Here is a 90,500-nt window from a genome sequence, read left to right on the forward strand (position 1 = left end):
TCATCTGCCGTGCGCAGGCGACCGAGCATCTGAAGCACTTCGTCTCGCGCAATGCCTTCGATATCGAGGGTCTGGGGTCGAAGCAGGTCGATTTCTTCTTCGAGAGCGAGGATCCGTCACTGCAGATCCGAACAGCACCAGATATTTTCACGCTGGAGAAGCGGCAGGCTGGCTCGCTCACCAAGCTCGAAAACATTGAAGGCTTCGGCAAGGTCAGCGTCGGCAAGCTTTATACGGCGATCAATGAGCGGCGGAACATTGCGCTGCACCGGTTCATCTATGCGCTCGGCATCCGCCACGTCGGCGAGACGACGGCCAAGCTTTTGGCGCGCTCCTACGGCACCTACACCGATTTCGAGGCAGCGATGAAAGCCGCCTCGTCGCTTTCCGGCGATGCCTGGAACGACCTCAACGCTATTGAAGGCATCGGTGAGATCGTCGCGCGCGCGATCGTCGAATTCTACAAGGAACCTCGCAATGTCGAGGTAATCTCGCGCCTGCTTGCTGAGTTAAACGACGGGACGCCCCTGCCGGCAGAGAAAATCTCAGCTTCAGACAGCCCTATCGCCGGCAAGACTGTCGTCTTCACCGGTTCGTTAGGGAAGTTCACGCGCGACGAGGCCAAGGCGCGGGCTGAAAGCCTTGGCGCCAAGGTCGCGGGATCGGTGTCAAAGAAGACCGATATCGTCGTTGCGGGGCCGGGAGCGGGCTCCAAGCTCGACAAGGCGCGCGAGCTTGGCGTCCAGACGATGGACGAGGACGAGTGGCTGGCGCTGATCAGCCGGTGAGAAATCGGTTTTCGTCGACCTCAAAGCGTTCCTTTATCGCTTGATGCGCGCCATCGCATAGGCATCGACGTAGCTGCCGGCCCGGAAGGCGTAGGCACGAAGTATGCCTTCCTCTTCGAAGCCGAACTTTCTGTAGAGGGCGAGGGCGGCTTCGTTGTCGGTGTAAACGGTCAGCTCCAGGCGCATGATGTTCAGCCAGTTGTCCGCGGCGTCGATGATCGCCGCGAGCAGCGCACTACCGATGTCGCGGCCGGTAAAATCGTCATGCACGCCCATGCCAATGCTGGCGACGTGGTTGCGACGACCACGATAGCGGGTCATGCCGATGTCGCCCACGATCTGCTCGTCAATCGTCGCGACGAGGCGCATCGCGTCCGGATTGCTGTTTTCGAGATGGCGGCGGGTTTCTTCAATACTCTGGTAGGGTGGACGCAAGGTCCCAGCGCGAAAGCCCGGTAGATTGACCAGCGTTGCCAGGGCTTCGGTATCGGATGGACGGACGGCTCGGATCAGTAGTCCGACCGGTATTTTTCTGCGACTTGGATTTTTCTGCATGCAACTCTCCTTCTCAGTTTGAGGAGAGCCGGTTTCCAAACCCTGCTCGCCTCGGCAGGGTTTAGGGGATGACGGACTGCTTCTAACGCACCATCGCTCCCGCCAACCCCGCAAGGGTGGTCGTCAGCACAACCGTAGTGGTCATCGATCCGTTCATGGGCGCCATGTTTCGCAATCCGCTTGCGGATGTCAACAGCCGGATTTGCGCGGAGAGGGCGGGGAAGCTATGCCAGATCAATGCAATCGAATCGGAAATCTCGTTGAAAACCATTGCCATTGATTTCGAGACAGCCAACGAACAGCGTGGCAGTGCCTGCTCGGTCGGGCTGGCATGGATCGAGGACGGCAAGGTCACCCGCGTCGAGGAGCGGCTGATCCGGCCGAAGGAGATGCGCTTCTCCGGCATGAACATCGCCATCCATGGCATCCGGCCGGAGCATGTTGAGGACGCGCCGGAGTTTCCGGAGGTGATGGACGAGTTCCACGATGATTTCCGAGGCGCGACCATGATCGCGCACAACGCTTCTTTCGATTTCAGCGTGTGGCGCGCGAGCCTCGATCTCTATCGGCAATCCTATCCGGAATTGACCTATCTCTGCAGCCTGAAGATGGCGCAGAGGATCTGGCCGCACTTCCTCTCGCATCGGCTGAACATGATCGCCGAGCATCTCGGCCTGCGTTTCGCCCATCACAATGCCGGCGAAGACGCTGCCGTCTGCGCGCATGCGGCGATTGCGATGGCAAAGACAGTCGGGGCCGCAGCGGTCAACGCCATTCCGGCCCTGATCGGCATGAAGCCAGGGCGACTGACTTCAACCGGATACGAGGCCTGCACCTGCAGGAAGGCGTGAAGCCTTCCTTGTAAAGGCATCACTCGCACTTACCTTAGATGCGGATCTAATCAGGGAATCGCCATGTCCGGAAAAAGCTACACCGCGCTCGCTGCCGCCTCGCTCATCGGCCTCTGCGCCGGCACGGCATCTGCTGATCAAGTCGGCAAGGTCGGGGTCGACTGGATCGGCAACGACATCATCATCGATGCGGTGGCTGACCCGCAAGTGAAGGGTGTGACCTGCCACGTCACCTATTTCGACCGCAGCGTCATCGACCGCGTGAAGAACGGCAACTGGTTCGAGGATCCCTCGAACAACTCCATCTCGTGCCGCCAGACAGGGCCGATCGAGATCGGCGATATAGATCTGTCGAAGGGCGGTGACGAAGTCTTCAAGACAGGCATGTCGCTGATCTGGAAGAAGCTGGTCGTCAACCGGATCTACGACAAAGAGAATGACACGTTGATCTATCTCTCGCATTCCCGCGAACTGACCGACGGCTCGGCCAAGATGGCGATTTCGACCATCCCGCTATATGGGCAGAACGTCACGTGGAAGAACGGCAAGCCGCAATAGCAGCACGTCCGCGCTAGTCGCAACTTTTGGGGTGTGCCGGAAGCTCGTCGCAGATGACATCCCACGACACCTTTTCGGACGTCCAGACGTGAAAGGTCGGGTGATATGCATTCGGCTCGTCGAGACTGACGGTCATCATGTCGATCAAGTCGGGGTCCGCATCGTTTTGATAACTGAGCGGGGAGCCGCACAAGCCGCAGAACGTGCGCACGACGCCCTTCGAAGAGGCGAAGGCCCGCGGAGCTCCTTGTTCATAGACCAGTGTTCGTACAGGGAAGGTGACGAACGGCAAGGTGGGAGCCGAAGCAACCTTTCGGCAGGTCTGGCAGTGACAGATGCCACTCGCCAACGGCGCTTCGTCAATTCTGTAGCGGACCGCGCCGCAGCCGCATCCCCCGGTGTGACGGGTCTTCGCCTCGCTCATGTTCCGTACCCCGTTGCTCTTCAAACACCGCCCTGTGCTTTGTTCAGTCAAAGCTGTGCGGAACGCGCGGTGAGCAAATAGCCTGCAATGCGGCCCTAAGAATGGCATGCAGAAAAAAAACCGCTCGCGCCGGTTCCGGCGCGAGCGGCTCAAAGTTCCCTTGGGATGGCTGGGTTTTGCCGAACCCGCCAGTCTCGTCAAGCCGCCTGTGCCAGCTCGTCGGCAATGACCGTGTCGAGGTTCAGGAAGCAGACCATTGTCTTTTCGAGAGCCACGATGCCGCGGCAGAAGGCGCGCTGCGCTTCCGGAATAATCTCCGGCGCCGGCTGCAGGTCTTCGCTCTTGATGGTCATCATGTCGGAAACCTGCTCGACCAGCAGGCCGACGAGCTTGCCGGCGATATCCGTGACGATGATCGCAGAGCGCTCGGATGGCTCGGTCATCTTCATGCCGAGGCGGCAAGCCATGTCGATCACGGGGATCACCGCGCCGCGCAGGTTGATGAGGCCTAGCACGTAAGGCGGTGTGTGCGGCATCGGCGTTACCGGCGCCCAGCCGCGGATTTCGCGGATCGCCATGATATCGATGCAGAATTCCTGCTCTCCGAGATGGAAGGAGACGATCTCGAGATGCGAGCCGGTCTGGTTGATGATGGTGTTGTTCATGATCAGAATTCTTCCCAGTTGTCTCCGGCCGGTGCGGCCATGGCCCTGGCGGTTGCGCCGCCGCTGAATGCGCCCGCGACCTTGCCGATCAGGCTTCGTGCGGGAGATGGTTTCGGATGCGAGACTGCGGTGGCTTCCCGCGGCGTGGAACGGGCATTCATGCCCTCGCCGATCTTGAATGTCTGGATCAGGTGGATCAGGCTGTCGGCATCGGTGGCGAGCGCGTGGCTTGCTGCGTTCGTTTCTTCCACCATGGCCGCATTTTTCTGAGTGACCTGGTCCATCTGGCTGATGGCCGAATTGATTTCGTTCAGTCCGGTGGATTGTTCGCGCGCAGAGGTTACGATTGATTTAACATGCTCGTCAATGCGCAAAACATCTTCCCCGATCCGGCGCAACGCTTCACCGGCTGCCGTCACGAGTTCACCGCCTGCCTTTACTTCGGCACCGGATTTTCCGATCAAGGCCTTGATATCCTTGGCGGCGCCGGCGGCACGGCCGGCGAGTTCGCGGACTTCCTGCGCCACGACCGCAAAACCCTTGCCGGCTTCGCCTGCGCGGGCTGCTTCGACGCCGGCGTTGAGGGCGAGGAGGTTGGTCTGGAAGGCGATCTCATCGATGACGTTGATGATCGTTCCGATCTCACGCGAGGCCGTGGCGATTCGCTCCATGGCGGCCATGGCGTCGGTGACGACCACATCTGATTTCGTCGTGTTCTGTCGGGTATGGGCCACCATGTGGCTGACTTCCTCGGCACGGCTGGCAGCGTTGCGGACCGTTGCCGTGATCTGATCGAGGGCCGCGGAGGTTTCCTCGAGCGAGGCGGCCTGCTGTTCCGTGCGCTTTGCAAGGTCGTCGGCCGCCGAGCGCATCTGCTGACTGTTCGCCTGAATGGAGACGCCGTTCTGGGAGATCCCGGCCATCGTCTGGCGGAGGGTGGCTGTGGCCAGATTGAAGTCGCTGCGGAGGCGTTCCAGTTCCTGCTTGAAAGGTTGCTCGATGGTGACAGTCACGTCACCGCCGGCGAGCCGTGTAAGGCCATGGCCCAGTGCATTTACCGCATTGTTGAGGGCTTCGGTATCCGCCAATTTTGCCGCTTCGCGGCTGCGGCGTTCGGCATCGCTCTGCTGGCGTTCGCTTTCGCTCCGCGCTTGGAGTTCCAGCTTCTCGACTGCGGCGAGGCGAAAGCTCTCGGCGGCGCGCGCCATGTCGCCGATCTCGTCGCCACGGTCGGTGGCGGGAACATGGCTATCGAGATCGCCACGCATGATCCCCTGCATGCTCTTGCGCACGCCCTCGATGCCGCGGCGAATGGCACCACCATGGATGTACTGTAGGATCGCCATCGTCAGTATGGCCACGACGCCAAGTGCGAGCTGGATCTGGATCGCCTGCTGCGAGATCGCGTCCGCGTCATCAATCCGCTTCTTGGCTAGTTCGCCGCCTTCGCGCGCGAGCTTGTCCAGTGTCGAGCCCACCTTGTCGCCGCCGCCGTCGATGGCGTCATCCAGCTTGTCGAATTCGCTTTCTGGCGCGCCTGATTCGACGGCAGCCTTTAGGTTTCCGACAATGTTCTGCCCCAGGGCCGCCACATCAGCATCGTAGGTAGACAGCAGGCCTCCTGCGTTCAGCTCTTCTCCCAGGCGATGCATCTCCTTGGAGCTGCTCTGCAACTCAACGATTGCATCGTTCATCAGTTTCAGGCGTTCAGGCTTGACGCTGCGATCGCCGCGATCGACGATGGTGTCCATGGCGGCAAGAATGAGAGTAAGGTTCGCGGCGCGCATCTCGTTGATGTGGTCTACGCTGGCCTGGATCTCGTTGGCGTGCCTCAGAGCGAGATCGGCGCCCGAGTTCTGGTACCAACCAACCCCAAGCATCGAACCGAAGCCAATGAACGCCGCACCGCCCAGTGTCCACAAACGTTGGCCTACAGAGAGGCTCTTGCGCACTTTCATATCAGTCATTTGACGATCATTCCCCTCCGCGATGAGACGCGGTATGCATCTTGCGCTCACGCGGATCGCCGGGGTTGAAGTGCCAGGCAGACGTCATGTCACGAGAACGGCGGGCGTTCTATCCATGGCTAAATATAGAGGTGTATTTTTAAGCATTTGCTAACCCTCAAAGATTGCAGGCACCCCTGATTAATTTGGTAGGTATTTGAAAATATTTTATTTTCCTGTCTGGATTGCGCTTTTTCCGTGTGTCGGTGGGGCAATCGGTCGCCTTTGGGAAAACGTCTTGTTGAATTGCGTCCCGGAGAACGAGGCGATATCACGCGGGAGGCGGGAATGATCCCGATCTCAGAGGTTCGATAGATGAAGACTGTCCGCATAGCGGTCTGGGTTGCGGTGTTGCTAATGGCCGGAATTCTCGGCTGGCTGACGCTCAATGTCACCAAAACAAACGAGGCGATCTCCGAGGGACCGTTCGGCGTGCCTTTCACGCTGGTCGCCCAGGACGGCAAGCCGATCACCGAGCAGGCCTTCCGCGGCAAGCCGACGGCACTCTTCTTTGGCTTCACGCATTGCCCAGAAGTTTGCCCGACGACTCTGTTCGAAATGAACGGTTGGCTGGAGAAGGTAGATCCTGAAGGCAAAAAGCTGCAGGCCTATTTCGTGACTGTCGATCCCGAGCGCGATACGCCCGAAGTCATGAACGAGTACGTCTCCAATGTCTCCAAGCGGATCGTCGGCATTACTGGCGCTCCCGACAAAGTTGCCGAGGTCATCAAGGGGTACCGGGTCTACGCCAAGAAGGTTCCGGTGGACGAAAGCAAACCCGACGGCGACTACACGATGGACCACACTGCCTCCGTCTTCCTGCTCGATTCAGCAGGGCGGTTCTCCGGGACCATCGCCTATGGCGAAAATCCCGATACGGCTGTAAAAAAACTGGAGAACCTCGTCAGCAAGGGATGACGGCATGGCGTCAGGGCATCGCAGCATCTTGATCGCCGGGGCCGGTACGACTGGTCTGACTGCCGCTCTTGAACTGGCCCGGCGCGGACACCTTCCGCGCATCGTCGATAGCGATGCCGGGCCTGTGTCGCTCACGGAAAGCCGCGCACTTGGCGTCAATGCAAGGACGCTGACGCTGCTTTCACCCTCCCGCGTGACGGATGCCATACTGCAAGAAGCGCAGCAGATCGCGCGGTTCCGGATCACGGCTAAGGCGAGACAGCTAGTCGACCTCGACACGACCAGGCTTCGCGGTCCCTACGGCGCGATCTACGCATTGGCGCAGGGACATACAGAGCGCTTGCTGCTTGGCAAGCTCTCCGATTACGAGATCGTTCCGGAGTGGCAAACCGTCGTGGAGACGGTTTCCGGCGACCTTGCGAAACCGCAGGTGACGCTGCGAAAGGCTGACGGCTCGGTGGAAACCACCGATTTCGGTATCGTGATCGGGGCGGACGGATCCCATTCGGCGGTGCGCAAAGCCGTGGGCATCGATTATCCTGGGCAGTCGCTGGAGAGTAGCTTCTATCTGGCCGACTTTCGTTATGCTGCGCCGATCGACCCGGGCTTTGCCGAGATCAGCTTGGTCGATCCCGGTATTATCGGGCGTATTCCTGTTACGCGCGATGTGCTGCGCTACATCTCGACGCTCCCGGATTTCGAAAGCCGCATTCAACATCCCGCGCCTGTCGCCGAGCGCGTATGGGCATCCGATTTTCGAATTCACTTCCGCCACGTCGACGCGATGGCAAAGGGCAACGTGTTTCTGGCCGGCGATGCCGCGCACGTACATTCGCCAGCCGGTGCGCGCGGCATGAACCTTGGGATTGAGGACGCGTGCTGGCTCGCCTGGCTAATCTCCGACGGGCGGGAGAGAGAGTATACCGAACTCAGGATGCCGGCCGTCAAAACAGTGCTGAAGCAGACGTACCAGTTGACATCGTTAATCACCATGAGCAATCCGATAGCAATCGCGATCCGCAATCTTGCCGTGCCGCTGATTTTGCGGATACCTGCGTTCTCGCAAAAATTGCTCCGCAGCGTGTCGGGATATGATACGCAGTCGCCGCCCTGGATCGATGGCGCCCTATAGAAGAAAGACCGACTGTGAGCGAAATACGCCTTTATGTAACGACGACCGAAGTGCAGGCAGGTGAGATTCTGGACCTGCTGTCCGATGTCTTCGGCGAAGAAGACTTCGCAATCGCGACGACTGAGATCGACGAGAAGAAGGACATTTGGGAAGCCTCGGTCTACATGATGCGCGAGGACGAGGCGCAAGTTCGGTCTCGTGTCGAGGAAGCACTGAAGACGAGCTTTCCCGACGCCAAGGTCAAACGTGAGATTATCCCGGATGTCGATTGGGTCGCGAAATCACTCGAGGGGCTGAAGCCGGTTCGGGCAGGGCGGTTTCTTGTCCATGGCTCACACGACCGCGACAAGGTGCGGCCCGGCGACATTGCTATCGAGATCGATGCGGGCCAGGCATTCGGTACCGGTCACCACGGGACGACGGCCGGGTGCCTAGAGACGATCGATCGTGTTCTTCGCTCCCGCCCGGTACGGAATGCGCTCGACCTCGGAACCGGCAGCGGCGTTCTGGCGATTGCCGTAAGGAAGCTGCGGAACATTCCGGTTCTCGCCACCGATATCGACCCGATCGCAACGCGGGTCGCGGCCGAGAACATCAGAACCAATGGGATCGCTTCGGGTATCTCAACCGCGACGGCGCCGGGGTTTCACTCGACCACGTTTGCGGCCAACGGTCCTTTCGATCTGATTATCGCCAATATCCTGGCGCGACCGTTGATCAAGATGGCGCCACAGCTCGTCAATCACCTCGCGCCAGGCGGTTCCGTTATCCTCTCCGGTATTCTGGCCTCGCAGCGCTGGAAGGTGCTCGCGGCCTATAATGGTGCGCATTTGCGGCATGTCCGCACGATCTGGCGCAACGGTTGGGTGACGATCCATCTCGACCGCCCCTGAGATGGGCAAAAGAAAAGGCGGTGCCAATGGCACCGCCTTGAGACCAGTTTCCCGGTCATGCCCGCGAGCTCGAAGGAGGAGGAGCGCTCGAGCGGGCTTCCACTTGTTCTGATCGCCGGTCCCGTGAGGGAGGAGGAGAAGGGAGCGGCGAGTTGCTCAGAACGCGTAGCTGGTTGCGACCTGATGGCGCGTAACCTTTTGGCCGGCGCCGAGCATCTTGAGGGTATCCTCATGCAGCGGACGGCGCGAGCCGATGATGTGACGCACAGTCTGGCGCTCGCCAGCCTGCACCGGGCTGCTGTAAGCGAAGCGCGACAGAGGGGCAGTCATATCTGAATTCCTTTTGTTTCGTTTCAGGTTCGTCTCGAACCCGTTTGATGGTGCCTATATAGCGATTTAGAAAAGTTGAGGGAGAGGGTTTCATTCATGGGAGCCATGCGTTGAATGCATAAAGCGTGCCAGTTTCTGAATCGGCGCCTCATTTCCGCCGAATTATTGGGCGGCTTTCGCTTAAGCATCACTCCGCGAATTTCTCGTATTCGCCTGAAATTCCGATAACATAGCCGAATCCCTTCGGTGAGGGATTCGTACACAAACCAGGTTATTGAGCATGTTCCAGTCTTTTGAAGTCACCTCGACGCCACAATTCGGCCGCGATCGCGTCTCGGCTTTGCGCGCAAGTTTTGATGCGCTTGGTATCGACGCCTTTCTTGTGCCGCGCGCCGATGAGTTCAACGGGGAATATGTCCCGGCTTGTTCGGAGCGCTTGTCATGGTTGACGGGCTTCACGGGGTCGGCTGGCGTCGCGCTGGTGACGCGTTCGGCGGCGATCGTCTTCGTGGACGGACGCTACGTGACGCAACTTGCCGAGCAGGTGGACAACTCCGTCTTCACCGGTGGAGATCTTGTGAACGAACCGCCTTATGCCTGGCTTGCGAAGAACGGCTCCAACGGACTGCGCCTCGGTATCGATCCCTGGCTGCATTCCGGCGCAGAGGTGCGGCGACTTGAAAAGGCGCTTGCCGAGATTGGCGGTTCCCTCGTTATCCTGCCTCACAATCCTCTCGACAAGCTCTGGAGCGACAGGCCGCAGGAGCCGCTCGGGCAGGTGACGATCCAGAACATCGTGCAGGCGGGCGTGCTCGCAACCGACAAGATCGCAGCGATCGCAGCTGACCTTGCAAAGAAGAACCTGAAGGCGGCGCTGATCGCGGATCCGTCTTCGGTCGCCTGGATCTTCAATATTCGCGGTGCCGACGTGCCGCATACGCCGCACCCGCTGGCGCGTGCAATCATCTATGCCGACGGTAAGGCGGACCTTTTCCTCGATAAGCGCAAAACTGGTATCGAGGCCGAGGCCTATCTCGCGCAGATGTGTACGCAGCTTCCTCCCTCGGAACTCGAAAAGAGGCTGGCAGCGGTTGGGAAGGATGGCGGTCGAGTTCTCGCGGATCCGGACCTTACCTCGCATGCCTTGGCGGAGATTATTCGCAAGGGAGGTGGTGAGGTCGTCGAAGGGAATGATCCCGCCAAGCTACCGCGAGCCGTCAAGAACAACGTTGAGATCAACGGTTCCGCAGCCGCGCATCTGCAGGACGGCGCGGCGATGGTCGAATTTCTCTACTGGCTGTCGCAGACGAAGCCGGGGACCGTGACCGAAATCGAGGTGGCGGAGAAGCTGGAAGCAGCACGCGCCCGCGTCGGCCAGAGTATGCAGAACCCGCTGAAGGACATCTCCTTCGACACGATCTCCGGTGCCGGTGAACACGCGGCCATCATGCACTATCGCGTGACAACGGAAACGAACCGCAAGCTTGAGGCTGGAGAGCTCTTCCTGATCGATTCCGGCGCCCAGTACATCAACGGCACGACGGATATTACGCGCACGGTCGGTATCGGGTCGGTCACTGAAGAACACAAGCGTTTCTTCACGCTGGTGCTGAAGGGAATGATCCAGATCAGCACGGCGCGCTTTCCGAAGGGCACGCGCGGCTGCGACCTCGATCCGCTGGCCCGCATCGCGCTTTGGCGAGCAGGGGCGGATTTCGCCCATGGCACCGGCCACGGCGTTGGTTCGTATCTATCGGTGCATGAAGGGCCGCAGCGTATCTCCAGGCTCTCGACGCAGGAGCTACTGCCAGGCATGATTCTCTCGAACGAGCCGGGCTATTACAGGCCCGGCGCCTTCGGAATCCGTATCGAGAACCTGATATATGTCCGCGAGGCAGAGGCGATCGACGGCGGTGACATGTCGATGCTCGGTTTCGAGACGCTGACCTTCTGCCCGATCGATCGCAGCCTGGTTATTCCGGAACTTCTGACACATGACGAGCTGCATTGGTTCAATAGCTACCATCAGCGCAGCCGCGAGGCGCTGATGCCACTGATCCACGACCACGACGTCAAGGCATGGCTGGAGAACGCGACCCTGCCGCTGGAATATTGAGAATCGCCGCTGGCGTCACATGCCGATCGTGTGACGCCAGCTCATGACGACGAGCCAGGCGACAATCAGCATCCAGGTGTGCGAGGCCCGCAGACCGACGATGAGCGCCACGAGCAGGGCGAGCTTCGAATCCCAGCCGCCGATGAAGAAGGCCGGCGCAACAAGCGTCGTCAAGACTGCGGCGGGGACTGCGGCCAGCGCGGCCTCCATGCGCGGCGGAATGCGCTTCATCGTGGTGATGAGGATATAGCCGCCGATCCGGGTTGCGTAGGTTGCAACAGCCGCCGCGGCGATCACGAGAGCCATGTGAAGATCGAAGGCCATCGTTATACCTCGTGCAGATCGGATTCGAGTTCCTGCTCGTGCGGCGGAGGCGGGAACAGGGCGGCAAGGATGATGCCCGCCGCGGCACCCAGGCTGACGTGCCAAGGCGAGCCGACGTAGCGGTAGGCGATGACGGAGGCGACTGCGCTAACAGAAGCGACCGGGACAAAATTGTCGCGATGACGGAAGTCGAGGACGATGCCGAGGAAATAGGCGGGCAGCAGGATGTCGAGGCCGATCGACTTCGGGTCGCCGATGTAGCTGCCGAGCAATCCGCCGAGCAGGCTTACCAGGACCCAGGGTATGTAGATGATGATGCCGAAGCCGAGATACCAGACGAAGGTGACCGGCTTGCCTGCTTCGCCCCGTTTGACCGTTTCCGCGAATTGCGGATCGACCAGCAGGAAAAACGTGAAGAATTTCTGTAGCGGCGAGAAGTGCTTGATATATGGGGCGAGTGCCGCCGAATAGAGGACATGGCGAAAGTTGACGGCCAGGATGGAGGCGACGATCAGCCACGCCTGGACGTTGTGACCAAAGAGCTCGATGCCGACCATCTGGCTCGCGCCGGCATAGACCGTGGCACTCATAAAGGTCAGTTCCGAGAGCGACATGCCGTTATCGACCGCGAGCGCTCCAAACAACGCCCCGAAGGGGGCCGAGGCCAGTGCTACGGCCGAGCCACCGCGCAAACCGTCGAAAAAATGAGCGCGAGTCATCAGCGATAATCCTTCTGGAATTTTGTCACTCGTCTAAGGACAGGCAGTATTTGCCGCAAGCAAATTTCCTTGATTGAACGATCGATTTCGCTGAACGATGCACGCGCGACTGATTTCCGTTCGAGGAGCAAAGATGGACCAGATCGAATTTTCGAAAGAGGAAAAGGCTGAACTCATCGCGCGGATCCAGCATTATTTCGACAGAGAACTGTACCAGCCGATCGGCCTCCTGAAAGCGGAGTTCGTTCTCGAATTCTTTGCGAAGGAAGTTGGCGCCACCTACTACAAGAAGGGGCTTGAAGACGCGCAAGTCGCGCTCGCCAGACGTATGGATGACTTTTCCGAGGACGTCTATCAGTTGCAACGGAATGCGACGGAGTGATCAGCCTTCCAGAATTTGGCGGCTGGTGACGATGTCAATGCCGCGTGCGCGCATCTCCTCGATTGCCGCTGCAACGCCTTCCGAGGTAATGCCGCGGCTGGCGTCCTCGATGAGGCGAACCCGCACGCCAGGCATCATTTCGGTCGCATCCAATGCCGAGAACTTTACGCAATAGTCGGTTGCGAGGCCGCAAAGATCGAGTTCCGTGACGTCCTGGCCTTCGAGAAAGTCGGCGAGCCCCGTGAGCGCGTCCTGATCATTGTCGCGGAAGGCCGAGTAGCTGTCGACGCCACGATTCTCGCCCTTCTGCAGGATGAGATCGATCTTGCCCATCTTGAGGTCGGGATGCAGTTCCGCATCCGCCGTGCCCTGAATGCAATGGTCCGGCCACATCATCTGTGGCTTGCCGGACAGTGTGCCCAGTTCGAATGGCTTCTTGCCGGGATTTGAGGAGGCGAAACTGCCATGGCCGGGCGGATGCCAGTCTTGGGAGGCGACGATCAGGTCGTATTTGCCGCTCTCGATCAGCCGGTTTGCGATGGGGACAACCTCGTCGCCGTGGGGAACCGGAAGATTGCCGCCCGGGCAAAAGCCATTCTGAATATCGACTAGAAGCAAGGCTTTCATCGGTGCGACTCCCACGATTTTGCATTGCACCATGCCAAGGGCCGAACGAAGGCGCAAGCGCCGAGACGCTTCGCCGCAGGGGCGGAGCGAGCCTTGAAAAGGTCGGGTCCGTCAGCCCGTAAAAGGCGATGCAAGCATAGCACAGAACCGGCAACCGGGCTGCGAGATGTGCCAATGGTGTCGGCAACCATTTCTATTGCGCCTTGCTTTCGACGGAGATGACGGCTCGATATCGGGCCACTGGTTGATCTCAATGAAATGTGCGTTTTCGCGTCCTTGGCCTCGGCTCGAGGCAAAGGGAAGCGTGACTTTGAATGCGTGCGGCAAAAATGCGCTGTCGCGATCAATTGCGCCGATCATTTTCGGCTCCCCCGGCGGAGCCGTCAACGATCGGTCAGGCTGTCTGAACTTCGTCGTTGCTACCGGTGTCGGCTGCGGCTGACGAACCGTAGGTATTCTGATAGGCGCGCAGAGCCGTCTGCATGTCATCGAGCACTTCAGCGAGTATCGGATCGTCAGAACCGGAAGCGCTGGACGCAATGCTGGAGGTGTCGGCGGAAAGGATCTCGTCGCTTGTCAGCTTGCCGTCGCCGTTGGCGTCCAAAGACGCGAGAATGCCCTTGGAGCCGTCGTCGGTGTTGCTATCGTCATCGCTCGCGCTCGACTCCTGCATTTGCAGCATGATCGACAGGATGTCGCCGGCGATCTTCTGCGTGACACTGGCGCCATCGTCACTGCTTGTGGACGTCGCAGGTTTCGTCGACGAAGTGGATGTCGAGTTGCTGTTGGCGGCAGCGAGCTCATCGGCTGAAATGATGCCGTCGCCATTCTTGTCGAGGCTGGAAAGGGAGCTGTATTGGGACAGGCCACTCCCGATAGAGGAAACACTGGTCACTTGAACCTCCTTTGCAAGTTCATCGTGAAATCCGCCTTTCATGGGCAGACACAAAGGGGCTAGGGCGATTTGCACACCACGTCAAAGCGGGAATATCATGATGAATTTCGCCCGATTGACGGGCTGGGTGAAGCGAGTTAACCTTCGTCAACCTATCACATCCCGTTGATTTGTTTGGCTTTGCCGGCCAGTGATTTGCCTCCGGCGGGGGTGTTCTCACTCTCGTCGGTCGCGTTCTTACTCGGATTTGCCATTTTGAGGCGCTTCAGCGTTGGCGGTCCGCCTGCGGCATTTTGTCGATCTCGCATGGCGAAGGCGACGCTTGTGCCATGCAAGATCGGCTCTCGACTCAATCCGAATGCGTCTCGTGGAAGTCCGCCTGGCCGCTTTTCCGACAGCCAGCAGTCTTGATCCAAGCTTTCGGGTGGTTGCACTCTTCCACCATGATCGCGCGAAAGCGCTTGGTGCGCCATTGACGCGCCCGCAATGCAGCCAATCTATCCGATAGGAGATCTCGCGCTACCAAGGCGCGAGCGGTGACGATGATGGTGAGTAGCGTTCAGAGTATCGGCCGGCAAGCAACGGTGGCGACGGTCATGTTTTGTCTCGTCATGCTGGTAATGATCTTTCTAGCTGCGGGATCCCTATCTTACTGGCAAGGCTGGCTGTTTCTCGTACATTTCTGCGGGTGGTGCGCAGCCCTTACGGCCTACTTCGTCAAGCGCGACCCGGCTCTGGTCCGGAAGCGCATGAGCGTCGGACCGGCGGCGGAACGCGAGCCGTCGCAGAAGCGCATACAGTCCTTTAACAGCATCGCGATCCTTGCGCTCTTCGTGGTTTCGGCGCTGGACCACAGGTTCGGCTGGTCGGTTGTGCCGAGCTCCCTCGTACTTCTCGGCAACGCATTGATCGCAGCTGGCTTTATCGGCTGCTTCTTCGTGCTTCGGCAGAATTCGTTTGCCGCGGCGACAGTCGGCGTGACGGCGGAGCAGCGGGTGATTTCGACCGGCCTCTACGGTGTGGTGCGCCATCCGATGTATGCCTCGGCGCTGGCGATGTTTTTCGGTGTGCCTCTGGCGCTCGGTTCTTATTGGGGAGTGCTCGTCGTGTTCCCCGTCATTGGCGGTCTGGTCGCACGGCTGCTTGATGAGGAGAAGTATCTTGTTAGGAATCTGGCCGGTTATGCCGAGTATCGTAACGAGATCCGATGGCGCTTGTTGCCGGGGATCTGGTGACGCATCAAACCGAGGCGGACTGGTGAGGAGGCGACCCTTGCGGTAAATATCGCGTCAGGTTGAGGGAGGGCGCAGTGGCTATCAGTGTCGTTCAATTGGGCTCGCCGCGGGCAAAGGGCGAGGGCGTACGCATCGGCACCGTCCGGCGACCGCCCCGGGGCGTGCCGAAGGAAGAGTTTTCCAGCCGCAACTATTATGACGTCTGGCTCCCGGTCCTTTCGCCGAGCCAGGCGCTGGTGACCGAAGCGAAGGCAGCGACTACGGACGCTGAATGGGCGGCCTTCGTGCGCAGCTTCACGAAGGAAATGAAAGTGCCGGAGGCGAGCCATGTGCTCGACCTGCTCGCCACGCTTTCGCATGCCAGCCATTTTTCAATCGGCTGCTATTGCGAGAACGAGAAGCACTGCCATCGGAGCGTATTGCGGCGCCTGCTTGAAGAACGCGGCGCGGCTTTTGCTGCGGAGGGCTGCGCCTAATGGCTGCAGAGGATCACCCAGCGCCAAAGCCAATGACCGAGCCCAGTCCAGAGGAGAAGATCGATGCGACCTTTCGCAACGGCTCGCTGACGGCTGCCGGCATCATCCTCGGTTTTTCCCTGAGTTTCGTGAGCAGCTGGGCTTCGAATCCGAATGACTGGAGCCGGATCGATATCCTGCCGATGTTGCTGCTGACGGCAGGGATTGCCTTGCAAGTCAAGGTCTTCGCCGATCTGCTGGCCAGGGATTCGCTCATCGCCGCCAAATATGATCGGGCCAGGCGGCTGTTTTTGATCGGGATCGCCATTGTCGCCGCCGGGATCGGGCTGGCATTACTCAACGACATACTGGGGCTGGGGTCGATGCCGATCCTGGGGTGAAGGGGCGCCACGCCAGCGCGGACTGGCTCGTTTGCGTATCTTCGGTATCAGGTCCGAGAACGATCTCGTTGCAGGCAAAGGCGATGGTCGGACAGTACGGGACGGCAACGATCAAAGATAGCGAATAACGTCGTCTGCGTCCTCCTTCTCTCCCGCGATTGGTGCGCGTGGGGGTTCAGTATGCAAGGAACTCGGGGTCGAGGGGCACTCTATAGCCAGAGGGCGAACTCAGGGATTACGGGAAAGCGTGTCTTCGGTTTGACAAAGAATTTCGAGCACACAGTCCGTTGACAGCAATTTGCAGGAAACTACAATCTTTGATTGACAAAATATGGAGCTGAACAGTGAAAAACCAGGTGCTCAGAGACTATCTTTTCTTTCTCGTGCCCGCGTTTGTCATTCCACTGGGCTTGTACCTCACTGAGGAGACCTCCTCGCTGACCAGTCTCTTCAAGGTTGGTTTGCTGTTTCCGCTCCTTTTGCTTGCGATGAAGGGACTAGCTGGTTTCTTTCCGCCCGAAAACCTGCGGGAACGATCCTTAGCCCGAATAGCTGAATACGCCATTCTGCAGGGTTTGGTTTTTGCCGCATTTATGGTGATGTTCGGCGGCTTCATAGAGCCCGAGTTGCAGTCCAACTTCCTTTCGACGTTGCGCCAGTTTGCGTTCGGTGCTGTTCCGGTGTCTGCGTTCCACTTTGTATCGGCACTGAATGAACAGAAGAAGCTACGTGCCTCTTAAATTCTAGAAAGGCTTTAGCGCTGGATCCGCAGCTGCGCAAACGAGGCCCACTACACGGGGGAGGCGACGGCATACGAAGTCACGAATGGGTGAGGGGCGCCTTGCAGTATCGCTAGGGGCTCATAGGGCTTTGCGAACCGGCGGGCTTCGCTTTAGGAGACCCGTTCCACAAACCCATCGAGCACGCGCTTCTGTCCCGCGCGATCAAACTCGATCGTCAGCTTGTTGCCCTCGATCTCCACGATGTTGCCGTTGCCGAATTTCAGGTGGAAGACGCGGTCGCCGGTCTTGAATTTGGAGGGTTCCGTGGCGGTGGATTTTGCCACCAGTTCGCCGTCGATGGTGCGGCCGCGCGGGCCGCTTTCGCCGTAGCCGATGCGTTCGACGGCATGACCGGAGCGGGTGCCCCAGTTGTCGCGGGTGGCGTCCGTCTTGTTCTGCTGGGCGCGCTTCCAGCCGGGCGTCGTATAGGAGGAGTTGGCGAAGGGATCGGCCTTGTCGAAGCGGGACTGGCCGTAACCGCCGCCCCGGCCATAGCCGCCATAGCTCTGCTCCGTCTCCGCAACTTCGACATGCGTTTCCGGCAGTTCGTCAAGGAACCGCGACGGGATCGTCGATTGCCAGAGGCCGTGGATGCGGCGGTTCGAGACGAACCAGATATGGCAGCGCCGCTTGGCGCGGGTGATGCCGACATAGGCGAGGCGGCGCTCTTCCTCGAGACCGGCGCGGCCGCTTTCGTCGAGCGAACGTTGGTGCGGGAACAGGCCTTCCTCCCAGCCGGGCAGGAAGACAGTATCGAACTCCAGGCCCTTGGCGGAATGCAGCGTCATGATCGAGACGGCGTCGAGATTTTCGTTCTGCTCGGCGTCCATGACCAGCGCGACGTGCTCGAGAAAGCCGCGTATCGACTCGAAGCTCTCCATCGAGCGGATCAGTTCCTTCAGGTTTTCGAGGCGGGTCGGCGCATCCGCCGACTTGTCGTTCTTCCACATGTCGGTGTAGCCCGACTCCTCGAGAATCTGCTCGGCGAGTTCGGTATGCGCCGTGTTTTCAAGCATTTCCTGCCAGCGGCGGAAGGATTGTATAACGTCGAAGAGGGCCTTGCGCGCCTTCGGCTTCAGCTCGTCCGTCTCGATCATGTCGGCCGCAGCCGCCAGCATCGGAATGTCGCGGGCGCGGGCATAGTCGTGAAGCGCGCGCACGGTCGTATCGCCGAGACCGCGTTTCGGGGTGTTGATAATGCGCTCGAAGGCTAGGTCGTCGGCAGGCTGCGCGACGAGGCGGAAATACGCCATGGCGTCGCGGATTTCGAGGCGTTCGTAGAAGCGGGGGCCGCCGATGACGCGATAATTGAGGCCGAGGGTTACGAAGCGGTCTTCGAACTCGCGCATCTGGAATGAGGCGCGGACCAGAATCGCCATGTCGTTCAGCAGATGCCGCTTGCCGCTGTCATCGCCGCGTTGAAGCTGCTCGATTTCCTCGCCGATGGCGCGGGCTTCCTCCTCGGAATCCCATGAGGCATGCACCTGGACCTTGATGTCTTCAGGATCTCTGCGGTCGGTGAAGAGGGTCTTGCCGAGGCGGCCCTCGTTGTGGGCGATCAGATGGCCTGCGGCACCAAGAATATGTGCCGTTGACCGGTAGTTACGCTCCAGCTTGATAACCTTGGCGCCCGGGAAATCCTTCTCGAAGCGGAGGATGTTGTCCACCTCGGCGCCGCGCCATCCATAGATCGATTGATCGTCGTCGCCGACGCAGCAGACGTTTTGCGGCTCGCCCTTGGGGCGCTGCGCAAGCAGCCGCAGCCACATGTATTGGGCGGTGTTGGTGTCCTGGTACTCGTCGACGAGAATGTAGCGGAAGCGGCCGTGATATTCCTTGAGAAGATCCGGGTTCCTGCGGAAAATCGCGATCGGGTGCATAAGGAGATCGCCGAAATCGCAGGCGTTCAGCGTCGAGAGCCGTTGCTGATAGGCGAAGTAGAGTTCGCGGCCCTTGCCGTTGGCGAAGGCGCGGGCGTCGCCTTCCGGAATGTCCCCCGGGGCGAGGCCCTTGTTCTTCCAGGTGTCGATCATGCCGGCAAACTGCTTGGCGGGCCAGCGTTTGTCATCGAGGCCTTCCGCCTGGATGAGCTGCTTGATCAAGCGGACGACGTCGTCGGTGTCGAGGATCGTGAAATCGGAGCGCAGGCCGACGAGTTCGGCATGGCGGCGCAGAAGCTTGACGCCGATCGAGTGAAATGTGCCGAGCCAGGGCATGCCCTCGACAGCGCCGCCGACGAGCACGGCGATACGTTCCTTCATCTCGCGCGCAGCCTTGTTGGTGAAGGTCACGGCGAGGATCTGCGAGGGGAATGCACGGCCGGTGTTCAGGATATGGGCGATGCGGGTGGTCAGGACGCGTGTCTTGCCCGTACCCGCGCCGGCGAGCACGAGAACCGGGCCTTCCAGCGTTTCGACGGCTTCGGTCTGTTCCGGATTCAGGCCAGAAAGATAATCGGGGCGCTTACCGCCATCGCGAGCGGCCATGGCGCGGGCGGCGAGCCCTCCGGAAGCGGGAGCGGCAGGGGCCGGCTGCTTGCGCGGCGGCCCGCCCGGCTCTTCATCGAAGAAAGGGATATCGTCGAAACTATTGCTCATGGCGCGTAATGTAGTGATTCGGGTTGGAAAGACCAGAAAAGATGTTCTGCTTTCATTCCCGTTCGGGTCGCGGTCCTCAGTCTATGTCAGCTATGCAAGAGCGCTGGATTGCGGGAATTGCTTGCGCATGCCGCTGGAGCGAGCGCCATCGTCGCTACGGGTCAGAAAACAAAACCGCTATTTGACCTTGAAGGCGAACTCTACAACACGGATGCAAGCGGCTGGGAGATGCGTCGGTGGTAACTCAGTCTTGAATTACAATTCAGTAATCAAGGGTCAATTCGCTTGCCGGTGATCAGCAAAGGGACAATATTGTCGCAGACGTGCGGCAATTTGTCCTGCGAACGCCTCTTTCGATAGACCCTGGACCAGCCTCGAGTCCCTCTGGAGACGCGAATGCCATTTTGGAAGCAGTTTATAATCTGCCTTGTCGTGATTGCGGCCGGCTCTGCCGGATGGGTCTACTTTGTGCCGGGTGCTGGAGAGACGCTACGCAAGGCCGGTTTCGCTGAGGTTTCCAAGCTGGCGCCCGGGACGGCGGCGCCGCAGCCTGCGGCTAACGCAGAGGGACAATCAAGGCGCCGCAGCGGCGGGGCCCATGCGCCCGTTCTGGTCGCCACACAAGCCGTTGTTCGTGGCATCGTCAATGATCGGCTGAGCGCCATCGGCACGGGTGACGCCATTCACTCCGTCGTGGTGATGCCGCAGGCGAGCGGCACGATCCGCGAGATCCTGATCAAGTCGGGTGACAAGATCACCAAGGGTCAGGTGCTGGCAAAGCTCGATAGCGAAGAGCAGGTCATCGCCCGCGGGCAGGCGGACGTTGCGCTGAAGAGCGCTATCGAAAAGTCCAGCCTCTACCACAACATCAAATCCAGCGTGTCGCGGATGGACGTCTTCGATGCCGAGATCGCGGAGCAGGGTGCGCGGCTGCAACTGCAGGCCGCCGAGCTCAATCTTGAGCGCCGCAGCATCGTTGCGCCGATCGATGGCATCGTCGGTATCATTCCAGTCAATGTTGGCGATAACGTCTCGACGACCACACCGGTCGCGACCCTCGACGACCGGACTGAAATTCTTGTTGACTATTGGGTGCCGGAGCGCTTCGCCAACACGATCACGGTCGGCCAGCCGGTCGAGGCAACATCGGTCGCTCGGCCTGGTCGCGTTTTCTCGGGCGGGGTCGAAGCGATCGACAATCGCATTGACGCCGCCAGCCGCACGATGCGCGTGCGGGCCCGCATCGACAACGCATCGGACGAACTGCGCGCAGGCATGTCGTTCAACGTCGGGATGAAGTTTGGGGGCGACCAGTATCCGGCAGTCGATCCGCTCTCGGTGCAGTGGGATTCTCAAGGGGCCTTTGTCTGGCGGGTTGTCGACGGCAAGTCCGGCAAGGTGCGCGTCAGCATAGTGCAGCGCAACCCCGACTACATTCTCGTCAAGGCCGATCTGAAGGACGGCGACGCGATCGTTACCGAAGGCCTGCAGCGCGTCCGTGAAGGCGGTGCAGTGCGGGTTGCCAACGAAGTCGCGTCGAACTCGGAGCCTGCCACGCAATGAACGTGATCGAGATGCAGGACAAGCCGGCTTCCGGCAAGCAGACCTTTACCGCGCTGTTCGTCCGGCGCCCGATCCTGGCGCTGGTCTTCAATACCCTCATGATCGTCGCCGGCCTTGCGGCCTATGCCGGGATCGAAGTGCGCGAACTGCCTGATGTCGACCGGCCTGTCGTGACGGTTCGCACCATGTTCGACGGTGCCTCTCCACAGACGATCGACCAGGAACTGACGAAGGTGATCGAGGGCGCGGCCGCCCGTGTCAGTGGCCTCAAGTCTATTTCGTCCAGCTCTCAGTTCGGCCAGAGCCGCGTGACACTCGAATTTTCCGACTCGGTCGATCTCGCCGTTGCGGCGAACGATGTGCGCGACGCCATCGGTCGTATCGCCGATCGTCTGCCTGAGGAGGCGGATGCACCGCAGATCGTCAAGGCGGATTCCGATTCTCAACCGATCATGCGTCTTGCCGTCACCTCGTCCAAACTCAACATGGACGATCTGACCCTTCTCGTCGAAAACCAGGTCATCGATCGGCTTGCTTCGGTCGACGGGGTTGCCGATGTCGAAACCTACGGCGACCAGGAGAAGGTCTTCCGTGTCGACGTCAACCAGAGCGAACTGGCCAGTCGCGGGCTGACGGTTGGCGATCTGACGAAGGCGCTTTCCAGCGCTGCACTCGACGTGCCGGCCGGATCGCTGAAGAGCCCGACGCAGACGATCGTTGTGCGTGCGATGGCAAGCCTGCAGACGCCGGAGGATTTCTCCAACGTCATCCTGCAGAACCACGTGCGTCTCGGCGATGTGGCGAATGTTACCCTCGGACCACGCGACGGGCAGACTGCGCTGCGCTCCAACGGCGTTCCCGGCATCGGCCTCGGCATCATCCGCCAGGCACAATCGAATACGCTGAATATCTCGAACGGCATCAAGGACGCCGTCGCTGAGCTTTCAAAAACGCTTCCCGAGGGCACACGGATCGCCATCACCAGCGATGACGCCGTCTTCATCCAGGGCGCGATTCATGAAGTGGTGCTGGCGCTGATTCTGGCCGCCGTCATCGTCACCGGCGTCATCTATCTCTTTCTGAGGGACTGGCGCGCGACGATTATCCCTGCCATCAGTATGCCGGTTGCACTGATCGGAACGCTGGCAGCGGTCTATCTCGTCGGCTTCTCGATCAACATCCTGACGCTACTCGCGATCGTACTGGCGACGGGTCTCGTGGTGGACGACGCGATCGTCGTCCTCGAAAACATCGTGCGCCGCCGCTCGGAAGGCATGGGGCCACGGGCGGCTGCTGTGCTTGGCACGCGCGAGGTGTTCTTTGCTGTCATCGCCACGACCGCGACGCTTGCCGCGGTCTTCATTCCGCTGTCCTTCCTGCCGGGGCAGGTGGGCGGCCTGTTTCGCGAGTTCGGCTTCGTGCTGGCTTTCTCGGTTGGTCTCTCATCGATCGTCGCCTTGACCTTATGTCCGATGCTGGCGTCGCGAATATTGACGAAGGAAATGCTCGAGGATCACGGTATCCTCGGTCGTTTCGGAACCTGGTTCGCGAATGCTTACCGTTGGTCGCTCCATGCCTGCCTGAATGCACCACTCGTGGTCATCGTTGCATCCATGCTTTTCGCGGGAGCAGCTGTTCTCGCGTTCCAGACAGTTCGCAGCGAACTGACGCCTAACGAAGACCGCGCCCTCGTGATGATGCGCCTGACGACGCCGCAAGGCTCCAGTCTCGAATATACCCGCGACAAGATGCAACGGGTCGAAGAGTATCTCCAACCGCTCGTCGACAGCGGCGATATCAGCAACGTCTTTTCGATCTCAGGGCAGGGCGGGCAGGTCAATAGCGGCTTCATGGTACTGACACTGGCGCCATGGGGTGAACGCCAACGCACGCAGGCGGAGATTGTTACCGACATCAACCAGGCGGCGGCAAAGGTCCCGGCGCTGCGCGGCAATGCGATCCAGTCGAACAGCCTGCGCATTCGCGGCGCCGGCAATGGATTGCAGATGGCGCTTGTCGGCAACGACCACGAGGCGCTGACTGTCGCGGCCGCTCGGTTGGTGCAGGTCCTCGACGCGACGGGCCACTATGACACGCCGCGACTGACCAACGAGCCGACACAGGCTCAGGTGTCGGTGACGATCGACCGCGAGCGCGCGTCCGATCTCGGCATCGACATCACGGGTCTTTCAACGGCGATGCAGTCGCTTTTGGAGGGCCGGTCGGTCGTCGATGTTTTTGTCAAGGGGGAAGCCTATCCCGTGCTGCTCACCTCGAACACCCGACCGCTCGACGATCCGACTGATCTCGAGAACGTGTTCCTGAAGACGGGCGACGGCAAGATCGTTCCGATGTCGGTGATCGCATCGCTGACGGAAGGCTCGGTCGCGCCGCAGCTGAACCGCGAACAGCAGGTTGCGTCGGTGGCGATCACAGCCGGTTTGAAGAACGGCCTCTCGCTGGGAGACGCGGTCAAGGAAGTGACCGAGATATCCAAGTCGGTCCTGCCCGCGGGCGCCCGTCTCGTCCCACTAGCCGAGGCGGCAACGCTGGAGGAGAATTCGAGTGGCATGGCGCTGACCTTCGGTTTTGCCATCGTCATCATCTTCCTGGTTCTGGCCGCGCAGTTCGAAAGCGTCCTGTCGTCGGTCATCATCATGTCGACGGTACCACTCGGGCTCGCATGCGCTGTATTCGCGCTTGTTATCACCGGGTCGAGCCTGAATATCTATAGCCAGATCGGTCTTGTTCTGCTTGTCGGCGTGATGGCGAAGAACGGCATTCTTATTGTCGAATTCGCCAACCAGCTACGCGATCGTGGCGAGGAAGTACGCACGGCGATCGAGAAGGCGTGTGCGCTGCGTCTACGCCCTGTGATGATGACGATGATCGCGACCATCCTCGGGGGCGTCCCGCTGGTCTTTGCGCACGGGGCCGGCGCGGAGGCGCGTATCGCACTCGGCTGGGTCATCGTCGGGGGGCTCGGCTTTGCGACACTTGTGACGCTCTACATCACGCCGGTCGCCTACCTGCTGATTGCCCGCTTCGCGAAGCCGCATGCTCACGAGGAAGAACGCCTCCACGAAGAAATGGCGCATGCCTCGCGCGCCCCGGCACCAAAGGCGGGCCGACTGCAAGCGGCGGAGTAAAGCCGCCCGCTGCCCTGGCGGGCAAAGGCTGCGACTTATAGTTTATGAAAACTTGTAGGATTGGATGAATTTACTCTGAACTTTAGATGTTTTTTAAGCATGGGCAGCAATCATTCCAACTGAAGCCGATAGGTCCTCCAGCGTTTTCAGAGGACCGCCTTGGTGCCTCGTTCAGGCGCTCCCGGACAATGATCGTTCGCGGTACGGTTCGCTTGTATCAGTGTATTGTTGTGTTCGGAGTACAGTACCTTGAGCATTTATCGGCGCACTTCGGTGGATGCCGCGCTATATGTTTTGCGTGACATCGGTCGCGATATGACCAAGACCCAGAGGCAGGTCTCTACTGGCCTCAGAGTGGAAAAAGCATCCGACAATGGCGCCTACTGGGCGATAAGTTCGACGTTGAAAACCGATCAGAAAGCCCAGTCGGCCATTGGCGATGCCCTTGGCCTCGCGGCTGCCACCATGGGCACAGCTTACAACGCGGTCGACAGCGCGATCGATCTCGTCAGCGAGATCAAGGCGAAGCTGGTCGCAGCGACCGAGTCCGGCGTCGACAAGGACAAGATCAACACTGACATCACCCAGCTGAAAGATCAGCTGCGATCGGTTGCGCAGTCGGCAGAGTTCAATGGCGACAACTGGGTTGCGATCGACGATTCTGCCGATCCATCAAAGCCGAGGCAGATCCCGTCTTCCTTCATCCGCTATCCCGACGGAACGGTGAAGGTCGACATGCTAAGCTACGAGGCCGATCTAGCGCCGGTGGGTGCGACTACATCTCAGGATGCGCGCTACCTGATCGATGACCGCACGACTGGTTCCGGCGAATATGGCGCTCTGACCTCTCAGTATTTTGCCACCGAGGCCGGCGCCTCGCAAAACTATGTGATGCTGAAGGGGGCCGGCAATACGGCAGGGCAAGTCGAAATTGGGGTTTCGAGCACGACGACCCAGGCGCAGGTGACGGAGATGATCACCGTCGTCGACAGGATGCTGAACCAGATGACGACAGTCGGCTCGGCCTTCGGCGCACTCGAAAAGCGCATTAGTATCCAGAGCGATTTCGCGCAGTCGCTGGACGATTCCTATTCCCGCGGCATCAGCCGCCTGATCGACGCGGACATGGAGGAGCAGTCAAGCCGGCTGCGGGCCCTGCAGACGCAGGAGCAGCTAGGTTTGCAGTCACTGAACATCGCCAATGCCAGCTACGACAAAGTTCGCCAACTCTTCCAGAACTTCTGACAGGTTGTCTTGATAAGCGACGCGTCGCCCGTGTTCCAACGGGCGACATGACTGCTCGGCCCGCCACTGTGGCTTACGATCCGCAGTAGCTGTGCATTTTTCTCAATTTCCGGTATCTGAAGCATCTGTTTCATCTTGTTGCCGCAATCCTTAATACTGGTCGCATCAACACCGAATTGGAGACAAGCCTGTCCATGATCAAGAAATTCATACTTTTGTCTGTTGCTGCAACTTACCTTAGTGCCTGCACCACCACCGACCCCTATACCGGCGAGCAGAAAATGTCGAACACCTCAGGTGGGGCGCTGCTGGGTGCAGGCGTTGGCGCGCTTGCCGGCTTGGCTGTCGGCGGCTCGCCGGTTGGACGTCGCAATGCTGCGCTGATCGGCGCCGGCGTTGGCGCGCTCGCGGGTGGTGCGATCGGCAATTACATGGACCAGCAGGAATCCGAACTGCGCGCTCAGCTCCAGGGAACCGGCATCTCGGTGACCCGCCGCGGCGACAACATCATCCTGAACATGCCGTCCAACATTACGTTCGATGTTGACCAGGATGCCGTGAAGGCTGGTTTCTATCCGACGCTGAATTCTGTCGCGATCGTCCTGCGCAAGTTCAACCGCACCCTTATCGACGTGAACGGTCATACCGACTCCACCGGCAGCCTGCAGCACAACCAGGATCTGTCACAGCGCCGCGCCATGTCGGTTGCCGACTATCTCGGCACGCAGGGCATCGATCCGCGCCGTGTTTCTGCCGTCGGTTTCGGTCCGTCGCAGCCGATTGCTTCCAACGCTACGGAAGCTGGTCGCGCGCAGAACCGCCGCGTTGAAATCCAGATCGCGCCTGTCACCCAGAGCTGATCCACATTTTCAGTCAAGAAAAACGGCCGGGTCAACGCCCGGCCGTTTTCGTTATCGATGCATCGTCGCACCCTTGGTGATCTTGTCGACGATCTTCTTTTCGGCCCTGATGGCTATGCCGACAACCTTGGCATCGTCAGGTGCATATTCGGCAAAGACGGCCCGGTTGGCGGCGTCGTGGCCGGTTGCGAACATCTCTTCGATGAACAGCGATGAGGTCACGCCGCGCTCCAGGGAGCGGCGGTGGATTGCCGACATCGTTTCGTCCTCGGCCGACAGTACGATAATCGGCTGGATGGACAGCGGATTGTAGAGATTGCCAGCGCGATCCTTGTACGATTCACCGATGATCTCGGGGCTCTGCCCGGCAATTCCGCTCATCAGGAAAGCGGTGACGTTCAGCTTCTGCCAGGATGCAAGATTGTTTCGCAGGACGATCGCAATTTTGGTATCAAACATTCCAGTCTCTTTCATGCGGGTTCGAAAGTCGCGTTGGACCAGGATGTAAACAGTCATGCCTTCGAGGGTCTTGAACGTTTGTGCACGCAGCCCGGCACAGACGGGATCGTAATTGCGCCGGGCTTTCCCGGCATCGAGCGGATGGAAGCGCAGTTTTCTGGCAAGGCGTTCGAGCCGCATCGCCACGATACTTATGCTCTCGGCGTCACGATAAAGGGTGTGCAGACTTTCTCCTATCGCGGTGAGCGGCGCTTCAGCATGCCGGGGCAAGTGCTCGTGCTCCATCCGGATGAAGAGCATGATGGTGGAGCTGGCACCGATGACGTGCTCCAATATCGCATGCTTTATCTTGAGCCGGCGCTACTGCTCGAATGCCTGGCTGCTGAGAGGATCGGACTGCCTTTCGTCGACGACCCTGTCATCTGGGATCCCATCCTGGCAGGCACGCTGCTCGCAGCGCTTGGCGAGCTGGATCGCGAGCTCGACGAGTTGTTCGTCGACGACTTCGTTTCGCGCGTTGCAGGCGGACTTGCAAGGCTTGCGAAGACCCCGCAGCGTCCGCTCGGCAATTTGGCGTGGCAGCGCGCAAGATTGGCGCGCGACTATCTCGAAGCGCACGCCACGGAAGCTGTGCGATCCGGCGAGTTGGAGACCGTCACCGGCCTCGACCGCTTTTCCCTCGCGCGGCATTTCCGGGCCGCATTTGCAACAAGTCCGCATCGCTATCTGCTCATGCGGCGGCTGCAGCAGGCGCGTACCTTGATCGGCGCAGGCGACGGGCTTTCGGATGTGGCGGCTGCCACGGGCTTTGCAGACCAAAGCCATCTGACCCGCCATTTCAAGAAAGCCTATGGCTTGACGCCCGGCCAATGGGCGAGCCTTAAACGGGCTTCTCCGCAAGGCCGGATCGGCGCGCGATAAAGCGAGCCAGCATTGGGCCAGTAAACAGGATCAGCAAGAAGCGGCCGGTTTGCATAGCCATCACGAAGGGCACGTCCACGTCGCTCGACGCAGCGATGATCGCCACGGAATCCGCGCCGCCGGGGCTAGTGGCAAGATAGGCCGTGAGCGGATCGACGCCCGCGAATTTGTGCAGTGCAAGGGCCATGCAGCCACAGATCGACATCAGCAGCAGGATTGAGGCGGTCACGCGGGGCAGGGCACGAGCGGCGTGCATGACGATGCCACGGGTGAAACGCAGCCCGATGTTCCAGCCGATCAGCGCATAGCTGATTGCCAGAAGCCATAGCGGAAGCTCGATAGTGAGCAGACCGAAGCCCTGGAGCAGCGAGCCGACCACCAGCGGCACAGTGATCGTGCCGCCTTGAATGCGAAAGCGCACAGCAATGTAGGCGGACAAGCATGTGAGGGCGACAGTGGCGGCCAGCGCCGGCCAGTCGACCGGGGGGAAGAGAATGAATGCCGGCGGCTCGCCACCATCTGCGGCAACCCAGAGGCGGGAGACGACCGAGGCTGCCACAGCGACGAAGACCACACGGAGATATTGCATGAACGCGACGAGACGGGCGTCGGCGCCATAGGCTTCGGACATGATGACCATTGCGGAGGCTGCCCCTGGCGAGGAACCCCAGACCGCCGTCGTTCCCGGCAAGACCTGCCAGCGCGTCAGCAGCCAGCCAAGACCGGCCGCGGCGACGATGACGGAGAAGATCATCGCGAGAAAGAGTGGCGCATCGGTCGCCATCGTCTTCAGGATATCGACGGTGATGGCGCGCGCCATCAGAAAGCCGACGAGCGCTTGCCCGAAGAGGAGCGGCCAGCGCGGGACGCGAAGCGATCCGGGGCCGATGGATAGGGCAAGGATAATTGCCGCCACCATCGGGCCGATAAGAAGCGAGGCTGGTAGCCCGAGCATTTCAAGCCCGACCACAAGCAGGGTCGAGATGCTGAGCAGGAGAATCCATCGCGGCAGGCTGGCGTATCGAAAGAAACGGCTGGCGTCGTACAACGGCATGATTCCCATGCATATCTTGCCAATGCTGGAACCGCGATCAGTCGAAGCAGGGAGCCGCACTGGTGGCAAAAGAGGCCGGCCGGAGACCGGAGGATATGCGTCGATATAGGCGTCAGCCGGGGAAGCGGTCAATTGCGAATTCCTGCCGGTTTCGCAGTGTCAGAGGCTGACGCGCTCCGCCAGGAAGTCGAGCAGCGCCCGCACGCGAGCCGGCAACGGGCCGCCCTGGCCAATGTAGACGGCGTAGAATTCCTCGATGTCGCCGGGGTTCATGTCTTCGAGAACCGGGACCAGCCGCCCGGCCTCGAGATCGGCGCGAACGGTGAAGGTGGCGAGGCGGACAAGCCCCGCACCTGATAGCGCCATATATCGCATCGCTTCGCCGTCACCCACCTGGACGCCCGGCGTAATCGGCAGCGCAATGGTCTCGCCACCATCGAGCAAGGGCCAGCCCTGAACGCTGCGCGTATAGGAAAAGCCGACGCGGCGATGACGCTTCAGGTCGGCGATGGTCTTTGGTTCGCCTTCGCGCTTCAAATAATCCGGCGATGCCACGATCAGCTTGCGGGTGAAGCCAAGCTTGCGCGCAATGAGACTGGAGCTCTTCAGCGGTCCGGCGCGGATCGCGACATCGGCTCGATCCTCGACGAGATCGACGATGGCGTCGGTATGCGAGATGTCGAGCGTGACGGCGGGATTGAGCGCCAGAAATTCGGAAACCAGCGGCGCAAGAATATGGTGGCCGAAGGAGGCGCTGGTGTTGATGCGGATGGGGCCCGTGGCTTGTTCGCCTGATGATGCGTAGCGTTCGGCCTCCGCTATGTCTGCAAGAATGGAAACGCTGCGCTCGTAAAAGGCGGAGCCTTCCGGCGTCAAATGCAGTTTGCGGGTCGAACGGTTGACGAGGCGAGCGCCAAGGCGGGCCTCGAGTCTTGCCACAAGCTTGCTTACAGCGGACGGTGTCATGCGGCAGGCGCGGGCAGCGGCCGTGAAGCCGCCGAGTTCGACAGCGCGCACGAAGACTTCCATTTCGCCGGAGCGATTGATGTCTTGCCTGCTCATGATGACTTCAATTCATGGATGGTTTTCCTTCCGGCAATCTATATCACCGTAGATTCAGTGTCTATCTCTTCTGAAGTCCACAACAGGAGACCGACCATGGAATATAGAAATCTCGGCGCATCGGGCCTCAGGGTGCCGGTTTTGAGCTTTGGCGCGGGAACATTCGGAGGCTCGGGTCCGCTCTTCGGTGCATGGGGCAATACGGACGCAGCCGAAGCCCGGCGCCTGATCGACATTTCGCTGGAGGCGGGCGTCAACCTCTTCGATACGGCAGATGTCTATTCGGGCGGTGCCTCCGAAGAGGTCCTTGGCCAAGCGATCGCCGGCCGGCGCGATGCAGTACTGGTCTCAACCAAGATCGCGTTGCCGATGGGCGATGGACCTGCTGAGTGGGGAACGTCGCGCTCGCGCCTCATCCGCTCGACAGACGAGGCATTGAAACGGCTTGGGACCGACTATATCGATCTGCTGCAGCTTCATGCATTCGATGCCTCGACACCCATCGAGGAAGTGCTCGCAACACTGGATGGGCTGATCGCTGCGGGAAAAATCCGCTATGTTGGCGTCTCCAATTTCGCGGGATGGCAGCTGATGAAGTCACTCGGGATTTCGGAGCGGCATGGCTATCCGCGCTATGTTGCGCATCAGGTCTACTATTCTCTTGCCGGCCGCGACTACGAATGGGAACTGATGCCACTGGCTGCCGACCAGGGCGTCGGCGCGTTGGTCTGGAGTCCGCTTGCCTGGGGCCGTCTCACCGGGAAGATCCGGCGTGGCCAACCGTTGCCGGAGGGCAGCCGGTTGCACCAGACGGCGGACTACGGCCCGCCGGTCGATGATGAGAAGCTTTATGATATCGTCGACGTGCTGTTCGAGATTTCCGAAGAGACGGGCAAGACCGTCCCGCAGATCGCCCTCAATTGGCTGATCGGTCGTCCAACCGTTTCCAGCGTCATCATCGGCGCGCGCAACGAGGAACAATTGCGCCAGAATCTCGGTGCTGTCGGCTGGTCCTTGTCGAAGGAACAGGTGGAAAGGCTCGATAAGGCGAGTGCCGTGACCGCACCCTATCCGTACTTCCCGTACCGCAGACAGGAGGCCTTCGCGCGGCTCAATCCGCCCTTGGTCTAAGCGGCACTCGGCAGGGAACCGTTCTTCCCAATCTTGTACTGGACAGGCGCCGTCTCTTGTCTCATACCAACGTGCCTTCCGGCAGCGAAGGGGAAGGAGATCAAAGAGATGGCGCTCAAAGATGCAAAGACCGGAACACGGAACGAGGCTGGCATCGCTGCCGTTCTCGGCGTTCTGAAACAGAGCTTCGGTGAGCGCTTCCAGACCGGTCAAGCCTTTCGCGCGCAGCACGCACATACCACCACCTACATCCCGGCGCAGCTGCCAGACGGCGTGCTTTTTGCCGAGAGTACCGACGACGTGAAGGCTGCGGTGAAGATATGTGCCGAACATAAGGTGCCGGTCATCGGCTTTGGCACCGGTTCGTCGCTGGAGGGGCAAGTCAACGCGCCCAACGGCGGTATATCGATCGATTTCAGCCGAATGAACCGGATTCTTGAAGTCAATGCTGAGGATCTCGACTGTACCGTCGAGCCCGGCGTGACGCGGGAGGAACTGAACACCTATCTCCGCGATACCGGTCTGTTCTTCCCGATCGATCCCGGGGCCAATGCCTCGATCGGCGGCATGACCTCGACACGCGCTTCGGGAACGAATGCCGTGCGTTACGGCACGATGAAGGACAATGTGCTTGCAGTAACCGCGGTCACCGCGAACGGAGAGGAAATCCGCACCGCGCGACGCGCACGCAAGTCGTCCGCCGGCTACGATATGACCCGGCTCTTTGTCGGCGCAGAAGGCACGCTGGGCATTTTGACCTCCGTAACGCTGCGGCTGCAGGGTGTTCCGCAGAAGATCGGCGGCGGCGTCTGCGCGTTTCCAACCGTTCGCGCTGCCTGCGATGCTGTCATCATGACCATCCAGATGGGCATTCCGGTTGCCCGTATCGAACTTCTCGATGCGCTGCAAATTCGCGCGTGCAATGCCTATTCAAAGCTCAGTTACGAGGAAAAACCGACGCTCTTTCTCGAGTTTCACGGTTCGGACGAAACCGTTGCCCTGCAATCGGAGCAGTTTGCCGAGATCGCCTCCGAATGCGGCGGCGGTGAGTTCTCTTGGACAGTCAACGCCGAGGAGCGCCGTAAGCTTTGGAAGGCACGGCACGATGCCTACTGGGCGTCGCGAGCGCTGGCGCCTGAAATGGCCGCGCTCTCAACGGACGTCTGCGTGCCGATTTCGCGTCTTGCCGATTGCATCGGCGAAACGCAGGCCGATATCGAGGAACATGGTTTGCTGGCGATGATCGTCGGGCATGCCGGCGATGGGAACTTCCATGTGCTTCTGTTGTTCGACGACAAGACGGAGGAGGGCATTGCTGTCGCTGAAGCCTTTGTCGGCCGGCTTAACGCTCGCGCTCTGGCAATGGATGGCACCTGCACTGGTGAGCATGGTATCGGTCAGGGTAAGATGGCATTTCTCGAAGAGGAGCTCGGTGGTACGGTCGAACTCATGCGGCAGGTCAAGAAGGCGCTCGATCCGGATGATATCTTCAATCCCGGCAAGATATTCCACCGCGGCTAAAACGGGAATTCCGTTGCATGGTGGGATGGCCAAGATTGACGCAGCGGAAGATTGACTGGCGATGAGGCGAATTCATCTCCAAATCAAGTAAATAGAGCATGATGTTGCCCGAAAGCTGCTTCACAGCTTTCGGTATCATGCTCTAGTGTCCGCATTGGATTCCCAAATGGAGAAATGTTGAGTTGGTAGGCCGGTTCCTCGTCTTTTTGGGCGGAGTGATTGTCGTGGCGCTGTTCGTGGCGCTGCTGGCACCGCTGTTTATCGACTGGACCGACTTCCGAAAGAATTTCGAGGATCAGGCAAGCCGCATTATCGGCAAGAAGGTCGTGGTCCATGGTGCGGTGGATGCGCGCCTGCTGCCGTTTCCGTCGGTGACGCTGCATGACGTGCGCGTCGGGCAGGAATTCGACGGATCGCCGATCGTGCAGATCGAGCAGTTCTCGATGGACGCTGAACTTGCGCCGTTCCTGTCGGGCGAAGCGCTGATCTTCGACATGCGCGTGGTCAACCCGAAGGTGAAGCTGAGGTTGCTGAAGGACGGCACGCTCGACTGGACGCGCGGCAGTCAACCTGAAATTCCGGCCAAGACGGTTGTTCTCGAGAATGTTCACGTCAGTGGTGGCGATCTTCAGTTCATTGACGATCAATCGGGGCGCTCGCGGCACGTTACGGGTCTGAACGCCGAGATGTCGGCCAAATCGCTTGCCGGTCCGTGGCGGATCGAGGGTGATGCAGCTCTGGACGGCGAGCATGGCAACTTCACGATCGCCAGCAATCAGCCGGATGAGAACGGAGTCCTGCGGATGCGCACGCGGCTGCAGCCTGATAAGCACCCCGTGACGGTCGATCTCGATGGTGAACTCAAGCTCGTAGATCGCAGACCGAACTATCAGGGAACGATTTCTGCGTCGATCGAGAGCCGGAATGGCAAGAAGACCGACAAGGTCGATGTTCCTCCACGGTTGAAAGGGAAGTTCGAGCTCACCAACGAAAGCGTTCGGATACCGGAATATCGCTTGGAGGTCGGGCCTACGGACGATCCCTATGTCGTTACCGGAGAGGCGACGCTCGACACCGGAAGCAAGCCGCAATTCCTGCTGATTGCGAATGGCCAGCAGATCGATGTCAATCGTATCGGCAATCAGGGGGCAAACGGCAAGACGAACCGTGACCCCAGTCTTTCGGCCCGGCAGCGACTGAACGCGCTGATCCAGATCGTTTCGCAAGTCCCTGTGCCGCAGGTTCCGGGGAAGGCGAGCATCCGGTTGCCGGCGATCGTCGCCGGAGACACGACGATCCGCGACATTCAGCTTGATGTCGAACCCGCCGGCAAGGGCTGGACGATCGCCAATGTGGTCGGTACACTACCCGGTCGCACGCAAGTGGAGGGCCAAGGCAATCTTAATTTGCAGGGGCAAGCATCCTTCGTGGGGCAGCTCACCGTGGCATCCAGCCAGCCCACTGGCCTTGCGGCGTGGCTTGCCGGCTCTGTCGATCCTGCAATCCGGCAACTGCGACAGGCGGGTTTTTCCGCCGATGTCAATCTCACGCACGACCGGCAGACGTTCGACAATCTGGAAATTGCCGTGGGGCAGGCGACGCTCAAGGGCAGGCTGGACCGGCAGGCGGTGGCCAATCAGGCTCCGACCCTGGACGTGGCGCTTGCAGGCGATACGCTCGATCTGGATGCGCTGCGCGCGCTGACAGGATTGTTCACCGGTCAGGATGCCGGCGACAACGTGCTTGATCACAAAATCAACGCGCGGCTCAAGGCCGACAAATTTACGGCCTTTGGTGTCGAAGCGGCCGACGTCGAAACGAGCTTCGCAATTGCCGACGGCGCTCTGGCCGTCGAGAATCTTTCCGTCAAGAATCTGGCGGGTGCCGAGGTGACCGCGACGGGTCGCGCCGAGGGCTCCTTGCTGGACTACAAGGGGTCCGGGGAAATCACCTTCAAATCGGCCGATCCGGGCTCGTTCTTCACCATGCTCAAGCAGCATCTGCCGCAGCATCCGGTCATGGACAGGCTCGTACGCAACGCTGCCTGGTACACCAATACCGCCCTGCGCGGAGCGTTGACGCTTGGAGGAGACGAGGGCGACGGTCTGACCCTGACGCTGGCCGGCGTGAGCAACGGCAGCCGTGTCAACCTCGACTATCGCATGTCGGATCTTCTGGCGCTGACGGGCAAGGGTACGACAAGCCTGGAGGCGACGCTCGAAAACAGCGTCACGTCGATCCTGTTTGGGCAGGCCGGCCTCGATCCCTTGCCGGTCGATGCGGACGCGAACGGCCGTCTGACACTCAAGGTGCAGGCTGAAGGCACGGATCCCGCGGATGCGCAGCTGACGTTTGCCACCGACCGTACCTCGTTCACCGCTGGCGGCAAGGTGGATGTTCGTCCGCAGGCCTTCATGAACGGGCAGCTTGCAGTATCGCTGGAGAGTGCGGACCTTGATCCGTATCTTGTCATGAACGGCATCGCAGTGCCGCAGATGGGTACGGGCTTGCCGTTCAAACTGACGACGAACGCGACCATCGATGGAAACAGGATTGCCTTTGCGAATATCGCAGGACATGCCGCCGACAACGAGTTCAACGGCGCGCTGACCGTCGATCGCAAAGCGGAGAAGACAGCGGCGACGGGCGAGCTGGCACTTTCCAACGCCGATGCCGCGTGGCTCGGAGAAGCGGTCTACGGGCCAATGACGGATGCGGCGACAGGCGACCTGTCGGGCGCGGCGTTGGGCTTGCCAGTCTTCAAGGACATGGACGTCAACCTCAAGCTTTCGGCCAAGCAATTCTGGCCTGGCTGGTCGGGTCCGATTTCGGATTTCACCTCTAATGTGGCCTACAAAGGCGACGAACTCGAGCTGAACGACATCAAGGGCGGCTGGGATGGCGGTAGCCTGAACGGCAATCTGCTCTTTACCAACGCCGATGGTACGGGCTTCTTCCAGACAAAGCTTACTTTGGCGGACGCGGACCTCGCCGGGGTCGTATGGCCGCGCGATGGAGCTCCCGTCGCAAACGGCAAGTTCGGGCTGGCACTCTCTCTGGAAGCTTCCGGGAAGTCGATGAAGGATATCGCCGGTTCGTTGAATGGCTCCGGTGAGGTGAAGCTCGGTGATATCAGCGTACGTGGGCTCAATCTTGGCATGCTGGCGCCGTTGCTGGCCGCTACTGATCCGATGCAGGATCAGTTGAATGCCGGCAAAGTCCACCCGATCGTCGAGACCTTGCTCAATAACGGCGAAGCGAAGCTGCCGCCGACCGCCATTCCATTCAACGTGACGGACGGGGTTCTGCGCTTTCAGAACGTCAGCGTGACGACCGATCAGGCGAAGGTTGTTGGCAACGGCCAGATCGACCTGCCACAGCAGCGCATCAATGCGTCGCTCAAAATTGCGCTGAATCCGGGCAGCGAGGTGCTTCCCGGCGCGGAGCCTGCGGTACGCCTCGACTTCTCGGGGCTGCTTGCGTCGCCTGGGCGTACCATGGACGTTACCGATATCACCGGTTTCCTGTCGCTGCGCGCCTTCGAGCGCGAGCGCCGGCGCGTCGAGCGTCTGCAGTCGAATGTGCTGGAAAAGCAGCGACTGCGTCGCGAAGTCGCTCTCTACAAGTTCAATGGTGCGGAACGCCAGAAGGCTGTGGCATTCGAAGCAGAGCAGCAAGCTGAAGAACAGCGTCTGAGAGCTTTGGCCGCGCAGGCCGAGCGCGAGAAACAAGCAGCCGAAGCGAAGGCAAAGGCTGAGGCAGAAGCCAAGGCGAAAGCCGATGCTGAAGCACGCGCCAGGGCGGCGCAAGAGAAGGCTGCCGCGGATGCCGCGCGGCGTGCGCAGGAGCAGCTTGCGATACCGCCCGAAAACTCTCTCAATTTCAAAACGATACCTGGGCTGCCGGGTGTGCAGATGCCGCAGTAATCACGTCTGATACATCGTGGGCTTTGCCATCACAGAAATTCTGCCACCCGTCACTGCCGGTGGTTTATCGTCTGCAATGCATCGACCTGCCGGTTGCAAAGCCTAACCGACATTCTCGGATTTCAGCCAGTTAAGGACATAGACGCGCAGCGCTGACGAGAGGTTGCTCTCCGGCTGCCGCTGATCATCGATATCAGAAATCAGGGCTGCGAGCGGAATTGCGCGCGCCTTGGCGATTGTGTTCAGCTCAAGCCAGAATTCGTCTTCCAGGGAGAAGCTGGTGCGGTGTCCGTGCAGGGTCGCTGAGTGCTTGCGGATCATCGCAAGGCTTCAGAATTCGATTCAAGTTGCCGAGAATGTGATTCCAGAAAACCGTCCAACTGATTGATCTCTGAATCTTTTCCGTTTCTCCGGGCGCTCATTTGTCGTCTTCGGGTTTCTCGATCCGGCCTAGTCGATGAGAGCGTTCGGCTTTCTCGTTGAGCGCCTTCGTGAGCTGCTTTTCAGCCTTGGTGCGGCCGAAGGAGATGCGGTTTTGCTCCGCCTGCTTCTCCTTGTCGGCGCGGGCCTGTTTCTTTTTGAACTGACGGAGATTGACGACTTCGGCGGTCACGGCTGGCCTCGATCGGAATTGAAAAAGGGAAGCAGTTGCTTCCCTTTGTTTTACTGCTTCTTTCGGAAGGCGTCGAGCGAGACGACCGAACCAGGCTTCTTTTCCTCGCCGTCCGCTTTGGCGGCGGGCGTTTCCTCCGACTTGTCGGATGCCACCGGATAAGCGGTGATTTCGGCAGCCGGAAGCTCTTCGCTGTCGGCGAGAGGCACATCGAATTCCAGTTCGAAGTTCACGGACGGGTCGTAGAAGCCGCGGATGGCGTTGAACGGAATGAACAGTTTTTCCGGTACATCCGAGAAGGAAAGGCCGATCTCGAAGCTCGTCTCTGTGACCTTCAGCTCCCAGAACTGGTGCTGGATGACGATGGTCATCTGCTCCGGATACTTCGCCTTCAGATGCTGCGAAATGCGAACACCTGGCGCACCAGTGAGAAAGGTGATGAAGAAATGATGCTCACCCGGCAGGCGGCCCGTCGCGGCAACTTCAGACAAAACCTTGCGGATGACGCCGCGCAGTGCGTCCTGTGCCAGAATGTCGTAACGGATGTGATCCTGCCCCATGCTTTCCTGTCTTTCTTTTGGTTCGGACTCGTTTCCCAAGGCTGTATGGCATGCCAAGACGCCGTGGAAAAGGCCTGAGCCGAGTCATGCTTGACCAAACCATACATGATTTGCGCACAAGGGAGAAGGTGAAGGCTTCTGTTGCCAGGTGCCTTCGGACCCCGCCTAGAGGTGCGAACCACTAGGGCTTTATTTGAAGTGTCACACCGCGATTAAGCAGCGAGACGAGCTTCCGCATAGTTGTCGTTTGCAACTACAATTTTAGCCCGATAACGGCGGTACAATGCCGAGCAAAAAGACGATCTTTACACCCTTGTCGATCCTGTTTCGCCCCCATCAAAAGCCGGCCATCGATTTGGCAGCCCGCCGGTTTTTGGTGGAGGCGCCGGGTACCGCCCCCGGGTCCAATAGGTTTATTACACCGCTCATTTATCGCCATAGCCGGCCCGAGGACCGGCATGGCTGATATAGTGTTTTCCGCGATGGATGGGAAGAGGCCTTGTCACAAAACCGTGTCGTGGAGAGAAGCAGTTGGCAACCGTCCTAGGAGGTTGCCTTGTGCTCTTTGAAGGCACCGCGCTTCTTGAGCATGCTCACTACGCCGGTTGCCGCAGCCACGATCGCAATCAAGGAGGCGAGGGCATAGACCTGCACAGGTGGCACACTCGTGGCGCCGACGACACGGTAGATCTCGATCAGGAGAACAGCCAGCAACGCGGCGGAGACCGTGGAATAGTCCTTCGCGATCACGCGTTTCACATTGAACACCATCCCCTGGGTCGAAGCTGCAAAATTGCTGAAACGGAGAAGCCAGCGAGGAACGTCTGCACAATAGGCCCGATAGGCGTCTCCAAATTTGTCCTCAAGGAACGCTTCTTCGGCATAGACGATGCATTGGTAGATGAACAAAAAGAGCGCTATGCCTGAAATTGCGACCACCGGATTTCCATGCAACAGGAATACGCCCGCATAGATCAGCATGTTTCCGACATAGAGCGGATTGCGGCAGACGCCGAACATCCCCTCGGTCACCAGGTCGTTGGCATAGACGCGCTTCTTCAGACCACCCCGCTTGATATAAGCGTAGCCGATCACACTTGCTCGAAGTGCGAGGCCGGAAAATATGACCAGAAGCGCCATCAGGTCTTTGACACGCTCTGCCGCGACGCTTCCAGCAATTTCCGCCGGTGGCGAAGACATCAGGAACAAGGCTACGATTATGAGCGGAAACGCCTGATTGCGGTATTTGAAGAAGAAGTTCCCAATGCCGATCATGGTTGCTTTCATCTGGCGTCCCAACCTTACTTAACGGCGATGATGCCGCAGAAATTATACCAGCGGAAGAAGACCTCGACGCTGCGGAACCCGACTTCTTTCAGAAGCTGCATGTTCTCTTCCAAGCGATAGGGGATGAGCACATTCTCGAGCGCCTCGCGCTTCTGCGATATCTCGATTTCGGAGTATCCGTTGCGCCGCTTGAAGTCGTAATAATGCTGGATGAACAAGCGGTTGAAGGCCGTATCCTCGCTGGTCAGCTTCTCGACAAGCAGCAGGCACCCCTGATTGTTTAATCCTGAGAAGATCATCTTCATCAGGCGCTCGCGAAATAGGGGACGAATAAACTGCAGCGTCAGCAGCATCGTGACGACGCTGGCATTTTCCATGTGAAGGCCCTGGTGGAGATCGACGACTTTGAGATCTACCGATCGCTGCGTGTCTGCCCGCTCGATCTTCTGTCTGGCCTTTTCCAGCATGTCAGGGGCGTTGTCGATGCCGACGAAATTGACCGTTGGATCGATTACACGATCGAGAGTGAGCAATGTCGTCGCCGTCGAGCATCCGATGTCGTAGAGATTGGTCTCCGGTCTGGCGAAGTCTTGCGCCAGCTCGCAGACCATCCGCTGCATTTCCTCGTAATAGGGCACCGATCGGCTGACCATGTCATCGAAGACGTCGGCGACTTTCGCGTTGAAGGTAAAGTCGCCAATAGGCTGGTCCTGCTCGGCGAATACTTCGTCGCGCCGCTCCGTTCGCAGCTGCAACCGTACTAGGCTCTCTGTCATGATTTCCCCCAAACTCGCGTACGGTTCCCAAGGGGGTTACGGCATGAAATGCCGTCGGTTGTCGTGTTGAATCCCCGTGGAGCGCCCCCGCGCCACGCACAGGGAGACATGTGAACCTGACGTTAGCCTGAAAGCGCCTCCGTTCTGCATTGTGAGCCATGTCGTGCTCTGACGTCCTCCGCCGGTCCCCCCTCCGAGATTTGCCGGGATAATCAGCGCGCAATGATTGGTTTCGAAGAGCGAAGGGCTTAAATAGACGGGAAACGGAATCGGCGGCGAACGATGAAGCAGTATCTCGATCTCTTGAAACATGTGATGGAACACGGAACCGATCGTGGCGATCGCACCGGAACGGGCACGCGGTCCGTGTTCGGCTATCAGATGCGATTCGACCTGCATGAGGGGTTTCCGGTTCTGACCACCAAGAAACTGCATCTGCGGTCCATCATCCACGAACTCCTGTGGTTTCTGCGTGGCGAGACCAATATCGGCTATCTCAAGGACAATGGCGTCTCGATCTGGGACGAGTGGGCGGACGAAAACGGCGACCTTGGGCCGGTCTATGGCGCCCAATGGCGCTCCTGGCCGGCTCCCGGCGGCGGTCACATAGATCAGATCGCCAATCTCGTCGCGGGCATCGTCAAGAATCCGAATTCACGTCGGCATATCGTTTCCGCGTGGAACCCGGCCGAGGTTGACGACATGGCGCTGCCGCCGTGCCATTGCCTGTTCCAGTTCTACGTTGCCGACGGCAAGCTTTCCTGCCAACTCTACCAGCGCTCCGCCGACATCTTCCTCGGCGTGCCGTTCAATATTGCTTCCTACGCGCTGTTGACCATGATGGTGGCTCATGTGACCGGCCTGAAGCTCGGGGATTTCGTACATACGCTGGGTGACGCCCACCTTTATCACAATCATTTCGAGCAGGCGAAACTACAGCTTACCCGCGCGCCGAAGCCGTTGCCTTTCATGCGGATCAACCCTGATGTGAAGGACATCTTCGGTTTCAAATTCGATGATTTCGAGCTGATCGGCTACGAGGCCGATGCCAGCATCAAGGCGCCGATCGCCGTCTGATCGGAGAGCTTGATGTCTGAAATTCGCAGGACCATTGTGGTTGCCGTTTCCGACAACGGTATCATCGGGCGGGATGGCGACATGCCATGGCGGCTCTCGACCGATCTCAAGCGGTTCAAGGCTCTAACGCTGGGCAAGCCCGTGATCATGGGCCGGAAAACTTACGAGTCCATCGGCAAGCCGCTGCCGGGACGAGCGAATATCGTTATCTCCAGGCAGGCAGGGGCAATAGATCACCCCGATGTGCACATGGCCGGTTCGTTGACTGAAGCCGTCAATCTTGCCGAGGAAATTGCGCGCCAGAAAGGCGAGGGCGAAATCTGCATTATCGGTGGTGGGCAGATTTATGCGCAGGCTGTCGATCTGGCCGATCGGTTGTGCGTCACCCACGTCGAAACCTCTGTTGACGGCGACACCTCGTTTCCAGCGATTGAGCCGGCACTTTGGAAGGCGACTGAGACCATTGACGTGCCGGCAGGCGACAAGGATAGCTATCCTACGAAATTCGTTGTCTATGACCGGCGCTAACCGCTGAAAAGCAACTATTTTCCAATAAATATCGCCAAGTTCCTCATGCTGCGTTGAAAGCGGATGCGGCGATACCTATAACGGTCACGATCGCCGGTATCCGCCGCCCCCGTGGGTTGGGCGATCGGGAGTTTAACGAATAACGAGGTTTTGATGCCCTGGAGCAATCAGAATGGCGGCGGCGGCCCTTGGGGCGGCGGCGGTAACAATCAGGGACCATGGGGGCAAGGGCCCAACCGCCCGCGCGGCGGCGGTGGTAAGGGCGGCCCTCCCGATCTGGAAGACATTATCCGGCGTGGCCAGGATCAACTGCGCAACATTGTACCCGGCGGGTTCAATGGCGGCGTTCTCGTCATTGTGGCGGCGATTTTGGTGGTGTTCTGGCTCTTCCAGTGCATCTACATAGTCCAGCCGGACGAGCGCGGCGTCGAGTTGCGTTTCGGTAATCCGAAGGAAGAGATTTCCACACCGGGCCTGCATTTCCATTTGTGGCCGATGGAGACCGTCGAAATCGTCAAGGTGACGATGCAGCAGCAGAATATCGGCTCAGCATCGACGTCTTCCTCCTCGCCGAGCGGGCTGATGCTTTCCGGTGACCAGAACATCCTGAACGTCCAGTTCTCCGTCTTCTTCACGGTCAGTGATCCGAAGGCATATCTTTTCAACGTCGAGAACCCGGCTGAGACGCTGCAGCAGGTCGCCGAAAGCGCCATGCGCGAAGTCGTCGGCCGTCGTCCGGCCCAGGACGCATTTCGCGACAATCGTCAACCGATCGAGACGGAGGTCGCCAACATCGTCCAGGGAACGATGGACCGTTACAGGGCTGGTATCTCCATTGGGGCGGTGACGATCCAGGACGTGGCGCCGCCACGCGAAGTTGCTGATGCCTTCGAAGAAGTGCAGCGCGCCGACCAGGACAAGCAGCGACTGGTCGAAGAGGCCAATCAGTACGCCAACCAGAAGCTGGGTCAGGCGCGCGGTGACGCGGCCCAGATCCGCGAAGCGGCAGCAGCCTACAAGGATCGCGTCGTCAAGGAAGCCGAAGGTGAGGCTCAGCGCTTCTCGTTCATCCACGAACAATATGCGAAGGCGCCTGAGGTAACCCGGACGCGTCTCTTCCTTGAAACAATGGAGCAGGTTCTGAAGAATTCCAAGAAGGTCGTGATCGACGAGAAGCAGGGGGTCGTTCCTTACCTGCCGCTCAACGAGATCGGCAAACCGGCACAGCAGGGAGGTTGAGCCATGACATCGAACAGGCTTCCGCTCATTCTCGGCCTCCTCGCCGTCGTCTTGGTTGGGCTCTACTCCTCGATTTTCGTGGTGAACGCTCGGGAGCAGGCAATCGTTGTCCGCTTCGGTCAGATCCAGTCTGTGAAGACCGAGCCGGGCATCTACTTCAAGCTGCCGTTTGCCTTCATGGATGCCGACCGCGTCCAGATCGTTGAAAGGCAGGCGCTTCGCTTCGACCTCGACAACATTCGTGTCCAGGTTCGTGGTGGCGCGACCTTCGATGTCGACGCCTTCGTGGTCTATGACATCAGGGACGTCCGCAAGTTCCGCGAAACGGTCTCGGGCGATCGCGAGGCAGCGGAAGCTCGCCTTCGCACGCAGCTCGATTCTTCGCTTCGCCGTGTCTATGGTCTGCGCGACTTCGACGCTGCGCTGTCGGAAGAGCGTGTGGCAATGATGCTTGAGGTTCGCGACGATCTGCATCGCGACGCCGAAGATCTCGGCCTCAACATTCAGGACGTCCGCATCCGTCGTACGGATCTGACGCGTGAAGTTGCGCCGAAGACCTATGACCGCATGCGCGCTGAGCGTCTTGCCGAAGCCGAACTCCTGCGTGCGCAGGGTACGGAAGAAGGCCAGCGCCGCCGGGCTATCGCAGACAGGCAGGTGGTTGAGATCACCGCCGAGGCGCAACGCGATTCCGAAGTCTTGCGCGGCCAGGGCGACGCAGAACGGAACCGGTTGTTTGCTGATGCCTTCAGCAAGGATCCGGCATTCTTCGAGTTCTACCGCTCCATGGCCGCTTATTCGACGGCTCTGACGTCGCAGGACACGACGCTGGTGATCTCGCCAAACTCGCAGTTCTTCCGTTTCTTCAACGACGCAAGCGGCGCGCCACGAAACGCACCGCCGGCGGCGATGCCGAGCGCGCCGACGAACTGATCGGCGTATCGGGATCTGCAGAAACACAGAGGGCCGGCAGCTTTGCCGGCCCTTTTTACGTTCCAGCATGATGATGGTGAGCGCAGCGGAGAGATTGCACGGGATTTCGCGAAAAGGTGATTTCACCCTCCATCATTCCGCCTTATGCTGGTGCTCAGAGTGCGTTTTATTTGAAATGAGGATGCTTGATGGCCCCGACGACCCGCCCGACCTTCAGACGATCGCTCGCTCTCCTGGCCGGCGCCGCACTTCTGGCTAACATTGGTTTCACAGGCGCCGCCCATGCACAGGGCACGCCACCGATGAACGGTCCGGCATCCGTTGCCGATCTTGCTGAAGGGCTCCTCAATGCCGTCGTAAACATTTCGACGTCACAGAATGTCAAGGACGATGAAGGGGTTGGCCCGGCGCCGCGCGCGCCCGACGGCTCGCCTTTCCAGGAGTTCTTCAACGATTTCTTCAACAAGCAGAAGGGTAACAAGGGCGGTAACCACAACGTCAACTCGTTGGGTTCGGGCTTCGTCATCGATCCGCAAGGCTACATCGTTACCAACAACCACGTGATCGAGGGCGCCGACGACATCGAAGTCAATTTCGCCGACGGCACCAAGCTGAAGGCGAAGCTGATCGGAACCGATACGAAGACCGATCTTTCGGTGCTGAAAGTGGAGCCGAAGGCGCCGCTGACGGCTGTGAAATTCGGCGATTCCAGCGTGATGCGCATCGGCGACTGGGTCATGGCGATCGGAAATCCGTTCGGCTTCGGTGGTTCGGTGACCGTCGGCATCATTTCGGGACGCGGACGCAACATCAACGCCGGGCCTTACGACAATTTCATCCAGACAGATGCGGCCATCAACAAGGGTAATTCCGGCGGTCCGCTCTTCAACATGAAGGGCGAGGTTATCGGTATCAATACTGCGATCATTTCGCCGAGTGGCGGATCGATTGGTATCGGTTTCTCGGTGCCGTCCGAGTTGGCGGCCGGCGTCGTCGAGCAGTTGCGCGAGTTTGGCGAAACGCGCCGTGGCTGGCTCGGCGTGCGTATCCAGCCGGTTACCGATGATGTCGCGGATAGCCTGGGGCTTTCAAGCGCCAAGGGTGCGCTGGTCGCAGGTGTCATCAAGGGGGGGCCGGTCGATGACGGCTCGATCAAGGCCGGCGATGTTATCCTGAAATTCGACGGCAAGCCCGTCAACGAGATGCGCGATTTACCGCGGGTGGTGGCTGAGAGCCCGGTGGGCAAGGAAGTCGATGTCGTCGTTCTTCGCGACGGCAAGGAGCAGACCGTGAAGGTGAAGCTCGGCCGCCTCGAAGACAGCGATCAGGCTGCCTCGAACGATGCTGACTCCAACAACAAGGGTGGTGTCATCAACCCGGATCCTGATGAAAACCAGGATATGGATGAGCCCGATGACCAGCAGAGTCAGCCTATGCCGGATGGCAAGGGCAAGACGGATCAGGCGACACCCGATGCAACGAATCCCAAGAATGTCCTCGGCCTCTCGCTGTCGGAACTGAGCGCGGAGACCCGGAAGACCTTCGGTATTGCTGAAAGCGTCGACGGCGTGCTCGTCGCTGAGGTCACACCCGGTTCGCTCGCGGCGGAAAAGGGCCTGAAGCCTGGCGACGTGATCGTTGAGGTGGCGCAGGAGTTCATGCGCTCGCCTGAAGCGGTGGCTGCGAAGGTGCAGTCGCTGAAGCAGGAAGGCCGACGCAATGCGCAGATGATGATCGCGTCGGCGAATGGCGACTTGCGCTTCGTAGCCGTGCCGATGGAATAGCGAGACGAGGTCTCCGTTCATCCCTTGACTAAATCGATTGGCTGCGTCTTTCGAAGTGCCGGCGACGAGGCAATCGGCGTCAGCCGATACAACGCTCCCATTGCTGACGGGTGATCGTATAGAGAACGTGGCGCTTCAGATGCGGATGAGTGTCTGGAATGCTGGGATGGTCGAAATCGCGATCGGGTTCATGATGCAGGCCAAGCCGGTGCATGACAGCGGTGGAGCGATGGTTGTCTGTCACCGCAAAAGAAACAATTTCGCTTGGATCGAACTGGGTGAAGCCGTGGCCTAGTGCTGCTGTTCCGGCTTCTGTCGCATAGCCCTTGCCCCAATGCCGCCTTACAAGACGCCAGCCGACTTCGATGGTGCCGGCGGGAAGAAACGGTTCGAGCTTGGGTTTCCAGAGGCCGCAAAAGCCGATCGGCTCATCGGTTTCCTTCAGAGCCATCGCGTAGAACCCGAGCCCTGTCGTTGCGATACTATCGCGGATGGTGTCCAGCATAGAATCCGCTTCGGCGCGATCGCGACGGAAAGCGAAAAATTCCATCACGTCGGGATCGGAATTGATTTCGTGGAAAAGCGACCGATCCTCTTCGGTCCAATTGCGCAAAATCAGGCGATCGGTCGTTAGGATCACTGTCATGGCGTTACGAAATCGGTTTTGCGGTAGCCCTGAATATAGAGCAGAGCGCTGAGATCGCCGTGATTGATCTGTATTTTGGCTTGCGCGGCAACGGTCGGCTTGGCGTGCAGCGCGACACCGGATCCGGCGAGTTGAAGCATTCCGAGATCGTTTGCGCCGTCGCCAACGGCAAGGGCGTCGTCTGGCGAAATGCCAAGCTTGTCTGAAATGTCGTTCAGCGCGTCAACCTTGGCTTGTTTGCCGAGGATAGGTTCAGATACGGAACCGGAGAGCACACCGTTCTCTGCCAGCAGAACGTTCGCGCGGTTCTCGTTGAAGCCGAGCGTTTTTGCGATGGGGCCGGTGAAGACGGTGAAGCCGCCGGAGACCAGCGCTGTATAATGTCCCTTGGACCTCATGGTGGCGATCAGTTCCGGGCCGCCTGGAGTCAATGTGATGCGCTTGGAAATGACCTCGTCGACGACCGAGATCGGCAGGCCCTTCAAGAGTGCGACACGCTCGCGCAGTGCCGGCTCGAAGGCGATCTCACCGTTCATGGCCCGAGCGGTAATTGCGGCGACTTTTTCCTTAAGGCCCACTTCGGCGGCAAGTTCGTCGATGCATTCCTGACCGATCATGGTGGAGTCCATATCCGCGATCAGAAGTTTTTTGCGGCGCGTCGCGGCATCCTGGACGACGAGGTCGATCGCAGCGCTGCCGATGACGGTGAGAATGTCGGCTCGCGCGACGTCCGCATCTGTCCCGTCCCTCAACGCGATATCGCAGGCGATTCCGTCAGCCAGCCAGTAGAGGCCGGAAGCTTTCACCGTATCGGCTGCCTGCTCGGCAATGACTGGCGTGAGAACAGGATTTGACGGATTGGCAACAAGCGTGGCAACGAGGGCCATGATGGAAAACCTTCTGAGCGCATTGAATGCGATCCTGATAACCGGGCCGACCGCCAGCGGCAAGTCCGCGCTCGCCGTCGAATTGGCAAAAGAGCACGGCGGGGTCGTCGTCAACGCCGACAGCATGCAGGTCTACGACACGCTGCGCGTGTTGACCGCGCGGCCATCTGAAGAGGATATGCAGGGCGTGCCGCATTGCCTCTACGGTCATGTCCCGGCAGGTCAGGCCTATTCGACAGGCGCATGGCTGCGCGATGTTGCGGATCTGCTGGAACGCCTTCATGCTGACCAGCGGAGGCCGATTTTCGTTGGCGGAACCGGCCTTTATTTCAAGGCGTTGACCGGCGGGCTTTCGGATATGCCCGCAATACCGGACGACGTGCGCAACAGCCTCCGCTCGCGCCTGCAGGATGAAGGGCCCGACGAACTTTATCGACAACTGCAAGAGCGCGATCCCGCGGTCGCCAGCAGTCTTCGCCCGCAGGACGGGCAGCGGATCGTAAGGGCGCTGGAGGTTATCGAAGCGACCGGCCGATCGATTGTCGATTTCCAGACACAAGCGGGGCCGGTGATCGTCGACCCCTCGATGGCCCGCAAGATCGTCGTCGAACCGGAGCGAGCCGTCCTTCACCAGCGGATCAACGGGCGATTTGAAAAGATGCTGGAGCAGGGGGCTGCGGACGAGGTGAAGGCGCTGCTCTCGCTTTCGCTGTCCCCTGATATGCCCGTGATGAAGGCGATCGGCGTCGCGCAGATCGCGGCGATGCTGAGGGGCGAGCTCACCCGCGACGAAGTTCTGGAGCGGGGTGCGGCCGCGACGCGGCAATATGCCAAGCGGCAGATGACCTGGTTTCGCAACCAGATGGACGAAAGCTGGGAGCGCCTGCCGTAGGCCGCGCGGCGCTATTCCTTGTTATTGAGGCTACTGAGCGGTTTTTTCAGTATGCTGTCACGCAGGGACATGCCGGGTTCGCGGCGAATGCTCCCTGCGACCGCTGGATTGTCGCCTTGTCCCGGTGCCGGTTCTCGACGGACTTCGCGCCTCAAAGCTTCCAGGCGACTGTCGATGGATGTTTCCGGTGCCGCGGCAGCTAGAGGTTCGCGCGGAGAGGCCGCTCCCGGCAGCATGTCCCGGCGATAGGGTTCGATCGGGGCAAGTGGCGGTGTTGTCGGTATGCGGGCAGCCATTGGCGTCGACGGGTAGGAAGGTGGTGCGACCGGCCCGTCGAAGTCGTCATAGTCGTCCTCGTCCTCATAGGGGCCACTGGGCGGCATCGCGGCGGAATAGCTTTGCTGGAACGCCGAAATATCGGGGCCGCTGACCGCGCGCATGCGCGTCACGATCTTGCGCAAGTCTACGTTGTCAGGATCCTCGTCGCTAACCTTCACGTTGGCGCCGTTTGCCTTCGGCAAGTAACGTTCCTCGACGCGCGAGAAGCGCATTCGCATCGGAACGCTGATCGCCTCACCGAAGGCGATCGCCTCGCCGTTGCCGATCGAAGAAATGAAACTCGTCGTCGAGATCGACGAATTTGGAATAGCCGAACGAATGATTTCCTGGTCGCGATCATTGGCAAGGCGCATGGCAAACAGCGTCGAGCACTGCGACAGGATCGTCTGATCGAGTTCGCCGGGGCGCTGGGTGATGATCCCCAGCGAGACGCCGTATTTGCGGCCTTCCTTGGCGATGCGGGCGATTGCCTGCCTCGTCGGGAAGAAGCCGAGATTGGGGTCCGAAGGGATATAGCGATGCGCTTCCTCGCAGACCACAAGCATGTGGATGGCGCCCTCGCTCCACAACGCGATTTCAAACGCCATGCGGCAGAGAACCGAGGCCACGGAGTTCACGACCTCGGACGGGATGCCGGATAGTTGGAAGGTGCAGATCGGCCGACTGTCGCCAGGAATACGGAAGATTTCCGCCACCGTCTCCATGATCGTGTCGCTGATCGTGTTATTGGAGAACATAAAGTGGTAGCGTGGATCGTTGATGGCAGCGAGAACGCGCATCTTCAGCGATCTCAGCAACGGTTTCTCGCTGCGGCCTTCAAGCCTGCCGATGCGTTCGTCGATAAGAGCGAGCAGATCGGCCATGCGGTAGGGCACAGGTGTGTCCGCCGTGATCGAACTCTTCTCCGTCGTGCGCCTGACAAGAGAACTATCGCTACCGCGGAAGGCGCGCTTCGCCTCCGGCAACAAGTCTCGCAGAATATCGACCTCTTCGGGAATGGGCGCCCGACCTCTGAAGACGACCTCCGCGAACTCCTCTAGCCTCATCAACCAGAACGGCAGATCGAGCGTGTCCGTGTCGACGACGACGGAGTGCTTCGGGAAGGCAGCGGCAAACTCGTTATGCGGGTCGAGAATCAGGACGCGCAGCTTCGGGTCGGCCTCGATCGCTTTATGCAGGAGGAGTGAGACGGCGGTCGACTTGCCGACGCCGGTTGAGCCGACGATCGCGAAATGCTTCGACAGCATTGAGGGGATGTGGATCGCGGCGTCGATGCTCTCGTCCTGGGTGAGCTTACCGATGACGGCCGTCGTTCCAGTGCCAGCATCATAGATCCGCATGAGGTCGCTTGCGCGAATGCGGTGGGCGATGGCGCCGAGATAGGGGTAGCGCGAGATGCCGGTCGAGAACTGCTCGCGACCATCCTCGTCGACGCGGACTTCGCCAAGCAGTTCGGTTTCGATCTGGAAGTAGTTGTCCTCGCCTTCACCCCAGCTGTGGCTGCCGGTGTTCATGGAGTAGACAAGGGCGACCACACGGTTTCGACCGACGCTGATCGAAATCAGCCTGCCGACCGACCACAGTTCTGCCAACTCGGTGCCGCCGGCTTCTGCGACGGCGGCGATAGTGGCGCGAGAACCGCTGCACGCAACAACGCGACCGAGAAACCGGTTGCCTGGGGTCTGGTCATCGCGGCGGTCATGCTCGCCTGCCTTGCCTGACGTGTGCAAGTCCTTATTCAGCAAAGGGCTACTCCCTGCGGTAGCAAGGGAGGATATCAGCGAACGTTTAAGAAAGTCTTTTTGCGACAGGCGCGCCATTCTCGCACATGCTCGGCCGGTAAGATGCCGCTCGATTTTTTATTGCGGCATGCGTTGACGATGCGAAATTTTCTGTCTATCACTTCGCCCCATGAAAATCGCAGCAGCTCTTATCGTGGTGGGAAGGCGCATGGGCAGGATGGTGTAACCATCCGGCGATAGCCACCCATGCGCTAGATGACAGGCTCCCCAGGGGCCTTTTTTTATGCCCGAAATTCGGGCTTCCGGACCACAAAACTCAAATCCCAGCAGTCAAAACGGAAAAGAAACATGACGGGCACGGACAATCAGGCAGCAGGCAATCGGATGACGGGAGCGGAGATCGTCCTCCAGGCGCTGAAGGACAACGGCGTCGAGCATATCTTCGGCTATCCGGGTGGCGCAGTGCTGCCGATCTACGACGAGATCTTCCAGCAGGACGATATCAAGCACATTCTCGTCCGCCACGAGCAGGGCGCCGGCCATGCGGCCGAAGGCTACGCCCGCTCCACCGGCAAGGTCGGTGTCATGCTCGTTACCTCCGGTCCAGGTGCGACGAATGCCGTCACGCCGCTGCAGGACGCATTGATGGACTCGATCCCGCTCGTCTGCCTGACCGGCCAGGTTCCGACTTCGCTGATCGGCTCGGATGCCTTCCAGGAGTGCGATACGGTGGGCATCACGCGCCCCTGCACCAAGCACAACTGGCTGGTCAAGGATGTCAATGATCTGGCCGCGATCATCCACGAGGCCTTCCGTATCGCGCAGTCCGGCCGTCCGGGTCCTGTTGTCGTCGATATTCCGAAGGACGTGCAGTTTGCGACCGGCACCTATACGCCGCCGTCGGCCCATGCGATCCAGAAGAGCTACCAGCCGAAGGTTCAGGGCGATCTTCACCAGATCCAGGCGGCCGTTGAACTGATGGCGAGCGCAAAGCGCCCGGTCATTTATAGCGGCGGCGGCGTTGTCAATTCCGGCCCCGAGGCCACCAAGCTGCTGCGCGAGCTGGTCGAGCTGACGGATTTCCCGATCACCTCGACGCTCATGGGCCTCGGCGCCTATCCGGCGTCAGGCAAGAACTGGTTGAAGATGCTCGGCATGCACGGCTCCTACGAGGCGAACATGGCGATGCATGACTGCGACGTCATGGTCTGCATAGGCGCCCGCTTCGACGACCGCATCACCGGCCGCATCAATGCCTTCTCGCCGAACTCGAAGAAGATCCATATCGACATCGACCCGTCCTCGATCAACAAGAACGTTCGCGTCGATCTCGGCATCCGCGGCGATGTTGGAAGCGTTCTTGAAGACATGGTCCGCTTGTGGCGGGCTCTGCCGAAGAAGCCGGAGAAGAGCCAGACCGCCGATTGGTGGGCCGATATCGCCCGCTGGCGTGCGCGCAACTCCTTCGCCTATACCAAGAGCAACGACGTCATCATGCCGCAGTACGCGCTGGAACGCCTCTATGCGCTGACGAAGGATCGCGACACCTACATCACGACCGAAGTCGGCCAGCACCAGATGTGGGCAGCGCAATTCTACGGCTTCGAGAAGCCGAACCGTTGGATGACCTCGGGCGGCCTCGGCACCATGGGCTACGGCCTGCCGGCAGCGCTCGGCGTGCAGATCGCGCATCCCGAAAGCCTCGTCATCGACATCGCCGGCGATGCCTCGATCCAGATGTGCATTCAGGAAATGTCGACGGCGATCCAGTACGAAGCGCCGATCAAGATCTTCATCATGAACAACCAGTACATGGGCATGGTTCGCCAGTGGCAGCAGCTGCTGCATGGCAACCGTCTGTCCAACTCCTATACGGAGGCGATGCCTGACTTCGTCAAGCTCGCCGAAGCCTATGGTGCCGTTGGTCTGCGTTGCGACAAGCCTGATGATCTGGACGGCGCAATCCAGGAAATGATCGACGTGAGGAAGCCGGTCATTTTCGATTGCCGCGTCGCCAATCTCGCCAACTGCTTCCCGATGATCCCCTCGGGCAAGGCTCACAACGAGATGCTGCTGCCGGATGAAGCCACGGACGAGGCGGTCGCCAATGCGATCGACGCCAAGGGCCGGCAGCTCGTTTGATATCAAGGTAGAGGAAACCCACGATCATGAACGCACATCTTCAGCCGACGGGCTCTGCCTACTTCATCTCGCCCGAGACGGCGGCGGCCGAGAGCCATACGCTTTCGGTCCTCGTTGACAACGAGCCGGGCGTCCTTGCCCGCGTCATCGGCCTGTTCTCCGGCCGCGGCTACAACATCGAGAGCCTGACCGTCTCCGAGACAGAGCATCAGGCGCATCTGTCGCGAATTACCATCGTGACGCGTGGTACGCCGCATGTCCTCGAACAGATCAAGGCGCAGCTTGAGCGCATCGTTCCGGTTCATCGGGTGGTTGATCTGACGGTACGCGCCCGCGAACTCGGTCAGGAACGTCCGATCGAGCGCGAAGTGGCGCTTGTCAAGGTCGTCGGCACTGGCGAGACCCGCGCCGAGACGCTTCGGCTCGCGGATGCCTTCCATGCGAAGGTCGTCGACGCGACGGTCGATCACTTTATCCTGGAGATCACGGGCAAGTCCTCGAAGATCGACCAGTTCGTTTCGATCATGAAGCCGCTTGGCCTGATCGAGGTCTGCCGTACCGGTATCGCCGCGATGAACCGCGGCCAGCAGGGCATGTAAGTCGCCAGTCAGTGACACTTTAGGCCGCTGGGGATCAGACCATCTCCAGTGGCTTCTTTCTTGCCGGTGGTGGGAAGGCGGCGTCCAGCACGGCCCAATCTCCATCGGTAATGTCGAGCGAGACGGCGTCCCGGTTTTCGGCGGCGCGAGTTGCGCTCGACGTCTTCGGGATGACGATCACACCGTCGCGTTCCAGCAGGAAAGCAAGCGCCACTTGCGCTGGCGTCGCCTGATAGGCCTTGGCGATGCGGATCAGCTCCGGATGATGCAGGATGCGTCCCTGCTCAATCGGCGAATAGGCCATGATCGGGATCCGACGTTCCTGACACCAGGGTAGCAGATCGTATTCAACGCCACGCCGCGACAGGTTGTAGAGAACCTGGTTGGCGGCGACATTGCGTCCCCCGGGGACCGTCAGCAGTTCCTCCATGTCAACAGTATCGAAGTTGGAAACGCCCCAGGCGCCGATCTTGCCGGATGCCTTCAGTGCTTCGAAGGCTTCGACGGTGTCAGCGAGCGGGTGGTCGCCGCGCCAATGCAGCAGGTAGAGGTCGAGGTGGTCGGTGCCGAGGCGCGATAGGCTGCGTTCGCAGGCTTCAATCGTTCCGTTCCGGCTGGCGTTCCAGGGGTAGACCTTGCTGACGAGAAAGACCTCATCCCGTCGCCCTCGGATCGCTTCGCCGACAATCTTCTCCGCTCCACCTTCTGCATACATTTCCGCAGTATCGATCAACGTCATGCCGAGATCGAGGCCCGCGCGCAGGCTTTCTATTTCCCGCTTCGCCTCGATGGAATTCTCGCCCATGTTCCAGGTGCCCTGGCCGAGGGCGGGGACCTCTGCACCATTCGGAAAGCTCATGGTTGGGATCGCGTCATCTCGCATGGTCATCATTCCGGGTTTCGAAAGAGATTGGATGGCCCGGCAATCTTTCACCAATCCTGTCACCATGACAATGATTGCGTGGAATGGCGGATTTAGGTCAGTTATATTGACCTAAATCAATTGAGCTCGCCCAAGCAATCGCGGGCCTCTGGGGGGTCTCATGCCGCTGGATACATTCCTGGCACTCGTCCTGTTTGCCTTTACCACATCGATAACACCCGGCCCTAACAACATGATGCTCTTCGCATCGGGCGTGAATTTCGGCTTCCGCCGCACCGTTCCGCATATGTTGGGCATCGGGGCAGGATTCTTCTTGCTGCTAATCGGCGTCGGGTTCGGACTGGGCGCGCTGCTTCATGCGGTGCCAGTTGTTTACACGGCGCTGAAGTTTGCTGGTGGGGCCTACCTTGCCTGGATCGCCTGGAAGATCGCGACATCGCGTACTCTCGGTGAAGGCAAAAGCGGCGCGAAGCCGATGTCGTTCCTGTCGGCGGCGGCCTTCCAGTGGGTTAATCCGAAGGCATGGGTCATGGCGGTGACCGCAATGGCGACCTACACCATCCCCGACATCTACCTGGCGAGTGTCCTGATCGTCGGAGGCGCCTTCGCGCTTGTCAATGTGCCGAGTGTGTCGACCTGGGCCGGGTTTGGCTCCGCACTACGCGATTGGTTGTCGGATCCTGCACGGCTCAAATGGTTCAACATCACCATGGCTGTGTTGTTGGTCCTCAGCCTCTGGCCGATGCTAAAATAGCGCGATCGTCGGTTTGTTGACCATCAGCCACAGGATGCCGATAACTGCGAAAAATGCGGGAAATCCAAAAGCAAACCAGATGCGATAGAGCCGGAAATAGTCGGTGGGCAATTCCGTGCGTGACATGGCGGTCGCGCGGGCGAGGTTTCGCATACGAATCTGGATACCGACGACCGGCAACCAGAAAAGACCGGTAAAAACGTAGAGCAGCAGCGAGAGGGCGATCCAGCCCTCTGTCAGTTCCCAGCCGATCTGTCTCGCTAGCATATAGCCTGTTACCGGCTGGAAAATTGCAGCCGTCGCCGTAAACAACGTATCAGCGATGACGACGGTCCCTGCGACATGAGCGATCAGCTTCGGATCCCGTGTCCTGTGGGCGAGCACCATGAAGAAAGCGATCCCGGCGCCCGTGCCGAACAGAACTGTCGCGCCGATCACGTGTGCCAGCAGCAGCAATTGTTCGAGCATCATCTCTCATCCAGGATCGCGAGGGCGGTCAATGTCAGCACCAGCGACGGCAGCACTTTCACCAAGGGGCCAAGCGGATCGAGCCACAGAGAGGGTTCGATGATTGTGGCACCGGCAAGATAACTCAGCGAGACCAATATCATGCCCTGCATAGCTCTCCGGGCGAATGGCCGGACGAGCACGGCCGCACCGAGCATCACATCGATCAGGCAGGTGAAGACGGTAAGCGACGTGGCCGGGCCTTCCCGCAGCAGGGGGTGGAAATGCGTGACGACACGTTGAATTTCGAGGAGCGGCAGAACGCCCGACAGCAGCCAGAAGCTCGACAGTGCCGCAATCATCAGCGGCTTCAGGAGATAGAGCCTGGCAAACCAAAGATCCTGCACCCCGGCCGGGTTCGTGTGCAGCGTGTCCTGCGCCGACGCGGCCGCGATGCCTAGGTTACTGCCGGCGTTTGGCTGAACGCCTTCCGCCATGACGGCCATGGCCGTGGAACGCAAGGGTGATCGCCATCCAAGGTGACCGGCGGCATCCGCAAGGCAGGTGACAGGTCGGGCAACGATGTCCGGCAGGGAAACCACGTCTGCATGCGGCAAACCCAGCCATTGCCGGTGGAGGGTAACGAGTTTGACGAGCGTCAATTGCTCTGTCGATGCAAGATCCGCGTCAGTACACGATCCGAGCTGTCCCATGACAGCGTTGCTTACGGCCGCCGCAACGTCGTCAAGCGCGACTGTTGCAACCGGACTTGTTGCATGGACCAAGGGGATGCCGAAGGGCAGGGCCGCGAGCGCACGCAGCAGGGCCGAACCGCCATGGCTATTGCGGCCGAGGACGAGGGCAGGGCGCAGGATTGCGTAAGGCAGGCCACTTGCCGCGAGCGCTTCGTCAGCGTGACGTTTCGTCGCCAGGAATGGCAGGTCGGCAGCGGCGCCATTCGTTCGTGCTGATATCTGCACTATGAGAGGGCGCGTTTCTTGTGCAGCCGCGTACAGCGCTTGCATCGCCTTGGATTGCGTCGCCGCCAGGTCGTCGGAGAGACCGTCCTGCAGGGCGCCGGCGCAATTGACGACCGCGCCATAGCCTCCAATGACCGCACTCCAGTCTTCGGCGTGCAGCATTTTTGACAGATCGGCTGCGATCCATTTGATATCAGGGAATTTTAGATGAGCGCGCGACGGGTTGCGGCCGAGGCCAGTCACACTATGCCCGTCAGCCAGCAGGCGAGATGCTACCGCCGAGCCGATAAAGCCTGTCGCGCCGAGAATCAGGATGTTCATGGCACCGAACTTAACCGAAAAGTTGCATCTGGAAGAGGTCTTGGCGTGACACGCGCGAGAGCCTAAAGATACCCGCAGATTGGCGGAGATTATTTCGTGCACCACGACGATCACCAGCATGACCATGACCATGATCACGATAACCACTACACCGACATGCAGGCGCGAGTGAGGGCGCTGGAGACGGTCCTGACGGAGAAGGGGCTGATCGATCCGGCGGCGATCGACGCGATCGTGGAGACCTACGAGACCAAGGTCGGTCCGCGCAATGGCGCGCGCGTCGTCGCCAGAGCCTGGAGCGATCCCACTTTTGCGGACTGGCTGCGGCGCGATGCGACGGCTGCGATCGCGAGCCTCGGCTATACGGGCCGTCAGGGGGAACACATGCGCGCTGTGTTCAACACTGAGGATACGCACAATCTCGTCGTCTGCACTCTTTGCTCCTGTTACCCCTGGTCGGTGCTCGGCCTGCCGCCGGTCTGGTACAAGGCACCGGCCTATCGCTCGCGGGCGGTTATCGACCCGCGCGGCGTGCTGGCCGAGTTCGGCGTGACACTGCCTGACGGCAAGAAGATCCGCGTCTGGGATTCGACGGCAGAACTGCGATATCTCGTCATTCCTGAGCGGCCGGAAGGCACAGATGGGTGGAGCGAGGACCAGCTTGCCGATCTCGTCAGCCGTGACGCGATGATCGGAACGGGTGTTGCGACTGTGCCGGGAGATGCGTCATGAACGGTCCGCACGATCTTGGCGGTCTGATGGGGTTTGGCCCCGTCGCGCCCGAAAAGGACGAGCCGTATTTCCATGCGGAGTGGGAGAAGCGTGCGCTCGGTCTTACGCTTTCCAGCGGTGCGCTTGGCGCCTGGAATATCGATGAGAGCCGGCATGCGCGCGAGAACATTCCGCCGGCGAATTATCTTGGCGCGAGCTATTATGAGATCTGGACGCGGGCGCTGGAGGTCCTCCTGCAGCGCCACGGCTTCGTGACAGCTGACGAGATCGATGCCGGCCACAAGCAAACGGACGGAGCTGCGCCCAAGCGTGTCCTGAAGGCCGACATGGTGGCGGGTGTGCTCGCCAAGGGCGGTCCTTGCGACCGACCTGTCGCGACGCCACCCCGCTTTGCAGCCGGGGACAGGGTTCGAACCATAAATTTCAATCCGACGACACACACGCGGCTGCCCCGCTACGCTCGTTCAAAAGCCGGCGTCGTCGAGGCCGTTCAGGGCTCCTTCGTCTTTCCTGACGACAATGCGCATGGAAAGGGCGAAAATCCGCAATGGGTCTATACGGTCGTGTTCGATGGCAGCGAGATCTGGGGCGAGGGTGCGGACCCGACGCTCAGCGTTTCGATCGATGCGTGGGAGAGCTATCTTGAGTCAGTGTGAGACGCGTTCACCGCTCGCGCAATCGCCGCAACTGCCGAAGTCGTCCGATGGCGAGCCGGTTTTTCCGGAGCCTTGGGCTGCGGAAGCCTTCGCCATGACCGTGCACCTGCACGAGCGAGGCCTGTTCACCTGGAGCGAATGGGCGGAGACCCTGTCTCGGGAGTTGCACGAGCCCGGCCGCGCCGAAGACGGCGGTGACTATTTCGATTGCTGGGTGGCGGCCCTTTCGGCGATTCTCGTCAAACATGGCGTCGCTGATGCCGACATCATCCTCGATCTGCAGAAAAGCTGGCAGCGGGCGGCAGAGGCGACGCCGCACGGTAAGCCAATCGAGCTTGCCAACGATCCGCTGCGCTGACACTCAGGACGGAAACTGCCTGTAGCATTCCTCCGCCACTTTTCTCAGTACATCGCGTGAGACCTCGCCGGTCACTGCGTAGCCGAGTTCGCCGTCGATCCAATAGAAGGTTTCGACATTGCCGGACGAGGCGAACCGGAAACTGGTCGATCCGTTATTCGCGTTGCGGCCGACCAGGACTGTCAGGCGTTCGCCGGCCTGATCCTCGTACATGAACATCGCGCCCGGCCTGCCGTCGACGGGCAACAGGCGTCCCCCGACCAGCTTGAAGGCGAGCTCCTGCAGGTTCGGAACCCGGAGGTTCTGGATGGCGAGCCGCTTGCCGAGCCAGGTCGCCAAATGGGCTTCCTCGTCGGCAAAGACCTCGACGGGATGGCGGACTTCACCGGCGTAAATCAGGAAGGCGTTGCGGGCTTCGTTGGGAAGTGTTTCGAGTTCCGTCAGTTGCAAATCCGGCTTTTCAAACAGCGTCGAGCCGTAATAGCCGCTCACCGCGCCAAGACCGAAAACCACTATGACCACGGCCGCCGCCGCCAGGCGCTTCGGCCAGTTTGCAGGTTGTCTGCTGCCGGTGACAAGCGCTGCGTCACCGTCCGCGGATCTTTCATAAGGTGCAAAGAGCGATCGGATCTCGGCATTTTGCATGGACCATTCCGCCACCTTGGCGGCATCATCCGGATTGTCATTGAGCCATGCCTCGATGCGCGCGCGTGCCTGCTCGGGAAGCTGTCCGTCGGCATAGGCATGAAGATCCGCTTCGGTCACGGTCTGGTTGATCTCGTTCATTTCGGTCTCCGAAGCGTAATGACATTGTCAGCCTTCATGCGCTCTCCTATCCGTTGGCGTGCGCGTGACAGGCGCGACATAACCGTGCCGATCGGGATGTCGAGGGCGGTGGCGACCTCCTGATAGGTATAGCCTTCGACGACGACCAGCATCAGCACCGAACGACTTTGCTCCGAAAGGCTGTTCAGCGCGTCCTCCAGACGCGAATGCTCCAGCGGATCGGGGGGCGGATCCATCGACACGATGTCCTCAGAGCTGACGAGTTCCACGAACGGCGCGCGACCCGTCTGGCGGCGGCCATTGCGATAGAGGTTCGTCATGATCGTCAGCACCCAGCCGCGCAGATTCAAACCCCGCCATTGTCCGCGACGAGCCAGCACCTTCTCGACGCAGTCCTGCAGCAAATCCTCCCCATCCGCGTCGGAGCGGGTGAGGCTGCGAGAGTAGCGTCTCAACGAAGGAAGGAGGGCCAGGATCTTGCCCTCGAAGCTATCTTGCCCTGGTGTCTTCAAATCGGTTCGCTCACGGCTTGACGAGATCCCAGTTGCCGCCGACGCCGTCACCGGTGATATCGCCCATCGTCTTGTCCTTGACCCAGAAATAGAGCGGCATGCCGTCCTTGGCCCACTGCTTGGTGCCGTCCTTCCGTTCGACAATCGAGTATGCCCCCTCTGGCTTCGCGCCGCTAGCGGCCTTCAGCGGCGGCCAATTCTTGGCGCAATCGTCGTAGCAATTGGAAACGCCCATCTTGTCCTTCTTGAAAGTGTAAAGAGTCATGCCGTTGTCGCCGGCGAGAACGTCGCCCTTGCTGGATTTTACGGCCTTGACCGGCGGGGCCGCAAAAGCGGACGTCGCGGCGGCGGATGCAATGACAAAGGCGATCAGGATCTTTACGGATTTCATGGGCTCTCTCCTCACGTGTTGGGCACGCTTGATTGCGTTGCCGGACATGAGACACCTTCGACGGCGGTTTTATTCCCTTGCGATCCGCTGTTCGTCCAGATTTTTCGGGGTTGCCTATGTCAGGCGAATCCTGCCAAGTCGGCTCACGATGCAATTTGCTCCGCAACAAGATGAAGCCCTAAAGGCCGTTTCCCAATGGCTGAAGGAGGGGCGGACACCGCTTTTCCGCCTGTTTGGCTATGCCGGTACGGGGAAGACGACGCTTGCGCGCCATTTCGCCGAGCATGTGGACGGCGATGTGCTGTTTGCCGCTTTTACGGGAAAGGCGGCACAGGTGTTGCGATCGCGCGGTGCCAGCAATGCCAAGACGATCCACTCGCTGATCTATCGTCCGCGCGGAGAAGAAGCAGTCGAGGATGAGGAGACGGGGAAGACTTCCATCGCTCCGATGTTCACGATCAACCGTCAAAGCCCCGTTGCGAAGGCGGCGCTGATCATCGTCGACGAATGCTCAATGGTGGATGAAGCGCTCGGCAGAGACCTAATGAGCTTCGGCACGCCGATCCTCGTTTTGGGGGATCCCGGCCAGTTGCCGCCTGTCTCCGGCGGCGGTTATTTTACCAATCAGGAGCCGGACTATCTGCTGACCGACATTCACCGGCAGGCGCGAGACAATCCGATCATCAAGCTCGCCATGCAGGTTCGCGAAGGCAACGAGATCATGCATGGCGATTACGGCGCCGCGCAGGTGATTTCGAAGAACGAAGTGAACCAGTCGCTGGTCCTCGATGCCGATCAGGTGCTCGTCGGCACCAATCGAACGCGACGCCGGTACAATCAGCGCCTTCGCGAATTGAAGGGCTTTGCGGCCGAGTATCCGCAAACGGGGGACAAACTCGTCTGCCTGCGCAACGATCCGGCAAAGGGTTTGCTCAACGGTTCGCTCTGGCAGGTGATGACGTCGTCCAAGGAGACGACGAAGCCGGGTATAAACCTGTTGATCCGACCCGAAGACGACGACATGGATCGCGGCGCGGCGAAGATCAAACTGTTGAAGCAGGCTTTCGAGGATGTCGAAGGCGAGATCCCTTGGAACACGCGCAAGCGCTACGACGAGTTCGATTACGGCTATGCGCTGACGGTTCATAAAGCGCAGGGTTCGCAGTGGAACAATGTCGTTCTGTTCGACGAAAGCTGGGCCTTCCGCGATACGCGCGAGCGCTGGCTCTACACCGCGATTACGCGCGCAGCAGAGACGCTGACGATCGTACGTTAGGCCATTTGCCTAGGCGTCAGACCTGGACGACACCGAGCATGACCGCCTTGGCTATCGCTTGAAAGCGATTGTTGGCGTGAAATTTCTGGATAATGCCGGCTTCAAGTGATTGAGCCGCGTCATCTCGAAGGTCGAGCGTGCGCGCAATGCGTTGGGTCGAAAGCCCCGCCGCCATCAGCGCCAGGCACCGTAGCTCCTGATCCGTGAGGGTTGATCCGCTCTGATTGTCGTTGAGCGGCGGATCCTCGGTTGCTTCGCGATCGAGAAGCTCGCTGACCTGCTGCATCTGCCGATGCAATGTGGACATTTCCGCGCTGAGTTCGCGTTTGCGGGTCACCAGCGCATCGCGAAATAAAGCCTCGGCAGCCTCCTGCGAGTCGGCCTCCACGAGGTCAGTCATCAGGTCCTGGATCACAGCCACCGCCATGCCGGTCTCGCGGCAAGCGTTGATGACCGCCATGCGCATGACGTCGCCCGGTTCATAGACGCGCATCAGGCCGATTCGACTCGCCGAAATCAGCCCTTTTTCCTCGTAGAAATGGAGGGTTCGATGGGTGACACCGAAGGCATTGGCCATGTCGGCGATCGCTACTCTTCCGCGGGGCAAGTCGGCGGGGAGGGCCGCTGAAGGGAGGAAACGGTGCCGTGGTCGCGTTTTTGTCGCTAGGTCTGGCGTGAACCCGTGCTTGTAACCTTCTGCCATGGTCCCTCCCATTGCGCTCATTGTGCGTCTGCAAATTGCAAAAGGGTGTGGTTGAGTGGGTTCCCTCTTATCGTTTCCGGTTCGGGCATCGAAGCACCTGGCGGCGTTCGCTTCGATATCATGGGCTTACGTTACTCGTGATCGACGTAATTTGTTAGTATCAAAATTAGTGACTTTTAATTTGCAGCGCAATCTGGCTGGGACGCTGTCTTTGGCGATGGGGGTTCTCGCGAAAAATCAACGTTGGAGAAACGCTTTGCTCGCTTAAAGCGCGAAGATCGAACCGTTGTACTTCAGGCGTCGCGCCGATGGGTGAACCAGGCGCTTCATCACAGATTCACATGCATTCATGTACGAATCTCGTTGGCCCGTAGCGACTCATTGGCTTAGAAACGATCATCTTTTTGCTTCAGTGGAATCCTGTCATGCCGACCACGCTTTCCGTCAATCTCAATGCCATCGCGATGCTGCGCAACCGCCGTGACCTTCCGTGGCCGAGTGTCGAGGGGCTAGGGTGGATCGCCCTGCAATCCGGAGCGAGCGGATTGACTGTTCATCCACGGCCCGACCAAAGGCACATCCGTTTCTCGGACCTGCCCGTCATCCGTAACCTGATCGACGACGAATTCCCGAACGCCGAATTCAATATAGAGGGCTACCCGACCGATGAGTTCCTGGACCTCTGCGCTGGCGTGGCACCCGAACAGGTCACGCTGGTTCCGGACGATCCCTCGCAGGCAACCTCCGATCATGGCTGGGACTTCCGGAAGCACCGCGACTTCCTGACAGACGTCACTGCGCGGCTGAAGAAGATGGGTACGCGCGTATCACTGTTCGCCGACGGCGACGGCGACGCCGAGGCTGTGGCGATCGCCAAGGCGGTCGGCGCTGACCGGATCGAGCTTTATACAGGACCCTATGGCGGCTGCTATGACACGCCCGAACGGGCGGAGCCGATCCTGGAGGCGCTCGGCAAGACGGCGGATGCGGCGCTGGCGATCGGCTTGGGCGTCAATGCGGGACACGATCTGACAGTGGCTAATTTGCCGCCGCTCGTAAGGCGCATTCCGAAGCTCGCCGAGGTATCGATTGGACACGGATTGACGGCGGACGCGCTCGAATTCGGCATGGCGGAAACGGTGCGACGGTTCTGCCGGGCGTGCGGCCAAGATATTTAGACCGCCAGTAGCTGGAAGCCCGCTCCGGTGGTGCGAGGCGGGCTTCCTTGACCGACTCAGGCAATGAGAGCGGTCTTGTGTGCGACGAAGAAGTCCTTGAGCGTTTCGGGCTTCTTGCCGGTCAGCGTTTCGTAATCGGCTGTTACCAGATCAAAGTTGCCGGCGCGGATGTTAGCGTCGGCAGAAACCAGCATGTCTGCGACGAAGTCGGGTAGGCCGGCGCCGCGCATGCCCTGGCCGAGTTGTTCGTCCGTGACACTGACCGCCTTCAACGGCTTTCCAACCGCATCGGCCAGGACGGCGGCGATCTGGCCGGGGCTCAGGGATTCGGCTCCCGTCAGCGTATAGGTCGCGCTCTGTTTGGTGCCCGAGGCGAGGGACGCTGCGATCGCCCGCGCGCAGTCTTCGCGAGAGATGTTCGAAACCTTGCCGTCGCCGCTGCCCGTGTACCAGCTTCCGGACTGGAGATTGTGCGGCATGCCGTGGAGATAGTTGTCCATGTACCAGGCATTGCGAATGATGGTGTAAGGGATACCCGTCGCCTTGATGGCATTTTCGGTGCCGAGGTGGTCCGGTGCGAAAGTCACCAGCGATTTGTCTGGCGATGGCATCGACGTGTAGGCGATGTGCTTGACGCCCGCCTTGATGGCGGCATCCACCGCCGACTTGTGCTGCTTGAGCCTCTGACCGGGGACTGCAAGCGCGTCGGTGCTGATGATCAGCAACCGATCGACGCCCGTGAAGGCAGATTCTAGCGAGGCGGTGTCATCGAAATCCGCCTTGCGGGTGACGACACCCTTGGCGGCGAGGTCTGCGAGCTTGGCGGGATCGCGCGTCGCGGCGATGATCTTTGCAGCAGGAACCTTTTCGGTCTCGAGCAGGTGATGAATGACCCGCTGGCCGAGCTGGCCGGCGGCGCCGGTGATGAGAATGGTCTCGCTCATGTCTTTCCTTTAGGTTCGTTGAGGTCTCAAAAAGAGACTAACTATAGATTAGGAATTGACTGCGAGCTGTAAAGAAGGCAGTTTTTCCGCTCTACGTTACCAAAAAGGAACCAAGGGATGAAAGGCGCCGTCGTCAACCTGAAGAAGAAGACCTCCAGCGTTCGTCGTGACGTCGATCTCAGCAACCTTGATTTCAACAATTGCCCGGTGCGGGACATGATGCAGCAGATTGGTGGCAAGTGGTCGACGCTGATGCTCGAGGCTCTGTCTAATCGTCCGTATCGGTTCGGCGAACTGCGGCGGATGATCCCCGACATCTCGCAGCGCATGCTGACGCAGACGCTGCGGGATTTGCAACGCGACGGCTATATCGAGCGGGAGGTGTTTCCGACCAAGCCGCCGAGTGTCGAGTATCGCATGACCGATCTAGGCCACTCCCTCTACGGCACCCTGGCCTTGCTACTGAACTGGGCGGAAGAAAACCATGATTTGGTTCGCGCCGCCCGGCTCAGGTTCGATTCAGCCGGCGTCTGAGATTGGCTGCCGGCCGCGGGCTTCAGTCAAGAAAAGAAGGAACGCGAGGGCCGGGAAACAGAAGCCGATCCACGCAGTCATCGTCCAACCGCCGCTGGCGTATGCCCAGCCGCCCACCGCTGATCCGATCGCCCCGCCGGTAAAGAACGTCGCCATGTAGAGACCGTTCAGGCGGCCGCGATGTTCGGCGCTGATCGCGTAGATGGCGCGCTGACCGCAGACCAGATTGGTCGTCACGCCGAAATCAAGCAGGATCGCCGCTACCGTCAGCAATGAGAGGGCTGTCAGCGAGCCGTCCGTCGCGAATTGGCTGATCAGGAAGGCCGACATTCCAAGCAGGATCGCCAGGGTGGAGGCAGCTTTCGTCAACCCGCGGTCGGCGAGGCGTCCGGCGATTGGCGAGGCAATGGCACCTGCTGCGCCGGCCAGCGCGAACAGTGCGATGCCGTTCTGCGTCAACCCAAATTCAGGGCTCGCGAGCAGTAGGGGCGTTGTGGTCCAGAACAGGCTGAAGGCGCCGAACATGCCGGCCTGGTAAAGTGCACGTCGCTGGAGAACACGCGAATGAAGAGCAAGATCTGCCATCGAGGCGAGCAGTTTGCCGTAACTGAGCCTCGTGTGGGGAACCCGGACCGGCAGGTTGGCCCTCAGGATGACGACGAGCGCGATCATGAGAGCGGCAGTCAGGAAGTAGACCATATGCCAGGACGTTGCCTCGGCAACGAAACTGGCGAAGGGCCGCGCGAGCATGATGCCACAGAGCAGCCCGCTCATGACATTGCCGACGACACGGCCACGCGTTGCGTCCGGCGCCATGTGGGCAGCAAAGGGAACAAGGACCTGGACGGCAACCGAGGAAAGGCCGATGCATAGCGAGGCCAGAAGAAACATCGCGGGTGTCGACGAAAGGCCCGCGCCGACCAAAGCGACAGCTGAGATGGCAATGAGTGTCAGCACGAGTCGGCGATTTTCAAGCAGGTCGCCGAGCGGAACGATCAACAACAGGCCAAGCCCGTAGCCGATCTGCGTCAGGGTGACGATCAGGCCGGTTGCCGCCGGTGTGAAGCCAAGGGATGCGCTAATCGGGCCTGCAAGCGGCTGGCCGTAATAGAGATTGGCCGCGACGAGCCCGCAGGTGGCCGCGAAAAGAAATGTCATCAACGGCGAGAGCGTCTGTGGCGCGACGGTTTCCCGCGTGGTGGTCGAAAGACTCATAGTAGGCTCCGGTGGGACTATCGGATAATTGAAAGGTTGCGCGTTTAGGCAGGTCGATCTCAACCCGATTCACGTAATAAGCTTCATTGCAGTGTCGGCGACGGCGACCATGTCCTCCTTGCGTCGTCCCGTTTTGCCCACCACGCGCATTCCCTTGGTGACGCAAAGGAGCGTACGGGCGGTGGCCGCGACGTTAATCTCGGCTGCGATCGAGCCGTCGCTTTGGCCGAGGCGGAGGAGGTCGATGATCAGTTTTTCGTTGGCCATAAAGGCCGCCGCGACACGTTCGGCTGCCTCCTCGTCGAAGAGTGCAAGGTCGTTCGCGCTGCTAACGACAAGGCAGCCGCAACGGCCGGAGGCGCCATGTGACGAGAGCGCATAGTGGGCCAGGACCTCACGGATTTTCTCACGGCCGGTTCCAACCTTCGCCATGCGTGCGTCCAGCAGGCCGCGACGCACGGTGCGATATCTGTCGAAGGCTGCGAGGAATATGCCGCGCTTGTCTTTGAAAGCCTTGTAGACGCTGCCCGAGGCAAGGCCCATGGCCTCGGTGAGTTCGCTGATTGACGCGGCATGATAGCCACGCTCGGAAAACACCTGCAGCGCCTTGTCGAGCGCTACGTCGCGATCGAATTCGCGCGGTCTGCCGCGTGTCCGGGTTGAAAGGGTCGCCGTGGTCATAGCGACCTAATTAGGAAATGATCGTTTCCAAATCAAGCGAAACTTTTTCGATGCCGCAGATCAGAGATCAAGAACCCAGGTCTGCCCGTTTTCCTCCGGCCCGAACATCCGGTGTCGCTCCTCGGAGACAAGGCGGAAGCCGGCCTTCAAGTAAATGCCGCGCGCCGCGTGCAGGACATCGTTCGTCCAGAGCGTTATCTGTCGATATTTCTTTGCCCTGGCAAAGCGGATGCATTCGTCGACCAGCATTTTTCCGAGGCCAAGACCGCGCGCCGCTTTGTCGACATAGAGCAGGCGGAGCTTCGCAACACCGTCTCCACCGTTCGTGACAAGGATCGAGCCGACGTTGATGCCGCCACGCTCGGCGATCCAGCAATACTCCATCGATGGATCGAAGTTCGCCAGGAACTTGCCCGCTACCTCAGCAACAAGGCCCTCGAAGCGCATATCCCAGCCGTATTCTTCGGTATAGGCCTTGCCCTGACTCTGGACGATCCAGCCGATATCGCCGGGGCGATGGGCCCGAATGATCAGCGGAGGCGGCGCGGCCTCGGGATCCAGAAGCGCCCGAATGGCAGCCATTGCCGACACCACGCTTTGGGGCTCGCCGTCAATGAGGTTTGAGAAGCGTTCCGCTATCTGAGCGTTGGAGCGCCGGCCAAGTTCCTCGAATTGGCTGTGTCCCTTGGTGGTGACTGTGATGATTTGACTGCGCAGATCGCCGGGATCGGCCTTCGTCTCGATCAGGTCGTCTGCGCGGAAACGCTTCAGGATTCTGCTGAGATAGGCAGGGTCGAGTTGCAGATCGCGCGCAAGTGCGCCGGCGCTGACGCCCTTGCGGGAGCCGATCTCGAAGAGGACGCGCGCGTCGGTCAGCGTGAACTCGGTATCGAGATAGGCGCGGTTAAGGACCCCAAGGAAGTTCGTGTAGAAGCGATTGAACTCGCGCGCGGTGTCAATCAAGCCAGAGTCGGGCATGGACAAAATCTCCTGATAGAAGATTTTGTCCCGCTTTTATTGGACTGAGTCAACTACTTTAATCGCTCAGGCGGCGACGACCTCCTGGACCGCCTCATCACTAAGTGCGAACTCGACAGCGGCTCTCGCGTGGATCTCCGTCGTGTCGAAACCGGGTAGGGGCAGATGCTTCGGGTCGAGGATCAGGCAGATTTCCGTGCAGCCGAGAATGATGCTGTCGGCGCCCTTGGCGCGCTCGCGTTCGATAATCTGCATAAGCTTGTCACGCGAGCTGTTGAGCACTTTGCCGGCGCAGAGCTCGTTGAAGATGATGTCGTGTACGACAGTTCGGTCGCCGGCTTCAGGAACAACGATGTCGATGCCGAAGCTCTTCATACGGCTAGCATAGAAGCCGTGCTCCATCGTGTATCGCGTGGCAAGCAACAGCGGTCGTTTGCGACCGGAGGCCTTCAGCGATTTCGCGGTCTCGTCGATAATGTGGACCAGCGGCACGGAGATACGCGCGGCCACCTGGTCGGCAATGAGATGCATCGTGTTGGTGCAGATGAGTACGCAGCGCGCGCCAGCGATCTGCAGACGCAGACCTACATCGCCGAGCCGGTTTGCGGCGGCGCCCCAGTCGCCCGCCTTTTGCATAGCGACGATCTCCTCGAAATTGACCGAGTGCATCAGCAGGTCCGCCGAAGTGAGTCCGCCGAGGCGCTCGCGCACCATCTCATTGATCAAGCGATAATAGACCGCCGAGCTTTCGAAGCTCATCCCGCCAATCAATCCGATTGTCTGCATTATTGTCATGCTCCCGTCTGGAATTTCCTATTGGCGAAATCATGCATTGATCATCGCGCAAATGGTTTGCATTGTTTGTATGAAACTCTCTGATTGCGCTGTAGTTTTGCGCAAATGTCCGATACTGTGCAAAATTGTATCTCGAGATCTATGGGGGCCGATGCTGGACGATCGCGATCGACGAATCCTGGAATTGTTGCAAGCCGATGCGGGCATTTCGGTGACGGAGCTTTCCGAAAAGGTCGCGCTATCGGTCTCTGCGTGTTCTCGCCGCATCCAGCGGCTGGAGGAAACCGGCCATATCGCACGGCGGATCGTGGTGCTTGATCGAGAGAAGATGGGAGTGCCGACGACGGTATTTGCGTTGATCAAGACCGCGCACCACACCGACGAATGGATTGACGCGTTTCGCCGGGTGATCGGCAGCATTCCGGAGATCGTGGAAGCGCACCGGCTTACCGGGAACCACGACTACATTCTGAAGATCGTACTCCCGCGCGTCGAGCACTATGATGTGATCTACAAGCAGATTGTCCGCAAGATCGAACTTTTCGACGTGTCCGCGTCGATATCGATGGAATTGTTGAAAAGCGGAACATCGATACCCGTTGCCTATGCACATTGAGTGACCTCAACGTCGAATTGGACGCGCACGACAACCGCCGGAAGCAGGCGAGCTATGCTGAAACAGCGGTTGAAAGCTGCCTGCAATCAACGACATTCGCTACAGCGAAATGGCACGGAAAGGCAGGTCATGAGCGAACACCATGTTGTCGTTGCAGGCGGCGGCTTCGGCGGATTGCAGTTGGTCGACAGTCTGAAGGGAGCTGGCGTACGCATCACCCTGGTCGATCGGCGCAATCATCATCTCTTCCAACCGCTGCTGTATCAGGTAGCGACGACAATTCTTTCCACCTCCGAAATCGCCTGGCCCATCCGACACCTCTATAGCGACCGCCCGGATGTGACGACGCTGCTAGGCGAGGTGGTTGGTATCGATACCGCCATGAAGGAAGTCTCTTTACGCAGCGGAATGACGTTGCGTTATGACACGCTCGTGCTCGCCACGGGGGCAACCCACGCCTATTTCGGGCGAGATGAGTGGGAACCGGTCGCGCCCGGGTTGAAGACACTGGAGGATGCGACGACAATCCGCCGGCGTGTGTTGCTGGCTTTCGAGCGGGCCGAGACGGAAACCGATGCCGCTGTCCGCGACGCTCTCCTGACGTTCACAATCGTTGGGGCCGGTCCGACCGGTGTCGAACTTGCCGGGATTATTGCCGAACTTGCGCGCAAGACGCTGCCGCGCGAATTCCGCAATATCGATACGCGCAAGACACGTGTGGTGCTCGTCGAGGCGGGGCCGTGCGTGCTTCCGACCTTTGCCGAGGAGCTTTCCGCCTATGCCAGCAAGGCACTTCAGGAGCTCGGCGTCGATCTGCACATCGGCGAGCGCGTCGTGGAGTGCACGACAGAAGGCGTCGAGACGAGCGAGGGGTTTATCCCGAGCCGTACGATTGTCTGGGCTGCCGGTGTTCAGGCGTCGCCCGCCGCCAAGTGGCTCGATGTTGTGGCTGATAGGGCCGGGCGCGTTGTCGTCGAGAAAGATTTGACGGCTCCGGGGTATCCGGATGTTTTTGTCATCGGGGATACGGCTGCCGTTACGCAGGACGGAGGGGCACCAGTACCGGGGATCGCGCCCGCTGCCAAACAACAGGGCGCCTATGCTGCGAAGGTGATCCGGGCACGCCTTGCGGGGAAACCAGCGCCACCACCGTTCCGCTATCGCCATCAGGGCAGCCTTGCGACGATCGGGCAAAGTGCAGCCATTATCGATTTTGGCCGTATCAAGCTGAAAGGCTGGATCGCCTGGTGGATATGGGGCATTGCCCACATCTACTTCCTGATCGGGACACGGTCGCGTTTTGCGGTGGCCTGGAGTTGGCTTTGGATTTACCTCAGCGGCCAACATAGCGCGCGGCTGATCACCCAGAAGGAAACAATGCGAGACGACAATCGCGCGTAATAAAAAGGGCGGCCCGAAGGCGCAGCGGCTCGAAGCCGCCCTTTGCGTTGGTTACGCCGCCAGCGAGGCGATATCGATGACGAAGCGGTAGCGCACGTCGCTCTTCAGAACGCGTTCGTAGGCCTCGTTGACCTGCTGGATGTTGATCTTCTCGATCTCCGAGACGATGTTGTGTTCGCCGCAGAAGTCGAGCATTTCCTGAGTTTCCTTGATCGAGCCGATCATCGAGCCGGAAATGCTCTTGCGGCCCGGGATCAGCGCGAAGGCAGCGACCGGGATGGGGTTTTCCGGAGCGCCAACCACGACGAAGGCGCCGTCGACCTTGACCAGGCCGAGATAGGCATTCCAGTCGATTTCAGCGCTGACCGTGCAGATCACCAGGTCGAAAGCGCCGGCAAGCCTCTTGAAGGTTTCCTCGTCGCTGGTTGCGTAATATTCCTTGGCGCCGAGCTTCAGGCCGTCTTCCTTCTTGGAAAGGCTCTGGGAGAGGACGGTAATGTCAGCACCCATGGCAGCGCCGAGCTTGACGCCCATGTGGCCGAGACCGCCCATGCCAACGATCGCGACCTTCTTGCCGGGGCCGGCATTCCAGTGGCGAAGCGGCGAGTAGAGCGTGATGCCGGCGCAGAGCAGCGGAGCCGAAGCGTCGAGTGGAAGGTTGTCCGGAATGGACATGACGTAGCCTTCCTTGACGACGATCGAGTCGGAATAGCCGCCTTGGGTCGCCGTCTTGCCGTCGGCTTCCACGCTATTGTAGGTGCCGACGAGACCGGGCATGTACTGTTCGCGGTCAACGTCGCGGGTCGCGCAGCCGACGCAGCTGTCAACGAAGCAGCCGACGCCAACGCGGTCGCCGACTTTGAACTTGGTCACGGCCGAGCCGACAGCCGAGACGATGCCGGAGATTTCATGGCCCGGTACGATCGGGTAAACGGCATTCTTCCACTCGTTGCGGACGGTGTGGATGTCCGAATGGCAGATGCCGGCGAACTTGATGTCGATCACGACATCATCAGGATTGGGATCGCGACGCTCGAAGGTGAAGGGCGTGAGCGGCTTAGATGCATCAGTGGCGGCATAGCCTTTTGCAATAGGCATCCGGGACTTCCTTTCGGGTTGCTGGGCGGATGGCCGAAAATGCATCGGAACGTCTTCGGTGCGGTAGAGCGATCCTCCGAGCTTTTTGCACGATCCTGCAAAATTGAGGGGAAGGGCTATTCTCGGGGGCTCGAACCTATCCTAGATAGTCCACATCCCGCCGGCGCCGCAGATGAAGGTTTCTTTCGCATGACCCTGCCGTTCAATCCCTATCAGGAGATCGCTTCGATCGCCGCTCGATATGCCGGCGCCGAGGGCGAATTCCGCACTGCTATCGAGAGTTTGGGGATCAGCCGCCGACATACGCCGAGCGCGCCTTGCCATGGCAGCTATCGACCTTGCATCGCCATTGTCATCCAGGGCGCCAAGAGCCTTCGTCTCGGCACCGATGTCATCAACTACGGCGCCGGCGACTACCTTCTGACGTCGCTCGATCTGCCTGTCATCTGGCGGGTGGTCGAGGCGAGCGCGGAGGTTCCGCATATCTGTCTGACGCTTGCGATCAACAGCGAAAAGGTCCTTGAATTGCTGAGCCGGGCCGATATGCCGCGGCCGGTTATGCCGGGGAGAGGCCGTGGGATTGCAGTTAATGTCGCGACACCGGAGCTTCTGGACGCGACCGTGCGGCTCTTGCGCTTGCTCGATAGTCCGAAGGATATCGCTGCGATGGCGCCGCTGATCGAACAGGAAATCCTCTACCGCGTGCTTACAGGCCCCGATGGCGGCCGGCTTATCAACATCGCGGTCGCCGATAGTCATGGCAACCGCATCGCACGGGCCATTGCCTGGCTGCGGCAGAACTTCGCGCGCCCGCTGCGCATCGAGGACCTCGCCGAGCAGGTCAATATGAGCGTGTCGTCCTTCCATCATCATTTCAAATCCATCACGGCGATGACGCCGGTGCAGTTCCAGAAGCAGCTGCGGCTGCATGAGGCACGTCGTCTGATGCTAGTCGAGCGGCTGGATGCCGGCACGGCCGGGCATCGGGTCGGCTATCAAAGTCCTTCGCAGTTCAGTCGCGAATACAGCCGGGTCTACGGTCTGTCGCCCGTGCGAGACGTCGAGGCGGCACGCGAACCGCTTGATGGTGCGTGAGGCGCCTGTCGGCGTTGTTGGATTTGGTCGGGGCAGGAGTTGTATTGAGATTCGGCGCTGCCCTGCAGCATGAAATTTTCCCTTTGTGCCGCTTGACGCGCATAGTGGTTTGCACCATAAAGCTTGCGAACCGTACCGTACGGTACTTATCGGGAGTGAGGCCGTGTCCGTCGATAATTTGGAGCCCAGCGAGTTTTCGCCGCGCCAAAATGCCGTTCTAGAGCAAGCGTTGCAGCTGCTTGTCGATGGCGGCGAGAAGGCGCTGACGACATCGGGCGTTGCCCGTGCGGCGAACTGCTCCAAGGAAAGCCTCTACAAGTGGTTCGGTGACCGCGACGGGCTGCTATCTGCCATGATCGCCTACCAGGCGAGTAAGGTACGCACCTTCGAGCGAAATGGCGAGCGGCTGACCTCGGCGAGCCTCCACGACCACCTCGTCATCTTCTCGAAGGATCTGCTGGAAGTTCTCGCCGGCGACGTCTCACTGGCGCTCAACCGTCTTGCCATCGGTCAGTCGCATCGCGACGGCTCCAAGCTCGGCAAACTGCTTCTGGAGCGGGGTCGCCGCCAGATCGATCGCCGCGCCATGGGGCTGATCGATTCCGGCAAGCGCGCCGGGTTGCTTCGTTTCCATGATGCCGACGAGGCATATCACACGCTTTACGGCCTGATCGTTTCCGATCTGCATGTTCGCATGCTGCTCGGCGAGCCGGGCCTCAAGGATACCGCGCGTCAGGCGGAGAGGGCCGTTTCCGCCTTCCTGCGCCTGTATGGCACGGAAAAGGTTTTGGTGGAGATGCCGCTGGTCGGCTAATCCCACTTACAACAGTCACAGGACAAGCAAAGGGAAGGACATTCAAATGCGCGTCTATTACGATCGTGATGCAGATCTCAACCTCATCAAGTCGAAGAACGTCGTCATCGTCGGCTACGGTTCCCAGGGTCGCGCACACGCCCTGAACCTCAAGGACAGCGGCCATGCCAACGTGGCGATCGCTCTCAAGGCCGGTTCGGCAACCATCAAGAAGGCGGAAGCCGACGGCTTCAAGGTCATGACCGTTGCCGACGCCGCCAAGTGGGGCGACCTCATCATGATGGCGACGCCTGACGAGCTGCAGGCCGACATCTACAAGGCTGATATCGCCGGCAACATCCGTGACGGCGCTGCAATCGCCTTCGCACACGGCCTCAACGTTCACTTTGGCCTGATCGAGCCGAAGGCTTCGCTCGACGTCGTCATGATCGCGCCGAAGGGCCCGGGCCACACGGTTCGCGGCGAATACCAGAAGGGCGGCGGCGTTCCTTGCCTCGTTGCCGTTCACCAGAACGCTTCGGGCAACGCTCTCGAACTCGCTCTCTCCTACGCTTGCGGCGTCGGCGGCGGCCGTTCGGGCATCATCGAAACCAACTTCCGCGAAGAGTGCGAAACCGACCTCTTCGGCGAACAGGTCGTTCTCTGCGGCGGTCTCGTCGAGCTAATCCGCGCCGGCTTCGAAACGCTGGTTGAGGCTGGCTACGCGCCTGAAATGGCCTACTTCGAGTGCCTGCACGAAGTGAAGCTCATCGTCGACCTGATCTATGAAGGCGGTATCGCCAACATGAACTACTCGATCTCGAACACGGCAGAGTGGGGCGAATACGTCACCGGTCCGCGCATCATCACCGCTGAAACCAAGGCTGAAATGAAGCGCGTCCTGCACGACATCCAGACCGGCAAGTTCACGTCCGACTGGATGCAGGAATACAAGGCAGGTGGTTCGCGCTTCAAGGGGATCCGCCGCATGAACGACAGCCACCAGATCGAAGAAGTCGGTGCCAAGCTGCGCGGCATGATGCCCTGGATTGGCAAGAACAAGCTGGTCGACAAGTCCGTCAACTAAGCGGTTTCAAACTGCTGGCTCACGAGGCCGGGGCGAAAGCTCCGGCCTTTATTTTTGCGTCCGTACCGCGAGCCACCGGGTCGGCTTTCCGTCGTAGCCCGTGCCATCACCCTCGCTGATGACGATGTTGTGCCAGCCGCCGTTGCTCAGCATTTCCGAGAGCAGTTCCGCCGAAGGGTAGTTGTAGTAGCGTCCAAAGCCGTCATGCCCTTCGGCCTCGCCCGCCTTGAAGGTGGCGTGAAAGGTGCCGCCGGGCCTCAGCGCGGTGCGGATACGTTCCAGCACATCGGGGAGGGCTGCTCGCGGGACGTGCAAGAGGCTCGCCTCGGCCCATACTCCGTCGAAGGCTTCTTCCTCATCCAAATCCTCGAAGTGCAGAACGGCGACAGGACGCTTCAGAAGGGTTTCCGCCTGCTGCGCGATCGCCGGCGATCCATCTGATGGCGTCACGTCGAAGCCCTTCGATAGCATGTAGGCGCTGTCCTGGCCGCCGCCGCAGCCCAGATCGAGAATGGCTGCACCTGGCGGCAGCAGCGACAAAAAGGCGTCCAGCCGTCGAACCGGCAGCGTGCGTTGCCGCGCGGCATAGGTGGCCGCGTTGTCGTGGTAGAATGAAGATGTACTCTCGTTTGCCATGATCGTTCGCCCGATGACCCAAGGCCGGAGTTACACGCACAAAGTCGCCGCCTTTGAGGCGGCGCTCATCCCGTCGACATAAAAACAGAGCTAGATGGAACGGCGCCCGCTGACGGCGTGGTACAGCCAGAGAACGACGACGGCACCGATGACGGCGACAACGAGGCTGTAGATATTGAAGCCCGTTATGCCGGATGCGCCGAAGAAGCTGAAGATGACGCCGCCGACGATCGCTCCGACGATCCCGAGGACGATGTCCATCAACATGCCCGCGCCCGACTTGTTGACGATCTTGCTGCCGATGAACCCGGCGATCAGTCCAAGGATAATCCAACCGATTACTGACATCTGCCATTCCCCTCCTTGATTGGTTGAATATTCAGACCATCTTCCCGTTTAAGCTAAATAGCTCGTCGGGGAATTCAAGGTTCGCGAGAACCTTATGCTTTCATTCTACAGTTGTTGTTCATGGAAATGAAGAAATCGAAAAGGAGGATGGCATGGGTATCTTCGACGACGCTGTTCCAGGCGGAAATATATCGAAGCCGATCATGATCGCACTTGGCGCGTTGCTGGTGGGGAAGCTCCTCGGCGGCGGAGGAAGCCAGACGGATCCAGCCGCTCAGCAGGCCAACCCGCAGACCGGTGACGGCGGGCTTCTCGGTGGGCTCGGGGGTCTCGGCGGCCTTCTCGGCAAGCTGACGGAAGCCGGGCAGGGCGATACGGTCGACTCCTGGGTCCAGCCTGGGCAGAACAGGCCGATCGCACCTGGCAGTCTCAATGATGCGCTGGGCTCCAAGACGATCAGCGATCTCGCACGTCAGGCGGGAATCAGTGAGCAGGAGCTACTGAACCAATTGTCGACCGTTCTGCCTGGAGTGGTCGACAAGCTGACGCCGCGCGGCCAGCTGCCGACGCAAGAGCAGATCGCGGCCCTGTTCCATTCCTGAGCTCGGCACGTTCGAGCTGCGGTCTCGGAAAAGATCTTCCCCGTTTCCCGTCGGGAAGCGGGGGTGAAGGAGTGTTTTCCCCATACCACCCCGAAACTCCTTGATTTTGCCAACGGCTGAAGCATAGCGCCTATCGGCGCAAGCCATGACCTTTGCTCCCGTCCTGCCAAAAAAACCGGGCGCCGCCCGGTTTCTAAATCTCTGAATTTACTGGTGGTCGGCTGCTCGCCGCCCCGTTGACCTCAGGCCAGGATGCGACGTGTCCAGCCGCGCTCATCGTTCGTTACGCCCTTCTGCAGGCCAACGAGCTCCTGACGCAGCTCGCTAGTCAGCTTGCCGGTCTGTCCGTCTCCGATCAGGAATTCGCCGCCCGCGTGCCGCACCAGGCCGATGCCCGCGAGTACTGCTGCGGTTCCGCAAGCGAAGGCTTCCACGAGCTTGCCACTGGCCGCATCGTTCTGCCATTCCGCGAACGAGTAGGGACGCTGCTCGACGCGCAAGCCCCTTTCTTCGGCGAGAACGATCACCGAGGCGCGCGTGATGCCCGGCAGGATCGTGCCGCCGAGAGGCGGGGTTACGACAGATCCGTCGTTCATGACGAAGAATACGTTCATCCCGCCGAGTTCTTCGACCCAGCGATGTTCCGCTGCATCAAGGAACACAACCTGGTCGCAGTCCTTCTTCGCCGCTTCGGCCTGTGCCACGAGGCTGGCGGCGTAGTTTCCGCCACATTTGGCGGCACCGGTGCCGCCGGCCGCTGCACGGGTATATTCAGTCTCGACCCACAGGGAGACCGCCTTCGCTCCACCTTTGAAGTAGGCGCCCACAGGGGAGGCAATGATACAGAAGATATACTCCTGGGCGGGGCGGACGCCGAGGAATGCCTCGTTGGCGAACATGAATGGGCGCAGGTAGAGGCTGCCGTCGCCTGATGGAATCCATTCCTTGTCGACACGGACAAGTTCTTCGACCGCCTTGAGGAAAAGCTCTGTCGGAACGGCGGGCATCGCCATCCTGGCCGCCGACTGCGCAAAACGGCGGGCGTTCTCTTCAGGCCGGAAGAGCAGAATGCGACCATCGTCCGCCCTGTAGGCTTTCATGCCCTCAAAGATTTCCTGAGCATAGTGCAGCACCGCGCTGGCAGGATCGAGTTCCAAAGGCCGTCTGGGCGTAACCTTTGCATCGTGCCAGCCGTGCTCGGGAGTCCACCGTGCCAGAACCATGTGATCCGTGAAGACCTTTCCAAAGCCGGGCGACTCCAGGGCCTGAGTTCGATCGGCCTCCGAGACCGGCGACGTGTGGAATTCGATCTTGATTTCAGGAGTGTTCAACGACGCGGGCATTACTGGCACCTTCATAGCATGTTGGATAGTGGCGGCGACACTACCGCCACAGAGTGGGTCTTGAAAAGATCGATTTCGGCCGGTTCTTCCTGAAATTCTCACGGTAGCAAACAAATAGGTCAGCAATGTTGACTTATCTTTTGTTGCGTGGTTCTGTCGCGTAAACACGAAAAATTACGAGGAAATGCCCATGTTGAATTGGGAAAGCATATACGCGACGCGTTCTTCACGTATGCGCGCATCGGAGATTCGCGAACTCCTGAAGCTTCTTGACCGCCCTGACATCATTTCCTTTGCAGGTGGAATTCCGGATCCGGCACTTTTCCCCGATCAGGAATTCAAGGCGGCTTACGCCGATATCTTCAACAGTTCAGCCGTGAACTCGGCGCTGCAGTATTCGGTCAGCGAAGGCTACAAGCCGCTTCGTGAATGGCTGGTCAAGCAAATGGCCGCGCTCAACATTCCGTGCGAGCTTGAGAACGTCTTCGTCGTGTCCGGTTCGCAGCAGGGCTTGGACTATCTCGGCAAGCTTTTCCTGTCGCCCAATGATACGGCACTTGTCACCTGCCCGACCTATCTCGGCGCCCTCCAGGCCTTCAACGCCTACGAGCCGAGCTACGACCAGCTGACGCCGAACGGCAACCGCACGCCGGACTCCTATAAGGCGCAGGCGTCGGCTGTAGGCGGCAAGGTGAAATTCGCCTATCTCTCGGCCGATTTTGCCAACCCAACTGGCGAGACAGTCGATCAGGCGGGTCGAGAGAACGTCCTCGCCCTGGCAGAAGATCTCGATATCGCGGTCATTGAAGACGCAGCCTATCAGTCACTGCGTTACGACGGGACGCCGATCGCGCCGATCCTTGCGACCGAAATTGCCAAGAAGGGTCACATCAACGATACCCGCACGATCTATTGCGGCAGCTTCTCGAAGACGCTGGCTCCAGGTCTTCGCGTCGGCTTCATCGTTGCCAATGCTCCCGTCATCCGTAAGCTGGTGCTGATGAAGCAGGCGGCCGACCTGCACTCCTCGACGATCAATCAGATGGCGATTGCGCACGTCGCGGAACGCGGTTTTGATGCTCAGGTCGCGAAGATCAAGTCTGTCTACAGTCATCGCCGGAATGTCATGCTGGCTGCGCTTGAGAAGTACATGCCTGCCGGTACGAGCTGGACCAAGCCGGAAGGCGGCATGTTCATCTGGGTGACGCTGCCTGATGGCATGGATGGTGCCACGCTGCTCGCCAAGTCGCTTGAAACGGCCAAGGTCGCTTTCGTCCCCGGCAAGGCATTCTTCGCCGATGGCTCCGGCGAGAACACGTTCCGCGTCAGCTTCTCCTGCGCCAATGATCAGATGATCGAGGAGGGGATCAGCCGCCTTGGTGCGCTGATCGCCGGTGAAATCGGCGGCTGATTGGCCGCCGACTTTTCAGAACCAACTAACGATTCAAGTGCGGGCCGAACAATTCCAGATCGGCCTCACTCAGCCGGTCTTTTGCGGTGTTGAGCTGGTGCCAATACGGATAAAGCACAGGTGGCAGGCTGACCGCATCGAGGCGCTTGCGCTCGTCTTCGGTCAGCTTCAGCTCGGCGGCTGCCAGATTGTCCTTGAACTGGGCTTCGGTGCGGCCACCGATGATGACTGACGTGACAGCCTTGCGGCCTATCAACCAGGCAAGCGCCACCTGGGCTGCCGACACAGCACGGTCGTCGGCGATCGCCACCAGCGTTTCCACGATATTCCAGAGACGGTTTTCGTCGCGGATCGGGGGCTCGGTCCAACCTGCGAACTGACGCGAGCCTTCCGGTGCTGCCTGGTTGCGGCGATGCTTGCCGGAAAGCAGGCCGGCCGCGAGCGGGCTCCAGACGAGCACGCCGAGCCCCTGGTCGATGCTGATCGGGAGTAGCTCGTACTCGGCATCGCGCGCTTCGAGCGTGTAGTGGATCTGCTGGCTGACGAAGCGTTCGCGCTTTTCCCTCTCGCTGACGCCAAGGGCCTTCATGATATGCCAGCCTGAGAAATTCGAGCAGCCGACATAGCGGACCTTGCCCTGACGGACGAGCGTGTCTAGCGCCTCCATGGTTTCTTCGAGGGGCGTTTGGCCATCCCATTCGTGAAGCTGGTAAAGATCAATGACGTCAGTCTTCATGCGTCGCAGGCTGGCTTCGCAAGCATTGATGAGATGGTAGCGGGAGGAACCAACGTCGTTCGGTCCTTCTCCCATCGGGAAGCGGGCCTTGGTCGCGATCAGCACGCCATTCTTTCGCGGCCCGCCAATGATCTCGCCCAGGATTTCCTCGCAGACGCCCTGTGAGTAGACGTCAGCCGTATCGATGAGGTTGACGCCGGCGTCGAGGCAGATGTCGACGAGCCTGCGCGCTTCGGTGACCCCGAGATCGCCCACCATCTTCGCCCAGCCTTGGCCGCCGAACGTCATCGTGCCCATCGTCACAGTCGAAACCTTGAGGCCGGAGCGACCGAGAAGCCGGTATTCCATTTGCGTCCTCCAAAAATGCATGAGTCAAAACGTGTGGTAGAAGATAGGGGCGGGGTAGGCGGGTCAAGAGCACGATTGCACGTTAGCGTCGCGAAGCCGACTGTCACAATCATGTTATCCGCGATGGCTAAGGAACAGCTCTCCCACCATCGAGGATCCGCCATGAAGACGATCGTTTCCGCCGCCGCGCTGCTCGCAGCGAGCTTGCTTGCAATTCCGGCATCCGCCGCCAATCTCGTTCTCTACACGAGCCAGCCGAACGAAGATGCGCAGGCGACCGTCGATGGCTTCATGGCCGCCAATCCCGGCATCAAGGTGGACTGGGTACGTGATGGCACGCCGAAGATCATGGCAAAGCTGCAGGCGGAAATCGAAGCCGGCAATCCCGTTGCCGACGTCCTGCTGATTGCCGACACGGTGACGCTCGAGCGCCTGAAGGAAGCCGGCAAATTGCTTGCATACAAGTCGCCGGAAGCGGCGAGCTACGACGCTTCGCTTTATGATACTGACGGCTACTATTATTCCACGAAGCTGATCACCACCGGCATTGTTTACAACACATCGGCTGCGTTCAAGCCGACCAGTTGGAAGGATCTGACGAAGGCTGAAGCCAAGGGTCTCATGACCATGCCAAGCCCGCTGACGTCGGGCGCCGCCCTCATTCACGCGCAGACGCTGGCCGGCGTCGACGGCCTCGGCTGGGACTTCTACAAGGATCTCGCCGCCAACGGCGCGACGGCTGCCGGCGGCAACGGTGCGGTCCTTAAGTCGGTCGCTTCGGGCGAAAAGGCATTCGGCATGATCGTCGACTACATGCCGATCCGCGAAAAGGCCAAGGGCGCGCCGGTCGAGTTCGTATTCCCGACGGAAGGCGTCTCCGCAGTAACGGAGCCGGTCGGCATTCTCGCCAGCTCCAGGAATGTCGAAGCTGCAAAGAAATTCGTTGATTACGTCCTCTCTGAAAAGGGACAGGAAGGTTTCCTCAAGCTCGGCTATATCCCGGCTCGCAACGGGATGAAGCTGCCGGAGGGTTTCCCGGCACGCGACAGCATCAAAGTGCTGCCGATCAATGCCGTCCAGGCACTGAAGAACACCGATCAGGACCTCAAGACCTTCTCCGGCATTTACAGCTCGAACTGATCGTTGCTGATGCACGGATATGTTCGTTCCGGAAGCAGCCAGCCCGGCTGGCTGTTTCCTTTTGTTGTTATCATTGTCCTGATCCTGAGCGTGCTGCCGCTGGCACGGCTTGCGATGACAGGCATCGCCGCACTCTCAAATGATGGTATTGGCGCCGTGCTGAGCGATCCTGCGCTCTGGTCGGCCACCTACTACACACTTGTCACGGCCGTCTTCGGCACACTGATTTCGCTTGCGATCGGCTGCACCTTCGCGTTCCTGCTGACGCTGACGGATATCCGTGGCAAGGGCGTGCTGAGTTTCCTGTTCGTGCTGCCGATGATGATACCGCCGCAGGTGACAGCGCTGGCATGGGTGCAAATGTCCGGGCCTTCAAGCCCGCTGCTTAAGGCATTGCACATTTCGCCTCCGCTCGGATCCCCGCAGCCTCTCTACTCGGTTGGCGGCATTTCGCTGCTCTATGGAGTGCAGCATGCGCCACTCGTCTATCTCGCGCTTCGCGCCGGCTTGATGGCGTTACCCCGCGATGGCGTCGAGGCTGCCCGTCTTGCCGGCGCCGGCAGCTTTCGGGTTTTCCGCGATATCATTCTGCCGCTCTCGCTGCCGGGCATCATTGCCGGCGCCGCAATCTCTTTCGTTTCCTGCACGGGCAACTTCGGCATTCCTGCCATTCTCGGCATACCAGCCTCGATCTACACGCTTCCAACGCTGATCTTCATCAAGTTTTCTTCCTTCACAAGCCGGACTTTCGGCGACGTGGCGGTGCTTTCGGCGATCATCGCTATCATTTCCGTTGCCGGACTTGCCATTCAGGACCGTGCCTTGCGTGGTCGCGACTACCGCGTGCTTGGGCTTTTGGGCCCGACCACGGCCTTCGAGTTGGGAGGTTGGAAGTTTGTCGGGCAGCCGCTGCTCTGGCTCTGCCTTTTCTTCATGTTGGCAGCACCGTTCTTTGCGCTCCTCGCTGGTGCGCTCGTCCCCGCTTATGGTGTGCCGCTCACCTTCAAGACGATGTCGGCAAATGCCTTCCATGAAATCCTCTTTCGGCAAGCTGTTACGCGTACGGCCTTTGTCAATTCTCTTTCTCTTGCTGCCGGGACGGCGCTGTGTCTCCTTGTGGTGACTGTGCTTGCGGCCTACGCGCTGACGCGACGTAAAGACCTTTTCAGCCGCATTGTTTCAAGCCTGATCGAGATTCCCTATTCACTGCCCGGCATCGTCATGGCCGTGTCCTTCATTCTCGTGTTTGCCGCGCCGATTCCTATCCTGCACGTGACCCTTTACGGGACGATCTGGATCATCTTGATCGCCTATCTTTCCAGTTTCTTCGCCGTGAGCCTGAAGCCGATCGTCAGTGCGTTTCACCAGCTCGACCCTGCGCTTGAGGAGGCGGCAAGGCTCTCTGGGGCAGGCTTCTTCCGGCGGCTCTTCGATATTGCCGTGCCGTTGATTGCTCCGGCTGCGGGAGCGTCGGTCATTCTGGTTTTCCTCATTGCCTGCAATGAGCTCACGATTTCCGCACTCCTCTGGTCTGCGGGAACACAGACGCTTGGCGTGGCGATCTACAATCTCGACGACAGCGGCAGTTCCGATTTGGCATCGGCCCTGTCTGTGCTCGTGGTCCTTATGGTCGTGCTCATGATGCTGCTTCTGGAACTGATGGCAAAGCGCTTGCCGAGAGGGGTCGTCCCATGGCGGAACTGATCCTCAACCACCTAGCGAAGGATTTCGGGACCGGTCGTGCGGCGGTGGCCGATTTTTCCCTGAGGGTGCGGCACGGCGGCTTTCTGGCACTGCTCGGACCGTCGGGTTGTGGCAAGACGACGGTACTGCGCATGATCGCCGGTTTCGAGGCGCCGACGGACGGTTCCATCCATCTCGGGGAGCGGCTGCTCGCCGACGCTTCCCGCTCGCTGCCGCCGGAACGGCGCAACATGGCGATGGTGTTCCAATCCTATGCGCTTTGGCCGCATATGAGTGTCGCGGACAACGTCGGCTATCCCCTGAAGGTGCGCGGTATCTCCGGCGAAACTTACAGACAGAAAGTAGGCGAGGCGCTGGCGACGGTAAGACTTGCCGATTACGCCGAGCGCCGCCCCGCCGATCTCTCGGGTGGCCAGCGACAGCGCGTGGCGCTGGCACGCTGCCTTATCTCGGCACCTGACGTCGTGCTGCTCGACGAGCCGCTCGCCAATCTCGACCGTCACCTGAAGCAGGAGATGGAGGAAACGTTTCGCGAGTTTCACCAGCGCTCGGGCGCGACGATGATCTACGTCACGCACGATCAGAGCGAAGCAATGGCGTTGGCAACCGATGTCGCTGTCATGTCCGAAGGCCGCCTTCTGCAAGCTGCACCGCCGGCGGAAATCTATGCCCATCCGGAGGGGCGACTGGTTGGCGGGTTGATTGGCCGCGGTGCAATTCTCTCGCTTCCATCTCCGGCTGGTGACATCAGGCAATTCGACTGGAGCGCACTCGAACCGTTGTTCGCCAGAGAGCCCGACCATCTTCCGAAGGCAGACATACTGGTTCGTCAGGAGGATGTCCTGATCGTAGGGGAGGGCATTCCTGCCCGCGTCGACGGCATCCTCTATGAAGGCGAGCGCTATGCAGTGAGGCTGCTGCTTGCCGACGGGCAGGCGCTTCGGGCTTTCAGCCGGAAGCGCCTTGAGGTCGGTGAAGCCGTGCGGGTCGTGGTGCACGCCGCTTGGCGTCTCTGATCGCGAAACGTCTTTCCGAAGCGGGACTTAGCCACTACTAATGGCATAACGCCAATCGGAAATGCTCGATGTCGCTCCGCCTTGCTACTTTCAACGTTGAAAATCTGATGACGCGTTTCGATTTTACCGGTTTCCGCAACCAGCTGCGCCAAGACCGGGTGATCAAGCTTTTCGAAGTGCGCAGCGAAGGCGTCTATCAGCAGCTCGAGCAGGCGCGGGTGATCGCTTCCACAGATGATACCCGACAGATGACGGCGCTGGCGATTGCCGACGCCGATGCCGACATTCTTTGCCTGCAGGAAGTTGATAACATGGAAGCGCTGCAGGCTTTCGAATACGGTTATCTCTTCAGGATGGTCGGTAACGGCTACCGGCAAAAGTATCTCGTCGAGGGCAACGACAGCCGCGGGATCGATGTTGCGGTCCTGATGCGTGAAGAGACACGCGATGGGCAGAAGATCGAGCTCAAGCAGATCAAGAGCCATGCGATGCTCACCTATCGCGATCTGGGGCTCTTCAACGACCAACTGGCGCTGACCAACCGCATCGACGACAAGATCTTCAAGCGGGACTGCCTGGAACTCGAGCTCGAGATCGGTGGCGTCCCACTGTTGCTCTACTTGGTCCATTTCAAATCGATGGACGGGCCGCGCACGAATGGCGTCGACAGTAGGCTTGGCACGATGCCCGTGCGGCGGGCCGAGGCGTTGGCGGTACGCCGCATCATCGAAGACCGCTTCGGCGGTCACACCGATGACAAGCGGTTCGTTATATGTGGCGACATGAACGACTATCAGGAGCGCGTCGACGTCATCGGGCGCCGCCGCACGGGATACCGCTTCGAGCATCAGGACGAGAGCATCAGCGCACTCGACGTTTTCAGCCATGATGGCTTTGCGGAGAACGTCGTCCGCCGCCGTGATCCGCTCGATCGCTGGACGCTCTACCACGCCCGCGGCCCCGAAGAGCAATGGCTGTGCCAGCTTGATTACATCTGGCTCTCGGCTGCCCTCGCCAGAGCGAATGGCGGTCGCCTGCCCGAGCTCATTCGACATGGACAGCCTTACCGTACGGTCTTCCCACCCGGCCAGGAGGTCGAGCGTTATCCCCGCACTGGCTGGGATCGACCGAAGGCTTCCGACCATTGCCCCGTTGTCATGACATTGGATTTGATATGAACCTTCATTTTTCCGAGGATTTCGCCGGCTGGCCGCCGGAACAAACCGTATTTCCGATTGCCGGGCTGGATCTTCGGGTCCTGGCCGGGGACCACCCCTTCTATGTCGCGGAGCGCGAAGCAATCCGGGAAAATTGGGAGAAGGAGACAACTGCAAACTCGGCGCTGTTCGATGGCCGGATGGTTTTTCAAAAACGCCTGGCGCTGACCGATGCTGGTATAGCGAGCGAGGGGCACGTCATACCGTTTTCGACGTTCATGTGGTGGCGTCGTCAAGCGGATAGGCGCGGGGGCATCCATCTGTTCGCCTATCCCGTCCTTGAAACCTCCGATGGTGCGCTCGTGGCTATCCGCATGGGGAGCCACACGGCCAATCCGGGTCAGGTGTATTTTGCCGCCGGCTCGCTGGAACCTCAGGACATCTCCGGTGGTCGCTGCGACGTCGAAGAGAACATGCGTCGCGAGGTGAGGGAGGAAACGGGCCTCGACCTCAACGAGGCCGAAGCCGGTGACCGCTACTATGCAAGCCATGTCAGGCGCACGGTGACAGTGCTGCGGCTCTTCCGCTTCGATCTGACTGCCGAGGAGATGATTGAGAAGATCGAAGCACACATGCTGGTTGCTGATGACAAGGAGATTGCCGGCGCGGTTGCGATCCGTTCGGCCGATCCGAAAGCGCATCCCTACAATATTGCAATGCTCCCCGTGATCGACTGGTACTTTGGAGAAAAGCACGGCTCTTAAACGCCTTGCGCTCGGTCGCCCGGTCGGGCAGTTTGGCGAAACGAGGACCGAGACAGGAGGCCGATGTGGCGCGAAGCTACAGCGTCTATGACGTGTTCACCGACCGCAGACTCGCCGGAAATCCGCTCGCCGTCATCTTCGATGGCGACGAGCTCAGCGGCGACGCCATGCAGGCGATCGCCAAGGAAATGAACCTCTCTGAAACGGTCTTCGTCCAACCAGCAAACAATCCAGCCTATACGGCTCGGATTCGTATTTTCACGCCTGGTCGTGAGTTGCCTTTTGCGGGACACCCGACGGTCGGCACCGCGATTGCTCTTGCCGAGCATGCGCACGGCAAGTCGACCATCGATCTCGTTTCAGTGCTGGAGGAAAATGTCGGGCCGGTGCGCTGCGCGGTTCGGCTTCGGGAGGGGGAGGCGAGTTTTGCCGAATTCGATCTGCCGCGGAAGTCGCAGCAGATCACCATGCCGCTCGACAAGCTCGGGATCGCCAATGCGTTGTCGCTGAAGACGACGGAAATTGGCTTTGAGAACCACGTACCGTCGCTTTGGAGTGCGGGAGTGCCGTTCCTCATGATTCCCGTTCACGATGTTGGCGCGGCGCAGCGAATGGATTTCGACCCGCAACTTTGGGAAGCGACCGTTCCTTTCGTCGATGGCGCACTTGCCTCGGCCTATATCTACTGTCGGGGTGGTGTAAATCATGCCGCGAAGTTCCATGCGCGGATGTTTGCAAGCGGCATGGGGATCGTTGAGGACCCGGCAACCGGGGCGGCAGTGGCCGCACTATCCGGCACCATTCACCATTTCGACCGCCTGACGGACGGACACCACGGGGTGATGATCGAGCAGGGCGTGGAAATGGGGCGGCCGTCCTTGATCCATCTGCATATGGATGTCGAAGGCGGAGCGATCTCGAATGCCCGGATTGGTGGGCAGGCGGTGCGTATCGCCAGCGGAACGCTGGACCTTTGATTTCATTGCATTTCAGCCATGCGCAAAAATCTTCGTCTTTAACCAAAGAATTTTCGGGCAGGTGCTAGACAAGCCGAACGATCCTGTTTATACGCCCCCTCACACCGCGCAACACGGCGGTTACGGGTGATTAGCTCAGTTGGTAGAGCAGCTGACTCTTAATCAGCGGGTCGTAGGTTCGAGCCCTACATCACCCACCATTTTTCTTATATATCAAAGATTTAAGAGGAAGCTCTCAAGTCGCGGCTTCCTCCCAAATCACCAACGTGACGCCGCTGCCGTTGCTCTCGGTCCCATAGCGCCGGAGCTCTCCGCTGTTGGGTTTCGTGAGAGTTGGAACAACTGGCGGATTCGGGCCGCAACGGCATCGCTTCAACGCCGCGTGTGACTTTCTCAGTCGTTTGGAGGCGCTCAGCCTCCAGCTTTCTCGACAGGATGAGGCCAATCGCGACATTCAATTCGTTCTCCAACCGGTCGATCAAATGTATCCGCAAACTGTCAATCGCTCGACGGTGTCGCCGGCATTGGGGAGGCTAGCAGAAAGACGTCGCAAGACAATGGGAACCAACAGTCCGGCGTCGCGTTCTCACTAGAGTTCCAAGGCGACCCGTTGGCCTTTCCAAACGTCCCTGTCATTTGCCCCGCTTCCTGCGGGGCTCCTTTCTGCCTCCGGAGGAGGGAGGAACTACTATGTCTCACAAGCGCTACAGTCGCCGCGACGAGCCGTTGCATTCGACAGACCTGTCGGTCTGCCACCGCGTGCTTGATCACATCCGCAACGAGCAGGAAATCGACGCCTCTTCGGATGAATCCGAGCGGATCGCCTCGATCATCATTGAGTTTTACCGCCAGGGTGTCCGCGACGAGAAGCAATTGCGTGCATTAATCGATACCGCGCGTGGGTTTACGCCACGGCCGGCATAGGCAACGAAAGATCCTCGGGAACCGAATCGGAACGAGGACGTTTTCAGTTCAGGCCGTGCCGCCCTAGGCACGTCGTTTTGAGATGTCACGATTTTCAAGAGCCCCGCCGACACCGCGGGGCTCTCTTGCGTTTCAGATGTCTGATGGTGATAGGACTTAGGTCCTACAAGACCAAAAAATGCTGAACTACCGCCACGTCAACGCGTTAAGTCTCCATAGAAAGGAGACTGACCATGAAACGGTTGATTATCGCAGTGGCCGGCCTCGCAGCAGTACTGGTGAGTGCTCCTGCCGGCGCGCAAGGTGTTTATTTCGAATTCGGCTCCGGCGGCCCAAGGTACTATGACGATCCGCCACCACCTCGCTATTACCGATACGGTCCAAGATACCGTGACTACGATCGGCCGCGTTACGCTTACCGCGACGTATGCTGGCGGGTGCCTTACCAGCACCGGAGTCATAACCACTACATCACCAGGTACAGAACGGTTTGCGAATAGGGAACAGCCTCGCGTAAAGCGAGGCACTTCTCGTTTGATAGCTTGCCGCCCCTCCGATCGGGAGCCAGCTGCAAGCTAGACTCTCCCCCAGCTGTTCGTTTCATCGATACAAGGACGGCTTTTCTGGGAGCTCGACGGCCGCACGGTTTCCCGTCTTCCAGGCATGCAGGCAGGCCTTTGTCACCAGCATTGCCATGTAGCCGTCCCATGCACTTGAGCCTGAGGGCGTCCGTGTGAGTATGCCCGCCGTCCAGGCTTCCAACTGCGCGCGATAGGCCTGCCGGAACCGTGGCCGCCAATCGGCAGGCGTTCGAAAGCCATCGTGGCCTTTGGCGCGGAGCGTCGTCGCCGGACTGGGGTCCAAAGCGACGGTTCCGTCCTCGCAGACGAGTTCGGCCCGGACGTCGTAGCCATACTGCGCGTCAGTGAAGACCTCGATGTCGACTACGACACCGGACGCAGTTTGCAGCAAGATGAACTGCGGTTGTCTGTTCGGGGCGTTTCGCGTTGCCGGTGGGCTGGCGACGATCGCTGAGGTGATCTCTTCACCGAGAAGATACCGAGCGATGTCGCATTCGTGGCCGGCAGAATTGGCAATCACCAGTTCCGATGTGAGGTAGTCCGGGCCGACGGCGTTTCGGTGAACACAATGGAGGAAAAGCGGTCGCCCAAGTTCACCGGAGGCGAGCGCTTGTTTCATCTCGACGTAACCGGCATCAAAGCGCCGCATGAAACCGACCTGCACGAGACGCTTTCCGGCTGCGACTTCCGCTCGAATGATCGCCTCGGCATCCTCCAGGCTTGCCGCCAGCGGCTTCTCGACGAGGACGGGCTTTCCCGCGGCAATCGCCCTCAGCGCCAGCGCTGCATGAGTGCCATCAGGCGAGCAGACCATCACGGCATCGATGTCGGGATCGCTGATCAACGCATCTGCATTCGCGATTGCGCGCACGCCCAGGGATGCGGCAATGTTTTCGGCGCGACCGAGATCGAAATCCTGCACGGCGACCAGCCTAGCGTTTGCGACGCCGTCCGCGAGAATGGCGGCGTGATCGGCACCCATGACGCCGGTTCCGATGATGCCGATCCTGGCCTCTTTCATTGCCCCTCCCATTCGAAAAATCGCTGCCTATCGGCAAGTCTATGACCGTGACAGGAGAGATTTCAAGCTCACTGCGGCCGACGATAACGCGTCCGGCGCGGGCCTTGCGCGCTGCGCTATCAACATCTCGGCCACTTTGATGTCCCGCGCAATCCGGTTGCCGCGTCCCCAGCCACTCGCCGCAAGGATCCGATGATCATCGGCGAGGTGAAATAAAATCACCGCCTCCTCGTCGATTTGCCGAGTGATCGTGCTCGTTGCCTCATTGGCCAAGCCGGCGATCTGCAGCGAGAAATCGTATTGGTCCGACCAGGACCAGGGAATGATCTCATAAGGCTTTTCCGCGCCCAGCATATTGGCGGATGCATGTGCCCCCTGATCCTGCGCGTTGCGCCACGCCTCCAGACGGATCCTCTTGTCTCCGTAGGGGAAGGAGCAGCAATCTCCAGCGGCGTAGATCGCCGGATCGCTCGTCTGCAGCGCGGCGTTGACGGCGATACCATTCTCGACCGAAAGGCCCGCCTGTTGCGCGAGTTCGCAGCGAGGTTCGGCGCCGATACCGACGACCAGGGTCGTTGCGTCCAGCACTTCACCCTCGTTAAGGGATAGAGTGATGCCAGCGGCGTGCGCCGCGATTCGCCCGGCGCTTGTACCGCAAAGGATGCGCACGCCATGGCTCTCGTGGAGCGCATGAACGCGCGAAGCGATCGCTTCCGGTACTGCCCGCATCAGGATGCGGGGCTGAGCTTCGATGACCGTGACCTCGAGACCTCTTTGCCTTGCCGCTGCAGCGAGCTCCAAACCAATGAAGCCCGCGCCGATGATCGCCAGATGTCCACCGGGGACAAGACGCTGCGACAGCCGCTGTGCATCGTCGTGCGTGCGCAGATAGAAGACATGCTCCATGCCTTCCAGAGAGGGGAGCCTGCGTGGTGACGAACCTGTCGCGAGCAGCAGTTTATCATAGGCAACGCGGCGTCCGCTCGCCAGTTCTACCGAACGGCTCTCGCGCTCCAATATGACGGCGGTGTCACCCGTCATCATCTCGATCGACCGCTCCGCGAGCACGGCGCTGCTGACGATGAAGGGAGGCTCGATGCCTTCCGACGACATCAGGTGCTCTTTCGATAGGGGCGGACGCTCATAGGGAAGGTGCCGTTCCTCGCCAATCAAGGTGATGCGACCGGCAAATCCGTGATCGCGTAGCGCGAGCGCTGCTCTGGCGCCACACTGACCGCCGCCGACAATGACAAACTCCTGCATGGCGCGTCACTCCAGGCCGAGGTAGACGCTGCCGTCTTCCACCTTTGTTCGGTAGATTCTGAGATTGACACAGACAGGGGCCCCGCGCGCCTCGCCGGTGCGGTAGTCAAACCTGCCATTGTGTTTTGGACACTCGATGATGTTGTCCATCACCAATCCGTCGGCGAGATGCACCTTTTCGTGGGAGCACATTCCATCGGTCGCATAGAAGCTGTCATCAGGACTCCGGTAGATGGCGAAGGTCTTGCCTTCGTGATCAAAACGGATCACGTCCTCATTGTCGATGTCATCGATCCCACAGGCCTTAATCCACGCGCTCATCAGGTCCTCCCAAGCTTGCATTGCTTGATTGAGGCTAGGCCAAAACGCGCTTTCGCGCGGTAGAAAAAATGATCAAAAAACCTCAAGTGTCGATAGCGTGCCTCGGAGAGCTGGATGCGGAACGGGATCTGCTCCTGATGAAAAGACTTCATCCGCGATGGCGGGAGTGGCCGGGCCGGCGAGAGAGTTGTGGCATAGCCAGGGCGCGCCATTGCTGCAGGCGCGCTCTGGTGCTGCGAGGGAAGCTCAGTCTTTGTGGACCGAGACTACGACACGCCTAATACAGTACCACGCTTCTGATGCTTTCGCCGGAATGCATGAGTTCGAAGCCCTTGTTGATGTCTTCGAGGGCCAGGGTGTGGGTGATCATCGGATCGATCTCGATCTTGCCCTGCATGTACCAGTC

91 protein-coding genes, 1 tRNA gene, 1 other RNA gene and 1 pseudogene (1 of these 94 only partly in view) are annotated in these 90,500 nt (G+C 59.8%); 51 read left to right on the forward strand and 43 right to left on the reverse strand.

Going from position 1 to position 90,500, the window contains the following annotated elements; all coding sequences use genetic code 11:
- A protein-coding gene (ligA, locus tag ATY80_RS08315; RefSeq protein WP_088691967.1) for an NAD-dependent DNA ligase LigA crosses the window boundary here: on the forward strand, positions 1-788 show its 3' end. 1,378 nt of this gene lie to the left of the window's left edge; the window shows 788 of its 2,166 coding nt (coding positions 1,379-2,166); its start codon lies beyond the left edge, outside the window; its stop codon occupies positions 786-788.
- 33 nt (positions 789-821) lie between these two features.
- On the opposite strand, the gene ATY80_RS08320 is transcribed toward ligA, so the two are convergent.
- Positions 822-1,343 carry a GNAT family N-acetyltransferase gene (locus ATY80_RS08320; protein WP_088691968.1) on the reverse strand — a complete coding sequence of 174 codons (522 nt, stop codon included), beginning with the start codon at positions 1,341-1,343 and terminating at the stop codon, positions 822-824.
- A 260-nt stretch (positions 1,344-1,603) separates the two neighbouring features.
- On the opposite strand from ATY80_RS08320, the gene ATY80_RS08325 reads away from it, so the two are divergent.
- On the forward strand, positions 1,604-2,194 hold the full coding sequence (locus ATY80_RS08325) for a 3'-5' exonuclease (RefSeq protein ID WP_088692060.1): 591 nt from the start codon (positions 1,604-1,606) through the stop codon (positions 2,192-2,194).
- A 63-nt stretch (positions 2,195-2,257) separates the two neighbouring features.
- A complete protein-coding gene (locus ATY80_RS08330; protein WP_088691969.1) occupies positions 2,258-2,752 on the forward strand; it encodes a CreA family protein in 495 nt (164 codons plus the stop codon).
- A 13-nt stretch (positions 2,753-2,765) separates the two neighbouring features.
- On the opposite strand, the gene ATY80_RS08335 is transcribed toward ATY80_RS08330, so the two are convergent.
- The 3 genes from ATY80_RS08335 to ATY80_RS08345 all read right to left on the reverse strand — a co-directional run bounded on the left by ATY80_RS08335 (position 2,766) and on the right by ATY80_RS08345 (position 5,808).
- Entirely contained in the window at positions 2,766-3,176 is a 411-nt protein-coding gene (locus ATY80_RS08335; RefSeq protein WP_088691970.1) for a GFA family protein, read from the reverse strand.
- 197 nt (positions 3,177-3,373) lie between these two features.
- On the reverse strand, positions 3,374-3,841 hold the full coding sequence (locus ATY80_RS08340) for a chemotaxis protein CheW (protein ID WP_007534808.1): 468 nt from the start codon (positions 3,839-3,841) through the stop codon (positions 3,374-3,376).
- Positions 3,842-3,843: 2 nt separating this feature from the next.
- The gene (locus tag ATY80_RS08345) at positions 3,844-5,808 is read right to left on the reverse strand and encodes a methyl-accepting chemotaxis protein (RefSeq protein WP_088691971.1); all 1,965 of its coding nucleotides are present in this window, start codon (positions 5,806-5,808) and stop codon (positions 3,844-3,846) included.
- 354 nt (positions 5,809-6,162) lie between these two features.
- Between ATY80_RS08345 and ATY80_RS08350 the strand changes: the two genes are divergently transcribed.
- From ATY80_RS08350 to ATY80_RS08360, 3 genes are read left to right on the forward strand one after another with little or no spacing between them, the layout of a single operon-like run.
- Complete coding sequence (locus tag ATY80_RS08350; RefSeq protein WP_088691972.1) at positions 6,163-6,765, forward strand: SCO family protein; 603 nt, start codon at positions 6,163-6,165, stop codon at positions 6,763-6,765.
- Between the two features lie 4 nt (positions 6,766-6,769).
- Entirely contained in the window at positions 6,770-7,897 is a 1,128-nt protein-coding gene (locus ATY80_RS08355) for an NAD(P)/FAD-dependent oxidoreductase (RefSeq protein WP_088691973.1), read from the forward strand.
- 14 nt (positions 7,898-7,911) lie between these two features.
- Positions 7,912-8,790 carry a 50S ribosomal protein L11 methyltransferase gene (locus ATY80_RS08360; RefSeq protein ID WP_088691974.1) on the forward strand — a complete coding sequence of 293 codons (879 nt, stop codon included), beginning with the start codon at positions 7,912-7,914 and terminating at the stop codon, positions 8,788-8,790.
- A 156-nt stretch (positions 8,791-8,946) separates the two neighbouring features.
- On the opposite strand, the gene ATY80_RS28880 is transcribed toward ATY80_RS08360, so the two are convergent.
- The gene (locus ATY80_RS28880; protein WP_183754615.1) at positions 8,947-9,120 is read right to left on the reverse strand and encodes a hypothetical protein; all 174 of its coding nucleotides are present in this window, start codon (positions 9,118-9,120) and stop codon (positions 8,947-8,949) included.
- A 280-nt stretch (positions 9,121-9,400) separates the two neighbouring features.
- On the opposite strand from ATY80_RS28880, the gene ATY80_RS08365 reads away from it, so the two are divergent.
- Complete coding sequence (locus ATY80_RS08365; protein ID WP_088691975.1) at positions 9,401-11,236, forward strand: aminopeptidase P family protein; 1,836 nt, start codon at positions 9,401-9,403, stop codon at positions 11,234-11,236.
- Between the two features lie 15 nt (positions 11,237-11,251).
- Here the strand turns inward: ATY80_RS08365 and ATY80_RS08370 are convergent, their stop codons facing one another.
- Positions 11,252-11,560 (reverse strand): AzlD domain-containing protein, encoded by a 309-nt coding sequence (locus ATY80_RS08370; protein ID WP_088691976.1) that lies wholly within the window; start codon positions 11,558-11,560, stop codon positions 11,252-11,254.
- Between the two features lie 2 nt (positions 11,561-11,562).
- Positions 11,563-12,279, reverse strand: a complete 717-nt coding sequence (locus ATY80_RS08375) for an AzlC family ABC transporter permease (protein WP_088691977.1) — start codon at positions 12,277-12,279, stop codon at positions 11,563-11,565.
- 133 nt (positions 12,280-12,412) lie between these two features.
- On the opposite strand from ATY80_RS08375, the gene ATY80_RS08380 reads away from it, so the two are divergent.
- Complete coding sequence (locus tag ATY80_RS08380) at positions 12,413-12,661, forward strand: DUF2164 domain-containing protein (RefSeq protein WP_088691978.1); 249 nt, start codon at positions 12,413-12,415, stop codon at positions 12,659-12,661.
- Here ATY80_RS08380 and pncA read toward each other — a convergent pair whose 3' ends face one another.
- Both pncA and ATY80_RS08395 read right to left on the reverse strand, forming a co-directional pair.
- A complete protein-coding gene (pncA, locus tag ATY80_RS08385; RefSeq protein WP_088691979.1) occupies positions 12,662-13,288 on the reverse strand; it encodes a bifunctional nicotinamidase/pyrazinamidase in 627 nt (208 codons plus the stop codon). It abuts the gene before it with no gap.
- A gap of 394 nt (positions 13,289-13,682) precedes the next feature.
- Positions 13,683-14,183 (reverse strand): hypothetical protein, encoded by a 501-nt coding sequence (locus ATY80_RS08395; RefSeq protein WP_088692061.1) that lies wholly within the window; start codon positions 14,181-14,183, stop codon positions 13,683-13,685.
- Positions 14,184-14,728: 545 nt separating this feature from the next.
- On the opposite strand from ATY80_RS08395, the gene ATY80_RS08405 reads away from it, so the two are divergent.
- From ATY80_RS08405 to ATY80_RS08420, 4 genes are all read left to right on the forward strand, one after another.
- A complete protein-coding gene (locus ATY80_RS08405) occupies positions 14,729-15,418 on the forward strand; it encodes an isoprenylcysteine carboxylmethyltransferase family protein (protein ID WP_245306780.1) in 690 nt (229 codons plus the stop codon).
- 74 nt (positions 15,419-15,492) lie between these two features.
- The gene (locus ATY80_RS08410; RefSeq protein ID WP_088691983.1) at positions 15,493-15,894 is read left to right on the forward strand and encodes a DUF488 family protein; all 402 of its coding nucleotides are present in this window, start codon (positions 15,493-15,495) and stop codon (positions 15,892-15,894) included.
- A gap of 32 nt (positions 15,895-15,926) precedes the next feature.
- The gene (locus tag ATY80_RS08415) at positions 15,927-16,274 is read left to right on the forward strand and encodes a hypothetical protein (RefSeq protein WP_088692062.1); all 348 of its coding nucleotides are present in this window, start codon (positions 15,927-15,929) and stop codon (positions 16,272-16,274) included.
- A 344-nt stretch (positions 16,275-16,618) separates the two neighbouring features.
- Entirely contained in the window at positions 16,619-17,014 is a 396-nt protein-coding gene (locus ATY80_RS08420) for a hypothetical protein (RefSeq protein ID WP_088691984.1), read from the forward strand.
- Positions 17,015-17,166: 152 nt separating this feature from the next.
- Here ATY80_RS08420 and ATY80_RS08425 read toward each other — a convergent pair whose 3' ends face one another.
- Entirely contained in the window at positions 17,167-19,653 is a 2,487-nt protein-coding gene (locus ATY80_RS08425) for a UvrD-helicase domain-containing protein (RefSeq protein WP_088691985.1), read from the reverse strand.
- Between the two features lie 396 nt (positions 19,654-20,049).
- On the opposite strand from ATY80_RS08425, the gene ATY80_RS08430 reads away from it, so the two are divergent.
- The 4 genes from ATY80_RS08430 (at position 20,050) to ATY80_RS08445 (ending at position 26,470) form a co-directional block, all read left to right on the forward strand.
- Positions 20,050-21,216 (forward strand): efflux RND transporter periplasmic adaptor subunit, encoded by a 1,167-nt coding sequence (locus tag ATY80_RS08430; protein WP_088691986.1) that lies wholly within the window; start codon positions 20,050-20,052, stop codon positions 21,214-21,216.
- The gene (locus ATY80_RS08435) at positions 21,213-24,365 is read left to right on the forward strand and encodes an efflux RND transporter permease subunit (RefSeq protein WP_088691987.1); all 3,153 of its coding nucleotides are present in this window, start codon (positions 21,213-21,215) and stop codon (positions 24,363-24,365) included. The genes ATY80_RS08430 and ATY80_RS08435 overlap by 4 nt, the downstream gene beginning before the upstream one ends.
- A gap of 249 nt (positions 24,366-24,614) precedes the next feature.
- Complete coding sequence (locus tag ATY80_RS08440; RefSeq protein WP_088691988.1) at positions 24,615-25,610, forward strand: flagellin; 996 nt, start codon at positions 24,615-24,617, stop codon at positions 25,608-25,610.
- Positions 25,611-25,804: 194 nt separating this feature from the next.
- Positions 25,805-26,470 (forward strand): OmpA family protein, encoded by a 666-nt coding sequence (locus ATY80_RS08445; RefSeq protein WP_037084427.1) that lies wholly within the window; start codon positions 25,805-25,807, stop codon positions 26,468-26,470.
- Between the two features lie 51 nt (positions 26,471-26,521).
- Here the strand turns inward: ATY80_RS08445 and ATY80_RS08450 are convergent, their stop codons facing one another.
- On the reverse strand, positions 26,522-26,929 hold the full coding sequence (locus tag ATY80_RS08450) for a DUF2000 family protein (protein ID WP_088691989.1): 408 nt from the start codon (positions 26,927-26,929) through the stop codon (positions 26,522-26,524).
- Positions 26,930-26,962: 33 nt separating this feature from the next.
- Here ATY80_RS08450 and ATY80_RS08455 point away from each other — a divergent pair, with 33 nt between their 5' ends.
- On the forward strand, positions 26,963-27,850 hold the full coding sequence (locus tag ATY80_RS08455; RefSeq protein ID WP_088691990.1) for an AraC family transcriptional regulator: 888 nt from the start codon (positions 26,963-26,965) through the stop codon (positions 27,848-27,850).
- Here ATY80_RS08455 and ATY80_RS08460 read toward each other — a convergent pair.
- Positions 27,810-28,904: an AbrB family transcriptional regulator gene (locus tag ATY80_RS08460; protein ID WP_189637108.1), complete on the reverse strand. Its 1,095-nt coding sequence runs from the start codon at positions 28,902-28,904 to the stop codon at positions 27,810-27,812. The genes ATY80_RS08455 and ATY80_RS08460 overlap by 41 nt on opposite strands.
- A gap of 159 nt (positions 28,905-29,063) precedes the next feature.
- A complete protein-coding gene (locus ATY80_RS08465; protein ID WP_088691992.1) occupies positions 29,064-29,966 on the reverse strand; it encodes a LysR family transcriptional regulator in 903 nt (300 codons plus the stop codon).
- A 96-nt stretch (positions 29,967-30,062) separates the two neighbouring features.
- On the opposite strand from ATY80_RS08465, the gene ATY80_RS08470 reads away from it, so the two are divergent.
- From ATY80_RS08470 to ATY80_RS08480, 3 genes are all read left to right on the forward strand, one after another.
- A complete protein-coding gene (locus tag ATY80_RS08470; protein WP_088691993.1) occupies positions 30,063-31,097 on the forward strand; it encodes an aldo/keto reductase in 1,035 nt (344 codons plus the stop codon).
- A gap of 108 nt (positions 31,098-31,205) precedes the next feature.
- Positions 31,206-32,618 carry an FAD-linked oxidase C-terminal domain-containing protein gene (locus tag ATY80_RS08475; RefSeq protein WP_088691994.1) on the forward strand — a complete coding sequence of 471 codons (1,413 nt, stop codon included), beginning with the start codon at positions 31,206-31,208 and terminating at the stop codon, positions 32,616-32,618.
- A 182-nt stretch (positions 32,619-32,800) separates the two neighbouring features.
- Complete coding sequence (locus tag ATY80_RS08480) at positions 32,801-36,544, forward strand: AsmA-like C-terminal region-containing protein (protein ID WP_088691995.1); 3,744 nt, start codon at positions 32,801-32,803, stop codon at positions 36,542-36,544.
- A 102-nt stretch (positions 36,545-36,646) separates the two neighbouring features.
- On the opposite strand, the gene ATY80_RS08485 is transcribed toward ATY80_RS08480, so the two are convergent.
- The 6 genes from ATY80_RS08485 to cmoA form a co-directional block, all read right to left on the reverse strand.
- Positions 36,647-36,865 carry a ribbon-helix-helix domain-containing protein gene (locus ATY80_RS08485; protein ID WP_088691996.1) on the reverse strand — a complete coding sequence of 73 codons (219 nt, stop codon included), beginning with the start codon at positions 36,863-36,865 and terminating at the stop codon, positions 36,647-36,649.
- A 97-nt stretch (positions 36,866-36,962) separates the two neighbouring features.
- Positions 36,963-37,157 (reverse strand): DUF4169 family protein, encoded by a 195-nt coding sequence (locus ATY80_RS08490; RefSeq protein ID WP_088691997.1) that lies wholly within the window; start codon positions 37,155-37,157, stop codon positions 36,963-36,965.
- Between the two features lie 50 nt (positions 37,158-37,207).
- A complete protein-coding gene (locus ATY80_RS08495) occupies positions 37,208-37,717 on the reverse strand; it encodes an SspB family protein (protein WP_088691998.1) in 510 nt (169 codons plus the stop codon).
- Positions 37,718-37,844: 127 nt separating this feature from the next.
- Positions 37,845-38,214, reverse strand: a transfer-messenger RNA (tmRNA) gene (ssrA, locus tag ATY80_RS08500).
- 46 nt (positions 38,215-38,260) lie between these two features.
- Positions 38,261-39,004 (reverse strand): isoprenylcysteine carboxylmethyltransferase family protein, encoded by a 744-nt coding sequence (locus ATY80_RS08505; protein WP_088691999.1) that lies wholly within the window; start codon positions 39,002-39,004, stop codon positions 38,261-38,263.
- A 14-nt stretch (positions 39,005-39,018) separates the two neighbouring features.
- Positions 39,019-39,780: a carboxy-S-adenosyl-L-methionine synthase CmoA gene (gene cmoA / locus ATY80_RS08510; RefSeq protein WP_088692000.1), complete on the reverse strand. Its 762-nt coding sequence runs from the start codon at positions 39,778-39,780 to the stop codon at positions 39,019-39,021.
- Positions 39,781-40,062: 282 nt separating this feature from the next.
- Between cmoA and ATY80_RS08515 the strand changes: the two genes are divergently transcribed.
- The 5 genes from ATY80_RS08515 (at position 40,063) to ATY80_RS08535 (ending at position 45,341) form a co-directional block, all read left to right on the forward strand.
- The gene (locus ATY80_RS08515) at positions 40,063-40,857 is read left to right on the forward strand and encodes a thymidylate synthase (protein ID WP_088692001.1); all 795 of its coding nucleotides are present in this window, start codon (positions 40,063-40,065) and stop codon (positions 40,855-40,857) included.
- Between the two features lie 12 nt (positions 40,858-40,869).
- Positions 40,870-41,385, forward strand: a complete 516-nt coding sequence (locus tag ATY80_RS08520; protein WP_088692002.1) for a dihydrofolate reductase — start codon at positions 40,870-40,872, stop codon at positions 41,383-41,385.
- Positions 41,386-41,538: 153 nt separating this feature from the next.
- Positions 41,539-42,624 (forward strand): FtsH protease activity modulator HflK, encoded by a 1,086-nt coding sequence (hflK, locus tag ATY80_RS08525; RefSeq protein WP_088692003.1) that lies wholly within the window; start codon positions 41,539-41,541, stop codon positions 42,622-42,624.
- Between the two features lie 3 nt (positions 42,625-42,627).
- Positions 42,628-43,557, forward strand: a complete 930-nt coding sequence (locus ATY80_RS08530; RefSeq protein WP_088692004.1) for a protease modulator HflC — start codon at positions 42,628-42,630, stop codon at positions 43,555-43,557.
- 188 nt (positions 43,558-43,745) lie between these two features.
- A complete protein-coding gene (locus ATY80_RS08535) occupies positions 43,746-45,341 on the forward strand; it encodes a DegQ family serine endoprotease (protein ID WP_088692005.1) in 1,596 nt (531 codons plus the stop codon).
- Between the two features lie 79 nt (positions 45,342-45,420).
- Here the strand turns inward: ATY80_RS08535 and ATY80_RS08540 are convergent, their stop codons facing one another.
- Both ATY80_RS08540 and serB read right to left on the reverse strand, forming a co-directional pair.
- Positions 45,421-45,987 carry a GNAT family N-acetyltransferase gene (locus ATY80_RS08540; RefSeq protein WP_088692006.1) on the reverse strand — a complete coding sequence of 189 codons (567 nt, stop codon included), beginning with the start codon at positions 45,985-45,987 and terminating at the stop codon, positions 45,421-45,423.
- Positions 45,984-46,874 (reverse strand): phosphoserine phosphatase SerB, encoded by an 891-nt coding sequence (serB, locus tag ATY80_RS08545; RefSeq protein WP_088692007.1) that lies wholly within the window; start codon positions 46,872-46,874, stop codon positions 45,984-45,986. The genes ATY80_RS08540 and serB overlap by 4 nt, the downstream gene beginning before the upstream one ends.
- Before the next feature lies 1 nt (position 46,875).
- Between serB and miaA the strand changes: the two genes are divergently transcribed.
- Positions 46,876-47,766, forward strand: a complete 891-nt coding sequence (gene miaA, locus ATY80_RS08550) for a tRNA (adenosine(37)-N6)-dimethylallyltransferase MiaA (protein ID WP_189637109.1) — start codon at positions 46,876-46,878, stop codon at positions 47,764-47,766.
- Positions 47,767-47,777: 11 nt separating this feature from the next.
- On the opposite strand, the gene ATY80_RS08555 is transcribed toward miaA, so the two are convergent.
- The gene (locus ATY80_RS08555) at positions 47,778-49,850 is read right to left on the reverse strand and encodes an ATP-binding protein (protein WP_088692009.1); all 2,073 of its coding nucleotides are present in this window, start codon (positions 49,848-49,850) and stop codon (positions 47,778-47,780) included.
- A gap of 345 nt (positions 49,851-50,195) precedes the next feature.
- Between ATY80_RS08555 and ATY80_RS08560 the strand changes: the two genes are divergently transcribed.
- On the forward strand, positions 50,196-51,989 hold the full coding sequence (locus ATY80_RS08560) for an acetolactate synthase 3 large subunit (RefSeq protein WP_088692010.1): 1,794 nt from the start codon (positions 50,196-50,198) through the stop codon (positions 51,987-51,989).
- A 26-nt stretch (positions 51,990-52,015) separates the two neighbouring features.
- On the forward strand, positions 52,016-52,588 hold the full coding sequence (gene ilvN, locus ATY80_RS08565) for an acetolactate synthase small subunit (protein ID WP_016554457.1): 573 nt from the start codon (positions 52,016-52,018) through the stop codon (positions 52,586-52,588).
- Positions 52,589-52,622: 34 nt separating this feature from the next.
- Here ilvN and ATY80_RS08570 read toward each other — a convergent pair whose 3' ends face one another.
- Positions 52,623-53,471, reverse strand: a complete 849-nt coding sequence (locus ATY80_RS08570; RefSeq protein ID WP_088692063.1) for an aldo/keto reductase — start codon at positions 53,469-53,471, stop codon at positions 52,623-52,625.
- A gap of 160 nt (positions 53,472-53,631) precedes the next feature.
- Between ATY80_RS08570 and ATY80_RS08575 the strand changes: the two genes are divergently transcribed.
- Positions 53,632-54,225 (forward strand): LysE family translocator, encoded by a 594-nt coding sequence (locus ATY80_RS08575; protein WP_088692011.1) that lies wholly within the window; start codon positions 53,632-53,634, stop codon positions 54,223-54,225.
- Here ATY80_RS08575 and ATY80_RS08580 read toward each other — a convergent pair.
- Together ATY80_RS08580 and ATY80_RS08585 are read right to left on the reverse strand one after the other, a co-directional pair.
- Entirely contained in the window at positions 54,217-54,693 is a 477-nt protein-coding gene (locus ATY80_RS08580) for a DUF2269 domain-containing protein (RefSeq protein ID WP_088692012.1), read from the reverse strand. The genes ATY80_RS08575 and ATY80_RS08580 overlap by 9 nt on opposite strands.
- Positions 54,693-55,973 carry an SDR family oxidoreductase gene (locus ATY80_RS08585; RefSeq protein ID WP_088692013.1) on the reverse strand — a complete coding sequence of 427 codons (1,281 nt, stop codon included), beginning with the start codon at positions 55,971-55,973 and terminating at the stop codon, positions 54,693-54,695. Before ATY80_RS08585 ends, ATY80_RS08580 begins: the two co-directional genes overlap by 1 nt.
- Positions 55,974-56,069: 96 nt before the next feature.
- Here ATY80_RS08585 and nthA point away from each other — a divergent pair, with 96 nt between their 5' ends.
- From nthA to ATY80_RS08600, 3 genes are read left to right on the forward strand one after another with little or no spacing between them, the layout of a single operon-like run.
- Complete coding sequence (nthA, locus tag ATY80_RS08590; RefSeq protein WP_088692014.1) at positions 56,070-56,705, forward strand: nitrile hydratase subunit alpha; 636 nt, start codon at positions 56,070-56,072, stop codon at positions 56,703-56,705.
- Positions 56,702-57,361, forward strand: coding sequence for a nitrile hydratase subunit beta (gene nthB, locus ATY80_RS08595; RefSeq protein WP_088692015.1), 660 nt, complete (start codon positions 56,702-56,704; stop codon positions 57,359-57,361). The genes nthA and nthB overlap by 4 nt, the downstream gene beginning before the upstream one ends.
- Positions 57,348-57,719, forward strand: a complete 372-nt coding sequence (locus ATY80_RS08600; RefSeq protein WP_088692016.1) for a nitrile hydratase accessory protein — start codon at positions 57,348-57,350, stop codon at positions 57,717-57,719. Before nthB ends, ATY80_RS08600 begins: the two co-directional genes overlap by 14 nt.
- Positions 57,720-57,722: 3 nt before the next feature.
- Here the strand turns inward: ATY80_RS08600 and ATY80_RS08605 are convergent, their stop codons facing one another.
- Genes ATY80_RS08605 through ATY80_RS08615 form a run of 3 tightly spaced genes read right to left on the reverse strand, consistent with a single transcriptional unit; the run spans position 57,723 to position 59,408 of the window.
- Entirely contained in the window at positions 57,723-58,505 is a 783-nt protein-coding gene (locus tag ATY80_RS08605; RefSeq protein WP_088692017.1) for an anti-sigma factor, read from the reverse strand.
- Positions 58,502-59,017 carry an RNA polymerase sigma factor gene (locus ATY80_RS08610; protein WP_088692018.1) on the reverse strand — a complete coding sequence of 172 codons (516 nt, stop codon included), beginning with the start codon at positions 59,015-59,017 and terminating at the stop codon, positions 58,502-58,504. The genes ATY80_RS08605 and ATY80_RS08610 overlap by 4 nt, the downstream gene beginning before the upstream one ends.
- 10 nt (positions 59,018-59,027) lie before the next feature.
- Positions 59,028-59,408, reverse strand: coding sequence for a hypothetical protein (locus tag ATY80_RS08615; protein WP_088692019.1), 381 nt, complete (start codon positions 59,406-59,408; stop codon positions 59,028-59,030).
- Between the two features lie 148 nt (positions 59,409-59,556).
- Between ATY80_RS08615 and ATY80_RS08620 the strand changes: the two genes are divergently transcribed.
- Positions 59,557-60,684, forward strand: a complete 1,128-nt coding sequence (locus ATY80_RS08620; RefSeq protein WP_088692020.1) for an ATP-dependent RecD-like DNA helicase — start codon at positions 59,557-59,559, stop codon at positions 60,682-60,684.
- Positions 60,685-60,700: 16 nt separating this feature from the next.
- On the opposite strand, the gene ATY80_RS08625 is transcribed toward ATY80_RS08620, so the two are convergent.
- Positions 60,701-61,387, reverse strand: coding sequence for a MerR family transcriptional regulator (locus tag ATY80_RS08625; RefSeq protein ID WP_088692021.1), 687 nt, complete (start codon positions 61,385-61,387; stop codon positions 60,701-60,703).
- 425 nt (positions 61,388-61,812) lie between these two features.
- Here ATY80_RS08625 and ATY80_RS08630 point away from each other — a divergent pair, with 425 nt between their 5' ends.
- Complete coding sequence (locus ATY80_RS08630) at positions 61,813-62,565, forward strand: pyridoxine 5'-phosphate synthase (RefSeq protein WP_088692022.1); 753 nt, start codon at positions 61,813-61,815, stop codon at positions 62,563-62,565.
- 56 nt (positions 62,566-62,621) lie between these two features.
- Here the strand turns inward: ATY80_RS08630 and ATY80_RS08635 are convergent, their stop codons facing one another.
- Positions 62,622-63,509: an SDR family oxidoreductase gene (locus tag ATY80_RS08635; protein ID WP_088692023.1), complete on the reverse strand. Its 888-nt coding sequence runs from the start codon at positions 63,507-63,509 to the stop codon at positions 62,622-62,624.
- A 117-nt stretch (positions 63,510-63,626) separates the two neighbouring features.
- Between ATY80_RS08635 and ATY80_RS08640 the strand changes: the two genes are divergently transcribed.
- Positions 63,627-64,043, forward strand: coding sequence for a helix-turn-helix domain-containing protein (locus ATY80_RS08640; protein ID WP_088692024.1), 417 nt, complete (start codon positions 63,627-63,629; stop codon positions 64,041-64,043).
- Here the strand turns inward: ATY80_RS08640 and ATY80_RS08645 are convergent.
- The 4 genes from ATY80_RS08645 to ATY80_RS08660 all read right to left on the reverse strand — a co-directional run bounded on the left by ATY80_RS08645 (position 64,029) and on the right by ATY80_RS08660 (position 67,703).
- A complete protein-coding gene (locus tag ATY80_RS08645; RefSeq protein ID WP_088692025.1) occupies positions 64,029-65,258 on the reverse strand; it encodes an MFS transporter in 1,230 nt (409 codons plus the stop codon). The two genes, ATY80_RS08640 and ATY80_RS08645, sit on opposite strands and share 15 nt — an antisense overlap.
- A 69-nt stretch (positions 65,259-65,327) precedes the next feature.
- On the reverse strand, positions 65,328-65,939 hold the full coding sequence (locus tag ATY80_RS08650; protein WP_088692026.1) for a TetR/AcrR family transcriptional regulator: 612 nt from the start codon (positions 65,937-65,939) through the stop codon (positions 65,328-65,330).
- A 60-nt stretch (positions 65,940-65,999) separates the two neighbouring features.
- Positions 66,000-66,917 carry a bifunctional helix-turn-helix transcriptional regulator/GNAT family N-acetyltransferase gene (locus ATY80_RS08655; RefSeq protein WP_088692027.1) on the reverse strand — a complete coding sequence of 306 codons (918 nt, stop codon included), beginning with the start codon at positions 66,915-66,917 and terminating at the stop codon, positions 66,000-66,002.
- Positions 66,918-66,983: 66 nt separating this feature from the next.
- Positions 66,984-67,703 carry an aspartate/glutamate racemase family protein gene (locus ATY80_RS08660; protein ID WP_088692028.1) on the reverse strand — a complete coding sequence of 240 codons (720 nt, stop codon included), beginning with the start codon at positions 67,701-67,703 and terminating at the stop codon, positions 66,984-66,986.
- A gap of 160 nt (positions 67,704-67,863) precedes the next feature.
- Here ATY80_RS08660 and ATY80_RS08665 point away from each other — a divergent pair, with 160 nt between their 5' ends.
- Positions 67,864-68,328: an Lrp/AsnC family transcriptional regulator gene (locus tag ATY80_RS08665; protein WP_088692029.1), complete on the forward strand. Its 465-nt coding sequence runs from the start codon at positions 67,864-67,866 to the stop codon at positions 68,326-68,328.
- 129 nt (positions 68,329-68,457) lie between these two features.
- A complete protein-coding gene (locus ATY80_RS08670) occupies positions 68,458-69,729 on the forward strand; it encodes an NAD(P)/FAD-dependent oxidoreductase (protein WP_088692030.1) in 1,272 nt (423 codons plus the stop codon).
- A gap of 51 nt (positions 69,730-69,780) precedes the next feature.
- Here ATY80_RS08670 and ATY80_RS08675 read toward each other — a convergent pair whose 3' ends face one another.
- Positions 69,781-70,827: an NAD(P)-dependent alcohol dehydrogenase gene (locus tag ATY80_RS08675; protein ID WP_088692031.1), complete on the reverse strand. Its 1,047-nt coding sequence runs from the start codon at positions 70,825-70,827 to the stop codon at positions 69,781-69,783.
- A gap of 189 nt (positions 70,828-71,016) precedes the next feature.
- Here ATY80_RS08675 and ATY80_RS08680 point away from each other — a divergent pair, with 189 nt between their 5' ends.
- From ATY80_RS08680 to ilvC, 3 genes are all read left to right on the forward strand, one after another.
- Positions 71,017-71,922, forward strand: a complete 906-nt coding sequence (locus tag ATY80_RS08680; protein ID WP_088692032.1) for an AraC family transcriptional regulator — start codon at positions 71,017-71,019, stop codon at positions 71,920-71,922.
- A 148-nt stretch (positions 71,923-72,070) separates the two neighbouring features.
- Positions 72,071-72,736 (forward strand): TetR/AcrR family transcriptional regulator, encoded by a 666-nt coding sequence (locus ATY80_RS08685; protein WP_189637111.1) that lies wholly within the window; start codon positions 72,071-72,073, stop codon positions 72,734-72,736.
- Between the two features lie 46 nt (positions 72,737-72,782).
- Positions 72,783-73,802, forward strand: a complete 1,020-nt coding sequence (gene ilvC, locus ATY80_RS08690) for a ketol-acid reductoisomerase (protein ID WP_088692034.1) — start codon at positions 72,783-72,785, stop codon at positions 73,800-73,802.
- Between the two features lie 48 nt (positions 73,803-73,850).
- Here ilvC and ATY80_RS08695 read toward each other — a convergent pair whose 3' ends face one another.
- Together ATY80_RS08695 and ATY80_RS08700 are read right to left on the reverse strand one after the other, a co-directional pair.
- Positions 73,851-74,438 (reverse strand): class I SAM-dependent methyltransferase, encoded by a 588-nt coding sequence (locus ATY80_RS08695; RefSeq protein WP_088692035.1) that lies wholly within the window; start codon positions 74,436-74,438, stop codon positions 73,851-73,853.
- Positions 74,439-74,528: 90 nt separating this feature from the next.
- On the reverse strand, positions 74,529-74,786 hold the full coding sequence (locus tag ATY80_RS08700) for a GlsB/YeaQ/YmgE family stress response membrane protein (protein ID WP_088692036.1): 258 nt from the start codon (positions 74,784-74,786) through the stop codon (positions 74,529-74,531).
- Positions 74,787-74,938: 152 nt separating this feature from the next.
- Between ATY80_RS08700 and ATY80_RS08705 the strand changes: the two genes are divergently transcribed.
- The gene (locus tag ATY80_RS08705) at positions 74,939-75,388 is read left to right on the forward strand and encodes a YidB family protein (protein WP_088692037.1); all 450 of its coding nucleotides are present in this window, start codon (positions 74,939-74,941) and stop codon (positions 75,386-75,388) included.
- A 242-nt stretch (positions 75,389-75,630) separates the two neighbouring features.
- On the opposite strand, the gene ATY80_RS08710 is transcribed toward ATY80_RS08705, so the two are convergent.
- A complete protein-coding gene (locus ATY80_RS08710; RefSeq protein ID WP_088692038.1) occupies positions 75,631-76,731 on the reverse strand; it encodes a branched-chain amino acid aminotransferase in 1,101 nt (366 codons plus the stop codon).
- Positions 76,732-76,921: 190 nt separating this feature from the next.
- Here ATY80_RS08710 and ATY80_RS08715 point away from each other — a divergent pair, with 190 nt between their 5' ends.
- Positions 76,922-78,142, forward strand: a complete 1,221-nt coding sequence (locus tag ATY80_RS08715) for a PLP-dependent aminotransferase family protein (RefSeq protein WP_088692039.1) — start codon at positions 76,922-76,924, stop codon at positions 78,140-78,142.
- A 25-nt stretch (positions 78,143-78,167) separates the two neighbouring features.
- Here ATY80_RS08715 and ATY80_RS08720 read toward each other — a convergent pair whose 3' ends face one another.
- Complete coding sequence (locus tag ATY80_RS08720) at positions 78,168-79,226, reverse strand: aldo/keto reductase (RefSeq protein ID WP_088692040.1); 1,059 nt, start codon at positions 79,224-79,226, stop codon at positions 78,168-78,170.
- Between the two features lie 162 nt (positions 79,227-79,388).
- On the opposite strand from ATY80_RS08720, the gene ATY80_RS08725 reads away from it, so the two are divergent.
- The 9 genes from ATY80_RS08725 to ATY80_RS08765 all read left to right on the forward strand — a co-directional run bounded on the left by ATY80_RS08725 (position 79,389) and on the right by ATY80_RS08765 (position 87,408).
- A complete protein-coding gene (locus ATY80_RS08725) occupies positions 79,389-80,366 on the forward strand; it encodes an ABC transporter substrate-binding protein (protein ID WP_088692041.1) in 978 nt (325 codons plus the stop codon).
- A gap of 9 nt (positions 80,367-80,375) precedes the next feature.
- Positions 80,376-82,070 (forward strand): iron ABC transporter permease, encoded by a 1,695-nt coding sequence (locus tag ATY80_RS08730; RefSeq protein WP_088692042.1) that lies wholly within the window; start codon positions 80,376-80,378, stop codon positions 82,068-82,070.
- A complete protein-coding gene (locus tag ATY80_RS08735) occupies positions 82,058-83,086 on the forward strand; it encodes an ABC transporter ATP-binding protein (RefSeq protein WP_088692043.1) in 1,029 nt (342 codons plus the stop codon). The genes ATY80_RS08730 and ATY80_RS08735 overlap by 13 nt, the downstream gene beginning before the upstream one ends.
- A 68-nt stretch (positions 83,087-83,154) precedes the next feature.
- Entirely contained in the window at positions 83,155-84,264 is a 1,110-nt protein-coding gene (locus tag ATY80_RS08740) for an endonuclease/exonuclease/phosphatase family protein (RefSeq protein WP_088692044.1), read from the forward strand.
- Positions 84,261-85,007, forward strand: coding sequence for an NUDIX domain-containing protein (locus tag ATY80_RS08745; RefSeq protein ID WP_088692045.1), 747 nt, complete (start codon positions 84,261-84,263; stop codon positions 85,005-85,007). Before ATY80_RS08740 ends, ATY80_RS08745 begins: the two co-directional genes overlap by 4 nt.
- A 65-nt stretch (positions 85,008-85,072) precedes the next feature.
- On the forward strand, positions 85,073-85,984 hold the full coding sequence (locus tag ATY80_RS08750; protein WP_088692046.1) for a PhzF family phenazine biosynthesis protein: 912 nt from the start codon (positions 85,073-85,075) through the stop codon (positions 85,982-85,984).
- Between the two features lie 124 nt (positions 85,985-86,108).
- Positions 86,109-86,184, forward strand: a tRNA-Lys gene (locus ATY80_RS08755).
- A 490-nt stretch (positions 86,185-86,674) separates the two neighbouring features.
- Positions 86,675-86,908, forward strand: a complete 234-nt coding sequence (locus tag ATY80_RS08760) for a hypothetical protein (protein ID WP_088692047.1) — start codon at positions 86,675-86,677, stop codon at positions 86,906-86,908.
- 233 nt (positions 86,909-87,141) lie between these two features.
- Positions 87,142-87,408 (forward strand): hypothetical protein, encoded by a 267-nt coding sequence (locus ATY80_RS08765; RefSeq protein WP_088692048.1) that lies wholly within the window; start codon positions 87,142-87,144, stop codon positions 87,406-87,408.
- A gap of 100 nt (positions 87,409-87,508) precedes the next feature.
- Here ATY80_RS08765 and ATY80_RS08770 read toward each other — a convergent pair whose 3' ends face one another.
- From ATY80_RS08770 to ATY80_RS28550, 4 genes and pseudogenes are all read right to left on the reverse strand, one after another.
- Positions 87,509-88,510 (reverse strand): Gfo/Idh/MocA family oxidoreductase, encoded by a 1,002-nt coding sequence (locus ATY80_RS08770; protein ID WP_088692049.1) that lies wholly within the window; start codon positions 88,508-88,510, stop codon positions 87,509-87,511.
- 39 nt (positions 88,511-88,549) lie between these two features.
- Complete coding sequence (locus tag ATY80_RS08775) at positions 88,550-89,773, reverse strand: FAD-dependent oxidoreductase (protein ID WP_088692050.1); 1,224 nt, start codon at positions 89,771-89,773, stop codon at positions 88,550-88,552.
- A 6-nt stretch (positions 89,774-89,779) separates the two neighbouring features.
- Positions 89,780-90,094 (reverse strand): MocE family 2Fe-2S type ferredoxin, encoded by a 315-nt coding sequence (locus ATY80_RS08780; RefSeq protein ID WP_088692051.1) that lies wholly within the window; start codon positions 90,092-90,094, stop codon positions 89,780-89,782.
- A 277-nt stretch (positions 90,095-90,371) separates the two neighbouring features.
- Positions 90,372-90,500 (reverse strand): annotated as a pseudogene (locus tag ATY80_RS28550) (S-(hydroxymethyl)glutathione dehydrogenase); the annotation flags it as partial.

It is taken from the genome of Rhizobium sp. R711 (genome assembly GCF_002211365.1).
Classification (GTDB): domain Bacteria; phylum Pseudomonadota; class Alphaproteobacteria; order Rhizobiales; family Rhizobiaceae; genus Rhizobium.

Coding starts and splice junctions, on each gene's coding strand:
- ATY80_RS08515 (WP_088692001.1), top strand. CDS start 40,063: ATGAAGCAGTATCTCGATCTCTTGAAACATGTGATGGAACACGGAACC.
- ATY80_RS08340 (WP_007534808.1), bottom strand. CDS start 3,841: ATGAACAACACCATCATCAACCAGACCGGCTCGCATCTCGAGATCGTC.
- ATY80_RS08415 (WP_088692062.1), top strand. CDS start 15,927: ATGACCGAGCCCAGTCCAGAGGAGAAGATCGATGCGACCTTTCGCAAC.
- ATY80_RS08650 (WP_088692026.1), bottom strand. CDS start 65,939: ATGACCACGGCGACCCTTTCAACCCGGACACGCGGCAGACCGCGCGAA.
- ATY80_RS08720 (WP_088692040.1), bottom strand. CDS start 79,226: ATGGAATACCGGCTTCTCGGTCGCTCCGGCCTCAAGGTTTCGACTGTG.
- ATY80_RS08630 (WP_088692022.1), top strand. CDS start 61,813: ATGCCGACCACGCTTTCCGTCAATCTCAATGCCATCGCGATGCTGCGC.
- ATY80_RS08365 (WP_088691975.1), top strand. CDS start 9,401: ATGTTCCAGTCTTTTGAAGTCACCTCGACGCCACAATTCGGCCGCGAT.
- ATY80_RS08570 (WP_088692063.1), bottom strand. CDS start 53,471: ATGCGAGATGACGCGATCCCAACCATGAGCTTTCCGAATGGTGCAGAG.
- ATY80_RS08330 (WP_088691969.1), top strand. CDS start 2,258: ATGTCCGGAAAAAGCTACACCGCGCTCGCTGCCGCCTCGCTCATCGGC.
- ATY80_RS08485 (WP_088691996.1), bottom strand. CDS start 36,865: ATGATCCGCAAGCACTCAGCGACCCTGCACGGACACCGCACCAGCTTC.
- ATY80_RS08460 (WP_189637108.1), bottom strand. CDS start 28,904: ATGCCGTTGTACGACGCCAGCCGTTTCTTTCGATACGCCAGCCTGCCG.
- ATY80_RS08450 (WP_088691989.1), bottom strand. CDS start 26,929: ATGTTTGATACCAAAATTGCGATCGTCCTGCGAAACAATCTTGCATCC.
- ATY80_RS08445 (WP_037084427.1), top strand. CDS start 25,805: ATGATCAAGAAATTCATACTTTTGTCTGTTGCTGCAACTTACCTTAGT.
- ATY80_RS08465 (WP_088691992.1), bottom strand. CDS start 29,966: ATGAGCAGGCAAGACATCAATCGCTCCGGCGAAATGGAAGTCTTCGTG.
- ATY80_RS08495 (WP_088691998.1), bottom strand. CDS start 37,717: ATGGGGCAGGATCACATCCGTTACGACATTCTGGCACAGGACGCACTG.
- ATY80_RS08435 (WP_088691987.1), top strand. CDS start 21,213: ATGAACGTGATCGAGATGCAGGACAAGCCGGCTTCCGGCAAGCAGACC.
- ATY80_RS08350 (WP_088691972.1), top strand. CDS start 6,163: ATGAAGACTGTCCGCATAGCGGTCTGGGTTGCGGTGTTGCTAATGGCC.
- ATY80_RS08345 (WP_088691971.1), bottom strand. CDS start 5,808: ATGACTGATATGAAAGTGCGCAAGAGCCTCTCTGTAGGCCAACGTTTG.
- ATY80_RS08380 (WP_088691978.1), top strand. CDS start 12,413: ATGGACCAGATCGAATTTTCGAAAGAGGAAAAGGCTGAACTCATCGCG.
- ATY80_RS08355 (WP_088691973.1), top strand. CDS start 6,770: ATGGCGTCAGGGCATCGCAGCATCTTGATCGCCGGGGCCGGTACGACT.
- ATY80_RS08665 (WP_088692029.1), top strand. CDS start 67,864: ATGCTGGACGATCGCGATCGACGAATCCTGGAATTGTTGCAAGCCGAT.
- ATY80_RS08615 (WP_088692019.1), bottom strand. CDS start 59,408: ATGAAATCCGTAAAGATCCTGATCGCCTTTGTCATTGCATCCGCCGCC.
- ATY80_RS08405 (WP_245306780.1), top strand. CDS start 14,729: ATGGTGAGTAGCGTTCAGAGTATCGGCCGGCAAGCAACGGTGGCGACG.
- ilvC (WP_088692034.1), top strand. CDS start 72,783: ATGCGCGTCTATTACGATCGTGATGCAGATCTCAACCTCATCAAGTCG.
- ATY80_RS08375 (WP_088691977.1), bottom strand. CDS start 12,279: ATGACTCGCGCTCATTTTTTCGACGGTTTGCGCGGTGGCTCGGCCGTA.
- ATY80_RS08705 (WP_088692037.1), top strand. CDS start 74,939: ATGGGTATCTTCGACGACGCTGTTCCAGGCGGAAATATATCGAAGCCG.
- ATY80_RS08475 (WP_088691994.1), top strand. CDS start 31,206: ATGGCGCTCAAAGATGCAAAGACCGGAACACGGAACGAGGCTGGCATC.
- ATY80_RS28880 (WP_183754615.1), bottom strand. CDS start 9,120: ATGACTGCCCCTCTGTCGCGCTTCGCTTACAGCAGCCCGGTGCAGGCT.
- ATY80_RS08560 (WP_088692010.1), top strand. CDS start 50,196: ATGACGGGCACGGACAATCAGGCAGCAGGCAATCGGATGACGGGAGCG.
- ATY80_RS08715 (WP_088692039.1), top strand. CDS start 76,922: ATGTTGAATTGGGAAAGCATATACGCGACGCGTTCTTCACGTATGCGC.
- ATY80_RS08740 (WP_088692044.1), top strand. CDS start 83,155: ATGTCGCTCCGCCTTGCTACTTTCAACGTTGAAAATCTGATGACGCGT.
- ATY80_RS08645 (WP_088692025.1), bottom strand. CDS start 65,258: ATGAGTCTTTCGACCACCACGCGGGAAACCGTCGCGCCACAGACGCTC.
- ATY80_RS08730 (WP_088692042.1), top strand. CDS start 80,376: ATGCACGGATATGTTCGTTCCGGAAGCAGCCAGCCCGGCTGGCTGTTT.
- nthB (WP_088692015.1), top strand. CDS start 56,702: ATGAACGGTCCGCACGATCTTGGCGGTCTGATGGGGTTTGGCCCCGTC.
- ATY80_RS08655 (WP_088692027.1), bottom strand. CDS start 66,917: ATGCCCGACTCTGGCTTGATTGACACCGCGCGCGAGTTCAATCGCTTC.
- ATY80_RS08640 (WP_088692024.1), top strand. CDS start 63,627: ATGAAAGGCGCCGTCGTCAACCTGAAGAAGAAGACCTCCAGCGTTCGT.
- ATY80_RS08370 (WP_088691976.1), bottom strand. CDS start 11,560: ATGGCCTTCGATCTTCACATGGCTCTCGTGATCGCCGCGGCGGCTGTT.
- ATY80_RS08695 (WP_088692035.1), bottom strand. CDS start 74,438: ATGGCAAACGAGAGTACATCTTCATTCTACCACGACAACGCGGCCACC.
- ATY80_RS08770 (WP_088692049.1), bottom strand. CDS start 88,510: ATGAAAGAGGCCAGGATCGGCATCATCGGAACCGGCGTCATGGGTGCC.
- ATY80_RS08625 (WP_088692021.1), bottom strand. CDS start 61,387: ATGGCAGAAGGTTACAAGCACGGGTTCACGCCAGACCTAGCGACAAAA.
- cmoA (WP_088692000.1), bottom strand. CDS start 39,780: ATGACAGAGAGCCTAGTACGGTTGCAGCTGCGAACGGAGCGGCGCGAC.
- miaA (WP_189637109.1), top strand. CDS start 46,876: ATGGAAAACCTTCTGAGCGCATTGAATGCGATCCTGATAACCGGGCCG.
- ATY80_RS08505 (WP_088691999.1), bottom strand. CDS start 39,004: ATGAAAGCAACCATGATCGGCATTGGGAACTTCTTCTTCAAATACCGC.
- hflK (WP_088692003.1), top strand. CDS start 41,539: ATGCCCTGGAGCAATCAGAATGGCGGCGGCGGCCCTTGGGGCGGCGGC.
- pncA (WP_088691979.1), bottom strand. CDS start 13,288: ATGAAAGCCTTGCTTCTAGTCGATATTCAGAATGGCTTTTGCCCGGGC.
- ATY80_RS08335 (WP_088691970.1), bottom strand. CDS start 3,176: ATGAGCGAGGCGAAGACCCGTCACACCGGGGGATGCGGCTGCGGCGCG.
- ATY80_RS08470 (WP_088691993.1), top strand. CDS start 30,063: ATGGAATATAGAAATCTCGGCGCATCGGGCCTCAGGGTGCCGGTTTTG.
- ATY80_RS08430 (WP_088691986.1), top strand. CDS start 20,050: ATGCCATTTTGGAAGCAGTTTATAATCTGCCTTGTCGTGATTGCGGCC.
- ATY80_RS08775 (WP_088692050.1), bottom strand. CDS start 89,773: ATGCAGGAGTTTGTCATTGTCGGCGGCGGTCAGTGTGGCGCCAGAGCA.
- ATY80_RS08760 (WP_088692047.1), top strand. CDS start 86,675: ATGTCTCACAAGCGCTACAGTCGCCGCGACGAGCCGTTGCATTCGACA.
- ATY80_RS08575 (WP_088692011.1), top strand. CDS start 53,632: ATGCCGCTGGATACATTCCTGGCACTCGTCCTGTTTGCCTTTACCACA.
- ATY80_RS08540 (WP_088692006.1), bottom strand. CDS start 45,987: ATGACAGTGATCCTAACGACCGATCGCCTGATTTTGCGCAATTGGACC.
- ATY80_RS08580 (WP_088692012.1), bottom strand. CDS start 54,693: ATGCTCGAACAATTGCTGCTGCTGGCACACGTGATCGGCGCGACAGTT.
- ATY80_RS08680 (WP_088692032.1), top strand. CDS start 71,017: ATGACCCTGCCGTTCAATCCCTATCAGGAGATCGCTTCGATCGCCGCT.
- ATY80_RS08535 (WP_088692005.1), top strand. CDS start 43,746: ATGGCCCCGACGACCCGCCCGACCTTCAGACGATCGCTCGCTCTCCTG.
- ATY80_RS08620 (WP_088692020.1), top strand. CDS start 59,557: ATGCAATTTGCTCCGCAACAAGATGAAGCCCTAAAGGCCGTTTCCCAA.
- ilvN (WP_016554457.1), top strand. CDS start 52,016: ATGAACGCACATCTTCAGCCGACGGGCTCTGCCTACTTCATCTCGCCC.
- ATY80_RS08670 (WP_088692030.1), top strand. CDS start 68,458: ATGAGCGAACACCATGTTGTCGTTGCAGGCGGCGGCTTCGGCGGATTG.
- ATY80_RS08530 (WP_088692004.1), top strand. CDS start 42,628: ATGACATCGAACAGGCTTCCGCTCATTCTCGGCCTCCTCGCCGTCGTC.
- ATY80_RS08725 (WP_088692041.1), top strand. CDS start 79,389: ATGAAGACGATCGTTTCCGCCGCCGCGCTGCTCGCAGCGAGCTTGCTT.
- ATY80_RS08660 (WP_088692028.1), bottom strand. CDS start 67,703: ATGCAGACAATCGGATTGATTGGCGGGATGAGCTTCGAAAGCTCGGCG.
- ATY80_RS08710 (WP_088692038.1), bottom strand. CDS start 76,731: ATGCCCGCGTCGTTGAACACTCCTGAAATCAAGATCGAATTCCACACG.
- ATY80_RS08735 (WP_088692043.1), top strand. CDS start 82,058: ATGGCGGAACTGATCCTCAACCACCTAGCGAAGGATTTCGGGACCGGT.
- ATY80_RS08425 (WP_088691985.1), bottom strand. CDS start 19,653: ATGAGCAATAGTTTCGACGATATCCCTTTCTTCGATGAAGAGCCGGGC.
- ATY80_RS08320 (WP_088691968.1), bottom strand. CDS start 1,343: ATGCAGAAAAATCCAAGTCGCAGAAAAATACCGGTCGGACTACTGATC.
- ATY80_RS08635 (WP_088692023.1), bottom strand. CDS start 63,509: ATGAGCGAGACCATTCTCATCACCGGCGCCGCCGGCCAGCTCGGCCAG.
- ATY80_RS08675 (WP_088692031.1), bottom strand. CDS start 70,827: ATGCCTATTGCAAAAGGCTATGCCGCCACTGATGCATCTAAGCCGCTC.
- ATY80_RS08520 (WP_088692002.1), top strand. CDS start 40,870: ATGTCTGAAATTCGCAGGACCATTGTGGTTGCCGTTTCCGACAACGGT.
- ATY80_RS08780 (WP_088692051.1), bottom strand. CDS start 90,094: ATGAGCGCGTGGATTAAGGCCTGTGGGATCGATGACATCGACAATGAG.
- ATY80_RS08585 (WP_088692013.1), bottom strand. CDS start 55,973: ATGAACATCCTGATTCTCGGCGCGACAGGCTTTATCGGCTCGGCGGTA.
- ATY80_RS08605 (WP_088692017.1), bottom strand. CDS start 58,505: ATGAACGAGATCAACCAGACCGTGACCGAAGCGGATCTTCATGCCTAT.
- ATY80_RS08745 (WP_088692045.1), top strand. CDS start 84,261: ATGAACCTTCATTTTTCCGAGGATTTCGCCGGCTGGCCGCCGGAACAA.
- serB (WP_088692007.1), bottom strand. CDS start 46,874: ATGGCCCTCGTTGCCACGCTTGTTGCCAATCCGTCAAATCCTGTTCTC.
- ATY80_RS08765 (WP_088692048.1), top strand. CDS start 87,142: ATGAAACGGTTGATTATCGCAGTGGCCGGCCTCGCAGCAGTACTGGTG.
- ATY80_RS08700 (WP_088692036.1), bottom strand. CDS start 74,786: ATGTCAGTAATCGGTTGGATTATCCTTGGACTGATCGCCGGGTTCATC.